The organism is Azospirillum palustre (genome assembly GCF_002573965.1).
GTDB lineage: Bacteria > Pseudomonadota > Alphaproteobacteria > Azospirillales > Azospirillaceae > Azospirillum > Azospirillum palustre.
In genome coordinates this window covers 56,977-169,739 of record NZ_PDKW01000040.1, presented here as the reverse complement: position 1 = coordinate 169,739, position 112,763 = coordinate 56,977, and the positions used below count along the sequence as shown (strand labels likewise).

The following is a 112,763-nucleotide window of genomic DNA, read 5'->3' as shown; positions in this document are numbered from 1 at the left end:
GCAGCGCCCCATGGCCCGACGACAGCACCGCCGGCGTGGCGAGCGCCAGCAGCCCGATGCAGCATCCGCCGACGACAGGCCGGGCCCAGACCGGAACGCGGCTGCGGTTGAAGACCGCCTCCACCAGTGCCACCGTCCGCATCATGGCGATGCCAAGCAGGGCGCACAGCACGCCCATCAGGCAGACCAGCGCGTAATCGGCCGCCCCGAGGCTGCCGGCGAAGCCGACCTGCAACGACGGCTGCGGCAGGATCAGCCGCATGACGCCGACGCCGGTCATGGCGGCGACGCCGACCGGGGCCAGGGTGGAGATCGAGTAGCTGGCGATCACCAGCTCGAAGGCATAGAAGGCGCCGGTCAGCGGCGCGTCGAAGGCCGCCGCGATTGCCGCGGCGGTGCCGCAGCCGACCAGCGTGCGCAGGTCGCCGCGCCGGACATGGAAGATGCGGCCGAGCTTCGATGCCACCATCGCGCCGGCCTGGGCATACCCGGCCTCCATGCCGACCGAGGCGCCGAAGCCGTTGGACAGCATGGTCTGCAGGACCAACAGCAGGCTGCCGTGGATGGGGATGCGCCCGCCGTGCAGCGCATTCGCCTCCACCGGATCGATGATCGACAGGCGGGGAAGCCGGGCGAGCAGCCAGCCGAGCCCCGCCATCAGGCAGCCCCCGGCGGCCGGGACCAGCGCCGCCCGCCAGGGATCGACGGCGGCGGCCCCGCTGACGTCATGGCCCTCCACCGCGAACAGGATGTGATGGAGCGACTGGACCGCGGTGACGATGGCGGCGACCAGGCAGGCGGCGACGATGCCGATGCCGGCCGCCAGCACCGCCAGCCAGATCTCGTCGCCGCGCACGAAGGCACGCAGCCAGGCCGGGGCCCTGATGCCCGGATCCTGCTGTTCCGGACGGGACAGCCTGGCTTTCAGCGATTGGAACATGCGTCGGCGCGCCGCCTCCGGCATTGGGGTGCGTGGACGGCCCAGCCGTCAGCCGAGCATCGCCTGGGCATACAGCTCGGCGATGTGCGCGGTGACCGGCCCCGGCTTGCCGTCGCCGATCTGCCGGCCGTCGATCCGCACCACCGGTGTGATGCCGCCCAGCGTACCGGTGACGAAGGCTTCGTCCGCACCATACACTTCCGCCAGGGTGAAGTCGTGCTCGCGCACCGTACGGCCGTCCTTGCGGTAGAGATCGATGGTCTTGGCGCGGGTGATGCCCTTGAAGTTGAAGCGGCCGGTGGAGGTCCAGAGTTCGCCCTTGCGGACGATGAAGAAGTTGGTCGAGTTGCAGCTCGCCACGAAGCCATGCGGGTCGAGCATCAGCGCCTCGTCGGCGCCGGCATTGATCGCCTGGATCAGCGCCTGGATGAAGTTGAGCCGGCTGTGCGAGTTGAGGCGCAGGTCGAAGACGTCGGGGCCGCTGCACCGGATGGTCGAGGTGAACAGCGTCAGCCCCTTGGCCTTCGATTCCGGCTTCGGCGCCTTGTATTCGGCGATGATGACGATGGTCGCCTGACCAAGGGCGAAGCGCGGATCCTGGTTGGGCGTCTTCTTGCGGCCGCGGGTGACCATCAGGCGGATATGGGCGCCGTCGGTCATGCCGTTGCAATCCAGCGTGGCCTGGATCGCCGCGACCAGCTCCTGGCGCGTCATGCCGATGTCGAGCTGGATGGCGTTGGCGCCCTCATACAGCCGGTCCATATGGTCGTCCAGCGCCAGGATGCGGCCCTTGACCAGCCGCAACCCTTCCCACACCCCGTCGCCCAGCACGAAGCCGGCATCGAAAACCGAGATTTTCGCCTCGTCGCGCCGGAAGAACGCGCCGTTCACATAGATCAGTACCTCGTCGTTGCGGCTGTCGTCGACATAGCCCTGCGAACTCGTCTGGCTGACCGTGCTGTTCGAAACCATCGTATGGACCCTTTCCCGGCGGCCGCCAGCGTTGCGCCGCCCGTTTTTTACGGATGCTCTCAGAAGGAAAATTCGGTGAAGCGCTCCAGGAAGGCGCGCGTGCGCTCCTGTCTGGGATGCTTCAGCACCTCGTCCGGCGTCCCGACCTCGTGGAAGACGCCGTCGGCGAGGAAGATCACCTTGGTGGCGAAATGGTAGGCGAAACCAAGCTCGTGGGTGACCAGCAGCATGGTCCGCCCTTCCTCCGCCAGTTGCCGGATGACGCGCAGGACCTCGCCCACCAGCTCGGGGTCGAGCGAGGAGGTCGGTTCGTCGAACAGCAGGATCTCCGGCTCCATGGCGAGCGCGCGGGCGATGGCCACGCGCTGCTGCTGGCCGCCCGACAGCCGTCCGGGATAAACGTCGGTCTTGCCGCCCAGCCCGACCTTGTCCAGCTCGCGCAGCGCCCGCTCGCGCGCCTCCGCCTTCTTCATCCGCTTGACCGTGACCAGCCCTTCCATGGCGTTCTCCAGCACGGTCATGTGCGGGAACAGATTGAACTGCTGGAACACCATGCCGACGCGCTCGCGGACCCGGCACAGCTCGCTTTCGGGATAGCGCACCTCGTCGGGCTTGCCGGCGGATGCGCGGCCCAGCGGCGTGCCGTCGAGCGCGATCCGGCCAGAGGTCGGCATCTCCATGAAATTGAGGCAGCGCAGGAAGGTGCTCTTCCCCGACCCGCTGCCGCCGATGATGGCGACGCGCTCGCCGGCGGCCACGGAGAAATCGATCCCCTGCAGCACATGCAGCGTACCGAACCATTTGTGGAGGCCGGATACCTGGAGGATCGGCGCCGGCATTATGGGATCTGGCATGGACGGAGTCTCCGCTTGCATGACGGTCAGCCCTTGCCGGCCATGCGGCGTTCGAGGGTCATCGACAGGAAGGTGGCCGGATAGATCAGGACGAAATAGACGACCGCCACGGTCGTGAGGATTTCGAAGGGACGGTAGTAGGTCGAACTCAAGAGCCGGCCCTGATACATCAGCTCATGGACCGACAGCACGGAGGCCAGCGACGACATCTTCGCCACCTCCACCGCGCGGTTGGTGAAGGCCGGCAGCATCAGCTTGAAGACCTGCGGCAGGACGATCCGGCGCAGCACGTCGGCGTGCCGCATGCCCAGCGCCTTCGCCCCCTCCCACTGGCCGCGGGCGATGGACTGGATGCCGCCGCGGAAGATCTCCGCCCCATAGGCCGAGGTGTTCAGCGCCAGCGCGAGCAGCGCTGCCGTGAAGGGCGACAGCTGCACCCCGATCAGGATGGGGAAGGCATAGTAGAACCAGATCAGCTGGATCAGCACCGGCGTGTCGCGGAACAGCTCGATGTAGACGAGGCTGCCGCCGCGCATCAGCCGGCTGCGCGACAGCCGGGCGAGCGCCAGCACGAGCCCGGCGGCCAGCCCGATGGCGAGGCTGGGCAGCCAAAGCTCCAGCGTCACCACGAAGCCGCGCATCAGGATCGGGAAGGTTTCCACCACCAGGGCAAAGTCGAAGGCGTAGTCCATCTGCCGTTCTCCTCAGCGGTAGGCGGTCAGCCGCGCTTCGGCGACCCGGGCCAGCGCGCTGCACGAGACCAGCAGCACGAGATAGAGCAGGGCGACGGCGGTGTAGACCTCCAGCGGCCGGAAGGTTTCGCTGTTCACCATCATCGCCTGATAGAGCAGCTCCCCATAAGCCAGCGTGGAGGCGAGCGCCGTGGTCTTGATCAGTTCGAAGGAGCGTTCGACGAAGGGAGCGACCATGCGCGTCGCCGCCTGCGGCACGACGATGCGCCGCATCAGCTGCGTGTGGGTCATGCCCAGCGCCTTGGCTCCCTCCCACTGGCCGCGCTCGATGGAACGGATGCCGCCGCGGAACACCTCGGCATAGAAAGCGCCGGACTGGGTGGACAGGGCGAGCACGGCGGCGACCAGCGGATCGAGGCTGATGTTCAGCACCACGGGCAGGGCGTAGAAGAACCAGAAGAAATGCACGATGGGCGGCGTGTTCCTATAGAACTCGACGAAGACCGCCGCCGGCAGGCGCAAAGACCGGCGCGGCGACAGCCGCAGCAAAGCCAGGACCAGCCCGACGAGGACGCCGAAGACGATGGCGATTGCGGCGATCTTGACCGTGTTGAGGAGACCGTCGAGCAGCAGCGGCCATCGGGTCAGGACCGGTGAGAAATCCCATTGATAGCTCATGCGGCGTCCTTGTGGATGGCCACTTCCGACAAACGGACCGATGCGGAATGGCGGCGGACCGGCATCGCTCCGCCGCCTCGCGCTGTCAGTGCCAAGCTTCCTTGATCAGGCCCGGAATCTTCGAGGCATCGACGTTCTTCGACTTCAGATAGCCGGCGAACAGCTGGTCGGGGACGCCGTCGGCATAGAGCGTCTTCAGCTGTCCATCCAGCCAGTCGCGGAAGGCCGGGTTCTCCTCCTTGCGCAGGCCGACGCTGGTGGCCACCGGCTCCACCGGTTCGGGCAGGATGACCTTGCCCAGCCGTAGGCGGGTCTGCTGGACGACGAGCGCCGGGTGGAACTGGACGGCGACGTCGATGCGCTTGGCGGCGAAGGCGGCGATGGTCTCGTCGTTGTTGGAGAAGCGGTTGATCGCCGCCTGCTTCACCATCGCGGTCACGTTCTTGTCCAGCGAGGTGCCGAGCGTCACGCCGATGCGCAGGCCCGGCTTGTCGATGTCCGCCCAGCTCTTGATGGTGGAATCGCCGGCGACCAGCGCGCCCATGGCATAGTAGAACAGCGGGGCATCGGGGAAGTCGATGGCCTTGCGCCGCTCGTCGGTCGGGTCGAGGACGAACATCAGGTCGATCTGGTCGGCCTGGAGCGCGCCCACCGCGTTGGCCCAGGTCGTCTCCACCGGAACCAGGGTGGCGCCGAGGCTGGCGGCCAGCCGCTGCCCCATCGCCACGCCGACGCCGGTCCAGGTCTCCGTCATCGGATCCTTGAAGAACCAGGGCTCGGCCGAGGTCACGCCGATGCGCAGGCGCTTGCTCTCCTTGACCCTGTCGAGCGTGGAGGGCGAGGCGGCGAATGCCGGCAGAGCCGACAGTCCGACGGCAGCGCCAGCGGCGGCGCCGGCAGCAAGGCCGAGCAGGGTCCTGCGGCCGATTTTTCCCTGGTCGATGGTCATCTCAAAGCCTCCTCTGTCTGTTCGTCGTCTTTTTGTCGGTTCGGTCGGCGGAGGTCGGTCAGGAGCCCTGGACAGCGCGGGCCTCGCGGCCCCGCAGGAACTCTTCGGTCTGCCGGCCGCCACGGGCCATGTGGTCGGTGATTTCGGACTTCAGCGCGTCGAAATCGTCGGAGAGCGCCATCGCCACATAGCGGTCATGTCCGTCGCGGCGCGGACCGCGGATGCCGTGCGCCCGGTGGTGTGCCGCCCAGTAAAGCTGCAAGCGTCCGCGGATGCTGTCCCAGGTCCGGATCAGCAGCTTGTGCCCGGTTGCCTCATAGACGAAGCCGTGCAGTTGCAATTCGGCGACGATGCTTGCGGCATCGTCCTCGGCGTCGATGCAGGCGGTGAGCGCGTCGAGCCGGGCGACGAGGCCCTGGCGGAAGGATTGGTCGCGCCGCGCCCAGATCTGTTCGAAGGCGAAGATCTCCAGAGTGACGCGCATCGAATAGATCTCGCGCACGTCATCGACCGACAGGCCGACGACATGGGTGCCCGTGTAGGGCACGGCGATCAGCAGCCCCTCGTCGATCAGCTGCCGCATGGCTTCGCGCAAGGGGCCGCGGCTGACCCCGAACTGGTCGGCAAGCACGGTTTCGACAAGCTGCGCCCCGGGCTCGATGTCGCCATTCAGGATCGCGGCCCGCAGCCCGTCCGCGATGTGGGCGCGGAAGGTCGCTTTCGGCACGCGCGCCAGGACCGATCCCGCAGTCTTGCCCTTCGCTCCGTCAGCCATGCGCCCCGCCGTAGACAGTCGATTGTTGACAATGTGAGCCGTGATGATGGACCTGTCAACGGTCATTGCTTCGTAGTCGAAGGACCATGGTGTGGCGATCATGGTGCGGCGGCCATGGTCCTTTGCACGGCATTGCCGCCGGGTGCGCGTCAGTAGCCCAGCGCGCACCCGTCCTTGCGGTGGTCGGAGCCGCCCAACAGGGTTCCGCGCTCCCAGTCGATGGCGATGGCCTGGGCGCCGCCGATGGCCCCGGTGGGCGCCGTCACGGTGAAGCCACGGCGGGCCAGTTCCGCCCCCGCCCTGCTGCGGATAGCCGTCTCCGCCTCCACGGTGAGGGTGCCCTGCAGGGGAAACAGGCGCGGCAGGTCGATGGCGCTCTGGATATCCAACCCATGGTTGAACAGCTTCGACAGGAAATGGGCATGGCCCATCGCCTGGTAATGCCCGCCCATGACGCCGAAGGTCAGGCTGACGCGCCCGTTCTCGCTGACCATGCCGGGAATGATGGTGTGCATCGGCCGCTTGCGCGGCGCCACCATGTTGGGATGCCCGTCGACCAGGGAGAAGCTCTGGCCCCGGTTGTGGAACAGCACGCCGGAGCGTGGCGCCATCAGCCCGCTGCCGTAGGGATGAAAGATCGAACTGATGAAACTGACGGCGGTGCGATCCTTGTCGACCACGGCGATGTAGACGGTGTCCTTGTGCTCGACAGCGTCGAACACCCCGCCGATCTCCAGCGCGCGGGCGGTGTCGATGCGGGCGGCCAGTTCGTCGGCCAGCGCATCGGACAGCAGATGCTCCACCATCGACGGTCCGGTCTGCGCCGTATCGGCCAGGAAGGCGTCGCGCGCGGCATAGGCGAGCCGCGTCGCCTCGATCTCCACATGCAGACTGTCGGGGTCGAGCAGATCGCCGGCGGGGCGGAAGCGCTTGAGAATGTTCAGGATCATCAGGGCGATGATGCCCTGTCCGTTCGGCGGGCATTCATGGATTGTGCGGCCGCGATAGTCGGTCCGGATCGGTGTGACGTACTCGCCCCTGGCCGCGGCGAAATCCTCCAGGCTGTGGAAGCCGCCCGCCGCCCGCAGGCACTCCACCATGTCCTCGGCGACGGCACCGCGGTAGAAGGCGTCCGGCCCGTCGCGCCCGATGGCTTCCAGCGTGTCGGCCAGCAGCGGCTGGGTTTGGACGGTGCCGGCCGCGGGGGCCTGTCCGTCCACCAGGAAGGTGGCGGCGGCGGCCGGGTCCCGGCGGAGCAGATCGGTCTGCTGGGCGAGGTCGTGCGACACCCGCGGCGTGATCGCGTAGCCTTCGCGCGCCATGGCGATGGCCGGGGCGAAGATCTCGCTCAAGGGCAGGCGGCCATGGTCGGCGACCAGCCGCGTCCAGGCATCCACCGCGCCCGGCACCGTGACCGCGTGGGGGGAATGGCGGTCGATGGCGGTGACGCCCGCCGCCCGCAGGCGCTCCAGCGTCATCGCCGCCGGTGTGCGGCCGGAGCCGTTGTAGGCGCGGATGTCGGTCCCGCCCTGCGGAGCGACCATGGCGAAGCAGTCGCCGCCGATCCCGGTCGATCCGGCTTCGACCACGCTCTGGACCGCGCAGGCCGCCACCGCTGCATCGATTGCCGTGCCGCCGGCCTTGAGGATTTCGACCGCCGTCAGGGTTGCCGCCGGGTGCGAGGTGGCGGCCATGCCGTTGCGCCCCATGGCGAGCGAACGGCCCGGTTCTTCGAAGTTGCGCATGGTCTCCGTCGACTCCCCGATGTTGGCCTTTGGTAGCATGGTATACCAAATCCCAGGATCGCGAGCGGATTTGAAGGAGGAGCGGCGTCGGCCAATCAGCGGCCGGCGATCTCCTCCCGCGTCAGGGTCATGAACAGATCGACCACCGGCGTCCTGGCCCGCTCGCTGTGGACGGCGATCTGGAACGGCGAGTGGTAGGACAGCACCCGCGGCAGCAGGGCGCGCAGCCGTCCGGCCTGGACGAAGGGGGCGGCGTAATGGTCGGGCAGATAGCCGAGATAGCGGCCGGACAGGATCAGCCGGGCGGCCCCCTCCATGTCGCCGACGGTCGCATGCGGGGCGCTGATGGCGAAGATCTTGATGTCGCGCGCCCCCCAATAGCTGCGGGCGACCAGCCGGTGCCGGCGCACCTCGTCCAGATCGACCATGCTGTCCGGACGGTCGAACAGCGGATGGCCGGCCCCGCAATAGAACAGGTTGGTTTCCGTGTAGAGGTCGATGTAGGAGAGGCCGGGCACGATCCGTGGAAAGCTGGCGATGGCGAGGTGCAGCTCGCCGCCGACCACGTCGCGCAGCAGCTCGTTGGGCGGCCGGGTCGAGATGGACAGGTTGACCTCGGGCGCGGCATCGGCGAAGCGGGTGATCACGCGCTCCAGCGGGAAATTGGCGTCGGTCAGCGTGTTGTCCACCAGCCCGATGCTGAGGGTTCCGGTCAGACGGTCGCGCAAGCCCCGCACGCGGGCGCCGAACCGGTCCAGCGTGTCGAACACCCGCCGCAGCTCGTCATAGACCGCCTGCCCCTCCTCCGTCAGCTTGAAGCCTGAGCGGCCGCGCCGGCACAGCCGCACCCCAAGCCGCCCTTCCAGTTCGGCGAAATGGGTGGAGATGGTGGAAAGCGACAGGTTCAGTTCGCCTTGCGCCGCAGTAAAGCCGCCGGACTCGACCACCGTCATGAACAGGCGAAAGAGCCGTAGATCGGCGGTCTCGATGGTCATCCGGCTCATGCGATCGGCAACCCTCCGGCCTGGATGGGGTTTGGGCCGGACTTACTTCGGCTCCTGTCGAAGTAAGATACAAAAAATTCCGGATGTGTGGGACCGCAAAGTCGCCGTCTACTTCCGTCATGCATTTCCATCGGGGCTGACCAACGGCGAGAGGGAGACACGCTATGACGATCGGCGCGGGACTGGGCAGGGGATTGGGCAGGCGAGCGGTGCTGGCGGGGGCGGGCGTGGCGGCCGCAGCTGCGGCGGTGGGGGCGGTGGGGTTTCCCTCCATCGTCCGGGCCCAATCGAAGTCGCTGAAGGTCGGGGTCTATGGCGGCTATTTCAAGGACAGCTTCGACAAGCACATCTTCCCGGATTTCACCAAGGCGACCGGCATCGCGGTGGAGGCGGTGGCCGAACCGACGGGCGAGGCGTGGCTGATCCAGCTTGAGCAGGCCGCCCGCGCGAAGCAGGCGCCGGCCGACGTGTCGATGATGTCCCAGGTGGCGATGCTGAAGGGCATGGCCGCAGAGCTGTGGGCGCCGCTCGATCCCGCCAAGCTGCCGAACGCCGCCAAGGTCAAGCCGGCGCTGATCAACAAATACCCCGACGGCCGGCTGTCGGGCGTCGGTGCGGTGTCCTGGTACATCACCCTGGTGACCAACACCAAGAGCTACCCCCAGGCTCCGGAGAGCTGGGCGGCGCTGTGGGACCCGGCCAACAAGGACAAGCTGGGCCTGCTGGCGCTGGTTTCCAACTCCTTCCTGCTGGACGTGACCGCCGCCACCTTCTTCGGCGGCCCCAAGCATCTCGACAGCGAGCAGGGCCAGTTGGAGTGCTTCAAGAAGCTGGCCGAGCTGAAGAACAATGTGAAGCTGTGGTACCGCGACGAGGCGCAGTTCGAGGCGGCGCTGAAGTCCGGCGAAGTGCCGATGGGGCAATATTACCATGACGTCACCGGGCTTGCCGCCGCCGACGGCCATCCGGTGCGCTCCACCTTCCCCAAGGAGGGCGGCATCCTCGATTCCGGCAGCTGGGCGGTGTCCAAGGCCTCCAAGGCCGGCGATCTGGCCCACGTTTTTATTGATTACATGAGCCAGCCGCAAATCCAGGCGCTGCTGTCGCGCAAGGTCGGCACCTCGCCGACCATCGACCGGTCGGCCACCGACCTGACCGACAAGGAGTTCGCCGCGGTCTCCTCCGATCTGGCGCCCATCGTTCCGCGCTATGACCTCTATGTGTCGAAGGCCGACTGGCTGAACCAGAAATGGACGGAAATGATCGTGGGCTGAGCCGCGCGCGCCCTTCTCCCCCGAGTGCGGTCGCTTCAGACGGACTCGTCTGAAGCGTGAATCGCACGGAAATCCAAAAGGAAGGGGAAGGGCTCCGTCCTTTCCGAACGATCCGAAGGCCCGCCCATGTCCGCCCTCGTTCTCGACGGTCTCACCAAGCGTTACGGCAGCTTCACCGCGGTGCATGGGGCGAGCCTGCGCATTCCGCACGGTCAGTTCGTCTGCCTGCTGGGCCCCTCCGGCTGCGGCAAGACCACGCTTCTGCGGATGATCGCCGGGCTGGAGGAACCCTCCGGCGGCCAACTGCTGATCGACGACCGCGACATCACCGCGACCCCCGCCCATAAGCGGGATTTCGGCATGGTGTTCCAGTCGCTGGCCCTGTTTCCCCATCTCAGCGCCGGGGAGAACATCGCCTATCCCCTGCGCATCCGCGGCGTTCCCGCCGATGAGCGCCGCCGCAAGGCGGACAGCCTGCTGGAGCTGGTGCGCCTGCCCGGCATGGCCGACCGGCCGGTGTCGCGGCTGTCGGGCGGCCAGCGCCAGCGCGTCGCCATCGCCCGTGCCCTGGCGCTGGAGCCGAAGCTGTTCCTGCTCGACGAGCCGCTGTCGGCGCTCGACGCCAAGCTGCGCGAGGCGATGCAGATCGAACTGAAGCAGCTTCAACGCCGGCTGGGCATCACCACCATCGTCGTCACCCATGACCAGCGGGAGGCGATGACCATGGCCGATCTGGTGGTGGTGATGTCGGAAGGGCGGATCCGTCAGGCCGCCCCGCCGATGGAGGTCTACCGCCGGCCCGCCGACGCCTTCGTCGCCGACTTCATCGGCATGACCAACCTGCTGGAAGGCGAGGTGACGGCCCCCGGCCGCGCCAGCGTGCCGGGAGGCGAACTGGTCCTGGCCGGACTGCCGCCGCATGGCCGCGCCCTGCTGTCTGTCAGGCCGGAGGAGGTGCTGCTGCATCCGGCGACCGCGCTTGGAGGGGCAAACCGGTTGGCCGGGACCCTGTCCTTCGTCCGCGATCTCGGCGCCAGCGTCGAGTTCCGCATCGACGTTGCCGGGCGGGAGATCGTGGCGCTGACCCGGCCGCAGGACCGCCCGGCGGTCGAACCGGGTGCCGCCGTCATCGTCGAGATTCCGGCCGAGGCCTGCGTCGTCCTGCCGCCGGAGGGGAGGGGGTCATGATCCGCCGCGCCCCCCGCAGCCTGGGCGAGCATGCGCCGATCCTGTTTCCGGCGCTGATGCTGGTCGTCTTCTTCGTCATTCCCTTCGGCCTGATGATCGCGGTCAGCGTCGCCCGCCGGATCCCCGGCGGCTTCTACGAGCCCGATCTGGTGCTCGCCAATTACGAACGGTTCCTCAGCGCCTTCTTCGGCGGGGTGCTGTCCTTCTCGCTGGAGTTGGCGGCCCTGGTGGCGGTGGTCGCTGTCGGCATCGGCTTTCCCTTCACCTACCGGCTGGCGCGGCTGCCGCGGGCGGCACAGGTGCGCTGGCTGGTCTTCCTGCTGTCGATCTTGTCGCTGTCGGAGGTGATCATCGGCTTTGCGTGGTCGACCCTGCTGTCGCGCACCGCCGGCATCACCAACCTGCTGGTTGCGGTCGGGCTGATGGCGGAGCCGCAATCGCTGTCGCCCAGCTTCGGCGCGCTGCTGGCCGGCATGGTATACCAAGCCTTCCCCTATACCGTGCTGGTGCTCTATCCGGCGCTCGCCCGGCTCGACCCGGCGCTGGTGGAGGCGTCGCGGACGCTGGGGGCCTCGCCGCTCAAGGCCTTCTTCACCGTGGTGGTGCCGGCCCAGCGCAACACCATCGTCGCCACCCTGATCATGGCCTTCGTCTTCGCGCTGGGCAGCTATTTGCTGCCGCAGCTTCTGGGCCGGCCGCAGCACTGGACCCTGTCGGTGCTGATCACCGATCAGGCGATCTACCAGTCCAACATGCCGTTCGCGGCGGCGATGGCGGTCTTCCTGGTGCTGGTCAGTCTGGCGCTGGTCGGGCTGTCCCTGCTGTTCGGACGCAAGGAGGAGGCGTGATGCTGCGCTGGCTCAACAGCCTGATGGCCGGCCTGATCGGCCTCGTCCTGGCGGCACCGATCCTGGTGGTGGCGGGGGTATCGCTCAACGCCAAACGCTCGCTCGACTTCCCGCCCAAGGGCCTGTCGCTGTCCTGGTATGCCGAGATCTTCACCGATCCCGGCTGGCGCGGGGCGCTGATCGCCAGCCTCGTGGTGGCGGCGTCCTCGGCGGCGCTGGCGGTGGCCATCGCCTTTCCGCTGGCGTGGTTCATCTGGCGCTGGCGGGCGCCCTGGGCGCGGGCGTTCGAGGTGCTGGGCATGGCGCCCTTCATCCTGCCGCCGGTCATCACCGCGCTGGGGTTCCTCAGCTTCTGGTCCACCTTCGGGCAGTATGGCGAGCCATGGACGGTGGTGGTCAGCCACGCCGTCTTCTTCGTCACCCTGCCGCTGGTCACGCTGTCGCTGGGTTTCGGCGCCGTCGACCGCAGCTTTGTCGAGGCCGCCTCGACCATGGGGGCCGATGACCGCACCGTGCTGCGGACGGTGGTGATGCCCCTGGTACGGCCATACATGATTTCCGGCTTCGCCTTTGCCTTCGTGCTGTCGCTCAACGAATACATCGTCGCCTACATGGTCGCCGGCTTCACGCTGGAAACGCTGCCGATCAAGATCTTCAACGCCCTGCGCTACGGCTACACGCCGACCATGGCCGCCGTCACCGTGCTGTTCGTGCTGCTGACCGCGGCCGTCTTCGGGCTGATCGCCCGCTTCGGCGACCTGCCGCGCCTGCTTGGCGCCTGGATAAGGCAGGACTGAACAGCCCTGACCGACCTTCCGACAGGAGATTTTTCGAAATGATCGATCCGGACAAGCTCAACCGCCTGCGTGAGAAATACAGCGGCAGCGGCGGCGCCGACATCCACTCTCCCGAGTTCCAGCGTGTCGCCGCCCTGCAATTCTCCGCCGGGGGGCGGCGGACCCAACCCTTCGCCGGGGTCTCCACCCTGCTCGACGCGCCATCCCGTCCGGACGCGCCCGAACTGCCCGATTTCGGCGGGCTGGAGGTCGCGCTGATCGGCGTGCCGATGGATCTGGGGGTGACCAACCGCGCCGGCGCCCGCTTCGGTCCGCGGGCGGTGCGGACCATCGAGCGGATCGGTCCTTACGAATATGTGCTGAAAATGGTGCCGTCGGCGGCCTGCCGGATGGCCGATGTCGGCGACGTGCCGCTGTCCAGCCGCTTCAACCTGGAAGCCTGCCATCACGACATCGAGAGCTTCTACAACAGGGTGATGGATGCCGGGGTGATTCCGCTGTCGGTCGGCGGCGACCATTCGATCAGCCAGTCGATCCTCAAGGCGCTGGGGCGGGACCGGCCGGTCGGCATGATCCATTTCGATGCCCATTGCGACACCGGTGGCCCCTACGAAGGGTCCAAGTTCCACCATGGTGGCCCCTTCCGCCAGGCGGTGCTGGACGGCGTGCTCGACCCGGAGCGCACGGTGCAGATCGGCATCCGCGGCAGCACCGAGTTCCTCTGGGAGTTCTCCTACGAATCCGGCATGACGGTGATCCATGCCGAGGAGGTGGCGCAGCGCGGCATTCCCGCCGTGATCGAGCAGGCCCGCCGGGTGGTCGGCGACGGCCCGGTCTATGTCTCCTTCGACGTGGACTGCCTCGACCCGGTGTTCGCGCCGGGCACCGGCACGCCGGAGGTCGGCGGGCTGAGCACGCGGGAGGCCATCGAGCTTCTGCGCGGGCTGGCCGGGCTCGACGTCATCGGCGGCGACGTGGTGGAGGTGGCGCCGCAGTATGACGCCAACACCACCACGGCCCAGGCCGGTGCGCAGATGCTGTTCGAGATCCTGTGCCTTGCCGTCAAGGCACTGGAGCAGCGGCGCGGTTGAGGCCGGCAGCCGAGGATGCGCGTGCAACGGGCCAAGGTGGTTTCCGCCTTGCTCCGCCACCCCCGGAGGTCAGGCCGCGGCGATGTGCCGCCGGCCGAGGGCCTGGACTTCGGCCGCAGGAGGGCGGACCATCGCCCTACCCGGTTGCGAACATTCGGGGATCGGTCGCCGTGGCGCCTTCACCGCGGGCGCCGCCCGACCGGGCATCCTTGCGGACTGTCGCCGCCGGGACGGGCCATGGCCTCCGCCGCCCGCCCGCGGCGCGGAGGAGAGCACATGTCTATGGACAAGGAAGTGGTCATCGCGGCGCTGCGTTACGCGGCGGAACTGCATGACGGCACCTATCGGCCCGACCGGGCGCGCACGCCCTTCGTTTCGCATCTGTCGGAAACGGCGGAACTCGTGGCGCAGGCCGGCGGCACGCCCGCCGAGATCGCCGCGGCCTGGCTGCACGACGCGGTGGAGGATGGGCTGACCAACGTCACCGATCTGGCCCAACGATTCGGGCAGGAGGTCGCCGATCTCGTCGCCGCGGTCAGCGACGCACCGGAGGATGTCGGCAAGGCGATTGCCGAGCGCAAGGCGATCCAGGCCGCGCGCCTCGCCGCTGCGCCCGAAGGAGCCAAGCGCATCAAGCTTGCCGAGCAGATCTCAATCCTGCAGGCGCTGGCGGTCGAACGTCCGCTGTCCTGGAGTGTCGAGCGGGCTGACGCCTATGTCCAGGGCTCCCGCTTGGTGGCGGAGGCCTGCGCCGCCGCCAGCCCGCTGCTGGCCGAACGCTACGCCGCGGCACTGGCCGGGGCGACGCATTGAGCGAGGCGATGTCAGAGGGCTGACGACCGCCAGAGCCAGACCAGACCGGCGACCGCACCCGCCGCCAGAAGCACCAGCACCAGGATGATGGCGAAGGCGGTGCGCCGGTCCTTCGCCTCGCGCTGCTCGGCCTCGCGCCGCTTCTTCAGCAGAAATTGCTGTTCCGGGCTGAGGAAGCGGCCGGCGGCGGCGTCCGGCGTGGGCACGTAGCGCACCCGGCTGCGGCCCTTGGCCGCCATGCCCGCGGTCGCCGCGGTCCCCCTGATGGCCGTCGTCAAGCCACCCTGGGATGGCCGTCCGGTGTTGACCGGCTCCCCTGCCGACCCGCGAACCGCGGTCGCCTGCCGGCCCTTGCGCTTGCGCGGCAGTTTTCGCCGTCTGGTCGTCATGCCCCTCTCCCCGCTCTCAAATCCGTCTCCGCGGCCGGGAGCATAGCTGCCCGCCCCGTCCGGCGCAGCCAATCACAAGATGATCTCCGGAAAGTCACATAGCCCATGCGGATGGGGGCATGCCAACCGGAAATCCATGTGGAGGCCGATCCGGTCCTCTGCGGCGAACCGGCGCACACCCCAACGGTTTGTGGCACTGACGTGGATACTAGTATATTACATTGCATGCCCGCCAGCGTTTCGGGTGGGCGTGACTGCAATCGAATGGGAGGGTCACCATGCTCAAGAAGACTGCGTTCAAATCCGGCCACATCCGCTCGCGCCGCATCCTGCTCGCCGCCGCTGCCGCCGGGCTGGCGATGCCCGCCGCCATCGCACCGCTGCGCGGCGCCCTTGCCGCCGATGACGATCAGCAGGCGGTGGCGAAGGCGGTGAACGGGCTTCGTGACGCCATGTTGGCGGGCGACGGCGCCACGCTGCGGGCGATGACGATGGACCAGCTGACCTACGGTCATTCGAACAGCCGGCTGGAGGACAAGGCCGCCTTCGTCGGCAGCCTCGACGGCAAGAACGCCTTCAAGGCGCTGGACCTCAGCGACCATGCGATCCAGGTGGTCGGCGACATCGCTGTCGCCCGCCACACCTTCGATTCGGTCAACAACCTGCCGGACGGCAAGACCAACACCGCCCACATAAAGGTGCTGCAGGTCTGGAAGAAGGTCGACGGAGCCTGGAAGCTCCTCGCCCGCCAGGCATCGCCGCTTCCGGCCGCCTGACCGCCCGATCGGGGCTTCTGCCGCCTCCTGCCCGCAAAGGTGGGGAGGCGGCAGGGCATCGGTCACCAGGCCGGCAGGATCGCGCCCTTGAACCGGGTCTCCAGGAAGTCGCGGACCTCCTTGGACTGGAAGGAGTCGACCAGCGTCTTCAGGGCGGGACGATCCTTGTCCTTTTCACGCGCGGCGATGAAGTTGCCGTAGGGGTTGCCTTCGCGCGGCTCCTGGATCAGCGCGTCCTTCGACGGGGTCAGGCCGGAATTCACCGCATAGTCGGTGTTGATGATCGCGGCGTCGAAGTCTTCCAAGGCGCGCGGCAGCTGCGCCGCCTCCAGTTCCACCAGCTTGAGCGCCTTCGGATTCTCGGCGATGTCGAGGATGCTCGGCGACAGGCCCTTGCCGGGCGCCAGCTTGATCAGGCCGTTCGATGCCAGCAGGTTCAGCGCGCGGCCGCCGTTGCTGGGGTCGTTCGGAATGCCGATGCTGGAGCCGGGCTTCAGATCGCCGACGGATTTGATCTTGCGGGAATAGAGCCCCATCGGCTCGACGATGGTGAAGCCGATGGGCACGATCTTATAGCCGCGCGCGGCGATCTGGGCCTCCAGATAGGGCTTGTGCTGGAAGGCGTTGGCGTCGAGGTCGCCGGCATCCAGCGCCGCATTGGGGATGTTGTAGTCGGAGAAGGTGATCAGTTCGACGGTCAGACCCTTGCCGGCCGCCACCGTTTTCGCCACCTCGGCGATCTCCTCCTCCGCACCGCCCATGACGCCGAGTTTCACGGTCTCTGCCGCGGCTTCTGCGACCTGGGCGGCGAAGAGGGCCAGCGCGATGCCGCCGGCCAGTCCGGCCCGGCGCAGCCAGGACGTTGTTTTGCCTTGCATGTCGACTCCTTTATCCTTGGCTCGGCGGCCCCCTGTCGTTGACGGGGTGCCGAGAGGCCGCCAGATAGCCCGACCGGCCGGCGCCTAGCGCATGCAATTTCCGACGATCTGGTAACACAGCGTGGGATCGCGCCTGTCGTTGTAGCGCACCGCGGTGACCCGCCCTCCATGCAGCTCGAAGGTCGCTTCGCAACTGTAGGTCCGGGACCAGGTCGTCACGTCGGGCTGCCACAGCAGCGGTCCGCGCGGGCCGAGCCAGGGGCTGGGCTCCCAATCCACGTCGCGGTCGACCAGGGTCTGCCTGCGGGTGTAGACCAGAAACTCGGCATCGCCGTTGACGGCGGAGCGTTCCGGCACGCCGGCGCAGGATAGCAGGCTGCCCTTGCTCATCCCGACCATCGCCTCCGGCGCTCGCAGCGCCAGTTCGGCCTGCGGGTTGGCGCAGGAGGCGGACAGCAGGGTGGCGGCGGCAAGAAGCCCGCCGCGCCAAGCCAATATCATTCGCTGACGGCCGATGGTCATGTCCGATCCTCCGCGGCGATGCGCAACCGTTTGGGACAGTCTTTCACATAACGCGTCCCGCCCGATGCACAACAGCGCTCAGCCCAGAACGGTGTCGTACAGCAGTTTGATGTTCAGCACGACGATCAGGCCGGCAACGACCCAGGACAGCCCGGCGACCCAGCCGGGCACGACGAAGCGGCCCATTTTGCCGCGGTCGGTGACGAAGCGGATCAGCGGGATGACCGCGAAGGGAAGCTGCATCGACAGCACGACCTGGCTGAACACCAGCAGTTGGGCCGTGCCGCTTTCGCCGTAGAGCGCCGTCACCACCACCACCGGGATGATGGCGAGGCCGCGGGTCAGCAGCCGGCGCATCCAGTGCGGCAGCCGCAGCCGCAGGAAGCCTTCCATCACGATCTGCCCGGCCAGCGTCGCCGTGACGGTGGAATTGAGGCCCGATGCCAGCAGCGCCACCGCGAACAGGGTCGAGGCGATGCCAAGGCCGAGCAGCGGCGACAGCAGTTCGAACGCTTCGCCGATCTCCGCCACCTCGGTATGGCCGCTGCCGTGGAAGACGCTGGCCGCCAGGATCAGGATCGCCGCGTTGACGAACAGGGCCAGCATCAGCGCGATGGTGCTGTCGACGGTGGCCCAGGTGATCGCGTCGCGCCGCCCCTCGTCCGTGCGCGGATAGGCCCGCGTCTGCACGATGGAGGAATGGAGGTAGAGATTGTGCGGCATCACCGTCGCCCCCAGGATGCCGATGGCGACATAGAGCATGCCGGGGTTGGTCACCACCTGGGTCGTCGGCACGAAGCCATGCAGCACGGCGGCCACCGGCGGGGCTGCTGCGATGATCTGCACCAGGAAGCAGCCGGCGATGACCATCAGCAGGGCCACCACGAAAGCCTCCAGATAGCGGAAGCCCCGCTGCATCAGCAGAAGCACCAGAAAGGCGTCCAGCGCGGTGATCAGCGCGCCGCCGATCAGCGGGATGCCGAACAGCAGGTTCAGCGCGATGGCGGTCCCGATGACCTCGGCAAGGTCGCAGGCGATGATCGCCGTCTCGCACGCCACCCACAGCATCAAATTGACCGGGCGCGGGTAATGGTCGCGGCAGGCCTGCGCCAGATCGCGCCCGGTGACGATGCCCAGCCGGGCCGACAGCGATTGCAGCAGGATCGCCATCAGGTTCGACAGCATGATGACGGACAGCAGCGTATAGCCGAACTGCGATCCGCCGGCGAGGTCGGTCGCCCAGTTGCCGGGGTCCATGTAGCCGACCGAAACCATGTAGCCCGGCCCGGCGAAGGCCAGCAGCCGGCGCAGCCACAGGCCGCCCTGCGGCACCGCGACGGAGGCATGGACCTCCGGCAGGCTCGGCCGCAGCTCCCCGTCCGGGCTGGCATATCTCCAGGCTCCGTGGGGCGGCACGGCGGCTTCGGCTTCCGACATCGGCGTGACTCCCGGCCAAGATGCGAACTGGTATCAATCAAGTATGTACCGGGACAACGAGTATGCAAGGTGCTATACTTTCAGCATCCGAACATTTTTCCGGGCGGGTGGGGCGTGACTGACAGCGATGCGGACCTTCCCGATGCCGAACTCCATGCCGAGGGCTTCCGCAAGACGCGGGAGGCCCAGCGGACCGCCCTGGCCGAGGATTATGTGGAGCTGATCGCCGACCTGATCGAAAGCGGGCAGGAGGCGCGGCAGGTCGACATCGCCGCAAGGCTGGGGGTGGCGCAGCCCACCGTCGCCCGCATGCTGGACCGGCTTGCGGCCGACGGGCTGGTCTATCGCAAACCCTACCGGGCGGTGTTCCTGACCGATGCCGGCCGGCGGATCGCCGAGGACAGCCGGGAGCGGCACCGGACGGTGGTGGCCTTCCTCCGCTCCCTCGGCGTCAGCGCCGACACGGCGCGCATCGACGCCGAAGGCATCGAACACCATGTCAGCGCCGAGACGCTGGACGCCTTCCGCCGCGCGCTGGCCCAGGGCGGCTGACGCTCTTCAGTCGGCGAGACCGTTGTCGATGGCGATGCGGATCAGGGCGCGGGCGCTGTCGGCGCCCAGCTTGTCCTTGATCTGGGTGCAGCTGTTGGCGACCGTCTTCTGGCTGATCCCCAGCCGCTCCGCGATGGCCGCCGCGGTCATCCCGCGTCCGACCAGGGCCAGGATTTCCCGCTCCCGCTGGGTCAGGACGGCCAGCGGGTCGGACGGCGGCGACAGGCTCATCAGCGCCAGATCGCGGGCGAGCCCGCTATCCAGATGGATGCGGCCGGCCAGCACCGTGCCGATGGCGGAGGCCAGGCTGTCCGGCGCGTCGTTCTTGGTGACATAGCCGCGGGCGCCGGCCTTCAGCGCGCGGGCGGCGATGGCCGGATCCTCGTGCATGCTGAAAATCAGGACGGGCACCGCCGGGTTTTCCTCGCGGATGGTGCGCAGCACGGCCATGCCGCCGCCGTCGCCCGGAATATTGAGGTCGAGGACGACGACGTCCGGACGCTCCGCGCGCCATAGATCGAGCGCACTGCCGACATCCTCCGCCTCCACCACGCGGCCAAGCGCCGCTTCGGCCAGCAGGCGCTGGCAGCCGGCCCGGACGATGGGATGGTCGTCGACCAAAAGAATGGTGTGGGTCACGCCATGCGCTCCAATGCTGCCGGCGAGGATGGCGACAGGGCGGGCGACAGGGCAGTCCGCGGCAGGCGGGCCGACACACGGGTGCCGCCGCCGGCCGCGGTTCCGATCGACAGGCTGCCGCCCAGAGTGTGCACCCGTTCCGCCATGCCGGAAATCCCGAAGCCATTCCTTGCCGGTTCGTCGACGTCCGGCAGGCCGGGTCCGTCATCGGCGACGACGATCTCAACCGCCTCGGGATCGACCCGCAGGCTGACGGCGACCGCCGACGGTTTGGCATGGCGAAAGGCGTTGAGCAACGATTCCTGCACCAGCCGGTAGACGGTCAGCCGCAGCACGTCGTCGCAGCCATCCAACTCCGCCACCGCCGCGGCCGGCTCGATGGCAAGGGTCAGGGCGACGTCGGGCTGGCGCCGCTTCCAGTCGCCGGCCAACTCGGCCAGCGCCTCGCTCAGCAGCAACTGGTCCAGCAGGGCGGGGCGCAGGCGGGCCAGCAGGCGGCGGCTCAGCCGGTGGACCTCCGCCGCGGTGTCCAGGATCTGGCCGGCGCGCTCGGCGGCTTCGTTGGCGGCGTCCCCATCGCTTCCACCCTCCCGCAGGCGCAGGATGCGGCCGGCATCCACCTTGATCGCGAAGAGGGCGGCGCCGAGTTCGTCGTGGATTTCGCGGGCGACCTCCCGCCTTTCGGCATCCTGCGCCGCGACGATGCGCTGGCCGGCCCGCCGGTTCTCCGCCTCCGCCGCTGCCAGCCCATGGGCCAGCGCGGCGATACCGGTCCCCAACCGGTCGAGTTCAGGAACGCCGCCGCCATCGAAGGAAAAGGCGTAATTGCCGGCGCGCAGCCTTTCCACCCCGGTTTCCAGCCGAGCCAGCGGGACCAGGGCGCGTCCGACCGCCAGATAGGCGGCCCCCATCAGCAGCAGCCCGACCGTCAGCGTTGCGGCGGCGAGATCGGTCATGTCCTCCCAGACCTCGGCGATCTCGTCCCAGGGCTCGGCAACGATGCGCAGCTTGCCCGCCGCCAACTGCCGTTCCTGCAAATCCACGCCGATCAGCGCGGCGAACCAGTCCGGTGCACGCCGTTCCGCCGGTTCCGGCTTCGGCAGGCCGTCGGCCCCGATGAAGCGCAGGTGGCGCAGCCCCAGCCCGTTCAGCATGGCGATGCCGCCGGGGATGTCACCGCGCTCCGCCACCGCGAGACTGAGCGCGCCGCCCAGTTCGAGGGCGGAGGCCATTTCCGCGCGGACGGCATCGCGGGCATTGGCGACCATCACCGCCCCACCGGCGGTTGCCATCAGCAGAAGGAAAAGCCCGATCAGGGCCAGGATGCGCATCCTCAGCGACACCGGCGTCCACTCCGAAATACGACCATCGACGGAATGCTAACCCATCCATCGGTTCGGTCACCATCCGCCCTTCGCACAATCGAGCCACAGTGCGGATGCCGATCCTGGCCGTGCACGGCATCGAGCGGGAAAAAATCCCGGCCGATCCGGGATGTCGTCATGGGATCAAGTCAAGAAATTCTTCCCCGGATTGTCGAATGGAACCATGGCTCCGTCCGGGAGACTATTGGAGCTGGCAAGACATGGTGCTGTGCGCCGGGCGGGATGCACAGGCCGGCCTGAAAAGGGTCCTGCCATTCAGAAAGCAACGGCTTTCTGGCGCGACATCGTCACGCTCGGCTCGATCCCGCTACCGGGGTGGCATCGCCTCCCGCCACCCGCAGGAACGGGATCGAGCCGGCGTGACGCCATCGCCGGCACGGCTTCGCAAGGCCGTGTTCGCAACTGCCGCTTCGCGGCCAATCATCGGGGGAAACGCATGACACTTTCGTCCTACAGCACGAGTGCGGCCGTCGCCGGCGGCAAGCCGCGACGCCGCTTCCGCGGGGCCTGTCTGGCCGGGATCGCGGCCGTGGCCGCCGCGCTGTTCCTGGCCGCGGCGCCTGCCGGCCCGGCGCTGGCGTCCGACGTCACCTGGGATGCCATCGCCAACGATGCGAAGAATCCCGGCGACGTGCTGATGTACGGGATGGGGGTGGAAGGCAAGCGTTTCAGCACCCTGAAGCAGATCGACACCGAAAGCGTGTCGCGTCTGGTCCCCGCCTGGTCCTTCTCCTTCGGCGACGAGAAGCAGCGCGGGCAGGAAACCCAGGCGCTGGTCCATGACGGGGTGATCTACGTCACCGGCTCCTACTCGCGGATGTTCGCGCTGGACGCCAAGACCGGCAAGCGGTTGTGGAGCTATTCCCACCGGCTGCCCGACGACATCCGGCCCTGCTGCGACGTGGTCAACCGCGGTGCTGCGATCTATGGCGACAAGGTCTTCTTCGGCACGCTCGACGCGTCCGTCGTCGCGCTGAACAAGGACACCGGCAAGGTCGTCTGGAAGAAGAAGTTCGCCGATCACAAGGTCGGCTACACCATGACCGGCGCGCCGACCATCGTGAAGGACCAGAAGACCGGCAAGGTTCTGCTGATCCACGGGTCTTCGGGCGACGAGTTCGGCGTGGTCGGGCGCCTGTTCGCCCGCGATCCCGACACCGGCGACGAGATCTGGATGCGTCCGCTGGTCGAGGGCCATATGGGCCGGCTGAACGGCAAGGACAGCACGCCGACCGGCAGCGACAGGGCCCCCTCCTGGCCGCGCGACAAGGACGGCAATCTGGTGGAGGCGTGGAACCATGGCGGCGGCGCGCCCTGGCAGAGCGCCACCTTCGACGTGGAGACCAACACCATCGTCATCGGCACCGGCAACCCGGCGCCCTGGAACGGCTGGGCACGCTGGCCGGGAGACAGCCTCTACACCTCCGGGCAGGCCTATGTCGACCCGACCACCGGCGAGCTGAAGGGCTTCTACCAGCACACGCCGAACGACACCTGGGACTTCTCCGGCAACAACGAGCTGGTGCTGTTCGACTACACCGACGCGTCGGGCAAGACGGTGAAGGCGACGGCCCATGCCGACCGCAACGGCTTCTTCTACGTCACCGACCGGACCAAGCTGGCGACGGCCGGCGGCGAGGCGAACAAGCCCAACAGCGTGCTGGCGGCCTATCCCTTCGTCGACGGCATCACCTGGGCCAAGGGCATCGACCTGAAGACCGGCCGTCCGATCGAGAATGAGGGCCAGCGCCCGCCGTTGCCGGCCGAAGGCGAGAAGCGCGGCAAGCCGGTCGAGGTATCGCCGCCGTTCCTGGGCGGCAAGAACTGGAACCCGATGTCCTACAGCGAGGACACCAAGCTGTTCTACATCGCCGCCAACCATTGGAAGGAGGATTACTGGACCGAGCATGTCGGCTACAACCCCGGCTCGGCCTATCTCGGCATGGGGTTCCGCATCCACAAAATGTTCGACGACCATGTCGGCAGCCTGCGGGCGCTGGATCCGAAGACCGGCAAGATCGTCTGGGAGCATAAGGAGGAGCTGCCGCTGTGGGCCGGCACGCTGGCGACCGCCGGCAATCTGGTCTTCACCGGCACCGGCGACGGTTTCGTCAAGGCCTTCGACGCCAAGAGCGGCCAGGAGCTGTGGCACTTCCAGACCGGGTCGGGGATCGTCTCCTCCCCGATCACCTGGGAGCAGGACGGGGTGCAGTATGTCGGCATCACCACCGGCTATGGCGGCGCGGTGCCGTTGTGGGGCGGCGACTTGGCCGACCTGACCACCCGCGTGACCCAGGGCGGTTCCTTCTGGGCGTTCAAGCTGGCCGACGTGAAGGTCTCCAGCAACAAGTGACCGGCTCTGCGAAACCGGAGCATGGAGCGCCGGGGCGGTTGCCGCCCCGGTCCTTTTCATCGGAGGCATCATCATGACGTCGCACAGCAAAACCGTGCTGCCGAGAAAACTCTGCCGGATCCTGGCCCTGAACGCCCTGGCCGTCTGCCTTGCCGCGCCGGTCCCCGCCGTCCTGGCGGCGGAAATGGAGACGGCGGCGATTCCGGCGGCCGTCGAGGAGGCCGGACAGCCGGTCGGCGGCGGCGAGGAGGAGCGGGCGAGCGTCGTCAACGGATGCACGCTCGGCCCCCGCATCGTCTGCCCCAACCTCGATCTGCGGCATCGCAATCTGCGCGGGCTGTCGCTGGCCGGGGCCGATCTGCATGGGGCCAACCTGATGCGGGCCGACCTGCGCAAGGCGGACCTGCGCGGCGCCGACCTGACCGGCGCCATACTGGACGGTGCAGACCTGCGCACCGCCTTTCTCCAGGGCGCGCGCCTGTCCGGTGCGCGGTTGCGGGGCGCCAATCTGGAGTTTGCCCGTGCCACCGGCGCCGACTTCACCAATAGCGACCTGACCGCCGCCAATCTGGAGGCGATCCGCGCCGACAAGATCAATCTTGCCGGCGCCAGCCTGGAAGGGGCCAACCTTCAGGAGGCGAAGATGGCCCTGTCCAACCTGTCCGGCGCGAACATGGACGGGGCCAAGCTGCGCTTCGCCATCTTCCAGGACGCGCTGATGACCGGCTGCCGGTCCTGCCCGACCGGCTGGTGACGCTGCGGCGGGACCGTCAGCAGCGCTTGCCGCGTTTCGGTCCCGCCGCCTCGCAGCCGCAGCAACCGCCGGAGCAACCGCCCGTCTGCGAGGGAACCGGCCGCCCGGCCAGCCGGCGCAGGCGGTTGCGCAAGGGGGCGGGCAGCAGGATGGTCCAGGCCACCCAGGCGAAGGCGGCGGCGACGATCAGGCCGACGAGGATGGTTTCGGGAAGGTTTTCCATCATGGCTCACCCTCCCAGCAGGGCGGTGGACAGGTGGAAGGTGACGAAGGCGGCGCCATAGGCGAGCGCCGTCATATAGACGATCATCACCAGCATCCAGAACCAGCTGTTGGTTTCCCGCTTCACCACCGACAGGGTGGAGACGCATTGCGGGGCGAACACGAACCATGCCAGCAGCGACAGCGCCGTCGGCAGGCTCCAGTCCGCCGCCAGCACGCCGGCCAGCGAGCCGGAGAGTGCGTCGCCTGTCTCGCTCAGCGCATAGACGGTGCCGAGCGCCGCCACCGCCACCTCGCGCGCCGCCATGCCCGGCACCAGGGCGATGGCGATCTGCCAGGTGAAGCCGATGGGGGCGAGAAGCGGGGCCAGCGCATGGCCGAGCATCCCGGCGAAGCTGTAGTCGATGGCCGGTCCGGTCGCTCCGTCGGGCGCCGCCGGGAAGCTGCCGAGGAACCACAGCAGGATCATGATGGAGAAGATCACCGTGCCGGCGCGGGCCAGGAAGATGCGTGCCCGCTCCAGCAGACCCAGCAGGATGTCGCGCGGGCTGGGCAGCCGGTAGGATGGCAGTTCCATCAGCAGCGGTTCGCGGGCACCCTTGAAGATCGTGCGTTTCAGCACGAAGGCGGCCGCCAGCGCCGACAGGATGCCGGCGGCGTAGAGGGTGAACATCACCAGCCCCTGCAAGCCGATCATGCCGCCGGCCACGGTCCGGTCGGGAACGAAGGCGGCGATGATCAGCGTGTAGACCGGCAGCCGGGCCGAGCAGGTCATCAGCGGGGCGATCATGATGGTGGCCAACCGGTCGGCGCGGTTCTCGATGGTGCGCGCCGCCATGATGCCGGGGACGGCGCAGGCGAAGCTGGACAGCAGCGGGATGAAGGCCCGGCCATGCAGCCCGACCCCGCCCATCAGCCGGTCGAGCAGGAAGGCCGCCCGCGCCATGTAGCCGGTGGATTCCAGCATCAGGATGAAGAAGAACAGCACCAGGATCTGCGGCAGGAAGATCATCACGCTGCCCACGCCGGCGATGATGCCGTCGGTCAGCAGGCTTTTCAGCAGGCCGTCGGGCAGGGCCGCTCCGGCGCCGGCCTGAACCCAGCCCAGCCCCTTGTCGATCATGTCCATCGGCACGGCGGCCCAGGCGAACACCGCCTGGAACATCAGGAACAGAACCAGGAACAGGAAGGGCAGGCCGATTGCCGGATGCAGCAGGGCGGCGTCGATGCGGCTGGTCGCGAGCGACGGCTGGCCGGCATCGCGCAATGCGGCGGCCAGGATGGTTTCGACCTCCTGATGATAGGCGCGCAGGTCGAGGGCGGAGGGTTCGCTCCAGCCACAGGAGGAGGTGCCGGAGGAGGGGGGCAGCGCGGCGGTCATTGCGATCATGCTGCGGTCGATCTGGTCGAGCAGACCGGCCACGCCGGTTCGCTTGATCGCCACCGTCGGCACCACCGGCACGCCCAGCGCCGCCGACAGGGCCGCCGCATCGACGCGGCAGCCCCGCGCCTCCGCCACGTCCATCATATTGAGGGCGAGGATGATCGGCCGGCCGAGCTTCTTCAATTCGAGCACCAGCCGCAGATGCAGGCGCAGGTTGGTGGCGTCGGCGACGCAGACCATCACGTCCGGCGGGGCTTCATGTTGGAAGCGGCCCAGCACGACGTCCCGCGTCACCTCCTCGTCGGGGGAGCGGGCGCGCAGGCTGTAGGTTCCGGGCAGGTCGACGAGCTGCACGCGGGTGCCGGCCGGGCTGAGGAACTCGCCGATCTTGCGCTCGACCGTCACGCCGGGATAGTTGGCCACCTTCTGGCGGGCGCCGGTCAGCGCGTTGAACAGGGCGGTCTTGCCGCAATTGGGATTGCCGACCAGGGCGATGCGCGGCGGGACGCCGGTGAAGGCCGGGGTGGATAGAACGGTATCGGACATCGCGGAAACCTTTCCGCAGGAAGAGGAGGTGACGGCTCAGCCGAGCGTCACCAGGACGGCGTGCGCCTCCGCCCGGCGCAGGGCCAGGGTGTGGTCGTTGATGCGCACGGCAAGCGGATCGGCGCCGGGGAATCCCTCATGCAGGATTTCCACGCGGGCGCCTTCGATCAAGCCCATCTCGATCATGCGGCGTTCCAGTTCGCCGGGCGGCAGCGGGGTTGCTACGGCGGAGTCGTCCAGACCGGTCACAACCGCGCGCTGGCCCTTGCGCAACGCACCGAGACGGCAGCGATCGGCACCGGCGGGGGGATCGGAACTGGTGCCGGATGCTGGACCGGGAGCTGGGCCAGGTGCTGGATGGGTGGCGGGAGACGGAGAGGCGGCGTGAGCGGGGCCGGATAGCGGCGGAATCATGGTGTGACACCTGTGGGCGGCACGCCGGAAAGGACGTGCGCATCGGCGGCAAGGGCCGCAGACCCGACAATGATGCGAATCATTTGCATTTGCGATGTGGCGAAGCGCCGCGGAGCGCTCCCATCCTCGCGGCATGGCGTTGGAGGGGGGAAGGCGCGCCTCCCATGGTCAGCAATTTTTTCGATTTTCTCCGAAAAAAATGAAGGAGCGAGGTGCGTTTTCGCAATCTCACTCTCATCATGTGTGAAAATCAAAAAGCGATTCCAATTCGAAATAGCAAAGCTCAACCTTTGCTGCGCTGCAACCAACGTGTGTATTCCGTTCCCCAGCGTCGCGGATTGTTCGACATCGGCTGTCCATGTCGCCAAGAAACATTGAAATTCGCATCAAAACCATATCAGGAATATGTATTAAGAGAAGTGCTGTTGCATTTGTCTGAATATTTTCAGTATCAGTGTTGCCAACAAAAAACATACCCAGGTATGGCGTTCAGAATCCAGAACTTTTATTTCCGAAGCAATTTCGATTTACCAATTCTTTGGAGTTAGGATTTAGCCTCCGAAACACTTCTGCGCAGCGGTTGTGTGTCTGGAGCTAAAAATGCAATCAAAATCAGTCATACGCCCGCACGTGATTCTTCCTGTTCTGGCGATGATTGGGATCGCACTGTTTTCTTGCCTGATTTATGCAAAATTTTATCGAAATGCCTCTGCGGATCCCACCTTTTCTGCTGTGCGGATTTCGCTCGATTCCGCACGCAACCATATGGCGATCCTGGCGGCTGCAATTCCGGCGGTCCTGTGGTCAGCCGGCCTGCTGCTGCCTTCTTTCCCACGCTTGGCCGGCGCCACGCCCCTGCGGGGGCTGATGGTTGTGGCTGCGGCCATGCTTGCCTTCTGTGCCATGACTTTGCCGGGGCTCGCGGGTTTGCTGCCGGCCGAGGCGGTGCGCGGCTTCTTCTATGACGCTGCCGTGCTTCTGGTCGTCTGCCTTCTTCTGGTGTTCGAAGGGTTGCTCCTGCTTGCCGCCCGCCCGGGCCGCGGGGATGCGGAGCCGGCATCGGCGGTGGGCCGCATGCGTGCCGCCCTGTTCCTGTTCATGCTGGCGGAGGAACTGTCGAGATCCTTCCTGCCGCTCTACGCCCGCGAGCTCTACACCCCGGTTTCCGGCCTGTCCGAGACCGTGATGATGGGGCTGCCGATCGGGCTGTTCATGGCTCTGGTCGCCGTCTTCACGCCCTTTGCCGGCCATTGGGCCGACCGGTTCGGCAGCCGCCGCACGCTGCTGCTCGGCACCCTGCCGGCGGTGGCGGGGTTCATCGGGACGGCGACTGCCGGGTCGATGGCGGAACTGCTGCTGTGGCGCGGGGCCTGCGCGCTCGGCTATGCGGTGATGTTCATCGGCGCGCAGGGCTTCGTCGCCCGCCACACCCCGGCGGAGCGGCGCGCGCGCGGCATGGCGCAGTTCGTCGCCGCGGTGATCGTCGCCGGCCTGTGCGGCGCACCGCTGGGCGGCATCCTCGCCGACCAGTTCGGCTACCGCGCCACCTTCGCGGTTTCGGCGCTGCTGGCGCTGGCGGCCGCGGCGGCGGTGACGCTTCTTCCGGCCGACCGGACGGAGCGGGTGCAACGACGCCCCTTCCGCATGGGCGATGCGACCGCACTGCTTGCCAATCCCCGGTTCCTGGCGTTGCTGCTGTTCTCGTCGGTGCCGACGAAGCTGATGCTGACCGGATACCTCTTTTATCTCGTCCCGGTGTCCCTGCATGCGGCCGGTGAGACGCCGGCCGGGATCGGCCGTCTGATGATGACCTATGGGCTGATCATCGTCCTGCTCGGCCCATGGGTGTCGAAGGTCGCCGACCGCACCGGCCGTCATGCCCTGTTCGCCGGGCTGGGCGGGCTGATCGGCGGGGCCGGCACGCTGGCGATCCTGCAGGAACAGGGCGTCGCGGGGATCCTGATCGGCATCGCCGCTCTCGGCGTCGCCCACGCCTTCAACAACGCCACCCAGCTGGCTTTGGTCCCGGAGGTCTGCCGCGCGGACTGTGCCCGCATGGGCGAGTCCAGCGTCTTCGCGGTCTACCGCCTGCTGGAGCGCGGCGGTTCGGTGATCGGTCCGTTGCTGGCTGCGGCGCTTGCCGACCGCTTCGGAATGCAGGCTGCGCTGGTGGCTCTCGGTGCGCTCGGCATGCTGTGCGGCACGGCCTTCTGCATCGTCTTCCTGCTGGTTCCGTCCGCCTCGCCGGCAGCGGGCGAGGCCGTCCGATGAACTCCTTCGCCCGCCAGCCCCGTGCGTCATCCGCCGATGTCGCAAACCCCGACAGCCTTGTGTCCATCGCCCCCACACCCATCGATCACGGAGGCTTCGACGCCCATGCCTGACCAGATGCTCGTGGAGCCTGTTCTGACGATGCCCTGCCCCTCCTTCGCCGGGGAAACCCTTCCTGTCCATGGCCGCCACGACGGCGCGATGGAAACCCTGCGCGTCACCCTGGAGGCGCTGGGGATCGGAACCGTCGAGGAAATGACCTGGAAGAACTATGAAACCATCATGCGGGTGGTCGAGCCGCTGATCGGTGCCGGCCATCGCCTGCGCCATTTCGATTATACCCACAGCGCGGCACTGCAACTCGGCACGGTGGAGCGGCTGCGCACCGACTACACCATCCGCCTCGCCTATACGGAGTGGGGCAGCCCGCAGAATCCGGCGCTGATATGCCTGGGGGGCATCGCGAATTCGGCCCGGCGCTTCGACTATGTCGCCCGTGCCCTGTCGCACCGCTACCATGTGCTGTGCCTCGATTGGGCCGGGCGCGGGCGCAGCGGCTGGCTGGCCGACCAGTCGGACTACAGCTTCGACGGAACCGTCGCCCAGGTGCTGGCCCTGATCCGCCACAAGCAGCTGGGCCCGGTCACCCTGCTGGGCTCCTCGCTCGGCGGCAGCGTGGCGATGCGGGTGGCGGCGGAGGCTCCGGAGCTGGTGGAACGCCTCATCCTGAACGACATCGGCCCCTTCATTCCGACCGAACGGCGTCGCCGCCGCGCCGAGTCCGTCGCCCGCCACTATGTCTTCCGCCATCCGGCCCAGCTGTTCCACCGCACCGGGGCCGCCCAGAAGAACGACGGGCCGGTGGACGACACCGTTCTCCTGCACAACAGTTTCCACCAGACCCGCTGGTCGGAGGAGAATGGCGGCCGGGTCTACCGCCACGACATCCGGGCGCTGCAATGCTACCGCGACGGCGCCATCCAGGACCACGACCAGTGGGACGACTGGCAGCGCATCGACTGCCCGGTGCTGCTGGTGCACGGCATGATGAGCGACGCCCTGCAGGAGGCGACCATCGCCCGGATGATGGGCAAGCCGGGGTTGAGCGTCCTGCATGTGCCGGATGTCGGCCATACCCCGACGCTGAGCGATCCTCTGCACATCGACGCCCTGGCCCGCTGGATGTCGGCCCCCCACGCCCTGCCGGTGGAGAGCACCATCGGCTGGACCGCGGGCGCTGCCCGCATCCTGTTCCGGTGAGGAGGCCGGCGATGACGGACGGTTTCCATTTCGTGCGCCATGGCGAGACGGACGACAACCTTCGGGGCCTGCGCTGCGGCGGCGACCGGGACATTCCCTTGACCGAACGCGGGGTCGAGCAGGCCCGGCAAGCGGCGGAGCGGCTCCGCCGGTCCGGCCGGACCTGCGGTCTGGTGATCGCCGGTCCGCTGGACCGCACTGCCGTGACCGGCGCTGTCTTCGCCGAGACGCTGGGCGTTCCGCTTCTGAGAAGGGACTGGTTGCGCGAGCGCAGCCTGGGGGCGTGGAACGGCCTGCCGATCGAGCTGACCCGCCCCTGGTTCGCCGCCGGAGAAACGCCGCCGGGAGGGGAGAGCGAAGGCGCCTTCGCCGCCCGTGTCCTGGATGGTGTCGACGAACTGGCGAACGGACCCGCCGGACTCCTGGAGCACCGGCCGCTGCTGGTCGGCAGCAAGGGAGTGGCCCGCATTCTGCTGCACCGGCTCGCCGGGCGGCCGGGCGTGGAGCTGGGAAATTGCGAGGTCGTGGACTTCACCCGCCTCTCTGCCCCGCCGGGCGGGCCGGGATGGTGGCGGTGCGACCCGCTGGTGTCTCCGCTGGAGGCGAAAGCCGGGGCCTGCTGCCCGGCCTGACTGGAGAACCGGTCAGAGGACCAATCGAAAATCGATGCGTGGATGCCGCGCGATGCCGCGTGGATCAGGAGTAAGGAGAAGGGCGATGAAGCTCAAGATTGGTACGCGGCTCATGCTGCTGGTGTTCGGCGTGGCGCTGCTCGGCACGCTGGCCGGGGCCACCGTCCACCTGACGGGAACGCGCACGAACCTGATCGAGCAGCGCAAGGCCAAGGTCAAGGAGATGGTCGATGCGGCGGCGTCCGTCATCGCGCTGTATGGCGAACAGGAGAAGTCCGGCAAGCTGCCGCGCGCGGAGGCGCAGGAGCGTGCCCGCGACGCCGTGCGCGCCATGCGCTATGGCAACGGCGAGTATTTCTTCGTCTACGACTATGCCGGAGTCAGCCTGGTCCATGGCCTGCGCCCGCAGGTCGAGGGCAAGAACCTGCTGAATCTGAAGGACCCCGACGGCGTCCCCTTCAACGTGCAGATGACCGAGGCGGCCAAGGCCGGCGGCGGTTTCGTCGCCTTCCGCCACAAGCGCACCGACGACGCCGATCCGACCCCGAAGATCGCCTATGCCGCCGGCTACCAGCCCTGGCAGTGGATGGTCGGCACCGGCGTCTACACCGACGACGTCGATGCGGAATTCCGCGCCCGCATCTGGCGCGAGCTTGGGGTCTCGCTGCTGCTGCTGGCGATCAGCGTCGGCATCGGCATCTGGGTGTCGCGCGGAATGTCGCGTCCGCTGCTGGCGATCCGCGACGTGCTGGGCCGCATCGGCGGCGGCGACCTGACGGCTGCCGTGCCCCATGCCGACCGGCCCGACGAGATCGGCGACATGGCCCGCGCCGTCGCCGGCCTCGCCACCACATTGCAGGGCGCCCGCGACGAGAGCCAGCGCGCCGACCTGGAGCGTGCCGCCCGCGACCTTCAGCGCGAGCGCCTGTCCGTCCGTGCGGCCGAGTTCGCCCGCGCGATGGACGAGGTCGTGGCGACGCTCAGCACCACCACCGTCGCCCTGCACGAGCGCACCGCCGCCCTGACCAACGACGCCGCCAGCACGACCGACGAGGCGCATGCCGCCGCCGGAGCCGCGCAGGGTGCCTCCGACAGCGTCGAATCCGCCGCCCAGGCCAGCGAGGAACTGCGCGGCTCCATCGCCGCCATCAGCCGGCAGGTGGAAAGCGCCGCCCAGACCGCGTCCCGCGCGGTGACGGAGACCTCCAACACCACCGGGATCGTCACCGGCCTCGCGTCGGCCGCCGAGCAGATCGGCGCGGTGGTGGAACTGATCAACTCGATTGCCGGCCAGACCAACCTGCTGGCGCTCAACGCCACCATCGAGGCGGCGCGCGCCGGCGAGGCCGGCAAGGGCTTCGCCGTCGTGGCGAGCGAGGTGAAGAGCCTCGCCACCCAGACGGCGAAAGCCACCGAGGACATCCAGTCGCAGGTCGGCGCGATCCGGGCGGCGACCGCGAACGCCATCGGCGCCATCGAAAGCATCGCCAGCCTGATCACCAACCTCAGCGCGCTGAACGGCGAGGTGGCGTCGGCCGTGCAGCAGCAGGAGGCGGCGACTCACCAGATCTTCGCCAACGCCCGCGCCGCCGCCGACAACTCCCGCCGCGTCACCAGCAGCGTCGGTTCGCTGTCGTCCACCATGACCACCACCAGCGAGCGGATGCGCCTCGTCTCCACCAGCGTCGAGAGCGTCTCGGAACAGTCCGAGCGGCTGAAGGACGAAGTCCGGCGCTTCGTAGCGGAGGTCAACGCCGCCTGACCTGATGGTCTGATCTGCTGAAGCGGGGCGGATTTCCGGCGGTCAAGGCTGCCGGGATCCGCCCCCTTGCTTTTTCGGCCGCAACTTGGCCCTTGCCCCGCCGCGGGGCCGGCAACCAAATAGGGGCCATCGAACGGGAAGGCAGACGATGACGGAAACACACAAGGATCCCTTCGCCGCGGCGGCGTCCTTCACTGCCGGCGTCTATGGCACCGGATTGCGGCCGGTCCGGGCGGAGCGGCTGGCGGAGGCGGCGCGGCGTCTGCTGCAAGCGGCGGGAAGCGAGGCTTCGGAAGCGGCGGTCGTCGCCGACCATCTGGTCGAGGCCAATCTGCGCGGGCACGACAGCCACGGTGTCGGCATGCTGGCGATGTACATGCCGGCGATTGCCGCCGGGCTGCTGCGTCCCAACCGGCATGCCACCGTGATCGGCCGGTCCGGTCCCTTCCTGGCGGTCGGCGGCGACAGCGGCTATGGGCAGGTGATCGCGCGCGAGGCAACGGAGCTTGCCATCGAACAGGCGCGGCAGGACGGGTTGGCCGTGCTGTCTCTGCGCGACAGCCACCACATCGGCCGTGTCGGTTCCTATGGCGAGCAGTGCAGCGGTGCCGGGATGGTCATGCTCGCCTTCGTCAATGTCGTCACCCGCCCGGCGGTGGCGCCGCATGACGGCACCCGGCCGCGGCTGGGCACCAACCCGATCTGCATCGCGGTTCCGGCCACGCAGGCGACGCCGGCCTTGATCCTGGATTTCGCCACCAGCGCCGTCGCCGTCGGCAAATGCCGCGTCGCCATGGGCAAGGGGCAGGAGATGGCGCCGGGCCTGCTGCTCGACCAGCAGGGCGACCCCACGCGCGATCCCGGCGTGATGTTCCAGGACCCGTCGGGCGCCCTGCTGCCGCTGGGCGGGCACAAGGGATTCGGGCTGGCGCTGATGTGCGACGTGCTGGCGGGGGCTTTGGCCTCTGCGATGCCGGGTACGCCGTCCCACCAGGATTCCGGCCGGGTGATGAACAACATGTTCGCCATCGTCTTCGACCCGGCGCGCGGCGGCAACGCGCAATGGGCCGCCGATCTCGACGAGCTGGTGGCCTATGTCCGCGACACGCCCACGGCGCCGGGGGCCGAGGCCATCCAGATGCCGGGCGAACCGGAAACCCGCACCCGCCGGCAGCGTCTGGCCGACGGCATTCCGCTGGACGGCGCCACGCTGGCGATGCTGGACAGTCTGGGGCGGGAGCGCGGGCTGGCCCTTGGCGACTTGCTGGCCTGACGGCCGGCTGTCAGGCCAGCAGCTTCAAGGTCGCATCGTCCGGCCGGCCGTCGCAGAATCGGTCAAGCGCATTGCGGTAGAGGTCTCCCCCCTCTGCCGCCGCCTGGGCGAACAGGGTCATGGAGGAGCGGAACTTCAGGTCGTCGGGTGAGCCGAAGATCTCATGAAGCGTCCGCCCCTGCACGGCCAGCACGGTCTCGATCGCCTGTGCCAGCCGGCTGCCCAGGACGGGGTGCGCCAGATAGGCCCCCGCCTCGTCCAGGCCGGCGATGCCATAGAACCGGGCGGTGGGCGAGCGGCCGAGGTCGCGCAGCTGCGGGAAGATGAACCACATCCAATGGCTGCGCTTGCGGCCTTCGCTCAGCTCCGCCAGCACGGTCGTGTAGACCGGGTCCTGAGCCTTGACGAAGCGCTGGAGGTCGAAAGGATCGCTGTCCGGCATGGCGCCGCTCCTCGTTCCAGGGTCCATGCCGAGACATCGGTCGCAGACCGGCGCTTCGCAACGGTTGTTTGTCAGGTTACAAGGCCCGGCCGCTCAGAGCGCGGCACCCTGACCGCTGGCGGACGGTCAGCCTCCGTCGATTTCCACCCGCATGCGGACGAGGTCGCGGTTCCAGGTGATCCTGCATTTGTCGAGGTTCAGCCGCGTCATGTAGACGTAGGCGGTCTTGCCGACATCCTCGAAATTGTGGCTCTGGCTGGTCGGGTCGAGCAGAGCCGGGTAGTCGAAAGCCGCCGCATCGCCGCAGCCGTAACGGAACAGCAGGGGGGCGGCCCACAGAAGCTCCGGCTTCGACCAACCGACCAGATCGGGGGAGGTGCTGGTCCAGATGCCGGTGCGGCCGTCGCGGGTCATCGCCACCGTGGCGATGAACAGGCCGCTGGCGCGGTGGCGGACGATGCTGCGCACGGTGCCCTGCAACACGCCGGGGGCGACCGGGGCGCAGACATGGTTTTCCGGCGCATCATCGCTCTGGCCGTCGCGGACGAAGCGGACGGAGTAGGAGTGGCCGTCCCACCCGCGCCAGCTTTGCGGATCGGCGAGGTTGTCGGTGCGCATCAGGCAGGCGCCGCGCTGTTGCGCGCCGAACCGCTCGGCCCACAGGAAGGCGTACCAGTGGTCGCCGTTGCGGACGATGTTGCTGGGCGCGAAATAGCCGGTGCGCTGGCCGACATCGCCGCTGTAGGGATAGGGCAGTGTCGCGACGGTGTGGTTGGGCGCCGCGGCGATCAGCCGGAAGCTGGCCCCGCCGTCGCTGGAGACCGCTGCGGTGATGCTGTTGCGCCAGCAGCGCGTGTACTCGCCGGACGGGCAAAGCGCCCGCCGTTTCTGCGCATGGAACTCGTTGCTGACCAGGGCGAAAACCGTGCTGCCGTCCGGCGTGTAGAAGGACGAGATCCAGCTGCGATCGTCATGCAGGCGTGGGTCGTCCTGCCCGTGACCCTGGAAGATCACCGCGCAGTTCGGCCGCACGGCATCCAGCGAAGGGCCGGTCAGCGCCCGTGCGGTGGAATGCGAGGCGATCAGATGCACCGTGCCGCCGGCATCCCGGAAGGCGCGCGCCGGGGTGTCCGGCGCGTCGCTTTCGGCGCAGGCGTCGCGTTGCCAGGAGGTGACCGCTTCCGGTTCCCCCGTCTTCCTGATGGCCAGTGCCTGGGCTTGCGCGGCGGCCATGCCCAGCGTGATCGCCAGTGCCGCGGTCCGGCGGAGCATGGCGGCCTTCACTTGCCGTTCGCGATGGACTTCAGGAACGGTGCCGGCTGAAGCCGGTTGGCAACCAGGAAGTCCAGGTAGCGGGCGGCCGACTCGGCACGGTGGCGGTCGTAGGCGTCGGGGTCGAAATTGATCAGTGATTTCAGACGGCTGCGGGTCAGCGGCATCGTCAGGTCGGCGGCGTCGGCATAGGGCACGCCGGTGTTCTCGCAAAGCTCGCGCGTGCGGGAATCGATGGTGACCGTCAGGCCCATCCGCTCCGCCTGGATCGCCAGGGCGACGCCGTGATAGCGGCAGCCGATGGTCAGATCCTGCTGCCGCAGAGTGTCCATCCAGGCCGGCACGTCATAGTAGGATCGCATGTAGTTCCGGCACCAGGCCTTGAACTCCTCGAAGGAGTAATGCGGCACGGTGTGGCGGTGGATTTCCTTCAGCGCATGCGGGTCGATGCTGTCGAACAGCCCGCGCGAGGCGCGGATCATCTCGCCCATCGACTGGACGATGTACTGGCCGGGCGCGATGGGGTCCATCATCAGGGCGATCAGCTGATGTTCGATTTCCCGCGTCTTCACCCAGGCCTGATGGCCGCCGGCCACGGTGACCGAGCGCGGCAGGTCGAGCACCGACCAGTTCGCATGGATCTTCCGGCCCAGGCCCGGCGCCTGGTTGAGGAAATGCGACGGGCAGCCGCCGGGCAGCGAGCCGGAGATGCCCAGCTTGTCCAGCTGTGCCGTGGTGTAGGCACCGCGGGTGTAGATGTTGGGCGAGGTCGCGGAGGACGGGTTGGAGGCCGCGATCACCTGCGCCCAGCGCAGCGTGCCGGGGCTTAGTTCGATGTCGTGCTCATAGCTGTTCGCCTGGGCACCAAGGCCGATGGCGACGACGGGAAGGCCGGATTCTTCCAGATTCTCCGCCATCTGGCCGTAATCGGTGTGGCGGCCCAGCTGGTTGGCGCAGGGAATGACGATGATGTCGGCGTTGTTCCGCAGCGTCTCCGCCGACGAACCCCAGCTGAAATGCTTCACCGGGTTAGTGATGTGGCTGCAGATCGAATGCACGAAGGCGAGGTTGCCGTTGTTGTGCCCGATCCCGTTGTACAGGTCGTCGAAGGGGGCGTTCGAATAGAGGCCGAGATTCGGCGTCTTCCACAGCACCGCGACGCGCAGAGGCTGGGACGGCGCATGGCCGGAAATCCGTTCAGACGCCTGGCCGGACGTATGCGGCCGGTCGACAGGGGTGTCGATCACGATGTCTTCAAGCATGTCGGCTCTAGCCTCGGGTCGGTGGATGCTGGAAACAGGCCGACGGTAAGCGCAGAAGAGGTAAGACTGCAAGTGATAACATAAAAATAACACGGCATGATCATTGGAAGACAGTATTTAGACTTTCAAATAAAATCTCACATGGGAGTTTGATTTGCATGATTCGACCGAGGATCGGTTGATCCTCTTATGAAGGTCCATCGAAATTCGAAAGATCATCGATCTTGCGGCAGGGGGTTGAAAGCGGCGGTGGCGTGTCCCATTTCCGAAAGCGTCCCGCCAAGACAGGCGCGGGAACCGAGCTTCAGTTGGGGTGCCAGGAAAATTCGCCTGGGCGCCCCTTTTATGCGTTGGGAAAATTCCTATATAGAGTCTGTTGCGCCGCTGATGGCGCCGGCTCCGACAGGATGGCTTTTGCCCCGATGATCCTTAAGTTTTCCCCGGTTCGGTCGCGCTGATCGCGTGGCCCAGCCGCTCCTCTCCGGCCCTCGCGGCGTGCTGGCTGCTGTGACCTCCTTCCCCGGTCGCGGCGCTGCCCGCGGGGCTGGAGAGGACCCCTTCTTTGACCGTTCCTGCACCGAGACCCGGTGCACGCCGTCCGGCAGCGTCGAATGCCGGTAACGCAACGAACCAAAAATCGACCTTTCAACAGGACCGACCCGAACAACGCCGGGGCCTTTGCCCGCGGCGCCGCTCCCGTCGGATGGGAGAAAAAGAGACACCATGCAGCGAAACGCTGAAACCCGCACGACCCAGCCCACCGTACAAACCACCACCCAAGCCCGTCCTGCCGAACCCCGTTCCGCCGAGCCGATGCAGCTCTATCTGCAGGATGCCCGCAAGTATCAGTATCTGACGCCTGAACAGGAACATGATCTGGCGGTCCGCTGGCACGACCGGCAGGATCCGGCGGCGCTCGACATGCTGGTCGGCAGCCATCTGCGGCTTGTCGTCAAGATGGCGCGCGGCTATCTCGGCTATGGCCTGCCGCTGGCCGATCTGGTGGCGGAGGGCAATGTCGGCGTCATGCAGGCGGCGCAGAAGTTCGATCCCGGCAAGGGGTTCCGCTTTGCCACCTATGCCTCGTGGTGGGTGCGTGCCGCTATCCAGGAGTATGTCCTGCACAACTGGTCGCTGGTGAAGATCGGCACCACCGCCGGGCAGAAGAAGCTGTTCTTCAGCCTGCGCCGTCTGAAGGCACGGATGCAGGAACTGGAGAGCGGCGACCTGTCGCCGGAGGCGGTGGAGAGCATCGCCACCGAACTGAACGTGTCGAAGGCCGAGGTGGTGGAGATGAACCGCCGCCTGGGCAACGACCGCTCGCTGAACGTCGGCCTGTCGGAGGATGGCGATGCCGAGTGGCAGGACCTGCTGGCCGACGACCGTCCGGACCAGGAGACGACCCTCGCCGACTCCGAAGAGCGCCGCCGGCGTCAGCAGTTCCTCAAGCTCGGGCTGGGCGTGCTGGACGACCGCGAGCGCAAGATCCTGATCGCCCGCCGCCTGCGCGACGAGCCGCTGACGCTGGAGGAACTGAGCCAGACCTTCCACGTCTCGCGCGAGCGGGTGCGCCAGTTGGAGGTGCGTGCCTTCGAAAAGCTCCAGAAGGCGGTGATCGCCACCGCCAGGACGGAGCAGGTGACGATGGAAAAGAACCGCCTTCTGATCGATGCCTGAGCGGGGTGGGAACTCCCCGCTTTGGCCAGTCGGCGGCTTTCATCGGCGGCTTTACGTGTCCAGGCAACCGCCCTTCGGCGCGACGGTGATGCGGATCAATTCCGACCCGCCGCCGCCGAAGACATTGCCGCCGGTGTAGGTCAGGCAGCCTTCGTTGCGGTAGATCACTTGAAGCCGCTGGGCGTCGTTGCCGAAATAGAACGGGATCCAGCGCTTGCCGGTCTCGTGCCGGATCATGTTGTCGGGCGCGCCGATCAGGGTGGAGACCTCCTCCATCGTCATGCCGATCTGCAATTTGGCGAAACGGCTGCCGGGGGCAGGGGTGCCGATCACTTCGCCCTCATAGCGGCCGTCGCGTGACTTCACCATTCTTCCCCCCGGTGTCGACGGTGCGGCCGAGGCGGTGGCGCCTGTCCCGTCGCCGGTCGCAGCACCCTGTTGTTGCCCGGCGCAGCCGACCAGCAAAGCCGCCACCGACAATGCCGCCCAAGTCGTTCTAGCCAGCATGTCTTTCCTCACCGAATCTGTTCTGGTTGTTGCCCTGTAGGGACAACTATGAGTGCGATAACCCGATGAAGGCATCGGCAAAGGCGGGTGAGGAACCCCTAAGAGGGGTAGTAACAACAGGCGGATCACTGCCCATCGGCCCTTCGCTCAGCCCTTCACACCATGGCTTCGGCTTGGCGCTTGCCGATATAGTTCTTGAACAGGTCGTAATCGGTGTCGCAGCGTACCTGTGCCAGCCCGGCCGCCGCCATCGCGGCGGTGATGACCTCCGGCTCCACGCAACGGTCGATCGTCTCCCAATAATAGCGCATCAGCGTCCGTCCGCTCTCACCGCCACCGCTGAGGCGTGAGATGGCCGGCACCACCATGCCGAGATAGGCGTTCATCAGATGCCGGGTGACCGGGCGGCGCGGCCGGCCGATCTCCATCACCAGCACGGTCCCGCCCGGACGCAGCACCCGGCGGAACTCGCGGAACGTGGCGGTCAGGTCGCCGACATGGCGCAGCGCATAGCCGATGGTGACGAGGTCCACACTGCCATCGGCCAGCGGCAGGGCATCGGCCACGCCCTGGATCAGCGGGATGGGAAGACTGCGCCGTGCCTCCGCCAGCATCGCTTCGCTGAGATCCAGGCCGATGACATCGCCGGGATTGCCGCAGAGCGACACGGCCTCCCGTGCCACGAGCCCGGTGCCGATGGCGACGTCCAGCACCCGCATGCCCGGCTGCAAACCCGCCCGCCGCAGGCATTGCGACCGGTACCAGGAACCGGACCCGAGCGCGAAGATGGCGTTGATGCGGTCGTAATGATGGGCAGTGCGGTTGAACAGCCCACGGACGAAGCGCTGACGCTGCGTCCTGTCGCCATAATAGGCGTCCAGAACGGGATGCGGTTCGACGGCGGTGCCGACGCGGGGCGTGGATTCGGTCGGCACGGCATTGTCTCCTTCGAAAGGGAGCGGGCCAATGGGGGAGGGTGGTCGAGAATGTCGCTCGTCGCGCCGGTTCGGCTGTCCGGCCGGTGGAGCGAGACGGTGAAGCCGTCCCCGACCGACAGGTTGACGGTTCGCTTGTAAAACATCCCCGGTTGAGGTGGTCGTTTTCAGCTCGTCGGCATCTTGTGGGTGCGGAACCCGGCAGGCAAGTGGGTTTCCATGTCACCAAATGGGTAACCAATCAAGACGGTTGCGCAGGCGCAAGTGCATCGGTCGGATAGGACGGCGGCGTGCAGTGGCTTTGAAATCAATTCGAAACATTGCTTGCTGGAATGTTGAGAGCAGAACGCGCCAATATCGAAGGCGGGTGGATATATCCTTTCGGCTAGCCCCCGGATAAAGGGCAGTGTCAGGGTTTTGTCCCTGGATTGCGCGGGATGGGCTGCGGTAAATTTTGACGAGAGTTACCGGTCACCGAGCCAGAAACGGGTATCCACCTCGAACACCCCAATGCGGGACAAGCGGGAGAGCGGCAAAGCCCATGGTGTCGAACGGTTCCGATTACGATTACGATTGCGATGTCCTGGTGGTGGGTGGCGGACCGGCCGGTTCGTCCGCCGCTGCGCTGCTGGCCGGGAAGGGCCATCGGGTGGTTCTGCTGGAAAAGGACCATCACCCGCGGTTCCACATCGGTGAATCCCTGCTTCCCTGCAACCTGCCCCTGCTGGAACGGCTGGGCGTGCTGGAGGAGGTGGAGCGGATCGGCATGCTGAAATATGGGGCGGAGTTCGTTTCGCCCTATCACGGCAAGGCCGTCACCTTCGACTTCGCCAATGCCTGGGACAAGTCCAAGCCCTATGCCTTCCAGGTCCGGCGGTCGGAATTCGACCATATCCTGATCCGCAACGCCGCGGCGAAGGGGGCGACGGTCATCGAAGGCTGCAAGGTGACGGATGTCGACATGCAGGGAACGGACGGCAGCACCGTCACCGCCCGGCAGGAGGACGGCACGACCCGCACCCTGCGCACGCGCTTTCTGGTCGATGCGTCTGGCCGCGACACGCTGCTGGCATCCCGCTTCGGCATCAAGCGGCGCAACGTCAAGCACAACAGTGCGGCGATGTTCGGCCATTTCACCGGCGCCAAGCGGCTGCCGGGCAAGGCCGAAGGCAACATCACCGTCTTCTGGTTCGACCATGGCTGGTTCTGGTTCATCCCGCTTGCGGACGGCACCACAAGCGTCGGGGCGGTCTGCTGGCCCTATTACTTCAAGACGCGCAAGACCGACCAGACCCGCTTCTTCCTCGACACCATCGCCCTGTGCCCGGCGCTGGCGGAGCGGCTGGAAGGGGCGGAACTGACCGGACCGGTGACGGGGACCGGCAATTTCTCATATCAGGCCGACCGCATGTCGGGTCCCGGCTATGTCATGCTGGGCGACGCCTTCGCCTTCATCGATCCGGTCTTCTCCACCGGCGTCTATCTGGCGATGACCAGCGCCTTCGAAGGGGCCGAGGCGGTCGACGCCTGCCTGCGCGATCCGGCCCGCCAGGAACAGGTGCTGAAGCGTTTCGAGCAGACCGTCCGGCAGGGCATCGGCACCTTCTCCTGGTACATCTACCGGGTGACCACGCCGGCCCTGCGCAACCTGTTCATGGGGCCACGCAATGTCTTCCGGGTGGAGGAGGCGTTGCTGTCGCTTCTGGCCGGCGACGTCTTCCGCCCGTCGCCGATCAAGGCGCGGCTGAAGATATTCAAGGCGATCTACTACATGAACGCCCTGCTGGACTTGAAAAGGAACTACATGGCATGGCGGAAACGGCGGCAGAACGTGCGCACCCCCGTGGGCGACGCGGTCTAGGCATTCTCTGCGCGGTCCGGCGGGCCTGGGGCTATCCCCTGTTCTACGGCCTGCTGTTCCTGTTCGGCCTGATGTCGCTGGCCTGGAGCCTGACGGCGGCGCTGATCAACCCGCTTCTGCCGCGTCGGATCGCCGGGCCGCTCGGGCGGCGGGCGATCGGGACGGGCTTCCGCCTTTATCTCGACACGCTGCGGGCCTGCGGGGTGTTGAGGACCGACCTGTCGGCGTTGGATTCGCTGAAGGATGATGGCGGCCTGCTGATCTGCCCGAACCATCCGTCGATCCTGGATGCCGTGCTGCTGATCTCGCGGGTGCCGGACCTCGTCTGCATCGCCAAGGCCCCGGTTTACGACAACCTCCTCTTCGGCGGCGGGGCACGGATGGCAGGCTATATCCGCAACGACGCGCCGAACTCGCTGGTCAAGATGGCGGCGCAGCGGGTGCGGGCGGGCCGCCAGCTGCTGATCTTTCCCGAGGGCACACGGACGGAGCGGGCGCCGGTCAACCCGCTGAAGGGCGGCTTCGCGCTGATCGCCAAGACGGCCGGCGTGCCGGTGCAGACCGTGTTCATCGAGGCCAACACCAACTTCCTCGGCAAGGGCTGGCCGTTGTTCCGCAAGCCGGAGTTCCCGCTGGTCTACACCGTCCGCCTCGGCCGCCGCTTCGATCCGCCGACCGATGTGCGCGAACTGGTTGCGGATGTGGAACGCCATTACAGGGCAGAGCTTTGATCACCGACGCCTCTACCAGCCATCTTGTCCTGATCCCCAGCTACAACACCGGGCCGAAGCTGTTCGAGACGGTGCAAGCGGCCCGCGCGCATTGGGCGCCGGTCTGGGTCGTCGTCGACGGCAGCACCGACGGCACGGGTGAAGAACTGCGGGCGATGGCCGCGGACGATCCGCATCTGCGCGTGCTGGAACTGCCGGTCAACCGCGGCAAGGGGGCCGCCGTGCTGCATGGGCTGGAGGAGGCGGAGCGCTGCGGCTTCACCCATGCGCTGACCATGGATGCCGACGGCCAGCATCCGGCCGACCGCATCCCGCAGTTCCAGGGCGTGTCGCTGGCCAACCCCGATGCGCTGGTGCTGGGCCGGCCGGTGTTCGACGCCGGGGCCCCGCGGCTGCGCGTCGGCGGCCGCAAGATCTCCAACTGGTGGGCCAATCTGGAAACGTTGTGGGGCGGGATCGGCGACTCCCTGTTCGGTTTCCGCGTCTATCCGATCAAGCCGCTGCGCGCGGTGATGCGGCGCAATCCGTGGATGCGGCGCTTCGACTTCGATCCGGAAGCGGCTGTGCGGCTGTGCTGGGCCGGCCTGCCGACCATCAACGTCCCGGCCCCGGTCCGCTATTTCAAGGCGGAGGAGGGCGGCGTTTCCCACTTCAAGTATGTCCGCGACAATGCCCTGCTGACCTGGATGCACACGCGGCTGATGCTGGGATTCATCGGACGGCTGCCGATGCTGGCGGTCCGGCGGGTGCGGTCCCGGCCGATCAGATCATTCCTCCGTTGATCGAAACGATCTGGCCGGAGATGTAGGCGGCGCGGCCGGAGGCCAGGAAGGCGACGAGGTCGGCCACCTCCTCCGGCCGGCCGGCGCGCTTCATCGGCACCATCCGCTTGACCATGTCGGCGTCGAAGGTGGCGTCGGCCATGGGCGAGGCGATGATGCCCGGCGCCACTGCGTTGACGGTGATGCCGCGCGGCGCCAGTTCCAGCGCCAGCGACTTGGTCGCGCCATGCAGACCCGCCTTGGCGGCGGCATAGTTGGTCTGGCCGCGGTTGCCGGCAATGGCCGCCACCGACGACACGGTAACGATCCGGCCCCAGCGCGTGCCGATCATCGGCATCAGCAGCGGTTGCGTCACGTTGAAGAAGCCGTTCAGCGACACGTCGATGACGCGGCCCCACTGTTCCCGCCGCATCGCCGGCATCACCGCGTCGTCGTGAATGCCGGCATTGTTGACGAGGATCTGAACGGGTCCCGAATCCAGAACCCGGTCCAGCGCCTCGGCGGTCGCTTCGGCGTCGGTCACATCGAAAACCACCGCTTCCGCCGATCCGCCGGACGCGGCGATTTCCGCCGCCAGCGCTTCGGCGCGGGCGATGGAGCCGTTGGCATGGATCAGCACATGATTGCCGTCGGCGGCCAGTGCCTTGCAGATCGCGGCGCCCAGCGCCCCGCTGCCGCCCGTGACGAGTGCGCGTTTCATGCCGCCCCCAAATCCGTGACGCCGGCGTCGATCACCACAGCCGCCCGGCCGCTCAGCAGCTCGCGGTCGCCGGCCGCGATGGAGAAGGCGTAGATCACGCGGCTGCCCTCGCCGGTCAGGTTCTCGGCGTCGATGACCAGATCCTCCGCGATGTCGTCGAGCCGCGCGACCTGACAGGACAGGTCGCGCAGGCTGGCGAGATAGCCCGCGGCGGGGCGCCCGCCGTCGGTGGTCAGCCCGCCATGCACCGCCATTGCCTGGGACGCGTATTCCACTCCGCACAGCGCGGCGAGCCGCCCGGTGTGGCGCAGCGGGTTGTCGGCGGCACGGTGGCTGCGGGCGATGCAGCGGATGCGGATGCGGTCCCACGACAGCACGCCGTCGAGCAGGCACATGGTGCCGGCATGCGGGATCAGGGCGGCAAGCTCATCGCGCGTCATCAACATGGCCCGCCCACCCGGATCGCCACCCGTCCGCCCGGCGGCAGGTCGAGCACGATTGCTTCCGGCGCGCCGCCTGCCCCGACCCGCGCAAGGGCGGCCAGCAGCGGCAGGGATCGGGCGGTCGGGTTTCCTGTGCGCAGTGCTTCCAATCCGATATCGACCATGCGGCTGACCGGCTCGTCCCCGCGCGACAGCTCGATGTCCAGGCTGGCGAGGCAGCGTCCGGTCGGTTGCGGCGTCAGGACCAGGGCCGTGCCGAAGGCCCCGGCGATGGGACGGACCTTGCTCAGCGGCTCCGGATAAGGAAGGTCGTAGGCGATCAGCGCCACGGTCCAGCCATCGCTCGAAACTTCCGCCGCGGCTTCCAGCAGGCCGGTCTGGAAGCTCTCGTCATGGGCGGACAGGCTGGTGGAGGGCTCGCGGCAGCGGGTGGCGATGCTCCAGTAGCCGGCCGGTGCATTGTGGACGGAGTTGTGGAAGCGCGTCGGCGAGATGTCGCGCTCCTCCGACGCCAGCGAGTCCAGGATCTGGTGCAGCGTGTCGGGATCGCCGCTGGAGGAGGTGAAAACGGTGGCGACGGTGGCGGCATCGCGTCCGGTCTGCGCCAGCGCCTCGGCCCCCACCGCCATGGCAAGCTTCACCGTCGGCACGCTGCGGCGCCGTTCGGCGGGCGGCAGGAGCGGGCTGGCGGTCAGCACGGCCGGCGCGGCCAGATAGGCAGCCTCGCCGGTCAGGATCGCGCGCGACTGCTCCCAGCCGGGAAGTCCCGGACCGAGCAGGCCGATCCCCTCGACATAGGCGCGCATCAGGCCGCCCACCCGAAGATCAGGCTGCTGTTGCTGCCGCCGAAGCCGAAGGAGTTGGTCATCACGCGGTCCAGCCGGCCCTGTTCATTGGCCTGCAGATAGCGGCTGCGCAGGACAGGGTCGAGGGTCAAAGTTTGCGGGCTGCCGGGGATCAATCCGGTGCGGAGCGCCAGCACGCTGACGATCGCCTCGACGATGCCGGCGGCCCCCAGCGTGTGGCCGGTGTAGCCCTTGGTCGAACTGACCGGGGTGCGGGTGCCGAGCAGACCGGTGATCGCCTGGTCTTCCGCCGCGTCGCCATAGGTGGTGGCGGTGCCGTGCAGGTTGACATAGTCGATGTCGGCCGGGCGCAGGCCGGCGCTGGTCAGCGCCCGTTCCATCGCCAGCCGGGCACCCAGCCCTTCCGGATGGGGGGTCGACATGTGGTGCGCGTCGTTGCTTTCGCCGGCGCCCAGCAGGTGGATGGTGCCGGGGGCGGGTCTGGCAGCGGCTCGCTCCAGCAGGGCGAAGCCGGCGGCCTCGCCCAGCGAGACACCGCCGCGGTCCGCATCGAACGGCCGGCAGGGGGTGGGGGAAACCAGCTCCAGCGAGTGGAAGCCGTAGAGCGTCGTCAGGCACAGGCTGTCGGCACCGCCGACCACCGCCGCATCGCACAGGCCGGCGGCGATCATGCGGGCGGCGTTGGCGAAGACCTTCGACGTTGTGGCGCAGGCGGAGGACACCACGAAGGCCGGCCCCGTCAGCCCCAGGCGCAGGCGGACGAAATCGGCGAGCGAACCGGTGCTGTGGGTGGTGGCAAAGCTGAAGGTGGATGGCAGGGCTCCGGTCTGCGGATCGCGCGCCCGGAAGGCCAGCTCGGCCGACAGGATGCCGGAGGTGCTGGTGCCCAGGAAGACGCCGATCCGGTCGGCGCCATAGCGTTCCCGGGCGCTGGCGACCGCCGCGGCGAAACCGTCCGTATGCAGAGCCATCTCGGCCAGCCGGTTGTTGCGGCAGTCGAAGTTGGCGAGATCGTCCGGAATGCGGGTGTCTTCCACCCCGTCCACCTCGCCGATGTGCGTGTCCAGTGTAGCCGTCTCGAACCTGCAAGGTTTCAGGCCACCCCGGCCGGTGAGTAGAGCATCCAGGGTTGCATCCTGGCCAGCGCCAAGGCTACTGACGATACTCATATGGCTTAGGGAAAGTGGCTGCACGATGGACTTCTTATGAATTTTGGACGGTATCGGTGGTTGGGGGCGGATTCATTGTCGATGGAATGCTAACACCGGCAAAATCATGCAAGGAAGGGCAAATTTGGACTGAGGCTTTGCTTTGCCGGGCTATGAACAAGGTGTTGGCAAAGGGGGTTCCCTGGCTCATCGGCAGAGCCTCGGTTGCGAATCCAAGGCTGCCCAGCAGGTCCGACCATTCCGCCGCCGGGCGGTAGGTCAGCGGCTGGCGCCAGCGGCCCCGTCCGGCGCAGGCGATCTGTTCGGCCCAGCGGGTGATCCGGAACGGCAGTCCGCCGTCGGCGTCGGCCTCCCGCAGGATCAGGAGCCCGTCCGGGTTCAGCGCCTCGGCGCACCGGGCCAGCACTGCCGCCTGTTCGTCGCGGTGGAGATAGAGCAGCACGTCCAGGATGACGATGGCGTCGCAGCGGGGCAGGTCGGTGTCGCGGATGTCGCCCTGGGTGACGGCCTCGCTGCCCAAAGCCGCCCTGGCGATCCGCACCCGCTTGGGCGACAGCTCGACGCCCCTGGTGGCGAGGGCGGATGGTGGAGCGGGCCACTCCGCCGGCCACCCGCCGCCGGCATGCCGGTCGGTGGCGGCGCGCAGCAATGCCGTCAGCACTCCCTGGCCGCAGCCGAGGTCGAGCAGACACCCGCGGGCGGGCAGCAGCGGGTGACTCAACAGGTGACGGAAAACGGGGTCGCCGGCCAGCTTGCCCTTGGCGAAATGCCAGGCATGGCGGCCGCAGGGGCGATAGGGGCGGGCGGCGGCGGCGACCAGTTCGCGGAAGACGGCGTCAGTCATCGGCCACCACCTCCAGCGAAACCGGCGTCAACCCGCGGACGGCCAGAGTGTCGAGCAGGCGCGGTAGCACGCTCAGCACCACGGGCCGTCCATCGTCATCGCTGGCGGCGGAGCCGTCATGGAGCATCAGCAGGTCGCCGGCGGCGAGACCGTGGGTCAAGCGCCGCTCCACCGCCAAAGGATCGCGCTGAACCGCGTCGTAGCCGCGCCGGGTCCAGGTCGCCAGACGCAGGCCAAGATCGGCGAGCACGGGATCGAGCAGCGGATTGCGCAGGCCGGCCGGCGGCTTGAAGAAGCGCGGCGGCCGGCCGGCGAGACCGGTCAGGATGCGCTGCGCTTCCCCCACCTCGCGGCGGATGGCGCCGATGCCCATGGCGGCGAAGCGGTGGGAATGGTGCCAGCTGTGGTTCTCCACCGTATGGCCGCGGCGGACGATGGCCTCGATCAGGCCGGGATGGCGGGCGGCACAGTCGGCGATGCAGAAGAAGCTCGCCTTGGCCTTCGCGCGGTCGAGCTGGTCGAGGACGGCGGGCGTCACCGCCGGATCGGGACCGTCGTCGAAGCAGAGCCCGACCTGCCCGAGCCGGGCATTCTCCGCCGGCAGGCGGCGCAGGTTGGGGCCGAGCAGGCTGCTGCGCGGCCAAAGCCCGATGGCGCCGAGCAGGGTATGGTTTCCGACCAGCGCAGCCAGGGCCCAGGGCCAGGCCGCGGGCACCACTGCAACCCCGGCCGCAGCGGCGACATGCAGGGCGGCCGATGCGCGCAGCAGCGGGGGCGGGGTCCAGCGCCGACGCTCAGCCATGGCCGGTCCCCTCCAGTTCGGCGAGGTGTTGCCGGCCCAGAACCGCGGCGAAGGCAAGGCAGAGGAAGGCGCCGATGGCCACCGTCATGCCGATGCCGTGCAGAACCGGGATGCTGGAAAAGGCCAGCGTGCCGAAACCGATGACGGTGCAGAGATTGGCGATGGCGACGGAGGCGACGGTGCGCTCGCGCAAGGCAGGCGAAGGCTCCGGCCGCTCGAACAGCAGGGAATAGTTGGAGCCGACACCGACCACCAGCAGCAGCCCCACCAGATGGAAGATCGTCAGCGTCTGGCCCAGGGCGGTCACCAGCGCCATGGTGATAACCACCGCAGCCGCCAGCGGCATCACCGCCGCGACCAGCGAGCGGAACGACCGCAGGGCAAGGGCGAGCAGCAGCGTGATGGCGACGGCTCCCAGCAGGGCGAGCGTCAGCGCCTCCTGCCGGTAGGTGCGATAGAGGCTGTCGGACTCCTCCTTCAGGTTCAGCAGGGTGGCGCCTTGTGTCGCCGGGTCGCCGGCTAGTCGGGCGGCAAGCGCCTGCGGGTCGGTGACGCCGCGCAAGGGCAGCATGGCGGTCCAGCCGGTGCCGCTGCGGACCAGCAGCGAATCGAGCTTCAGCTTGAGGCTGGTGCCGTCCAGGCTGGCCGAGGTCAGCAGCGGCATGGTCCGGGCCTTCTCGGCATCGGCCAGGAACGGGGCGAAGGCGTCGGGGCGGAACGGCAGCCCTTGCAGCGCCTCGGCCAGCGACGCGCGCAATTGGTCGGGCGGCGGCAAGGCGGCCTGCCGGGCACGCTGGGCGGCCTGGCTCGGCAGGGTGTGGGCAGGGGACTCGTAGCCGGCGATCAGGCGGTCGCGGGCCAGCGCCTCCAGCGGAACGGCCAGCCGTTCGGCAGCGGTGAGCGCCTCCTCCACCGTTGCGGCGCCGGTCACCAGCAGATGGCCGGCGTCGGGCGCGCCGAGGTCGCGGCGCAGCGCCTCGTCCAGCCGCTGATCGGCCGCCGCCACCGGGCTGAGGCTGGACAGCTCCGCCGACCAGATGGCCGGGCCCTGAAAGGCCAGCCATGCCAGGGACAGCAGCGTCGCCGCGGCCAGCGGCAGGCGCAGGGCGGGAGCGCCGCGGGTCAGGGCGGTCAACACCGGCGCCAGCCGCGCCGGGCGTTCGGTCGCATAGCCGTCCGGCAGCAGGGACGGCAGCACCCAGCGGGTGACGGCCAGCGCCACAACCAGCCCGGTGATGGAAAACAGGCCCAACTGCGCCAAACCGCTGAAGCTGGAGACCAGCATCGTGCCGAACCCGACGACCGAGGTCGCCATGCCCAGCAGCACGGTCGGCCAGATGCGCCGAAGGGTGCGGTGCGCCGGGCTTCCCGGCTGTGTCTGGGTGAACAGGTAGATGGCGTAATCGACGCTCTCGCCCAGCAGGGTGACGCCGAAGCCCAGCGTGATGCCATGCACCGCGCCGAAGCCGAGCCCGACCGCCGCGATGCCGGCCAGCGTTCCGGTCGCCGCCGGCAGCAGCGACAGGGCGAGCACGCGCAAGGAGCGATAGACCAACAGCAGAATGCCGGCCACCAGAGCGGTGGCGACGATGGAGGACCGGGTGGCATCCGCCTCGATGCGGTCGCGGGTCTGGACCGAGAAGACCGCCGGTCCGGTCATCACCAGTTGGGCGGAGCCGTCTGGCCCGCGTGCCTCGCCGAAAGCGCCCCGGATGAAATCCAGCGTCTTCTGCTGGGCATCCATGTCGAACCCCGGGGCGGCGGTCTGGACCAGCAGCAATGCCCGCGCCCCGTCGGCCGAGACCCAAACGCCGTCGCGGCTGGCCGGGCCGCCGGTGTCGCCCAGCATCCGGTCGGTCAGGCGCAGGATCTCGGCGGTGGGATCGGCGGGCAGGGCCTGCTTCAGGGCCATTCCGGCCGGCGACTGGAGAAGGCGCAGGTCGTTCTGCAAGGCTGCGTGCAGCCCGTCGGCCGTGAAGCGGTCGGGAGTGACGCCGGGGCTCAGCAAATAGCGGTTGGTCCAGAGATAAGCGCCGTCGGTGCTGCGCCCTGTCCGCTCGCCATTCTCCACCGCGGCGACCAGCGGATTGCCGCGCAGCCGGGCGGCGAGCGCACGGCTGAGGCCGGTCAGGCGATCCGGCGCGTCACCCTCTACGGCAACGAGGATCAGGCGCGACACGACGCCGTCGCGCAGCTGGTCGACCAGCAGCTGCTGGGTGGCGGAGGGCGAGCGGGGCAGGAAGGCGGAGAGGTCGGCGGTCACAGAGGTGCGCGCCACCAGCAGGCCGCAGACAAGCAGCCCGGCCAGCCACAGCGCGATACTCCACCCGCCCCGTCTCGCCGCAGCGGTCATGCCGGGTCCGGCTGGATGGTCATGATGGAACGGTCGCCGTCGGCCTGGAGAAGCTCGATCCGGCGGATGCTGGCGTCGCGGCCGGCGATGTCGATGCGCTGGACAATTCGGCGCGCCTCCTCCGCCCGCGGCGTCAGCTGCATGCGCCAGTCCTGCAAGGTGCCTTCCAGAACCACCTCGTAGAAGCGCATGACGGTCGGCACGTCGCCGCGCAGGGTGGAGCGGATGCTCTCCACATAGGTCTGGATTTCCGGCATCGATGAGACCGACAGCGTGCGGGAGGCACCGTCGGCCTGGGTCAGCGTCAGCCGGTCGCCGTCCAGCCGCAGGATTTCCGCTTGCGGTCGCAGGGTGCGCTTTTCCAGGAAGTCGGGGCGGCGGTAGGTCAGCGTGCCGCTGCTCTCCAGCGGTGCCGTCAGCAGGCCGACCTCGCGGGTTTCCGTAAAGCGGGCGCTGGAACTGCCGACCTGCTTGAGGCGGGCGAACAGATCCTCCAGGCCCCAGGGCTCGGCGGCCGGCGACGGCGTGGCGGCGCCGGCCAGCAGGAGGGTCGCCAGAGCCGCCAGGATCGGGCGGCGGGCCGGTCTATTTCCAGAAATCATAGAAATTGAACCAGTTGTAGGGGAAGGACAGGGCGTAATGCTCCAGCCGGTCGGCGAAGCGCCCGGCCGCCCAGCGCACGAGGCCCGACCGCTCCTGAACGGGCCAGTCCTGCTTCTTCAGGTCGGAGAAATCGGCGATGCGCTCGAAATGGACGTCGTAGCGCCGCCCGCCCCGATAGATGCCGACCATCAGCACCACCGGCCGCTTCAGCATCGCCGCCAGCTGGAAGGGGCCAAGCGCGAAGCCGGCGGGCTGGCCGAGGAAGGGCAGGCGGACCTCCTCCTCGCCATCCAGGGTGCGGTCGGCGAGCATGCCGACGAAATGGCCCTGGTCCAGCCTCTCGCGCACGCGCAGCATCGAGTCCGGTCGGCCCAGCGCGATCACCTCCATCGACAGCAGCGGGTTGATGGCGTTGAGGACCGAGTTGATCTTGCGGGCGTTCTCCTCATACATCACCAGACTGACCCGCAGGTCGCGCTGGCGGTGGCCCAGCATGCGGATCGCCTCGAAGCTGCCCATATGGGCGCCGATCAGCAGGCAGCCTTCCCCCCGCTGCATCAAGTCGATGACGATGTCCTCGCCATGGACGCGGACGTCGAAATCGTCGGACTGGTCGTTCAGGAAGAAGACGCGGTCGAGCAGGCAGGCGGCGAAGACGTGATAGTGGCGGAACAGGTCGCCGAAGCCGGGCGGGCGGCCCAGCGCCTTTGACAGGAACAGCGCCGATGCCCGGCGCGGCTTGCGCGAGAACAGGACGAAATAGAGACAGATCGGGTAGAGCAGCAGCCGAGCCGCCCGCCGGCCGAGCCGCAGGGCGACCCAGACGATGAATTTGATGGCGGCGGTCGTGCTGCGCTCCGGCCGGTTCATCCACTCCCGGCGACGGCGCCGCGGTGGCGGCGGAGCGATGGGAGAGGCCGTGGCGTCGGCCGTCCGTTTGGCGCGCAGGGGAATCTTCATGGGGTCACGCTGCCGGCCATGAAGGGGCCGGCCATGAGGGTGCCGGTCATCACCCGGCGGCCCGCCACGCTGCCGGTGAAGGCGATGCCGTCGGCCAGGGTGGCCTGCCATTCGACCTGCATGCGGTCGCCGGGGCGGACCGGGTGCAGGAACTTGGCGGAGCGCAACCGGAGGGGACCGGGAGCCGACCCTTCGGCCGCGGCGATGGCGGTGAGGGCCGTGTCGAGCAGGACCGCACCCGGAATGATCGGGTTGCCGGGAAAATGGCCGGCGGCGGTGGGATGGTCGACGGGAAACTGGATGTCGGTCTGGTTCGGCACGGGAGGCGGCACCTAGTCGCGCTGGCTGTTGTCGAGCATCCGCAGCAGAGCCTCGCGCGGCAGCTTGCCGGTCGGGTTGCGCGGCAGCGCTTCGACGAAGCGCAGGGGACGCGGCAGGAAGATCGGGTCGATCCGCTCGCGCAGGCGGGCCAGCAGCGTTTCGGCGGTCAGGCCGGGCGCCACCACCAGGGCGGCGAGGCGGGTGGTTCCGCTCTCCCCCTCCTGCGGCATGAAGAAGACGCCATCCCTCACCCCCTCCACCGAGTTCAGATGGTGGTTCAGGAAGGCGAGCGAGCTGCGCTTGCCGGCGATGTTGACCTGATCGGCGGAGCGTCCGTGCAGGATGAAGCGGGTATCGCTCTTCAGCTCGATCACGTCGGCCAGCAGGGTCTCGCCGTCGAGGAAGTCGCCGGATGCCCAGGTGCCCTGTTCGTCCTGGCGCAGGCGGATGCCGTCGATGCACAGCCACTCCGCCGTGGCGCTGGTGCGGCGGACGGCGAGCTGCCCGGTCTCCGAACAGCCGTAGATCTCGTGCAGCGGGGCGCCCAGCCTCATTTCCGCGTCGATGGCGAGCTGCGGGGCGAGCGGGGCGGTGGCGCAGAGGATGAAGTCCAGCGGCGGCAGGGCGGTGCCGTCGGCCAGCAGGGCCTGGAGATGCACCGGTGTGGTCACCAGCATGCGGCGGCTGGGCAGATCGGCGAGGCAGGCGGCGATGTCGGCGGGGAAGAGCGGACGGCTGCCATGCAGGACCAGACCATGCTGGAGCGCCAGCAGGATGACCGATTCCAGGCCGTACATGTGCTGGTGCGGCACGGTGCCCACTAGACCGGCTGGTTCGAGGCCGGCGATCCCAAGCGCGGTACCGGCGCCGTGGACGCTGCGGACCAGGGTGCCCCAGCTTTTCACCTGCGGCATCGGCCGGCCGGTGGAGCCGGAGGTGAAGGCGATGGCGGCCACCTGATCGGCCGGGAAGGCGAGGTCGGCGTCGAAGCGCGAGCCGGTCAGGCTGTCGAGCCCGTCGGCAGGGAGCGCCGCGACGCAGGTCATGCCGGGATAGTGCGCCCCGGCATCGGTCAGGCAGATCAGGCCGGGATAGCTCTCGTCGAGCTGGCGCAGCGTCGCCGGCGTGTCGTTGGGGGGATGCAAGCTGATCTGCCGGCGCAGCAGCGCGGCACCGAGGGCGACGGCAAAGCCCAGCCGGTCGCCGCACAGGTTCAGCAGATAGGCGCCGTCCGGCAGGCGGCGGGCCAGATCGCGCACGGCGGCGAGGTAGCTGCGCACCGTCACCGGCTTGCCGTCATGCCAGGCGAACAGGTCGTCGGGGCTGCCATGGCGCAGCAGCGGCAGGCGGGTGGTGGACAGCATCGTCATTGCGAAACCATCATGGATTTGGCCGCTCCGAAAAGACGCGGACGACGTCTGCGATGGAGCCGTGGGAGTGGTTCCAGAACTTGCGCAGGCGGTAGGCGTATTCCGTCAGGAACATCGCGGCGACCAGCGGCAGGTCGAGGACATTGATGAAGAAGGACCAGACGGCCGGCGGTGCGACGCAGAACAGCAGGGCCGACATCGCCAGCTGGCCGGCGAAGAACAGGCACCAGGCGATGGTGACGCGGCGGGTGTAGACCAGCATCTCGTCGGTCAGGCTGCCGCGGATGCGCCGCGCGATCCAGGTGATCAGCGGCTCGCGCCCGGCCAGCAAAGTGCGGCCGAACAGGACGAGCAGGCCGACATAGATCGCGGCGTGGCTGATCGCCGAGGCCGCCAGCAGCCCGTCGCGGGCGGAGCGCCAGGACAGGCCGAACAGGGCGATGGCGCCGGCCAGCGCCATCCAGCGGAAGCGCGGCGCCGCCCGGCCGATCGCCAGCCCGGTCACTCCCGCCTGCACCAGCGCCAGGAGCAGTGCCGTATCGGCGTCGAGGTCGGCGACGATGGCGCCATGGACCAGCAGCGGATAGAGCGCGAAGAGCGACAGGCCGGCACCCACCGCGACTCCACCCCTGGTGCAGGCGGCGGACGGCATCAGGCGGCTTTGAGCTGTTGGATGTGGCTGTTCAGTGTGCGCAGAGAGCTGAAGATCTTCGTGTTGTTCTCGTCGTCGGCCCGCAGCTTCACCCCGTAGGCCTTGGAGACGGCGAGCGCCACCTCCAGGATGTCGATGGAATCGAGGCCCAGCCCTTCGCCATAGAGGGGGGCGTCCGGATCGATGTCCTCCGGGTCGGCTTCCAGGGTGAGGGTGTTCACGATCAGCGTCGCCAGATCGAGTTCGGTCGGCGACAGGGCCTTCAAGTCACTCATCATGCCTCACTAAAGCAACGCCTGTCACTCTTGGGATATTCTACCCCTTTGGATATAACCATTAGGTATAGAAAGCCGTATTAGGGCGACAGGATTCGCAATTTCAGACGTCACGATAGCTAGGCACCCGAGGCGACGCCATCATTATTTTGGAGTGATCAATTTGTTTTGTTAAAGATTGAGTTTCTTTGCGTCTGTGTGGGTTAGGGAAGGGTTTTCCCCTGAAATGGAACATTTGGAACGCTATGGAACGGTTTTCGGCATCGTGTTCAGTGTTTCATTCGGCCAAATGGAAACGCCCTCTCCCATTGCGGGAAAGGGCGTTCAATACAGATGCGGATGAGGGAAACGGTGACCGGGAAAGCTTAGCCTCAGGCCGGGGCGCGGACCACCGAAAGCTTCAAAAGCATGCCCGGTTTCAGCGCTCCAGCAGCCGGTTGACCGCGGCGCGGTCGGGCAGGGAGGGGATGGCACCGGGGGCGGTGGTGGTCAGCGCCCCGGCGGCGTTGGCGAACCGGCAGATGTCGCGCAGCCGGTCCGGGGTGAAGGCAATGTCCAGATCTTCGAGGATGCCGGCCAGGAGTGCGGCGACGAAGGCGTCGCCGGCGCCGGTGGTGTCGACGGCGGTGACGGTCATCCCCGGCACATGGCCGGACGCATCGGCGGTCAGGAAGGTGCAGCCGTTGCGGCCATGCGTCACCACCAGCAGGCGCAGGCCCGCATACCACAGGCTGCGGCCGGCGGTGTCCGGATCGGCGCTGCCGGTCAGGAACTCCAGTTCCTCGTCGCTCAGCTTGACGATGGAGGCGGCAGCGATGCCCTGGCGAATCAGGCGTTCCGCCGTGTCGCGGTCGGGCCACAGGGCAAGGCGCAGGTTGGCGTCGAAGGACACCAGCCGGCCGTGGCGGCGCGCGGTTTCAACCGCCAGCAGGCTCGCCTCGCGGGCGGCCGGGTCGATCAGGCCGATGGAGCCGGAATGCAGCAGGCGGGCCGCCGCGACGGCATCGAGATCGAGGTCGGCGGCGGAGAAGCCGGCCATCGGCTCGCCATAGAACAGGAACTCCCGCTCCCCGTCCTCGTCGAGGGAGACGAAGGCAACCGGAGTCTTCGCATCGGGCACCCGGCGCAGATGGGACACATCGACCCCGGCATCGGTCAGCGCCCGCGCCAGGAAGCGGCCGAAGCCGTCCGCCGCGGTCCGGCCCATGAAGGCGCTGCGCACCCCCAGCCGGGCCAGACCGACCGCGACATTGGCCGGCGCCCCGCCCGGCGCCGGATCGAAGGCGCCGATCACCCCCGGCTGCGCCGGGCCGGCGGGCATGAAGTCGATCAGCACCTCTCCCAGGCACAGCACGTCGAGGGGTTGCGATGCGTCGGGCGGCATAGCGGTCATGGCGGGCAAGTCCTTCAGTTGGATCCGCCGGCATAGCGGGTGAGCACGGCGCGGGTGCCGTCCGTCCACAGGGCGCGCAGGGCGGCGGAGAAGGCGTCGCGGAAGATTTGCGACTTGCCGACCTCGCCGTAGATGTCCTCCTGGTCGAGCCAAACGGTCGGTTCGGTGCGGGCCTTGGCGGCGACCTGGGTCAGGCGGTCCCAGTTGGGGTCGTTCGGCTCGATCGGCTGGCCGTCGTCGGTCGTGCCGAAGCAGTAGCGGCACCACAGCGCCGATTCCAGAGCCAGCCCCTCAATGCCGGCGCCGGCCTTCAGCCGGTCGGCGATGGACGGGACGATGAATTTCGGCTGGCGGTTGGAGCCGTCGAGGCAGAGCCGGCGGATGGTGTCCTTGATCTTGGGGTTGGAGAAGCGGCGCTCGATGATGCCGAAATAGGAGTGCAGGTCGGTGCCGGGCACCGGCGGCACGGTCGGGATGATCTCCTCCCGCTCGATCTTTTGCAGGAAGGCGCGGATCAGCGGGGTTTCCATCGCCTCATGGGCGTAGGTGATGCCGAGCAGCCCGGCCGGATAGGCGATCACCGCATGGCCGCCGTTCAGGATGCGGATCTTCATCGCCTCGAAGGGCGTCACGTCGGGGACGAACTGCACGCCCACCGCCTCCAGCGCCGGACGGCCGGCGGAGAAGCGGTCCTCCAGCACCCACTGGGTGAAGTCCTCGCAGAAGACCGGCCAGTTGTCGGCGATGCCGAAATCGCGGTCGAGGGTCTCGCGCTCCTGAACGCCGGTGGCGGGCGTGATGCGGTCGACCATGCCGTTGGGGAAGGCGACCGAGTTTTCGATCCAGGCGGCGAGATCGGCGTCGATCTCCCTGGCGATGCCCAGCACGGCGTTGCGGGTGACGACGCCGTTGTGGGGGATGTTGTCGCAGGACATGACGGTGAAGGGCACCGTGCCGTCGCTGCGACGGCGGGCCAGACCGGCGACGATCAGGCCGAAGACGGTCGTCGGGCGGGAGGGCACGGCGATGTCGGCGCGGACCGCCGGATGGCTGGCGTCGAACTTGCCTGCGGCGTCGATGTAATAGCCGCCCTCCGTCACCGTCAGCGAGACGATGCGGATCGCCGGGTCGGCCAGCTTGGCGATGAGGACGTCGCTGTCGCCGACCGGCAGCATGCCGATCATGGCGCCGGTGACGCGGGCAAGGCTCTGCGCGCCGGACTGCTCGACGACGGTGGTCAGCCAGTCCTGGCCCTCCAGCGCGTCGCGCATGCGCTGGTCCGACGGCATCACACCGGCGCCGAGGATCGCCCAGTCATGGTCGCGGCCCTCTGCGAACAGGCTGTCGAGATAGACCGCCTGATGGGCGCGGTGGAAGTTTCCGACGCCGAAATGCAGGATCCCGGCGGACAGGGCGGAACGGTCGTAGGCCGGCACCGAGGCGCGGGCTGCGATGGCTGGAAGGGTGGCGGCGGAGAGGGCGATGGTCATGGCGGGGGTCCTGCGGGGGATCCTCCCTCTCCCCCCCGGGGAGAGGGTCGGGGTGAGGGGGATGCATGGCGTGGATTTGGTGGGGTGCGCGGGGCATTCGATTCTTGAGAGTCCTCGCGGTGCGTCCCCCTCACCCTAACCCTCTCCCCGGGGGGGAGAGGGGATCCCTCTGGGGAGAGGTGAACCGGGGGCGGGAGAGGGAGGTCTTCTTCAACTCATCCAGTTGCCGCCGTCGACGTTGTAGGTCTGGGCGACGATGTAGTCGGACTCCCGGCTCGCCAGGAAGATCGCCATGCCGGTCAGATCCTCCGCCCGGCCCATGCGGCCGAAGGGAACCGCTTCGCCGACCTGGCGCTTCTTCTCGCCGGGCTGGAGGCCCTCGTGCTTGGCGAACAGGGCATCGACGCCGTCCCAATGCTCGCCGTCGACCACGCCGGGGGCGATGGCGTTCACGTTGATGCCGTGCTTGATGAGATCGAGGCCGGCCGACTGGGTCAGGCTGATCACCGCCGCCTTGGTGGCGCAATAGACGCCGACCAGCGCTTCGCCGCGCCGTCCGGCCTGGGAAGCCATGTTGATGATCTTGCCGCCGCGCCCCTGCGCGATCATCCGCTTCGCCACCGCCTGCATGGTGAACAGCGTGCCGGCGACGTTGATCGAGAACAGGCGGTCGTAGCTGTCGCGGGTGATCTCGACGATGGGGGCGAGGTCGAACAGCGCGGCGTTGTTGATCAGGATGTCGATGCCGCCGGCTCGCTCCGCCACCGCGGCGACGGCGGCGTCGATGGAGGGCTGGCTGGTCACGTCGAGCGCCACGGCATAGGCGCCGGGGCCGATCTCCGCCGCTGCCGTCTCAGCCGCCGCGAGGTTGATGTCGGCGATGGCGACGGTGGCCCCCTCCGCGACATAGGCGGCGGCGAAGGCGCGGCCGATGCCACGGGCGGCGCCGGTGACGATGGCCGATTTGCCGTCGAGACGCTTCATGGGACTGGTCATCGCAATGGACCCTTTCATGCCACTTTCGCACCGGCGGCGACGGACGGCAGCGCATTGCCCTGGGCGTCGAAGCGGTGGAGCTTTTCGGTTTGCGGCGTCAGCCAGACGCGGTCGCCGTGATGGACCGGGAACTCGCCGCCGGCCCGCGCCAGCATCGTGCCGAGCCCGTCCACCTGCACATAGACGAAGGTGTCGGATCCCAGATGTTCGGACACGGTGACGGTGCCGGACCACAGGCCGGAGTCGGTCGACAGCGCCAGATGTTCGGGACGGATGCCGATGCAGTCGGCACCGGCGCCGCGCGCGGTCTCGCCCTCGATGAAGTTCATGCGCGGGGAGCCGATGAAGCCGGCGACGAAGCGGTTGCGCGGGCGGCTGTAGAGGTCGATGGGCGAGCCCACCTGCTCGATCCGCCCGGCGTTCAGCACGACGATCTTGTCGGCCATGGTCATGGCCTCCACCTGATCGTGGGTCACATAGATCATGGTGGTGCCGAGGCTGGCATGCAGCTCGGAGATTTCCAGCCGCATGTTGACGCGCAGTGCTGCGTCGAGGTTCGACAGCGGCTCGTCGAACAGGAAGGCGGTCGGCTCGCGGACGATGGCGCGGCCGATGGCGACGCGCTGGCGCTGGCCGCCGGAGAGCTGCCCGGGGCGGCGGTCGAGATAGTTGGTGAGGTTCAGCACCTTGGCCGCCGCCTCCACCTTGCGGTCGATGGCGGCCTTGTCGAGCCGGGCCATCTTCAGCGGGAAGGCGATGTTGTTGCGCACGGTCATGTGCGGATAGAGCGCGTAGGACTGGAACACCATCGCCAGCCCGCGCTGGGCGGGCGGCAGGGCGGTGGCGTCCTTGCCGTCGATGCGGATGGTGCCGGACGACACATCCTCCAGCCCGGCGATCAGGCGCAGCAGCGTGGACTTGCCGCAGCCGGACGGGCCGACGAACACCACGAACTCGCCGTTGCCGATGGAGAGATCCAGCGGCGGGATGACGTCGATGTCGCCGAAGCTTTTGGTGACTCGGTCGAGCGTGATCTGACCCATAGCGGGTTCCCCCCTACTTCACGGCGCCGAAGGTCAGGCCGCGCACAAGCTGCTTCTGGCTGAACCAGCCGAGAACCAGGATCGGCGCGACCGCCATGGTCGAGGCGGCCGACAGTTTCGCGTAGAACAACCCTTCCGGGCTGGAGTAGCTGGCGATGAAGGCGGTCAGCGGCGCCGACTGCGAGGCGGACAGGTTCAGCGTCCAGAAGGCCTCGTTCCATGCCAGGATGATGTTCAGCAGCAGGGTGGAGGCGATGCCGGGCACCGCCATCGGCAAGAGGACGAACAGGATTTCGTCGCGCAGGCCGGCGCCGTCCATCCGCGACGCTTCCAGGATCTCGCCCGGAATTTCACGGAAGTAGGTGAACAGCATCCAGACGATGATCGGCAGGTTGATCAGCGTCAGCACGATGACCAGACCGATGCGGCTGTCGAGCAGCCCGAAATCGCGGAACAGCAGATAGATCGGGATCAGCACGCCGACCGGCGGCAGCATCTTGGTCGACAGCATCCACATCAGCACGTCGCGGGTGCGCTTACCGGGGACGAAGGCCATCGACCAGGCGGCGGGAACGGCGACCAGCAGGCCGAGCAGCGTCGAGCCGACCGAGATGACGACCGAGTTCCAGAAATGGAGGAAATAGTCGGAACGCTGCTGGACCTCGGCGTAGTTCTCCAGCGTCCAGTGGAAGGCGAGGAAGGAGGGCGGGCTGGCGATGGCCTCGGCTTCGGTCTTGAAGCTGGTCAGGACGGTCCACAGGATGGGGAAGAAGATCACGATCCCGACGGTCCAGGCGATCAGGGTCACGACCAGCTTGCGGCGGTTGGTTGCGGCGCGCGCCATGGTCAGATGTCCAGGTTGCGGCCGATCATCCTCATCAGGAAGACGGCGACGATGTTGGCGAGGACGACGGCGACGATGCCGCCCGCGGAGCCGCCGCCGACATCGAACTGCAGCAGCGACTGGGCATAGACGAGGTAGGTGATGTTGGTGGTGGCGGTGCCGGGACCGCCGTTGGTCGTCACCAGGATCTCGGCGAAGATCGACAGCAGGAAGATGGTCTGGATCAGCGTCACCACCGTCATCGCACGCGCCAGATGGGGCATGATGATGTGGATGAAGCGGTCGACCGCACCGGCGCCGTCCATCTCCGCCGCCTCCAGCCTTTCTCGGTCGAGCGACTGGAGGGCGGTCAGCAGGATCAGCGTGGCGAAGGGCAGCCATTGCCACGTCACGATCAGGATGATCGAGGAGAGCGGCGCCTCGGACAGGAAATCGAAGGGCTGGAGCCCCAGCCCCTTGGCGATGGCGGCGAACAGGCCGTTCACCGGGTTCATCAGCATGTTCTTCCACACCAGCGCCGAGACGGTGGGCATGACGAAGAAGGGCGCGATGACCAGCAGGCGGACGATGCCCCGCCCCCAGAAAGGCTGGTCGAGCAGCAGGGCCAGCCCGATCCCGCCGGATATGGTCAGCACCAGCACCCCGCCGACGAGCGCCAGCGTGTTGCCGAGTGCGGCGAAGAAGGCCGGATCGGTGAGGAAATACTGGTAGTTCAACGTGCCGATGAACTCCTCCGTCCCCGGCATCAGCAGATTGTAGCGCAGGAAGGAGAAATAGAGCGTCATCACGAGCGGGATCAGCATCCAGCCGAGCAGCAGGATGACGGCCGGAGACATCGTCAGGCGCGCGGCGGCACGCGAATGTGCGGTGGCCATGGCTCGACCCTTGGGTAACGGCGTTGTGGAGCGCGGCCTGCTTCCGCCGTCATCCCGGCAAGGGCGGGGATGACAGCGGAAGGAGGTTTTGCCGTGATCTGACAGGACGGAAGGTCAGGCGTGACCGCTCACTTGATGTAGCCGGCCTTGGTCATCTCGCGGGTGGCGAGCGTCTGGGCGGTCTGCAGGGCCTGGTCGGCGGTCGTCTGACCGGCGAGCGCGGCGGAGAAAGCCTGCCCCACAGCCGTGCCGATGCCCTGGAACTCGGGGATGGCGACGAACTGCACGCCGGTGTAGGGGACCGGCTGGACCGTCGGGTGCAGCGGATCGGCGGCCTGGATCGACTTCAGCGTCAGGTCGGCGAAAGGAGCGGCCTTGCGGTACTCGGGATTGGCGTAGAGCGACGTGCGGGTGCCCGGCGGCACGTTGGCCCAGCCCTCTTCCTTGGCGACGAGGTCGAGATAGTCCTTGGAGGTCGCCCAGGAGATGAAGGCCTGTGCGGCGTCGCCCTTCTTGCTGCTGGCGGGGATCGCGAGGTTCCAGGCCCACAGCCAGTTGGACCGCTTGCCGAGACCGGTGTCGGGAGCGAGCGCGTAGCCGACCTTGTCCGCCACCTTGCTCTGCGCCGGGTTGGAGACGAAGGAGGCGGCGACGGTGGCGTCGATCCACATCGCGCATTTGCCGGACTGGAACAGCGCCAGATTCTCGTTGAAGCCGTTGGAGGAGGCGCCCGGCGGGCCGGCGTCCTTCATCAGCCCGAGATAGGTGGTCAGCGTCTGCTTCCACGGGTCGGTGTTGAACTGCGGCTTCCAGTTCATGTCGAACCAACTGGCGCCGAAGGAGTTCGCCATGGCGCTGAGGAAGGCCATGTTCTCGCCCCAGCCGGCCTTGCCGCGCAGGCAGATGCCGTAGACCTCTGCCTTCTTGTCGGTCAGCTTGCGCGCCGCGTCGGAGACGAAGGCCCAGGTCGGCGCCTCCGGCATGGTCAGGCCGGCCTTCTCGAACAGGTCCTTGCGGTACATGACCATCGAGCTTTCGCCGTAGAACGGCGCGGCATAGAGCGTGCCGTCGGTGGTCAGGCCGCTGCGGATGGAGGGCAGCAGATCCTCGACGTCATAGGTGGCGCCGAGCTTGGTCAGCGGCATCAGCCACTTCTGCTTGGTCCAGATCGGAACCTCGTAGGTGCCGATGGTCAGGATGTCGTACTGGCCGCCCTTGGCGGCGATGTCGGTGGTGACGCGCTGGCGCAGCACATTCTCTTCCAGCGTCACCCAGTTCAGCGTGATGTCGGGATGCGCCTTGGTGAAATGCTCCGACAGCTTCTGCATGCGGATCATGTCGCCATTGTTCACCGTGGCGATGGACAGCGTTTCCGCCTGGGCGGAGCTGCCGAGAAACGCGGCGACGGCCGCGCCGATCAAGGAAAGCGCACGCTTCATTCCTGTTTTCCTCCCCAAATTCCTGTCCGGCCGCGCCCTGGCTTTCGTCCCGCCGGCCCTTTGCGACTGGTCGCCCGACACCCGGATGCGATTGCGGCATTCGGTTTGTAGGGCACACCAACACTATGGCGCAGGCGGTCCGGGGCTGCAATAGATAAATCACATTGATTTTGATATTCGGCGGCGTATGGCCTGGGCGTTCTGCGGGGCAGGGCGGGGAGTTGGCTCGGACAGCGGGGCTGATGACGCAGTGGAGTTAAGGATTAAGCCGGATTTGCCGCCGGCCTTGCTCCCTTGGGGGCCCGCTTGCTACGGTGGCGAAGTTTCAAAGTCGATCGACCCAACAGCCATGATCGTGGCCGAGTCGGATTAAATAAATCACTTTGATTTTGTTATGATTGGTTGCTATACGGACTGTTGTCGAGTTCAAGGGCGGGGAGGCGGCGGAAGGATGCGGGGCGGCGATACCACCGGGCTGCGCGCCTACAACGAGCGGCTGGTTATGCATGCGCTGTTGCAGGCCGGCATGCTGTCCAAGGCGGAAATCGCGCGGGAGACCGGTCTCAGCGGTCAGGCGGCGTCGGTGATCGTCAACCGGCTGCTGGAGGACGGGCTGCTGGTCAAGCTGGACAAGGTGCGCGGGCAGGTCGGGCAGCCGTCCACCCCGATCGCGCCGAATCCGGACGGCGCCTATGCGCTGGGGGTCAAGATCGGCCGGCGCAGCGTCGAGGCCATCCTGATCAACCTGCTGGGGGAGGAACTCGGGGCGAGCCGCGTGCGCTATGACGCGCCGCTGCCCGAGCCGACGATCTCCACCGCCATCGCCCAGGCGGCCGGGCTGCTGGCCCATCTGTCGCCGGAGGCGCGGTCGCGGGTGGTCGGGCTGGGGGTCGCCATGCCGGATGAAATCCATGCCTGGTCGGCGGAGTTGGGGCTGGCGCCGGGCGCGCTGGACGGCTGGCGCGATGCCGACATCGCCGGTGCCTTCGCGCGCGCGACCGGGCTGCCGGTGACGCTCTACAACGATGCCGCGGCGGCCTGCGCGGCCGAGATGATCGCCGGCCACGCCATCGTCAGCCGCAGCGCGCTCTACATCTATCTCGGCACCTTCATCGGCGGCGGGGTGGTGATCGACGGCCGGCTCTATCGCGGGGAGCAGGGCAATGCCGGGGCCATCGGCTCGATGCCGACCCGCCCGGCCGGGCCGGGCACGCCGCCGGGGCAACTGATCCACGCCGCCTCGATCTTCCTGCTGGAGCGCGAACTGGAGGCCGCCGGCATCGACCCGACGGCGGCGCTGTCGGCGGCACTGGCCGACGGCAGCGGCGAGCGGGCGGACGCCATCTTCGACAGCTGGGCCGAAGCGGCGTGCGCGGAGCTGTCGCGCGCGGTCGTGTCGGCGCTCAGCGTCATCGACTTCCAGGAGGTGGTGGTCGACGGCTTCCTGCCGCCGTCCTGGCGCGACCGCTTCACCCGGAGGCTGACGGCGGCGGTCGAGCGCTTCAACCGGTCGGGCCTGAAGGCCGCACCGGTGATGGCGGGATCCATCGGTCCGATGGCCCGCGTGCTGGGGGCGGCGATGCTGCCGCTGAAGGCGCGCTTCTCGCCCGACACCGACCTGCTGGTCCGGTCGGGCATGGCGCGGGATCCGGTCTGAAAGCTCGGAGTCAGATCACGATGCCGGCCAGGGCGGGGCTCTGGTCGAGGGCGTCGGCGAGCACCTCCAGCATGCGGCGGCAGTCGGCGCGGGTCACCGGGGCGCCGAGGCAGATGCGCAGGGCCTCCGGCACCTGACCGGCGGTGAGGAAGGTGTCGCTGACCGCGGCGGCGATGCCGTGGCTGCGCAGATGGGTCGCGAATTCCCCACGGGTCCAGGCCGGCGGCAGGGTCAGCCACAGGTGGAACCCCTCGGGGTGGGCGGTCTGCGTGGCGGCGGGAAGCAGGTCGCGGGCGATGCGCTGGCGGGCCGATGCCTCGGCGCGGATGGCGGTCAGCAGCGCGTCGGCGGTGCCGTCGGCGATCCATTGGGTGGCGACCGCGGCCGGGACCGGCGGCGTGCCGAGGATGGTGGCGCGCTGGGCGGCGGCCAGCCGCATGGCCTGGCGGGCGTCGGGGGCGGCGACATAGGTGATGCGCAGGCCGGGCGCCACGCATTTGGCGAGGCCGACGACGTGGAAGGTCACGTCGGGCGCCAATGCCGCGATGGGCGGCGGGGCGTCCAGCGGCAGCACGCCGTAGATGTCGTCCTCGATGATCGGGAAACCGTGTTCGCGGGCGATTGCCGCGATGGCGGCGCGGCGGCCGGCGGGAAGGGTCGCCGTCGTCGGGTTGTGCAGGGTGGGGGTGCAGTAGAGCGCCTTCGGGGAATGGGCCCGCACCGCGGCGCGCAGGGCGTCGGGGTCCAGCCCGTCGCCGTCCATCGCCACCCCGACCACCCGCAGGCCGAGCTGCCGGGCGATGGCCTTGAAGCCGGGATAGGTCAGCTCCTCCGTACAGACGGTATCGCCGGGGCTGGTCAGCATGCACAGCAGGGCCAGGAGGGCGCTCTGCGTACCGGGGCAGACCACGATGCGGCCGTGATCGCCGAGCGGGGACGCGTCCAGATCGGGCAGACGCTTGGCGAGCCAGCGGGCTCCGGCGGCGCAATCCTCCTCCACGGCGCGGAAGCCAGCGCCGGCTTCCGGATAGCGCAGCAGCGTTTGCGGGTCGAGCCGCAGCATCGCCTGCGACAGGCTGCGGCGCACCCGGTCCAGCAGCTCCGGCGCGTCGGGCAGCGGCGGCTGGTTCATCGTCATGTCGATGACCGCGGGCGGGGGGGCGGCCTCGCGGCGGGGCCGGGCGGTCTCGGGATGAGGGCGGTCCGGCGCACCCTCCTGCGCGCTGACGAAGGTGCCCTGGCCGACGCGGGCGTCGAGCAGGCCGCGGCGGCGGGCCTCGCTGTAGGCGCGGCTGACCGTGGTCAGGTCCACGCCCAGCCGGTCGGCGAGCAGGCGCTGCGGCGGCAGCCGCTGGCCGGCCGCCAGCCGGCCGGCGGCGATGTCGTCGGCCAGGGCATCGGCGATGGCGAGATAGACCGGCTTGGCGCGGTTGGTCAGGTCGGGCTGCCAGACGGCGGTGTCCGACGGGTCGGCCGGGCCGGTGTGTTCCGGATTGTCGGATTGCATGGATGTCCTGGCCGTTCCCTTGCCTGATTGCGGCGGCACCGTCGGCATCATATGCGCGCTCCGATCATGGTGCTGCAAGCGTCCAGTGCCCCTCTCCCGACGGGAGAGGGGCGGTCCTCCGGGGGGAGGGTCACGGTGACAGGAAGACGCTGTCGTGCCGGGCCGGCTGGCCGGCGCCGCTGTCGGGCGTCAGGACGACGGTCACCGGGGTGGAGGGGGCCGGCAGGGCGGAATGCGGCACGCGGACCTGGATGCGGTAGGTTTCCACCGCGTTGGCGCGGGCCGACAGCGACAGCTCGCCGGTCTCGGTGCCGTCGCCGGACAGGCTGAGGCTCGCCTGCGGAAGGCCGGACAGGCTGAGGCGGTAATGGCGGTCCGTCAGCGACATGTTGGCGATCTTGATGGTGTAGGCGTTCTGGATGCGGCCGTCGGTGAGCGTGACGAACAGCGGCGCCCGGTCGCGCAGGACGGAGACGTCGTTGCTCGACTTCATCGCCAGCGCGATTGCCATCACCCCGCCGACCACGACCAGCATCAGGCCATAGACGATGGTGCGCGGCCGGATCAGCCGGTAGCGGGCCGGCGGGGTGCCGGACGCCTTCGCCGCCTGTGCCGTCAAGGTGTCGAAGCGGATCAGGTCGCCGGGCCGGCCGATGCGCGCCATCACGTCGTTGCAGGCGTCGACGCACAGGCCGCAGCCGATGCATTCCATCTGGATGCCGTCGCGGATGTCGATGCCGGTCGGGCAGACATGGACGCACTGGCCGCAGTCGATGCAGTCGCCGAACCCCTTGTGGGTGCGGGTGTCCCAGCCCTCGCTCTTGCGCAGGGGCGCGCGCCCTTCGCCGCGCCAGTCCTGATAGGTGACGACCTGGCTTTCCTCGTCCAGCATGGCGGCCTGGATGCGCGGCCAGGGGCAGACGTAGAAGCACATCTGTTCACGCATGAAGCCGGCCATGGCATAGGTGCAGGCGGCGATGAACAGGACGGAGCCGGCAGCGAGCGCCGAGGCGTCGAAGCGCAGCAGATCGGTCGCCAGGGACGGCGCGTCGGTCAGGTAGGCGATGCCGATGAACCCGGTGACCAGGGAGATCGCCAGCCATCCCGCGTGCTTGACCGTCTTCTTCGCCAGCCAGCCGGCGGTCCAGGGATGCTTGTCCAGCCGGATGCGGTCGCCGCGGTCGCCCTCCACCCGCCGTTCGACCCAGACGAACAGGTCGGTCCACACCGTCTGCGGACAGGTGAAGCCGCACCAGACCCGTCCGCCCAGCGCCGTCGCCAGGAACAGGCCGATGGACGCGATGATCATCACGCCGGTGATGTAATAGACATGCTGCGGCCACAGCTGCAGGGCGAAGATGTAGAAGCGCTGGCTGCCCAGATCGAACAGCACCGCCTGATCGGGCAGTCCCGGCCCGCGATCCCAGCGCAGCCAGGGCAGGATGGCGAACAGCGCCAGCAGGACCACGCCCAGCCAGGTCTTCAGCCGCCGGTACCGTCCGCGCACCGCCTTGGGATGGATCTTGCGGTGGGAAGCGTAGGCCGATGGCGGGTCCGGAGTGTCCGCCGCATGGTCGGGGCGGCGGGTGATGATGGGCGCATCGCTGGGCATGGATCACCTGGCACGAAGAAGCCGTCCGGGCGCCCGTCCATGCTCTATGGCGTATGGAGAAGCGGCCATCCGGCGATGGGAGTTGTATGGATCATTTGTACGGATGCAGCAAGGCGATTGTAGGGTAGGTTTGGCGCTTGAAGTCCTTGTGCGGCGGTGTGTCGCATCTTTGTATGGATTTCCTTCCGAGTGATCCATGCATTCGGACGATGTGTGAGGCGCGTCCGGGTTGCAGGCATGCCAGCCTTCCGCCGGCTGCCATTGCCGGACGGAAATGGCGACGCACATTGTCGTCGACCGGAGACGACCATGCGGCAGGCCCCCCTTGAGAGGTAAGCAGAGCGACAGGACAGCGAAAATGGACAGCGGGAACCCGTGCATCGGCCTCTGCCGCTTCGGCGGCGACGGCAACTGCCTGGGCTGCCACCGCACCAAGGCGGAGGTGAAGGGGTGGAAGCGGCTGAGCGATGCTGCCAAGGAGGCGATCAATGCCAGGATCGCGGCCAACCCCCGCCAGGGCAGCGAAGCCGGATCGGCCGAGGGAAAGGCACCGCGCAAGCGGCTGCGCAAGCTCGACAGGAAGATCGGCAAGCTGGAGGCGAAACTCGCCCTGCTGCGGGAGGAGCGCGGCCAGCTGTCGGGCAGCCAAGGTCAGACGCCCGAAAGCTCTAGGTAGAATTCGGCCGTTCCGCCTAGCGGGATGCCACGCTCAAGACTGCTATAAAGCTCGTTCGTGCAGACACTGAACAGAGCAACCAAGCGTCGATGCCATGGGCAGTCCTCCGTCGTGAAAGCCGGTGCAAGAGAACCGGGGGAGCCGTTGGTCCCGCCCGCAGGCTGGGCGCCCTCCTGACGCTGTCTCTGGTCTTAAGTCCCTATGCGGCGCCTGCCCAGACGGTCGAGGATCTGTCGACCCTGTCGCTCGAAGAACTGGGGACGATCAAGGTCACCTCCATTTCCAAGCGTCCGGAGCGGTTGAGCGACGCGGCGGCGGCGGTCTATGTCATCACGGCGGAGGACATCCGGCGGTCCGGCGCCACCAGCCTGCCCGAAGCGCTGCGGCTGGCGCCTAACCTGGAGGTCGCCCGGCTGAACGCCGCCGGCTACACCGTCAGCGCGCGCGGCTTCAACTCGCCGGAGGCCGCCAACAAGCTTCAGGTGATGGTCGACGGCCGCAGCGTCTATTCGCCGGTCGCCTCCACCGTCTTCTGGGAAGCGATCAACGTCCCGCTGCCGGAGATCGAGCGGATCGAGGTGGTCAGCGGCCCCGGCGGCACGCTGTGGGGCGCCAACGCGGTCAACGGCGTCGTCAACGTCATAACCCGGCCGGCCGCGGACAGCCAGGGCGGTTTCGCCGAAATCGGCGCCGGCTCCGGCGAGCGGAACGGCACCCTGCGCTATGGCATCAAGGCCGCGGATGGCGGACTGGCGTTGCGCGGGTACTTGACCGGCTTCGACCGGCGCAGCAGCTTCGCGGCAGTGCCGGGCGACGTGACCACCGACGCCTTCGACGGCTCGCAGGCCGGCTTCCGGCTGGATGGCACCGCGGCGGACGGCGCGGCCTCCTACACCCTGCAAGGCGATCTCTTCCACAATCATACGGAGTGGCTCGACACCTCGCTGCATGGCGGGAATCTGCTCGGGCGGTGGACGCACAGGCTGGGCGACGGGTCGTCGGTGCAGTTGCAGGCCTATTACGACCAGCAGACCCGCGATTATGCGGTCGCCACCGACCGGTTGGAGACCGTCGACGTCCAGGCCCAGCACAATGTGGCGCTGGGCAGCCGGCACCAGCTGGTCTGGGGGGCGCAGTACCGTGTGTGGCAGTCGGCCTTCCGCTCGCGGGTGTCCCTCGGTTTCCCGGAGGATGACGCGACGATCTCGCTGGGAAGCCTGTTCGCCCAGGACGAGGTCACGCTGGCGCCGAAGCTGAAGCTGACGGTCGGGATGAAGGCGGAATACAACAGCTATTCCGGCTTCGACATCCTGCCCAACCTGCGGCTCGCCTGGCGGCTGTCGGACGACCACATGCTGTGGACCGCGGTCAGCCGGTCGGTGCGCACGCCGTCGCGCGTCGACCGCGAACTGTCGGGGGCCGGCGTCCTGGCGCCCTCGCCCGATTTCCAGTCTGAACGGCTGGTGGCCTATGAGGTCGGCTATCGCGGCCGGCCCGTGGCGAACAGCCGGGTGTCGCTGTCGGCCTTCTACAACGTCTATGACGACCTGCGCACCACAAGCCTGACCGACGGAGGCCTGCCGATCATGCTGCGCAACGATATGGAGGGAAACACCTACGGCATCGAAGGCTGGGGCAGCTATGGCTTGACCGGCTGGTGGACCCTGCATGCCGGCGCCAACTGGCTGCACAAGAGCCTGCGGCTGAAGCCGGGGGCGACCGACCTGTCCCACTTCCAGGCCGCCGGCCAGGATCCGGCCTATCAGGTTCAATTGAAGTCGCAGATGAACCTGACGCCGGAGGTGGAGTTCGACGCCACCCTGCGCCGGGTCGGCCGGGTCGCGGTGTCGAACGTCCCGGCCTATACCGAGGCCGACCTGCATCTGGGCTGGCACGTCACCCCGGCGCTGGAGCTGTCGCTGTTCGGCCAGAATCTGCTGCATGCCCGGCATCTGGAGGCCTACGACCCGTCCAGCACCACGCCGCGCGCCATCGGGCGGAGCGTCTATGCGCGCATGCGGGTGGGGTTTTGAGCATGGAGGAACGGACCGTCCGCTGGTGCAGTCCGCTGGCGCTGAGCCTGCTGCTGGTGCTGGCAGGCGCGCCGGTGTCGATTGCATCCGCCGAGCCGCTGGAAGCGGCGGTGAAGGCAACCTTCCTTTACAAATTCATCGCCTTCGTCGCCTGGCCGCCGGGTGCCTTCGCCACCGCGGACAGCCCGTTCCGCCTCTGCGTGGAAGGGCCGGACCCGTTCGGCGACGTGCTGGACCGTGCCGTCGCCGGACAGAGCGCCGGCGGACGGCCCATCGAACTGATGCGCCGGCCGCAGTTCGAAAAAGGGTCGGGCTGCCATCTGCTGTATGGGACGATGCCGATGGACCGGCTGCGCGGCGAGCCTGTTCTGACGGTCAGCGATGCCGATGCGCCGGGCGGATCGGCCGCCGGGGCGGTTATCACCTTCGTGTTGCAGGAGGACCGGGTCCGTTTCGTCATCGATGCGGCGACGGCCCAGGGCAACCGGCTGGCGATCAGTTCCAAGCTGATGAGCCTGTCGGTGCGGCCATGAGGAAGCAGGAGAGCGGAACGTGACCGATCTGGCCGGATTCTGGCGGCACACGCCGCGCCTGACTCTGCTGGCGATGGCTGTGCTGCTGATCGCTGGCGGTCTCATGGCGGTCGCCAGCGAAACCGCCTATCGCGAGGAGAAGGTCGGCGACGTGGAGGTGCAGACCCGCATCCTGGCCACCACCACCACCGCGGCGCTGAGCTTCAACGACAGGCCGACCGCCGGTGAGTATCTGACGGCCTTGTCGGCCAGCCCCGAGTTCGAGGCGGCCGGTGTCTATGACGCCGGGGGCACCCTGTTCGCCGCCTACACCGCGCCTGGAATGACGCCGGTGCCTGCGATGGCCGAACCGCCGGGCCATCATTTCGACGACGACACCCTGACGGTCAGCGTGCCGGTGATGCAGGACGGGCACCGCATCGGCAGCGTGTCCCTGCGCACCGAGCTGGAGCCCTTCGCCCGCCGGGCCGAACGCTATGTCGGTATGGCGCTGCTGCTTGCGATGACTCTGCTGATCGTGCTGGTGCTTGGTGCTGCGCAGGCGGCGCTGGCGCGGGCGAACCACGATCTGGCCGAACGGGCGCGCGACCTGTCCGCCGCCAACAGGGCGCTGAACGCCGAGATCGCCGAGCGCGAGAAGGTCGAGGCCGCCCTGCGCCAGAGCCAGAAGATGGAGGCGATGGGCCAGCTGACCGGCGGCATCGCCCATGATTTCAACAACCTGCTCCAGGCGCTGGCCGGCTGCCTCCAACTGGTCGGGCGGCGGGCGAAGGAGCCGTCGATCCAGCCGCTGCTGGAAACCGGGCAGCAGGCCATCGACCGCGGCGCCAAGCTGGTGCAGCAGCTGATGGCCTTCGCCCGCCGCCAGACCCTGCGGCCGGAGCCGATGGATGTCCGCGACCGGCTGCTGGGCATGGCCGACCTGCTGACCCGCGCCATCCGCGCCGACATCACGCTGGAGACGCAGGTGGAGCCGGGGCTGTGGGCGGTGGAGGTCGATCCGACCCAGTTCGAGCTGGCGATCCTGAACCTCGCCGTCAATGCGCGCGATGCCATGCCCGACGGCGGGCGGCTGCGCGTCACCGCCCGCAACCGGCCGGCGGACGGAGCGAACGGCGATCTGGTGCAGGTGACGGTCAGCGACACCGGCACCGGGATGGAGGCGGAGGTGAAGGCCCGCGTCTTCGAGCCCTTCTTCACCACCAAGGAGGTCGGCAAGGGCTCCGGCCTCGGGCTGGCGCAGGTGTATGGCTTCACCCGCCAGTCGTCGGGCCGGGTGGAGATCGACAGCGCGCCCGGCCAGGGCACCGCCGTCTCGCTGTTCCTGCCGCGGACGGTCAAGACGGTGGCCGCACACGCGAAGGAACGGTCGCTGGACACCGCGCGCGGGGCCGGCCGGCGCCTGTTGCTGGTGGAGGACGACCCCATCGTCGGCAGCATGGTGGCGGCAGCACTCGACGAGATGGGCTATGCCGTTCTGCGCGCCGGCAATGCCGAGGAGGCGCTGGGGCTGCTGAACGACCGGGCCCTGCGGATCGACATCCTGTTCAGCGACGTGGTGATGCCGGGGGCGATGAACGGCATCGATCTGGCCCACACCGCCCGGCGCCTGCGTCCCGGCCTGCCGGTGGTGCTGACCACCGGCTACAGCGAGGACATCGCCCGCATCGACGGGGTGCGGGTGCTGCCGAAGCCCTACCGGGTGGGCGAGCTTGCGGAGCTGCTGGAGGCGGCGCTGACGGCAGACGGGGCGGGCATCAAGGTTCGCTGAGGAAGGACCGGATCGCCTCGACCACCTCCTCCTCGCAGTCGCGGTGGGGGACGTGGCCGGTGTCGGGCAGGAGGCGGACGCTTCCGCGGCCGGCGGCGATGCGGGCCGGGTGCTCGGCCGATCCGTATTCGTCGCGGTCGCCGTGCAGGGCCAGAACCGGGCAGCGGACATCGGCCAGGGCGGCGTCCAGGGTCCAGTCGGCGAAGGCGGGGGACAACCAGCTTTCGGTCCAGGCATCGACCGTCCAGCGCGCCTTGCCGCCCTGGTATCTCGCCAAGCGGGCCAGCTGGGCCGGGTCCTGGAAGCCTTGCTTCGCCTCGCGGATGCCGTCGAGCGTCCGCTCCTCGACGAAGGCCTGCGCGGCGATGGTCACCAGCGCGCGGCAGCGGGAGGGGAAGCGCGCCGCCGTCTCCACCGCCATGCCGCCGCCGACGCTGTGGCCGCAGACGACGAAATCGCCGATGCCGAAACTGTCGAGCAGGAGGGGGACGGTGTCCCGCGCCTCCGCGGCGACGAAATCGCGGGGGAGCGTACCGGGGTGGGGATCGGAGCGGCCGAAGCCCAGCCGGTCATAGGCGATGACCCGCCGCACCGTCGCGGCGGCAAGGCGGGCCGGGAAGCTGCGCCAGAGATCGACGCAGCCGAGCGAATCGTGGAACAGCAGGATCGGCGGCAGCCCGCCGGCCGCAGCGGGCGTCCAGTCCTTCACGTAGAGGCGGCCGAAGCCCGCGACGGTGGTGGGTATCAGGCGGTCCTGGTCGCTGACGGCGCTGGTCATGGTGTCCGGTTGCTGGTGCGGTGGGGGCCGGACGACAGGATAGCATGATTGCCGCGCGTCAGGCCCGCGCCCGCAGATAGGGGGTCATGCGCCATTCCGCGTGCTTGATCAGGCGGGTGGCGACGAAGTTGATCAGCAGGTAGAGGATGCCGGCGACGATGAAGATCTCGAAGACCGCAAAGGTCTGGGCGATCATCCGCCGCGCAACACCGGTGATCTCCATCATCGTGATGGTGCTGGCGAGCGAGCTGGCCTTCACCATCAAAATCACCTCGTTGCCGTAGGCCGGCAGCATCTGGCGAATGGCCACCGGCAGGACGATGCGGCGGAACAGCCGCACCCGCGACATGCCGCAGGCCCGCGCGGCCTCCACCTGACCCTGCGGCACCGTCTCGATGGCGCCGCGCAGGATCTCGGAGGTGTAGGCCCCGGTGTTGAGCGCCAGCGCCAGGATGGCGCACCACATCGGCTGGCTGAGGACCGGCCAGAGGAAACTGTCGCGGATGAGGTCGATCTGGCTGAGGCCATAATAGATCAGGAAGATCTGCACCAGCAGCGGCGTGCCGCGGAAAATGAAGGTGTAGGCCGAGGTCAGCGCCACCGCCACCCGGTTGCCGGACAGGCGCAGGAGCGCGGTGGCGAAGGCCAGAACGGCCCCGAAGGCGAGCGCAAGCGCCACCAGCTGCAAGGTCAGGGGCAGGGCCGCCAGCAGGCGCGGCAGGCTGTCCCACATCAGGGTCCAGTTCATCGTCACGCCCTCCGCACGCCGCGGCTGGCATAACGCTCGGCCTGCTGGAACGCCGTCGTCGAGACGGTGGTCAGCGCGAGGTAGAGCAGTGCGGCGACGCTGTAGAACAGGAAGGATTGCCGGGTGGAGCCGGCGGCGGTGTGGGCGACGCGCATGATCTCGGCCAGGGCGGTGACGGAGATGAGGGCGGTGTCCTTCAAGGTCAGCTGCCAGACATTGCCAAGGCCGGGCAGGGCGAAGCGCAGGGTCTGCGGCACCAGAACCCGGCGCAGGATGCGCCAGCGCCCCATGCCGCAGGCCCGCGCCGCCTCGATCTGGCCGTAGGGCACCGAATTGACGGCGCCGCGGATGACCTCGGTCGAATAGGCGCCGGAGATGAGGCCGACGGCGGCGACGCCGATGGAGAAGGCGTTCAGCTCGATGAGGCCGCCGTAGCCGAAGATCCCGGCCACCGCCATGATCATGCCCGAACCGCCGAAGAACAGCAGGTAGATCACCAGCAGTTCGGGCACGCCGCGCACGGCGGTGGTGTAAAGCTCCGCCAGACCCCTCAACACCAGGCTGTCGCTGAGCTTGGCGGCGGCGCCGGCGGCGCCGAAGGCGAGACCCAGCAGGAAGGACGACAGCGCGACCGCGACGGTCATCGCCGTCCCGGACAGGAGCTGCGGCCCCCAGCCGTGCAGCCCGGAGGTGAGCCCGGAGTCGAGGAAGTCCAGCATCGGGATCACCGCACCGAAACGTCGTAGCCGAAATGCTTCTGGCTCAGAGTCGCGATGGTGCCGTCCTTGTTGGCATCGGCGATGGCCTTGTCGAGACGGCCCTTCAGCTCCGCATCGGCCTTGCGCAGGCCGACACCCATGCCTTCGCCCAGCACGCCGCGCGTCATCGCCGGGCCGAACAGCGTCATCCTGTCGGTGCCCGCGGCGCGCATCAGCGCCTCGACCGGCGAGCGGTCGCCGAAGATGGCATCGACGCGGCCGGCGGCCAGATCGATGGCGGCGTTGTCGATCTTGTCGTAATTGCGCACGGTCACGTCCGGCAGGTACTTTTCCAGGAAATCGACCTGGATGGTCGAGGTCTGGACACCGACCGTTTTGCCCTTCAGCAGCTCCGCCAGCTTGGCGACCGCCGGCTTGGCGGCCGCCTCGTCGGCAAGGTCGACGCGCTCGGCGCCGACGCCGGCACCGGCCAGCTTGGAGGATTTCAGGGTGGCGAAGGTGGATTGCTCGGTGCCGTAGGGGCCGGCGAAGGCGATGACCTTTTTGCGCTCGTCGGTGATGGTCATGCCGGCCATGATGGCGTCGATCTTGCCCTGTTGCAGCGACGGGATCATGCCGTCCCAATCCATGGCGACCAGCTCGCAATCGGCTTCGATGCGCTTGCACAGATCCCAGGCGAGGTCGATCTCGAAGCCGACCAGCTTGCCCGACGAATCCATGCCGTTCCACGGCGCGAAGGCGCCTTCGGACGCGATGCGGATCTTCTTTGCATCCTTCGCCATCGCCGGAACGGCGCTGCCGGCGGCCAGGGCGCCCAGCACCAGGGCCAAAAGGATCTTCTTCATTGGTTGGTATCCTGTGTTCGTTTGTCCGCTCGGGTCCGGTTCTTGCGATCCGTGCCGGCCGCGGAACAGCGGACTTTGGCACAGGCGTCCGTCGGCCGTCATCGTCGCGAAAGCCGGGAAGCCTGCGCTCGTGTGGCGCACCCCCCTCCTTTGTTCAGGCGGCGGAGAGGTGCCGGGAGAGGAACTGGCGCACGCGGTCGGATTCAGGGTTGGTCAGCACCCTGTCGGGCGCCCCTTCCTCCTCGATGCGGCCCTGGTGGAGGAAGACGACCTTGGACGAGACCTCGCGGGCGAAGTCCATCTCGTGCGTCACCAGGATCATGGTGCGGCCCTCGTCGGCCAACTGGCGGATGACTCGCAGCACCTCGCCGACCAGTTCGGGATCGAGCGCCGAGGTCGGCTCGTCGAACAGCATCACCTTGGGCTGCATGGCAAGGGCGCGGGCGATGGCGGCGCGCTGCTGCTGGCCGCCCGACAGCTGGATCGGGTAGCAGTCGGCCTTGCCCAGGATGCCGACCTTGTCCAGCAGGCTGCGCGCCAGGTCGATGGCCTCGCCCTTCGGCACGCCCAGCACATGGACCGGCGCCTCGATCACATTCTCCAGAATGGTCATGTGGCTCCAGAGGTTGAAGTTCTGGAACACCATGCCGAGGCTGGTGCGGATGCGGTCGACCTGACGGGAATTGGCCGGCAGGGTCCGCCCGCGCGCCGTCTTCATGGCGATGGTCTCGCCGCAGATGGTGACGCGCCCTTCGTCTGGGACTTCCAGCATATTGATGCAGCGCAACAACGTGCTTTTGCCGGACCCCGACGAGCCGATCAGCGTAATGACGTCGCCTTCGCGGGCGGTCAGCGACACGCCCTTCAGCACCTCCAGCGATCCGAACCGCTTGTGCAGGCCGTCCGCCTGGACGGCGACCGTGGCAGCCGGGTTGGAGGGAGGGTGGCGGTGGGCCGGGCCGTTCCGGCCGACGCAGGCGATAGGATCGGTGGCGATGCGATGCTGGTCCATGCGGCGTCCCGAATTCGTTGGTGGGGCGGAGCATCAGCGAAGCAGACGGCGGCTGGAAGAGGAAAAAGTGACAGGAGAATCGGTTAAACTTGTCAGAATGGAAGCTTGGACTGCGCGGATTGGCAAGTCATGGGCCGGCTAGAGCCGGGCGCGGGTGCTGCGTGGGGTGTTCAGCAGCAGGTTGGTTTCGCTGGTGGTGATGCCGGGAATGAGCCGGATGCGGCGCAGCACGCCGTCGAATTCCGGCAGGCTGCCGGCCGACAGCTCGACGATCAGGTCCCAGCGTCCGTTGGTGCTGTGGATCTCCATGATCTCCGGGAAGCCACTGAGCGTGCGGACCACCCGGTCGGTGGCCTGCCCCTCGACCTCGATCAGCATGATGCCACGCACCGGCGCCTCCACCGTGTCGGCGCGCAGGATCACGGTGTAGCCGGTGATGATGCCGGAGCTTTCCAGCCGCTCCATCCGCGAGCGCACCGTCGCCCGCGAGACGCCGAGTTCGATGGCGAGGTCGGAGATGCTGCGGCGGCCGTCATGGCGCAGCAGGGTGATGAGCTTCTCGTCGAGCTGGTCGAGCGTCATGGTTGAGGCACTCCGACATTCTGGCAAGCTTGGCTGTTCAGTTTGGTAGGCAGATTAACGACATTTGTCAAATTGCCCTGTCCGTTCCGCCGGAAGCCTGTGGTTTGCTGGTGGGAGGAACAGGCAAGAGACCAAACAATGTCCTACCACAAGACCAAGACGAAGCAGTGCCGGCTGGTCGGCGTGCCGGTGCAGGATGGGGCGGGCCGGCTTGGCTGCGAAATGGGGCCAAGCGCCTACCGCACCGCCGGTATCGCCAAGGCGCTGTCGGACCTGGGCCACAGCGTGACCGACCTGGGCAACGTGGCGCCGCTGCCGCAGCAGCCGCCGGCGCATGGCAACGCCGCGCTGAAATTCCTGCCGGAAGTGGCCGGCTGGACCGCGGCGCTGACCCAGGTGGCCTATGAGGCAAGCGCCGGGCAGGACGCCATGCCGATCTTCCTGGGCGGCGACCACAGCCTCGCCGCCGGCACCCTGACCGGGCTGGCGCAGCGCGCCGCCGGGATGCGGCGCCCGCTGTTCGTGCTGTGGCTGGACGCGCATCCGGATTTCCACACGCTGGAGACGACGGAGAGCGGCAACCTGCATGGCGTACCGATGGCCTACGCCACCGGGCTGGCCGGCTTCGACGGCTATTTCCCGCCGCCGCCGGCACGGCTCGACCCGCACAATGTCTGCATGATGGGCATCCGCAGCGTCGATCCGGCCGAACGGCGGGCGCTGGAGACCTCCGGCATCACCGTCCACGACATGCGCAAGATCGATGAGCACGGCATCGTCGCCCTGCTGCGGCCGTTCCTGGAACGGGTGGTGGAGGCGGACGGGCTGCTGCATGTCAGCCTGGACGTGGATTTCCTCGACCCCGGCATCGCGCCCGGCGTCGGCACCACGGTGCCCGGCGGCGCCACCTTCCGCGAAGCCCATCTGATCATGGAGATGCTGCACGACACCGGTCTGGTCAGCAGCGTCGATCTGGTCGAGCTGAATCCCTTCCTGGACGAGCGCGGTCGCACTGCGACCCTGATGGTGGAGCTGCTGGCGAGCCTGATGGGGCGCCGCGTCCTCGATTACCCCACCCGCAGTTTCTGAACGAACGGAGCGTTTGACCATGATCCCGAACCTGAACCTCGTTCCCTTCGTCAGCGTCGACCACATGATGAAGCTGGTGCTGCACATCGGCGTGGAGCGCTTCCTGACCGAGCTGTCGGCCTATGTGGAGGAGGACTTCCGCCGCTGGGAAAGCTTCGACAAGACGCCGCGGGTCGCCTCGCACAGTGCCGAGGGCGTGATCGAGCTGATGCCGACCAGCGATGGCCGCACGTATGGCTTCAAATACGTCAACGGCCATCCGAAGAACATGCGGGAGGGGCGGCAGACCGTGACCGCCTTCGGCGTGCTGGCCGATGTCGGCAACGGCTATCCGGTGCTGATGACGGAGATGACCATCCTGACGGCGCTGCGCACCGCCGCGACCTCCGCCGTGGCGGCGAAGCATCTGGCGCCGAAGGATGCCAGCTGCATGGCGATCGTCGGCAACGGGGCGCAGGCGGAATTCCAGGCGCTGGCCTTCAAGGCGCTGCTGGGCATCCGCAAGCTGCGGCTCTACGACATCGATCCCGTCGCGACGCAGAAATGCGTGCGCAACTTGCGTGACCAGGGCTTCGAGATCACCGCCTGCACATCGACCGAGGAGGCGGTGGAGGGTGCGCAGATCATCACCACCGTCACCGCCGACAAGCAGTATGCCACCATCCTGACCGACAACATGGTCGGGGCCGGGGTGCACATCAACGCGGTCGGCGGCGACTGCCCCGGCAAGACGGAACTGCACCGCGACATCCTGCTGCGGTCGGACATCTTCGTCGAATATCCGCCGCAGACGCGGATCGAGGGGGAAATCCAGCAACTTGCCCCCGACCATCCGGTGACGGAGCTGTGGACGGTGATGACCGGGCAGGCGGTGGGGCGGCGCGACGCGCGGCAGATCACGCTGTTCGATTCGGTCGGCTTCGCGACGGAGGATTTCTCCGCCCTGCGCTATGTCCGCGACAAGGTGGCGGGGACGGGGCTCTATGAGAATCTCGACATGCTGGCCGACCCGGACGAGCCGCGCGACCTGTTCGGCATGATCCTGCGCGCGGCGAAGCCGGCCCCGGTGGGCGAGGCGGCTTGAATAGGAATCCCGTTACCCGCCAGCAATCCCCCCTCTCCCCCCGGGGAGAGGGTCGGGGTGAGGGGGATGCACAGGGTGGATTTTGTGGGGAGCAGGAGGTGCGCGATGCTTGAAGATCCTCGCCGCGCGCCCCCCTCACCCTAACCCTCTCCCCGGGGGGGAGAGGGGATCTATCCGCGGGAAGGAGACGCTCTCACCCCGCAGCCTCCCCCTCCGCCAGCGCTTGCTCCGCGCTGAGTTCCTCCAGATCCAGTTCCGCCTCCAGACGGTGCAGCACCGTGTCGTGGATGCGGCCACCGCGGTGCAGGCCGAGGATCTCCGTGCGGGCGGCGCGGTTGGCGGCCAGGACGGCGGCGAAATGCTCGCGCCGGTCCTCCGTCAGCATGCCTTCGCTCTCAAAGAAGCGTTCGGCCATCGTCGCCCGGTGGCCGTACTGTTCGAGCAGGCGGGGGTGGCGCTGCCGGCCGTCGGCCATGTCAGACCGCTCGCGCACCGCGTCCAGCGCCGCGCGGGCCATGCGGATGCGGGCTTCGGATTCCGACAGGGTCGGGCGGCGCTCCAGCGTGAAGCCGCCCAGCCGCATCCTGCGGATCAGCGGGGCGAGCGTGGTCGCCTGTCCCAGGATCGACACCAGGATCACCGCCCAGGTGGTCGCCAGGATGATGTCGCGGCCGGGAAACTCCACCGGCACCGACAGGGCGACGGCAAGGCTGACCACGCCGCGGATCGCCGCCCAGCCCATGATCACCGGCACCGCCACCGACGGGTAGGGATCGCGCCGCCGCAGGGCCGGGAACAGGAAGCGGGGCAGGTAAGTCGAGGGGAAGAGCCAGGCGAAGCGCGACAGGATCATCGCCAGGGTGACGGCGACGATCATCGGCAGCAGGTCGGTCAGGCCGGTGCCCGCGGCCTCCAGCCGGCCCAGCACACCGCGCAGCGACAGGCCGATGATGATGAAGACCATCGATTCCATGAGGAACACCGCCACCGCCCACACGGCGTTGGCGTGGGTGCGCAGCTGCGCTGTGAACAGGTCGTGCTGGCGCCGGCCCATCACCAGGCCGCAGCCGACGGTGGCGAGCACGCCCGACACCTCCAGCGCCTCGCCGCCGAGATAGCTGCCCCAGGCCGCGAGGAAGCCGCCGACGATGCTGAGCGGCACGTCGCGCAGACGCCCCAGCAGCAGTGCCGCGATGTGGCCGAAGACCACGCCGGCCGCGACACCGCCGATGGCCAGCCACAGGAACTCAAGCGAGGCGTGGCCGGCCTCGAAGGTGCCGGTCATCCCGGCGGCGATGGCGATGCGGAACAGCACCAGCCCGGTGGCGTCGTTCACCAGGCTTTCGCCCTCCAGCAGGGTGACGATGCGCGGCGGCAGCGGCAGGCCCTTCAGCGCCGCCTTGGCGGCGACCGCGTCGGGCGGCGACAGGATGGCGCCCAGCGTGAAGCAGGCGGCCCAGGGCAGCGACGGCATCACCAGATGAGCAGCCACCCCGACCGCCAGCGTGGTGAAGGCGACCGCCCCGACGGCCAGTTGCAGGATGATGCGCAGGTTGGCGCGGAAGTCGCTCCACACCGTGAAATAGGCGCTGGCGAACAGCAGCGGCGGCAGGAAGAGCAGCAGGGTCAGGTCGGGATCGGGCGTGATCTCCGGCAGGCCAGGGATCAGGGCAAGTGCGATGCCGCCCAGCACCAGCACGGCCGATGGCGGCATGCGCAGCCGCTTGGCCGCAAGTTCCAGCACGATGATCGCCGCCATCAGGCCGAGGACGAGTTCGAACTGACCGGATGGCGACATGCTTGGGTCCGCTGTTCTGTTACCGTGGGGGGGGATGAGGGCGGGGTGCTTTCCTTCGTTTAGCGGTTTAAGCCCAAGCGGCGGCGCATCCGCGAGACGATCGCGGCAAGCGCGAAGCCGCCGACCAGCCCGATATGCTCGAAGAAGGCGTTGGTCGCCATGAAGCGCTCCGGCCCGGCCATCGTCCAGAAATCATTGGCGATCAGGGCGGCGAGAACGGTGAAGACGCCGAGCGCGCCGGTTCCCAGCCACAGCGCACGGTCCAGCAGGATCAGCAGCGGGCCGACCAGTTCCACGAGGATGGTCAGGGCCGCCCACAGGGCGGGCGGGGTCAGGCCGAAATGCGCCTGCTCGGCGACGGCGCCCGGCCAATCGGTGAGCTTGACCAAACCGCCGAGGAGATAGGCGCCGACCAGCGCCAGCCGGGCCAGCAGCCATGTGCCGTCCCAGTCGAGGATGCGGTCGACGATGCGTTCCGCCGGGCGTTCGAAGGAGCGGAGGGTCATGGCGGGGGGCCGTTTCGGTTTTGGGTGAAGAATCGCCCTCTCCCGCCCCGGGAGAGGGAATTGCAACGTGAGGCGCCTTACACCGCCCAGCAGCCGCAGCCGAGCGCACCCCAGAAGGACTGCACGTCGGCAGCCGGCACGTCGGCAGAATAGGCGGCGGCGTGGTCGTGGCCGTGGACGCCGCAGCCGGTGGCGCAGCCGCAGGCCGAGGCAAGCGCTTGGCGCTGGTCACCGGCGTCGGCGGATTTGTAATAGCCGCCGAAGGTGCGCACCGGCGACCAGTCCGGCATCGGCTTGGGCAGTTGCGGCGCCAGCGGGCCGTAATCGCCCTCGCCATGCACCACCGCACCGCCGAGCATGGTCAGCACGGAGGTCAGGTGAACGATGCGGTCCTCCGGCACCGAGAAGAAGTCGTCGGACAGCACGGCGAGGTCGGCGAGCTGGCCGGCCTTGATCTGGCCCTTCTTGCCCTGCTCATTGGAGAACCAGGTGTTGGCCTCCGTCCACAGCCGCAGCGCCGTCTCGCGATCCAGCAAATTGGCGCGCGGATAGAGGCTGAGGCCGCCCACCGTCCGGCCGGTCACCAGCCAGGACAGCGAGACCCACGGGTTGTAGCTGGCGACGCGGGTGGCGTCGGTGCCGCCGCCGACCGGCAGGCCGGCCGCCATCATCTTGGCGATGGGCGGGGTCCGCTCCGCCGCCTTGGCGCCGTAGCGCTCGACGAAATATTCGCCCTGGTAGGCCATGCGGTGCTGGACGGCGATGCCGCCGCCGAGTGCGGCGATGCGGTCGATGTTGCGGTCGCTGATCGTCTCGGCATGGTCGAAGAACCAGTGCAGCCCGTCGAAGGGCACGTCGCGGTTGACCTTCTCGAACACGTCGAGCGCGCGGCTGATCGTCTGGTCGTAGGTGGCGTGCAGGCGCCAGGGCCAGCGGTTCTCGGCCAAGAGGCGGATCACCGGCTCCAGGTCGCCTTCCATGTTCGGCGGCATGTCCGGGCGGGCGACGCGGAAATCCTCGAAGTCGGCGGCGGAATAGACCAGCATCTCGCCGGCGCCGTTGTGGCGGTAGCTGTCGTCGCCGTCGCCGGGCTTCACCTTCGACGCCCAGCCGGCGAAATCGGCCAGTTCCTCCTTCGGCTTCTGGGTGAACAGGTTGTAGCTGATGCGCAGCGTCAGCTCGCCGTCGGCATGCAGCTTTTCGACAATGGCGTAATCGTCGGGATAGTTCTGGAAGCCGCCGCCGGCGTCGATCACCCCGGTCACGCCCAGCCGGTTCATCTCGCGCATGAAATGGCGGGTCGAGTTCAGCTGGTACTCGGGCGGCAGCTTCGGCCCCTTCGCCAGCGTCGAATAGAGGATCGTCGCGTTGGGCTGGGCCAGCAGCAGGCCAGTCGGGTTGCCGGCTGCGTCGTGCACGATCTCGCCGCCGGGCGGGTTCGGCGTGTCCTTGGTGTAGCCGACGGCACGCAAGGCCGCGGCGTTCAGCAGGGCGCGGTCGTAGAGGTGCAGGATGAAGACCGGCGTGTCGGGGGCGGCGGCGTTCAGCTCCTCGATGGTCGGCAGGCGCTTCTCGGCGAACTGGTGCTCGGTGAAGCCGCCGACGACCCGGACCCACTGCGGCGCCGGGGTGATGGCCGCCTGCTGCTTCAGCATCGCCATGGCGTCGGCGAGGCTCGGCACGCCGTCCCAGCGCAGCTCCATGTTGTAGTTCAGGCCGCCGCGGATGATGTGCATGTGGCTGTCGATCAGCCCGGGGATCACCCGCCGGCCCTTGGCGTCGATCACTTTCGCCTGGGGAGCCGCGGCGCGCACCTCCGCCTCGGTGCCGACGGCGAGGAAGCGGCCGTCGCGGATGGCGATGGCGCTGGCCTGCGGGTTGGCGCGGTCGAGCGTGGTGACCTTGGCGTTGACGAGGATCAGATCGCCGGCGGCTTGATCAGGGGCGGCAGAATTCGGCATGGCGGCATTCCCGGGTCTGGACGCGAGGGTGGACAACAGCGGCGATGCTAGCAGGGATGCGGCGGCAGTTCCCGCCATCGCTTTCCGGCGGTCGATGGGGGGACGCGTCATGCCTTCCCACCCTTGTCAGCCGGATCGGACTCCACCTGCGGTGCGGCGACGCCGGCATGCGGACCCAGCACATGGCGCGCGCAGTCGGTCTGGATGAAGGCGACGACCGGCTCGCCGGCGATCAACCGCTTGACGACGGGCACCACCTGTTCGCCGACCAGCATGCCGAGCAGTCCGATCAGTGCGATGGTCGGCGGGGCCGGCGAACGGACGCCGATCAGCGCATAGATGACACCGACCAGGATGCCGGCGCCGGCCGAAAGGAGATAGGGCATCATGGGTCCGGACTCCCGGTCTGAAGCTGTTCCGTCAAATGGGGGCCGGCGCCCGGCCGGAACCGGGCGCCGGACAACCTTGGATCAGGCGTGCTCGTGCTTGAGGCCGCCGACCACCTTGTGCGGGAATTCGCCGCGCTGCGGGGCCTTGTGGACCATGGTGTAGGCGTAATCGACGCCCATGCCGTAGGCGCCGAAATGCTCGCGGACGATGTTCATCACGCCGTCGTAGCTCTCGCGCTTGGCCCAGTCGCGCTGGATTTCCAGCAGGACGTTGATCGCGGTGATGGAATGGGCGCCGGCCTGCTCCATGCGGCGGACCGCGGCGTCATGGGCCTCCTTGGAGGTGCCGCCCGAGCAATCGGTGACGATGTAGACCTCGAAGCCTTCCTCGATGGCGCACAGGGTCGGGTAGAGCAGGCAGGCCTCGGTCCACAGCGCGGCGATGACCAGCTTCTTCTTGCCGGTCGCCTTGACGGCGGCCACCAGCTCTTCGGAGTCCCAGCTGTTCATCGAGGTGCGCTCGATGGGGTCCTGCTTCAGCACGTCCATCAGTTCCGGCCAGATGTAGCCGGAGAAGCTCTCGGTCTCCACGGCGGTCACGATGGTCGAGGCGCCGAACAGCTTGGCGGTCTTGGCGAGCGCGATGGTGTTGTTCTTCAGCTGCTGGCGGTCGATGTTGACCACGCCGAAGGACATCTGCGGCTGGTGATCGACGAAGATGAAGACGGTGTCGTCGGCGTTGATGAGCGACTTGGCATTGAAGGTCATGATCGTTTCCTGTTCCGTATGGATTTTTAAGGGGTTGGCCGCCGTTTTCGTCGGCGCCGCCGTCTGAAGGGACAATGGCACGGGGTAGTTCTGCGGGACAATCCGGTCGGTTGGAATATAATTGTTGCCAACAGAAGGACAGTGTCCCGCAGGCCGGTCAGGCGCGGATGAAGGCCAGCAGTTCCTCGTTCACGATGTCCTTGTGCGTGGTGCAAATGCCGTGCGGCGCACCGGGGACGACCTTGAGCGTGCCCTTCGGCAGGAGGGCGACGGCGGCCTTGGCGGAGGTGGCGATCGGGACGATCTGGTCGTCGTCGCCATGCATGACCAGCGTCGGGACGATCATCTTCTTCAGGTCTTCGCGCTGGTCGGTCTCGGAGAAGGCCTTGACGCACTCATACTCGGCCAGCAGGCCGCCCATCATGCCCTGCATCCAGAAGCTGTCGATGACGCCCTGCGAAACCTTGGCCCCCGGCCGGTTGTAGCCGTAGAAGGGGATGGTCAGATCCTTGAAGAACTGCGAGCGGTCGGCCTTCACGCCGGCGCGGATGCCGTCGAACACCTCCATCGGCACGCCGTCGGGGTTCCAGTCGGTCTTGACCATGATCGGCGGGATGGCGCCGATCAGCACCGCCTTGGCGACGCGCGACACGCCGTGGCGGCCGATGTAGCGGGCGACCTCGCCGCCGCCGGTGGAGTGGCCGACATGGACGGCGTTCTTCAGGTCCAGCGCCTCGGTCACCGCGGCCAGATCGTCGGCGTAATGGTCGAGATCGTTGCCGAAGCCCGGCTGCGACGACCGGCCATGGCCGCGGCGGTCATGGGCGATGGTGCGGTAGCCATGCTGGGCCAGGAACATCATCTGGTCTTCGAAGGCGTCGCCGGTCAGCGGCCAGCCATGGCTGAAGACCACCGGCTGGCCGGTCTGCGGACCCCACTGCTTGACGTAGATCTGGACGCCGTCCTTGGTGGTGACGTGGCTGCCCTGGAGCATGGGTTTCGTTCCTTTGGTCTGGTCTGGGCGGGTGGCCGTCTTTTCGGCGGCGACCGCGGTGCCGGCGACCGCGGTCAGCAGGCCGCTGCCCGCGACGGCAAGGGCGGCGCTGCCGGAAAGGACCGTCCGGCGGGACGGATGGAAATCCTGGGTGGTCATGCGAAGTCCGTTCGGGGCCGGGCCGGCAGGACCGGCGCCGGCTGTCTTGGTGAACGGATGTTAGGGAAATGGCCGGGCGGGGGATTGCCTCTTCGGAACGGCTTTTGCCGGTTCTGCGCATCCCGCACCGTAAACGCGAAAAAGCTTCATGATCCCCTCTCCCCCCGGGGAGAGAGTTAGGGTGAGGGGGTCGCATCAGGAGGATTAGGGTGTGTGCGTGGCTTTACAGTCCTTGCAAAGCCACGCAATGCATCCCCCTCACCCCGACCCTCTCCCCGGGGGGGAGAGGGGGATTTCGGGGGGCACAGGCAACTAACCAGCCAAGGACACCCAGGCGGCGTCGCGGCGGCTGGACTCGACGGCGCCATGGATGAAGCGCACGCCGCGAACCCCGTCCTCCACCGTCGGCAGGGGTACGTCGGCCGGGGCCGGGCGGCCGTCGATGCTGGCGGCGATGCGGTCGGCGGCGTCGCGGTAGATTTGCGCGAAGCCTTCCAGATAGCCTTCCGGATGGCCGGCGGGGGTGCGCGAGATGCCGCTCGCCGCGGGCAGGCTGCCGGCACCGGCGCGCAGCAGGGTGCGGGTCGGCTCGCCCAGCGGGGTGAAGCGCAACTCGTTGGGCTGTTCCTGCTGCCACTCCAGCCCGCCGGCCTCGCCGAAGACGCGCAGGCGCAGGCCGTTGGTGGTGCCGGGGGAGACCTGGCTGGCCCACAGCATGCCGCGGGCGCCGCCGTCGAAGCGCATCATGATGTGGGCATTGTCGTCCAGCCGCCGGCCGGGCACGAAGGCGGTCAAATCGGCGGCGAGATCGGTGCAGCGCAGCCCGGTCACGAACTCGGCCAGATGGAAGGCATGGGTGCCGATGTCGCCGATGCAGCCGGCGATGCCGCTCTGCGCCGGGTCGGTGCGCCAGGAGGCCTGCTTATTGCCGCTGGCCTCGAGGTCGGTCGCCAGCCAGTCCTGGGCATATTCGGCCTGGACCACCCGGATGCGGCCCAGCAGGCCCGCCGCCGCCATGGCGCGCGCCTGCCGGATCATCGGATAGCCGCTGTAATTGTGGGTCAGGACGAAGACGAGGCCGCGGCTGTGCACCAGCGCGGCCAGCTCTTCCGCCTCCGCCACCGTGTGGACCAGCGGCTTGTCGCAGATGACGTGGATGCCGGCTTCGAGGAAGGCCTTGGCTGCCGGGTGATGCAGGTGGTTCGGCGTGACGATGGCGACCGCGTCGATGCCGTCGGGGCGGGCAGCCTCAGCCGCCGCCATCCTGTGGAAGTCGTCGTAGCAGCGGTCGGGCGCCAGGAACAGCTCCGTCCCGCTGGCCCGCGCCCGCTCAGGGTTGGAGGACAGGGCTCCAGCCACCAGCTCGTAGCGGTCGTCGATGCGGGCGGCGATGCGGTGGACGGCGCCGATGAAGGCGCCTTGGCCACCGCCGACCATGCCGAGCTTCAGCCGTCTGGAGGACGCGGGTGTTTGATCCGGGCTCATGATGCCCCTTTCCCCAGACCGAGAATCCGGCGGTTGGCCGCCTCGTCGGTGCCGGCATCGGCGAAATCGTCGAAGGCGCGGTCGGTGACGCGGATGATGTGGTCCTGGATGAAGCGGGCGCCTTCGGCGGCCCCCTGTTCCGGATGCTTGATGCAGCATTCCCATTCCAGCACCGCCCAGCCGTCGAAACCGTACTGGGTCAGCTTGGAGAAGATGCCGCGGAAATCGACCTGCCCATCGCCCAGCGAGCGGAAGCGTCCGGCGCGGTCCTTCCACGGCGCATAGCCGGAATAGACGCCCTGCCAGGGGGTCGGGTTGAACTCCGCATCCTTGACATGGAACATGCGGATGCGGTCGCGGAACACGTCGATGTAGCCGAGATAGTCCAGCTGTTGCAGGACGAAGTGGCTGGGGTCGAACAGGATGTTGCAGCGCTCATGCCCGCCGACCCGGTCGAGGAACATCTGGAAGGTGGTGCCGTCGAACAGGTCCTCGCCGGGGTGGATCTCATAGCAGAGATCGCAGCCGGCCTCGTCGAAGGCGTCGAGAATCGGCCGCCAGCGCTTCGCCAGCTCGTCGAAGGCGGTTTCGATCAGGCCGGGCGGACGCTGCGGCCACGGATAGAGATAGGGCCAGGCCAGCGCACCGGAGAAGGTGGCATGCGCGGTCAGGCCGAGGTTCGCCGATGCCTTGGCGGCGAGGTGCAGCTGTTCCACCGCCCAGGCCTGCCGGGCGTCGGGACGGCCATGGACCTCCGCCGGTGCGAAGCCGTCGTAAAGTGCGTCGTAGGCGGGGTGGACGGCGACGAGCTGGCCTTGCAGGTGGGTCGACAGCTCGGTCAGTTCGACGCCGGCATCGGCCAGCGTGCCCTTGATCTCGTCGCAATAGGTTCTGCTGGTCGCTGCCTTGTGCAGGTCGAACAGGCGGTGGTCCCAACTGGGGATCTGCACCCCCTTGAAGCCGAGGCCGGCGGCCCAGCGGGCGATGCCGTCCAGCGAGTTGAAGGGGGCTGCGTCGCCCGCGAACTGGGCGAGGAAGATCGCCGGGCCTTTGATGGTCTTCATGGGTCTGGCTCCCCGGTTTTCGGGAGGTGTCGGCTGGCGGCTGTCCCCCTTGACCCTCCCCCGCTGGGAGGGGGAGTGTCAGGGGGACTGACGAACCAGGGATCAGTACGGCGAATCCGGGAAGTAGAACTCCTTGGCATTCTCCTTGGTGATCAGCGCCGACGGGATGATGTAGGTCGCCGGCAGCTTGTCGCCCTTCAGACGCGCCTCAGCGGTCATCTTGATGGCGTCGTAGATGAACTTCGGCGAATAGGACACGTCGGCGTGGATCAGCGGGTTGGAGCCGTCGAGGATGGTCTTCACCATCGTCTTGGACCCGGCACCGCCGAACACCTCCTTGATGTCGGTGCGCTTGGCCTGCTCGATGGCCTTCAGCACGCCGAAGGCCATGTCGTCGTCGGCGGCCCAGACGACGTCGATGTCCTTGAAGCGGGTCAGGAAGTCCTGCGTCACCTTGAAGGCGTCGTCACGGTTCCAGTTGGCGTATTTGCCGTCGAGGATCTTGATGTCGGGATACTGCTTCAGCGCGCCGGTGAAAGCCTCCCAGCGCTCGTTGTCGAGCGTGGTCGGGATGCCGCGCAGCGCCACGATGTTGGCCTTGCCGTTGTATTTCTTGGCGATGTATTCCGCCGGGATGCGGCCGAAGGCGGTGTTGTCGCCGGCGATGTAGGCGTCCTGTGCGCTCGGATCCGTCAGGCCGCGGTCGACGACGGTGACATAGACGTTCTTCTTCTTCGCCTGCAGCACCGGCTGGGTCAGGGCGGCGGATTCGAAGGGGAAGATGACCAGCGAGTCGATCTTGGTCACCGTCACCAGATCCTGAAGCTGGTTCGCCTGCTCCGGCGCGCCGCTGGCGGTCTTGACGGTGATCTTCAGGTTGGGATGGGCCTTCTCAAGCTCCGCCTTCGCCTGGTTGGCCCACCAGACGATGCCGCCGGTGAAGCCGTGGGTGGCGGCCGGGATGCTGACGCCCAGCTTCACCGTGTCCGCCGCCAAGGCGAAGCCGCCGAGGGCGATCGTCGCCGTCATCGCAAGGCCGGCGCCCAGGACGAGACGGCGGGTGGAACGCGCAACTTCCGACATGACGTTTCTCCTCCTCTTGATTTTTTAAGGACGCCGGCGCTGCAAAAAGGCGACGGCGATGATGACGCAGCCCTGCACCGCCGCGTTCAGGTAGACGCTGATGATGCTGGTCAGGTTCAGGATGTTGCTGATGACCGACAGCAGAACCGCACCGATCACCGTGCCGGCGATCCGTCCCTCGCCCCCCTTGAAGGAGGTGCCGCCGACGATCACCGCGGCGATGGCCTCCAGCTCCCACAGCAGGCCGGTGGTGGGGGAGGCGGAACCCAGGCGCGGCACATACAGCACCGTGGCGATGCCAACGCAGACGCCGAGCAGCCCATAGGTCAGCAGCTTCACCCGGTCGACATCCACCGCGGCGAAGCGGGCGACCTGCTCGTTGGAGCCGATGGCCTGGACATAGCGGCCGAAGGCGGTGCGGTTCAGCAGGACGGCCCCGGCAATCGACACCACCAGGAAGACCCAGACCGGCACCGGAATGCCCAGCAGGCTGCCGTAATAGACGGGGCCGTAGGCGTCCGACAGGTCGTTGTCCAGCGTGATGGCGCCGCCGTCGGCCAGCCAGGTCAGCACGGCGCGGAAGATGCCGAGCGTGCCCAGCGTGACGATGAAGGGCTCGATCCGCCCGCGTGTGATCAGATAGCCGTGCGCCAGCCCGAAGCCGCCGCCCAGCAGCAGGGCGAACAGCATGCCGAGCGCCACGACGACGACCGGCGAGCCGACCGACCCGGCCAGCGCATTCATCAGCAGGATCATGCCGCCGGCGATCAGCGCCGCCATCGATCCCACCGACAGGTCGATGCCGCCGGAGATGATGACGAAGCACATGCCGATGGAGATGATCCCGATGAAGGCCGTGCGGGTCAGCACGTTCATCATGTTGTCCCAGGTGGCGAAATCCGGGTTCAGCGCCGTGCCGACGATCAGCAGCAGCACCAGCCCGACGACCGGGCCGAAGCGGTGCGGATCGAAACGGCGGGCGGGCTTGCCTGTGGGCACGGTGCCGGCCTCAGTGACGGGTGTGGGTGCCGATGTCTGTCCCGATGGCATGGGCAATCAACTCCTCTTCGCTGAGCCGGTCGGCGGGCACGGTTGCGGCGACCCGGCGTCCGCGCATCACGATCACCCGGTGGCAGAGCCCGATCAGTTCGATCAGTTCCGATGAAATCACGATCACGCCGCGCCCTTCGGCGGCAAGCCGCGCGATCAGGAAATAGATGTCCCGCTTGGCGCCGACATCGACGCCGCGGGTCGGCTCGTCCAGCACGAAGACGCGCGGGTCCGGCTCCAGGAACTTGGCGATGGCCAGCTTCTGCTGGTTGCCGCCGGACAGCGAGGATGCCGTGCCCTGCGGATTGCCGCGGATGCCGAAATTCGCGACGGCATGCTCCAGCGCCCGATCCTCCGAGGCCGGCGACAGCAGCGGCTGGGCATGGTGGCGCAGCGTCATCAGGGTCAGGTTGTCGCGCAGCCCCATGGTGACGTGCAGGCCCTTGCCCTTGCGGTCCTCGCTGAGATAGGTCAGGCCGTTCCGCATCGCCTCGCGCGGGTTGCGCAAGCGAACCGGGCGGCCTTCGATCTCGACCGTGCCGCCGCTGCGCGGGCGAAGGCCCAGGATGCCCTCGAACAGTTCGGTGCGGCCGGCGCCGACCAGACCGGCGAAGCCCAGGATTTCGCCGGGATGGAGGTCGAAGCTCACATCCTCCGCCCAGCCGGGAACGGTCAGGCCGCGCACCGCCATCAGCGGCTTGCCGATGGCGGGACTATGCTTGGCGGGGAACATGTCGGTCAGTTCGCGCCCGACCATCAGCGTCGCCATGCGCTGGCGCGGCGTCTCGGCGGTGGGGGCGCGGGCGACGAAACGGCCGTCGCGCATCACGATCACCTCGTCGGTGATGCGCTCCACCTCGTCCAGCTTGTGGGAGATGTAGACGATGGTGACGCCCGCTTGGCGCAGCCGGTCGATCAGCCCGAACAGCCGGTCGCATTCCGACGGTGTCAGGCTGGCCGTCGGCTCGTCCATGATCAGCAGGCGGGCGTTGCGCAGCTGCGCCTTGGCGATCTCCACCAGCTGCTTCTCGGCGACGATCAGTTCGCGGACCTTGGTGTCGGGATCGCGCTCGAAGCCGACCTGGCGCAGGGCGTTGGCCGCCCGGTCGCGCATCGCGCGGTCGTCAAGCAGCCAGCCGCGTTTGATCTCGTGGCCGAGGAACATGTTCTGGGCGACGGTGAGGTCGTCGGCGAGGCTGAGTTCCTGATGGATCAGCACGATGCCGCGCTGTTCGGCGTCGCGGGAGTTCCGGAACGTCACCGCTTCGCCGTCGATGCGGAGCGTGCCGGAGGTCGGTGCGTGATAGCCGGCGAGGATCTTCATCAGTGTCGATTTGCCGGCGCCATTCTCGCCCAGCAGCCCATGCACCCGGCCCGGATGCAGGTCGAAACTGACGCCGTGCAACACCCGCACGGGTCCGAATTCCTTGGTGATGCCGTCGAAGGCGACATGCAGGCTCATGGCTCCGCACCCCCTGACGGCATTTCCACCAACCGCAAGCCTGCGGCCGGGCGGATACCGTCCATGACGTTTCTCCCACTGCGAGGCGTGTCGTCCCGTAAGACGCCGCTTCGTTCGTTGGGCTGATGGTAAGCCCGCCGCTTTGGACAGACAATGGCCGACTTCGAACATAATTTGGCAAAAGTGGGTAAGCTGTGATAGGGAAGGAGACACGCGTCGTTCGGAAAGGCACTCGTCGATGGTTGACTGGCAACGTCTGTCGGACGGCGAGCGCGCCCTGCTGGAGCGGCTGTTCTGGGCGGGCGGCCTGTCGCGGGGCGAACTGGCGGCGTCGGTCGATTTCTCCAAGAGCAAGGCCAACCTTGCGATCTCCAGCCTGATCGGCCGCGAACTGATCGAGGAAGGCGGGGTGCAGCCATCCTCGGGCGGCCGGCGGCCAGAGGTGCTGCGGCTGAGCCACCGGATGGGGGTGCTGGCGGGAATCGACATCGGCGCCACCAGCATCGACGTGGCGCTGCTCGCCCCCGACATGACGGTACTGGACCATAGGTCGGAAGCGGCGGACGTGCGCGACGGGCCGGCGGTGGTGTTCGGGCGGGTGCGGGATTTGCTGCGCGAGGCGCGGGAGCGGATGGGGATCGGGCCGGGGCGGGTGCTGGGCATCGGCGTCGGCGTGCCGGGTCCGGTCGCCTTCGACAGCGGCATGCTGGTCAACCCGCCGCTGTTGCCGGGGTGGGAGACCTTCTCGATCCGCGAATTCCTGGCGGAGGAGTATGCCGCCCCGGTCTTCGTCGACAACGATGTGAACATCATGGCGCTGGGCACGCACTGGCGCCTGCGCGGCCAGCTTCAGAACTTCCTGGTGATCAAGGTCGGCACCGGCATCGGCTGCGGCATCATCTGCCACGGCCTGGTGTATCGCGGGCGGGACGGGTCGGCGGGCGACGTCGGCCATATCTGCGTCGATCCGCAGGGGCCGGTCTGCCATTGCGGCAATGCCGGCTGCGTCGAGGCGATGGCGGCCGGGCCGGCCATCGCGCGCATGGCGGAGGAGACGGCGCGGGGCGGGGAGAGCCCGCGGCTGATGGAGTTGCTGGAGCGCAACGGTGCGCTGACCACGGTCGACCTCGGCAACGCCAGCCGGGCGGGGGATGCGGCGGCCACCGCCATCGTCCAGCAGGCCGGCGGCGATATCGGGCGGATGCTGGCCGCCGTGGTGAACTTCTTCAACCCGTCGCACATCTTCATCGGCGGCGGTGTCGCGCGGATCGGGCCGCTGTTGCTGGCCTCGATCCGGCAGAGCGTCTATCGGCGCTCGCTCGCCCTCTCCACCCGGCATCTCGACATCCAGTATGTGCCGGAGGTCGAGAGCGCCGGGGTGATCGGCGCCGCGGTGATGGCGGTGCAGGAAACCATGCTGGCCGGACCGGCGACGGGAACCGGCGTCACGCCGCCCGCACGGCGGTGATGAAGGAGGCCACCTCGCCGCGCAGGGTTTCCGCCTCGCGGGCAAGGCTGCTGGCGGCGTCCAGCACCTCGGTGGCGGCGGAGCCGGTCTCCAGCACCGCGTGGTTGACGCCGACGATGGTGGAGGACACCTCCGTGGTGCCGCGCGCGGCCTCCGTCACGTTGCCGGCGATGTCGCGGGTGGCGGCGCCCTGTTCCTCGATGGCGGCGGCGATGGTGGTGGTGATCTCGCTGATGCGGCCGATGGTCTGGCCGATGCCGTGGATGGCGTCCTGGGCGCCGCCGGTGGCCTGCTGAATCTCCTTAACCTTGGCCTGGATCTCGTCGGTAGCGCGGGCGGTCTGGCTGGCCAGCGCCTTCACCTCGCCGGCGACGACGGCGAAGCCCTTGCCGGCCTCCCCGGCGCGGGCCGCCTCGATGGTGGCGTTGAGCGCCAGCAGGTTGGTCTGTGCGGCGATGCTGTTGATCATCTCCACCACATGGCCGATCTGGTCGGCCGCCTCCACCAGCGTACGCATGGTGCTGTTGGTCCGCTCGGCCTGGGTCACCGCCTCGCCCGAGATGCGCGTGGAGGCGGCGATCTGCCGGCCGATCTCCAGGATGGAGGCCGACAGCTCCTCGGTCGCCGACGCCACGGTCTGGACGTTGACGGACGCCTGTTCGGAGGCCGCGGCGACGGCGGTCGCCTGGGCGCTGGCATGGCTGGCGGTGGTCGACATGGCGCCGGCGGTGCCCTGCATCTCGGTCGCGGCCGAGGCCACCGTCTCGACGATGTGCATGGCCTTGGCGTCGAAATCGCGCATCAGCGCTTCCAGCCGGGCGGCCCGCGCCTCCTTGGCGGCCTGTTCGCGGGCCTGCTCCGCCGCCAGACGGTCGGCGGTCAGCATGCTGTCGCGGAAGACGGTGACGGTCGCCGCCATGCCGCCGATCTCGTCGGCGCGGCCAAGGCCGGGGATGGCGACGGCCATGTCGCGGTCGGCCAGACGCCGCATCGCCTCGGTCATTTCGCGGATCGGATCGCTGACCCGGCGCTTGGCGACGATCAGGCCGGCGACGGCCAGCACGATGGCGGCCACCACCAGCAGACCGGCGATGACGGCATCCTGCGCCGCACGCGCGGCCTGGGCATCGGAACGGACGACCATGCGGTCCACCGCCGCCAGGGCGGCATCGACGATGTAGCCTTGGCTGGCGGTGTCCTGCTGGCGCAGAGTGCCGATCTCGACCGGAGACTTGCGGCCTTCGGCCAGGGCGGCGAGCACCGCCTTGCGCTGGTCGACCAGCGGGCCTTCGAAATTCACCTTGGCCTTTTCGACCGCCTCGCGGATCCGGTCGGGCGTGTCGGGGCGGGAGGCCGCTTCCCTGACCAGGGCCCAGGCCTGACCGGTGCGGCCGATGGCCTCCGCCACCGCCTGCGCGTCGGCCGGCGTCCAGGCCTGGCCGGTGGCGACCGCGGTCTGGATGCGCAGCGCCATGCCGCCGGCATTCAGCCGGGTGTTCCAGGCGGCGCGCTTGATGCCGAGCAGATGGTCGATCATCGGATCGGCCAGTTTCAGCGATCCGTCCAGCAGGTCGGTCGCGGCGGTCAGCGCGTCGAGATAGGCGACCGGCGCCGTCGCCCAGGCCTCCGCCACCGCCGGATCGCGGGCGGGTTTGCGCTGGCGCAGCGCGGAGTCCGCCCTCTGGTGCAAGGCCGCCAGCGTGTCGTGGGCGGTGCGCAGCGTCGCGGCCGCAGCCGGCAGGCCGGGCAGTTCGAGCGCGTCCAGCTTGGCGGCGATGGCGGCATAGCCGCTTTCCGCCACCGCACGGTTGGCGGCGATGTCGCGCAGGTCGGCGTCGCCGGCCGGCTCCTCCGCCCCCAGTACCGGAGCGACCAGACCGCGCTCCAACCGGATCGCCAACAGCGTGCGCAGCAGGTCGCGGCTGGTCTCGCTGAGGGTGGCGACACGCTGCGCATTGCGGGTGCGGTCGACGACGTCGATCAGCGTGACACAGCTGGTGGCGATCAGCAGCAGCCCCAGCGCGGCGACGACGAGTCCAAGGGTGGCGCGGATCGACAGCCGCGAAAGGAGCGAGATCATGGTCTGGTCCTGTCTGTGCGAAGAGTTGGAGCCGTTTCGGACGGCACGACACCGTTCCCCCTGCCGGGGCGGGCCGGTCGAGCGGGCGTGTTTTGGAAACCGGTTAGGGCCTAAACCGAAGACAATACTGGAAACCGACTATGCGGTTTCGGTTTAGCCCTGATTGACAGCGGCGCCGGTCTTCCGCGACGGCTTTCCTCCGACGTTGATATATTAATATTCTAATGCGGATAAGTTCGGGAATGCAGGCAGAATCCAAATGTGGATCAAAATGCCGCAGCGCCTTGTGAGCGGGGGTCAAAGGCGTCTTGCAGGCTTTTAAAATAAATACTCAAGTCCAGGGTGTGGCGTTATTTGCACGCATCGGTCGCTGTGCTTGATCAAAAATGCCCGCCGCGACCCCCGTCCGGCCCGCCGCCGAAACCCCCGCCAAATCCTCCGCCGAACCCTCCTTTGGGGCCGCCGTGGGGCGAACCGCCATCCCCCGGCATGGAGCCCCGTCCCCGGCCGGGACCGCCGAACCCTCCCCCGAACCCGCCGCCGGTCGGGGCGGCGGTGGAGTCCGGCGCGGCGCCCGTGGAAGAGGGCGGGCTGGCCGCACGGGCGGCTCCGGAGGCGGAACTGCCGTCCGGGCTGGAGTTGGGGCCGGCAGCGGGCCGCTGGCCGGCGGCCGGGCCGCCATAGGGGCCACCATAGGGGCTGGGTGGCGCCCCCCATCCAGGATGGGTGCGCAGGCCGTCGACCGGTCCTTCCGGCCTCTCCATGCCCGGCCCCTCCATACCCGGTGCATCCTGCCCCTGGGGGCCGTCGGGGCGCATGCCTGCCCGTGCCAGCCCGGCCGCACGGGCGGCGGGATCGGCGCCGTCGAGCGACCGGCCGCCCAGGCGCGCGGCGCCGAAGGACCGGCTGCGGTCGATTCCGCCGCCGGACGTCACCACGCTGTCGATCACCACACGCGCGGGCGCGGCTCCGCCGTCGGGCCGGCCGATGCGCGGGCCGCCCGGACTCGTCGTCTGCCCGGAGGCATCGACATAGGTTTCGATCGACAGGGCGCTGACCGTGCCGCCGAAGGGATTGAAGGGATCGGCGTCCACCGCGAGCGCCGCGGCGGGATCGGGCTTGCCGGCGACGCGCACGATGCTGCCCACCGCCGGGAGGGCGCCGCTCAGGCTCCGGCCGCGGGACAGCGTCAGCCCGGCAACGGTCAGCGTCTTCGGTGTCACGGAGTCCAGCCGTCCGCGCAGGATCCAGCCGCGCGCCGGCTCCCAGGGATCGACGCGGCTGGCGTCGATCACCCCATCCGGCCGGCGCAGGCCCGAGATCGCGACCCAGCGTCCGGGGGTGAGCGCCGTGGTGCCCTCCGCCTCGGCAAGGTCGATGCGCTGTCCCAACACCAGAGCGCCGCCGGCCGTCGTCCGTTCCACCGGACCGGCGACGGCGAAGCGCACCTCCAGCGTCTGCGCCGTCAGGCCGGTCGGCCCGCCCGGGGCGGCGGTCATGGCGACCGTCTGGCCGATCCGCACGTCGCCGGGCTGGGCCGGCCGGCCTTCGATCCGCACCTGGGTCGTCTGCGGCAGATCGACCCGCAGGCCGTTGACCCAGACGCTGCCGAAGGCGGTGACGGTTCCGACGATGCCGGTACTGGTTATGCCGCTACTGGTTATCCCGGTGCCGCCGATGCCGCGGTCGGCGACAGAAACGCCGGTGCCGCCGATGCCCCGGTCTGCTATGCGGCCGTCCACCACTCCGCCGTCCCGGTTCGGGGTGGGACCGCAGCCGGCGGCGGCCAGCATCAGCGTCAGCAACAGCGTGCGGGCGAGGGGGGCGGGCTTGCGGATCACGATGCCGCCGCTCCCTCGCCGGACCCGGCATCGTGCCGCGCAGGGTCTGCCGCCTCTTCCTCGTCATAGAGGTAGAGGCCGGCGGTGAAGCGGTGGCCGGCGTCGTCGCGGCCGGCGTCGCCATCGGCGAGATCGGCCGCCAGGCGGTTCAGTTCGACCAGCATCGCCATGCCCAGCCTGTCGGCCTCCCGCCGCAGGACGGCGACCGAGTCGGGGCTGAGCCGGTCATAGGCGAGCGCCCGCTCCAGGAACGGCGGCGCGCCACCCGCCAGATTGTGGCCGGACGCCGCCAGATGGTCGGCAAGGTTGCGGCCATAGTAATAGGCGAGCTTGTCGAGGTCGCCGCGCGGCACATGCGCCGCCTCGGCAAGGTCGAGCAGCCCGTCCGGCCGTTCCGTCACCAGACCGGCATGCAGAAGCTCGTCCAGCAGGGCGCGCGGGCGGATGTCCTTGCTGATGCCGGTCACCAGCGTTTCGAAGCCGGCTTCGCCGTCGGAAACGCGGGGCAGGGGGCGGGGGCGGCCGTCGGCGTCGAGGAAGGCGGCTTCGGTCAGCCAGCGGCTCAGCACCTGGGCGCCCAGCGACGGGGCGGCCGCTGCGGCGGCCTCCGCGACCGGCGGCGCGCTGCGGATCTGGCTGACGTCCTTGCGGTGGACGCCGGTCAGCAGGGTGATGCGGCTGTCGGTCATCGGTTTTCCGGGCAGCGCGAAGCCGCGCTCCGCAACCTCGACATACACCGACTTCAGAAGGTTCGCCAGCATCGGCCAGGAAATGCCGAAGCCGACCAGCGTCCGCACCAGCGGAACCAGCAGCCGGCGCACCGCCGTCAGCAGCGCCGGCGGCGGTGCCGCCCCGGTGCTGCCGGCCACTGTCGGGCGGTCTGGTTCGGGGCTGCGGATCGGCACGCGCCTGACACTCCGGCGGTTGGGGGCTGGCCCTGGACCGATGTGGGCATCGATCTTAAGGACCGACGTGACAATAGCGCGGCGGAAGGGAAAGGGAATCACCTTTTCGCTTGATGTGGGAAATTTTCCCACGCATCATGCCGGGCATGCGACGGTCGCCGTGGCTGCGCAGTGTCACGAGGACCGCCAAGGTCCGCCAAGGTTTAAGGAGCGGCCGTCCGGCCGTAGCCCGCATGAGCCTGTCATCGTTCGATCATCAGCCAGCCCGCCAGCCCACCCACCAGCACGCCGGCCGGGACTGTCCATCCCCCGCCATGGCGCGCGGGGCGCAGGGCCTGCCGCCGGTCCTTCCCTTCCGAACGCGAGCGTCCGACATGGCGTCGTCCATCGCCCGTCACGCGGTCACCAACCGGTCCGCTTTGATCCGCAGCTGCCTGTTCGGGGTGGCGGCCAACCTGCTGGTGGTCGGCAGCGCGCTGTATGCCCGGCCATTGCAGGATGCCCTGTGGGTGGGAGGCGACGACGGCAGCCTTCTTCTGCTGGTGGCCGTGGCGCTGAGCCTGTTCGCCTTGCATGCGATGCTGGAGTTGGCGCAATCGCGGGAACTGGCGCGGCTGGTGCCGTCGGGTGCCGCCACCGGGTGGTTGCAGCGTCTGTGGGTGCTGGAGGCGGCATGGGCGCCGGTCCATCTGGCGGTGCTGGCGCTGGTGAGCCCGCTGATGGGTACCATGGCGCTGGCCGGAGTCGCGGCGCTGGCGGCGATGATCGCGGTGGGGGCGACCGGGCCGGCGCAAGCCGCGGGCGGGCAGTCGCAGCTCGCCCGGTTGGCCGGCGCCGACAGCTTCGGCTGTACCGACGGCTTCCTCGCCGGGCTGGGCTTCTGCGAAACGGTCTATCGTGTGCTGATCGTCGGGCTGGGTGCGGCGCTGCTGATGCGCGGCGACCTGACGCCGGGGCTGTTCGTCGCCGCATCGCTGATCGGCATCGCCGCGATGCGGGCCGCCGCCCGGAGCGCTGCCCGCTGGCATGGCGGCCGGCAGGCGGCGGCGGTGCTGCTGATGGCCGGGCGGGTGTGACGCAAAAACGCCCTCTCCCGCCCCGGGAGAGGGAGGGGACCCACGGAGTGGGGAGGGTGAGGGGCCGCCCAAGAATCCCGGAGCGCATGAGCGCGAACCGCATGGCTTCGAGCCTAACCCCTCACCCTTCCCATGGCGATGCCATAGGCCCCTTCCCTCTCCCGGGACGGGAGAGGGAGAATTAAGGCACTCAAAGCGCCGGCCAGCTCTCCGCGACCAGCCGGCGGACCTCGTCGGCGCTGTCGGTGCCGAGGGCGGCTTCGGCGACGCGGCGGCAATCCTCCATGCGCAGGGTGCGGATGAACGCCTTCAGGTCGGCGATCACCGCCGGGGTGGCCGACAGTTCGGTGACGCCCAGCCCGATCAGCAGCGGCGCCGCCATCGGGTCGGAGGCGGAGCCGCCGCACACCGCGACCACCCGGTCATGGGTCTTCGCCCCCATCACCGCAAGGCGGATCAGCCGCAGCACGCCCGGATGCAGCGCGTCGAGCTGGGCCGCCACATGCGGGTTGCCGCGGTCCATCGCCAGCACATACTGGGTCAGGTCGTTGGTGCCGATGGACAGGAAATCCGCCACCGCGCCGATGCGGTCGGCGATCAGGGCGGCGGCCGGCACCTCGATCATCGCCCCCAGCTCGATGGGTTCGGCCCGGCCGAGCTTTGCCCGCTCCTCGTCCACCATCGCCCGCACCGCCTGGAGTTCGGACGGCGAGGCGATCATCGGCACCATGATGCGGCAGACGCCGGCCGGCTTCACCCGCAGGATGGCGCGGATCTGCGCCCGCAGAAGCTCCGGTTCGCGCAAGCCGACGCGGACGCCGCGCAGGCCGAGCACCGGGTTCTCCTCCTTCGGCAGGGGCAGGTAGGACAGCGGCTTGTCGCCGCCGACATCCAGCGTGCGGATCACCAGCGGCCGGCCTTCCAGCGCGTCGGCGATCTGCTGGTACTGCTGGTACTGCTCATCCTCGGTCGGGGCGGACTGGCGTTCCAGGAACAGGAACTCGGTGCGCAGCAGGCCGCAGCCCTCGGCACCCTCCACCACCGCGCCGGGGGCGTCGCTGACCCGGCCCAGGTTGGCGAACACCTCGATCCGCGTGCCGTCGGCCATCCGGCAGTCCTCGCGGGAGGTGAGGCGGTTCTCCTCGCGGCGCGCCGTGCGGGCGGCAACGGCGGTCCGGGTCGCCGCCAGCGTGTCCTCCGGCGGGAAGACCAGCAGCTCGCCGCGGTTGCCGTCGATCACCACGGGGGCGCCGTCCGGCACCCGCTCCGCCTGCCGGCCCAGCGCCACCACGGTGGGCACGCCCAGTGCCGCCGCCAGGATGACGGCGTGGGAGGTCGGGCCGCCATGCGCCATGCCGATGCCGGCCAGCCGTCCGTCCGGAACCCCGGCGAGGTCGGAGGGCAGGATCTCGTCGGCCAAAACGATGCTGCCCGCCGGCAGTTCGGCCAGCCCGACGTCGGGTCCCTTGCCGGACAGGGCGGTCAGCACCTGCTGTTCAAGGTCGCGCAGGTCGGCGGCGCGTTCGGCCATGCGGGGATCGGCGAGGGCGGCCAGGGCGTCGGCCTGGAGGCGCGCCGTGCGCTGCCAGGACCATTCGGCGCTCTTGCCGGCCCGGATGTCGGCGAGCGCGCCGTCCAGCAGTTCCGGATCGTCCAGAAGCTCCCGGTGGGCCTGGAAGATGGCGGCATGTTCGGGCATCCGCTGCGCGGATTGCGCCAAGCCGGCGACGACTTGCTCCAGCGCCCGGCGCAGGCGCGGCTCCTCGATATCCGGGCCGGCGCCCTGTTCGACCACGCGCACAATGCTGCGGAACCGGCGGACGACGGCGCCGACCGCCTGTCCCGGCACGGCGATGGTGCCCTTCAGCAGCACCTCCTCGCCGGGGGCGAAGGGCGGGCCGACCTCTTCCTCGGCGGCCGGCTGGGCCGGGGTGGCGGCGGCTGGAGGTGCAGCCGGCGCGGCCTGTGAACCGGCGCCGGCGGCGGCACCGGCAGCGACGGTGGAGACGACCGGATCGCCCAGCCCGCCCTCGATCAGCACGGCGATGCTCTCCGCCATGTCCTGGGCGCCGGGGCCGGCGGCGCGCACCGTCAGCCGGTCGCCGAGCATGGTGCCGAGCCCCATCAGGGCGACCACGCTCTTGGCGTTGGCGCGGCGGTCGCGGCAGTGGATGGTGACGGTGCCGGGATAGGCCTTCGTCGCGGCGACCAGGGCCGCCGCCGGCCGGGCATGCAGCCCGCTGGCGATGGGCAGCACGACGCTCCGCTCGCCGGTTTCTCCGTCGCCGTCTTCTCCCGAGTCGGGAGCGGCGGCGGGAAGTCCGGCATCGGCGCCGCTGCCGCCATGGACGGTCATCGCCGCGTCGCCGGCGGCGATCTCGCGATCCACCGACAGCCCGTCGACGGTGTAGCCGTCATTCACCACCACCATCATGCTGACCAGGCTCTGCGCCCGGCTTCCCACCAGATCCATGTCGAAGCTGATCAGGCGGTCGCCGGTCTTGACCGATTGCCCGTCCTGGACATGGGCGGTGAAGCCCTCTCCGTTCAGGCCGACGGTGTCGACCCCCAGATGCAGCAGAATTTCCGCGCCGCTGGCGGTGCGGACGGTGCAGGCATGGCGCGCCCGGTGGATCGACAGCACGGTGCCGTCGCAGGGGCTGCGCAACTCGCTCACCGTGGGGTCGATGGCCATGCCGGTTCCGACCAGCCCCTGGGCGAAAGCGGGATCGGGCACCTCGGACAGCGGCATGGCCCATCCGGCCAGCGGGGCTGCAAGCGTGATCGCGGTCATGTGGTTCGGTCCTCTTTTCTTATCGCCAGACCGCAGCGGGCATCCCCTGGCGGGCGTCTCCCGTATCGGACGCCGTCTGTGCGCAGACGCCGCATAGCCCAAGCGCAATTCTCGTCATATGTTATCGAAAGATCCCGTCCGGGAAAGGCGAAAGCCTGCGGCCAATCCGCGCCCCGCATGGCGCATCGGGGATAAGCCGCAAGCTTGCCCGGGACGCTATGTCGCCTATGTCGTGAAACCCGGGCATGGGTCAGGTTGTAGTCCCACCCAGGGCCGACCCATCCGGACCCCAGGATGTCGCCGCCGCCGGACAATTTGCGGGAGAGCCGCCATGGCAATGAACCCCTTTGCGTTTCTACAGAAAATCGGCAAGTCGCTGATGTTGCCGGTGGCGGTTCTTCCCGTCGCCGGTTTGCTGCTCGGTATCGGCGCGGCAAACTTCGAATGGATGCCGCCGCTGCTGTCGATGCTGATGAAGAATTCCGGCGACGTGATCTTCGGCAACCTGCCGCTGATCTTCGCCATCGGCGTGGCGCTGGGCTACACCGAGAATGACGGCGTGTCGGCCATCGCCGCCACCATCGGCTATATCGTGATGCTCGCCACGCTGGGCGTGATGACCGGGGTCTGGGGCATGGAGCCCAAGACCATCATGGGCATCAAGTCGATGGAAACCGGCGTGTTCGGCGGCATCCTGGCCGGCGGGCTGGCGGCGGCGATGTTCAACCGCTTCTACAAGATCTCGCTTCCGGCCTATCTGGGATTCTTCGCCGGCAAGCGCTTTGTGCCGATCATCACGGCGCTGGCCGCCATCGTGCTCGGCATCGTGCTGTCGGTGGTCTGGCCGCCGGTGCAGGAGGGCATCAACAGCTTCTCGCGCTGGGCGGCGGTGAACGACCCGCGTCTGGCCGCGACCATCTATGGCTTCGTCGAACGCCTGCTGATTCCCTTCGGCCTGCACCACATCTGGAACGTGCCCTTCTTCTTCGAGATCGGGTCCTTCCAGAATGCCGCCGGGCAGGTGGTCCATGGCGACATCGCCCGCTATTTCGCCGGCGATCCCACAGCCGGCATCCTGTCCGGCGCCTTCCTGTTCAAGATGTTCGGCCTGCCGGCCGCGGCAATCGCCATGTGGCACACCGCCAAGCCGGAGAACCGGGTGCGCGTCGGCGGCATCATGGTGTCCGCCGCACTGACCTCCTTCCTGACCGGCATCACCGAACCCATCGAGTTCAGTTTCCTGTTCCTGGCGCCGGTGCTGTACCTGATCCATGCGATGCTGGCGGCGACCTCGCAGTTCATCATGAACTCGCTGGGCGCCCACATGGGCTTCACCTTCTCGCAGGGCGGCATCGACTTCGTGCTGTTCAACGCGCTGAGCCCGCTGTCGCAGAAATGGTGGCTGGTGCTGATCCTGGGGCCGGTCTATGCGGCGATCTATTATGTCGTGTTCCGCTACACCATCCTGGCGCTGAACCTGAAGACCCCCGGACGCGAGGATGCGACGGAGGAAAGCGTCAGCACGGCCACCGGCAGCGAGCGGGCGCGCGACCTCGTCCTGGCCTTCGGCGGGCGTGGCAACATCAGCAATCTGGACGCCTGCATCACCCGCCTGCGCGTGGTGGTGAAGGACCCGGCCCGCGTCGATGACGGCAAGCTGCGCGGCATGGGCGCGTCCGGCGTCCTGCGGGTGCGCGACAGCGTGCAGGCGGTGTTCGGCACCCTGTCGGAGAACCTGAAGACGGAGATGCAGGAATATCTGCACAGCGCCGGCGCGGAAGCCGACGGTCCCGCCGCCGTGGCGGCACCGGTCGCGGCGAAACCGGTATCCGCTCCGGCCGCGGCGGCGGTCCCGGCCGACCGCGCCGCCCGCATCGCCGAGGCGCTGGGCGGCGCCGGCAACATCAAGGACGTGGCCGGATTCGCCACCACCCGTCTGCGGGTCGAGCTGAGCGATGCCGGCAAGGCGAATGCCGAGGCGCTGAAGCGGGCCGGCGTGCGCGCGGTGATGGGGTTGGGCGCCAACGGCCTGGACCTGATCGTCGGCAACGACGCCGACGCGCTGGCGGGGGCGATGACCGGCATGCTGCCGGGCGGACGGCGCGCCGCCGAATAGCGGGTATCCTGTCTGGTATTTGAGTGGTTTTATCGTGCGGCGCGACCTTTCCTGGGTCGCGCCGCTTTTCTTTTCCGCATTGCGGCAGGAGTTGTGGTGCGATTCCACCAATGGACGCTGGCCTCCGGCACAAGAAGGTCTTACATTGGTATCTATACCAGTCAATCACGAGCGCCGCCATGACCGATCAGGGCAGTCCAGATTTCAAAGCGTCCGGCTCCATCCCGCTGATGGCGGTGGAGGCGGCGGAGGCCCCCGCCGCGGTGGCCCGGCAGATCGAGCGTTGTGGCGCCGGCTTCGCCGAGCTGGGCGAACGGCTGCGGCGTGAGCCGCCGCGTTTCGTCGTCACCTGTGCCCGCGGCAGTTCCGACCATGCCTCGGCCTACGGCAAATATCTGATCGAGACGCGCATCGGGCGGGCGGTGGCCTCCATCGGGCCGTCCATCGCCTCGGTCTATGGCGGGTATCTCAGCCTGGAGGGGGCGCTGTTCATCGCCGTTTCGCAGTCGGGGCGCAGCCCGGACCTGCTGCGGCTGGTGGAGGCGGCGAAGGCCGGCGGTGCGCGGGTGGTCGGCTTCGTCAATGCCGAGGACTCGCCGCTGGCGCAGATGTGCGACCATTTCCTGCCGCTGGCGGCCGGGCCGGAGCGCAGCGTCGCCGCGACGAAATCCTGCATCGCCTCGCTGGCCGCCTATCTGCAGCTGGTGGCGCACTGGCAGGACGATGCGGCCCTGAAGGCAACGCTGGCGGCCCTGCCCGACACGCTGGAGGCGGCGAAGGGGCTGGACTGGAAGCCGGCGCTGATGCCGCTTGCCACCGCGCAGAACCTCTATGTGCTGGGGCGCGGAGTCGGCTTCGGCGCGGCGCTGGAGATGGCGCTGAAATTCAAGGAAACCTGCCGCCTGCATGCCGAGGCCTTCAGCGCGGCGGAGGTGGTCCATGGTCCGCTGGCGCTGGTCGGTCCCGGTTTCCCGGTGCTGGCCCTGACCCAGGCCGATGCGGCGGAGCCTCACACCCGCGCGGTGGTGGAGCGCATCGTCGGGCTCGGGGCCGCTGTCGCCACCACCGAAGCGGGGCTTGCGGGAACCACGCTGCTGCCGAGCCTGCCGGGGATCGCACCGGAGGTGGCGCCGCTGGCGGCATTGCAGAGCTTCTATGGTGCGGTCTATGAACTGGCGCTGGCCCGCGGCATCGACCCCGACAGCCCGCCCAACCTTGCCAAAGTGACGAAGACCGTCTGATGCGACAGCTCCTGACCGGCGCCCGGATTTTCACGGGCGAGACCATTCTCGACGGCCGCAGCCTGCTGGTCGCCGATGGCCGCATCCTCGACATCGTGGCCCCCGGACGCACCCCGCCGGAGGTCGAGCGGACGGTGGCGCTGGAGGCCGGCGACCTGCTGGCGCCCGGCTTCCTCGACATCCAGGTCAATGGCGGCGGCGGCGTGCTGTTCAACGAGCAGCCGACGGTGGAGGCGACGCTGGCCATCGCTGCGGCGCACCGGCGCTTCGGCACCACCGGGCTGCTGCCGACGATCATCACCGACACTCCCGACTGCCACCGTGCCGCCGCCGAGGCCGCGGTGACGGCGGTGGCGCAGCCGGGCAGCGGCGTGCTCGGCATTCATTTCGAGGGCCCGTTCATCAGCCCGCAGCGGGTCGGCGCGCATGACCCGCGCTTCGTCCGCGCGCCGGACGAGGGCGATCTCGACTTCATCGGCGGGCTGCCGGCGCGGATGCCGGGCGGCCGGGTGCTGCTGACCCTGGCGCCGGAATGCGTGGAGGATGCGGCGCTGTCCCGGCTGATGGCGGCGGGGGTGATCCTGTCGGTCGGCCACACGATGGCGAGCGCCGAGCGGGTGGTGGAGGCCTTCGATCTCGGCGTGCGCGGGGTGACGCACCTCTACAACGCCATGCCTGGCATCGCCAACCGCCAGCCCGGCCCGGCCGGGGCGGCGCTGGGCGACGGGCGGCCCTGGTGCGGGCTGATCGCCGATGGGCATCACGTTCATCCGCTGATGATGCGCGCCGCGCTGGCCGCCCGGCCGCGCGGCCGGATGATGCTGGTGACCGATGCGATGCCGCCGACGGGGACCGACGCGGATCGCTTCGAGCTGAACGGCCGGACGATCTATCGGCGCGACGGGCGGCTGGTGCTGGCCGACGGCACTCTGGCGGGGGCCGACCTCGACATGGCGACGGCCGTGCGCAATGCCGGGACGCTGATCGGCCTGCCGCTGGAGGAATCGCTGCGGATGGCCTCGCTCTATCCGGCGGAGTTTTTGGGGCTCGCGGGCGAGCGCGGGCGGATCGTGCCGGGCTGGCGGGCCGATCTGGTGCTGCTGCGGCCGGACCTGACGGTGCGCGGGACTTGGGTCGAGGGGGAGTGGCGGGGGGCTTGATCATCTGAATTGCAATATCCCAACAAGCCTTGCTTATGGCATTTGACGCCATATGCCTTTTGATGCCATGATCTACCATCTCAGTGACGGGGATGCGCTGTTCCGTGCCGAAGGCTGAACTGCTCTTCAAGGAGCGCCGGGAGTTGGCCGGAGGAGCCATCATCGAGGTGAAGATCTGAAGGGTTCCGGCTCCCGTTCCGCCGCCCGAACATCCGCTCAAATATTCACTTGTCTATATTGTGAATGGCGAGCGCGTGGTCGGTTACGACAATGAGCGGGGCAAGGGCGACCATCGGCATTACGGACTGCGCGAGGAGCCCTATCGTTTTACCTCGCCGGAGCAGCTGATTACGGATTTTCTGGCCGATGTCCGGACCGCAGGAGGCGATGTATGAGCGACCTACAGATCCATGTCGGGGACACTGCCGAGGACCTCACCGGCCGTTTCGCGGACGCATGGCGCCGGGCCGAACACGGAGAGCCGGTCAACGAGCGACACCTGTCCTTCGACAGCTTCGAGACGCTGGCGCGCGCGCTGACACCAAAGCGGTTGGAACTGCTCCGGCATCTGCACCGGGCGCCGGCGGCCAGCATCAACGCTCTTGCCAAGGCGGTGGGCCGTGACTATCGCCGCGTGCACGAGGATGTCGAGGCGCTGGTCGCCGCCGGCCTCGTTGATCGCGAGGAAGGCGGCACCGGGTTGACCGCGCCGTACGACGCGATTTCTACCCGGATCGCCTTGTAGAGATTTCCTTGGCGGGCGTCAGCCCACCGCCACGATTTCCAGACCATCCTCGTCCACGCGCACCCGCAGCGCGGTCAGGTCGGGCAGGGACAGGTTGCCGTCCAACTCATGTGCCGGCAGCGTCGTGGTCAATCCGATCACCCAGGCACCTGCCGCGTTGCCGGCCGCCAGTCCCGCCGGGGCATCCTCGAACACCACGGTGTCGCGCGGGTCGAAGCCGAGCTTCTCGGCGGCGGTGCGGTAGCCTTCCGGGTGGGGTTTGCCCTGGCTGACGTTGTCGGCGCCGATCAGCAGGTCGGGCAGCGGCAGGCCGGCCTGGGCGATGCGCTTCCGCGCCATGTCGTGCGGGGCGGAGGTGACCACCGCCCAGCGGTGGCGCGGCAGCGATTGCAGAAGCTCAAGGGCACCGGGAACCGCGCGCACCCCTTCGGTATCGCCGGTGTAGCACTCCTCCACCAGACGCACCTCCTCGTCGATGTCGGCACCGGCGGGGGCGAAGCGGCGGACGGTTTCGATGCTGCGGACGCCATGGCAGACGGCCAGGATCGCCTCGGGATCGAGATCGTGCCGGGCGGCCCAGGCGCGCCAGGAGCGCTCAACCGGACCCTTGGTGTCGATCAGGGTGCCGTCCATGTCGAACAGGATGGCGCGGACGCGGAACGGGGTATCAAGGGCAGGCTTCATCGCTCGCTCTCGTTGGAATCGTCGGTGTGGGACGGAATGGTCCGGGCGGATCAGACCAGAGACAGCTCCACGACGAAGTCATAGGCGTCGCCGCGGTAGTGGGAACGGACGAACTCCAGCGGGGTTCCGTTCTCCAGGAAGGTGCGGCGCTCAATGTAGAGGGCGGGGGCGCCGTCGGGAACCCCCAGAAGCGTCGCCTGATCCGCCGGCAGGCGAATGGCAGACAAGCGTTGCAGCGCGCGGAAGGGCGGATGGCCGCGCCCGCGCAGGGTCTCGTACAGGGAGCCCTGCACCAGATCGGGATCGGGCAGGACGCTGGTCGGCAGGGCGCTGAGTTCGATGGCGAGCGGGGTGCCGTCGGCCAGACGCAGCCGGTGCAGCCGCACCACCTCCGCCCCCGGACGCAGGCCCAGCGCCATCGCCTCTTCCGGCGTCGCGGTGGCGACCGAGCGGCTGAGCCAGCGCGAATCCGGCTTCAGCCCGCGCCCGCCGATGTCCTCGGTGAAGCTGGTCAGGGCGGACAGCCGCTGTTCCACATGGGGGCTGCGGTTGATGAAGGTGCCGGCCCCCTGGCGCTGGTGCAGCAGCCCCTCCGCGATCAGTTCGCGCAGGGCCTTGCGCACGGTGACGCGCGACACACCGAAGGTCTCCGCCAGCTCCCGCTCGCCGGGAAGGGCGTCCTGGTCGGTCAGCCTGCCCTCTACGATCAGCGTCCGCAGATGCCGCGCCAGTTGCAGGTACAGCGGCAGGGGCAGGGCGTCCGACAGGGCGGTCGGGTCGAACGGGGCCGCGGCGGCGGCAGTGGACATCGGCAACCACTCCAGTGCTCCAGGACCGGCATGATACCACTGAAAGGCCTTTGGGCAACAGGCGCCGGACGGGATGCAGAGGGGCAAGCACAATTACAACCAGTTTCAGATTGCGGAATGTCCGGATTTTGGTATTCTGCGCATACAGTCCAATCTAATACCACCAACCAGACAACACCAGCCCCTGACCTGATGCCGGGGCGACAGCGGAGCCGGAACGATGGCGGGCGGCACGGAAGATGCGGCGAACCGGTACAGCCGGCTGGACGTGTGGCCGGCCACCGAACTGATGACGGCCCTGTGGGAGGGGCAGACGCGCGCACTCGCCGCCTGCGCTCCCGCCTTGCCGCTGGTCGCCGCCGCCGTGGAGGCGGCTGCGGATCGTCTCGCTGCGAGAAATGGGCGGCTGGTCTATGCCGGGGCCGGGTCGTCGGCGATGGTTGCGGCCCTCGACGGGCTGGATCTGGGGCCGACCTTCGACTGGCCGGCGGAGCGTCTGGTGCTGCTGATCGCCGGCGGGCTCGATCTGTCGCGCGGACTGGCCGGGGCGGCGGAGGATGACGAGGGGGCGGGACGGGCCGATGCCGGCCGGGCGGGGGTTTGCGCCGACGACGTGGTGGTCGGCCTGTCGGCCAGCGGCGCCAGCGCCTACACCGTCGGCGTCCTGCGCGCAGCAAGGGAGGCGGGGGCCCTGACCATGGGCATCGCCAGCAGCGCGCGCTCCCACCTGCTGGACGCGGTGGAGCATCCGGTGTTGACCGCGACGGGGGCCGAGGTGATCGCCGGATCGACCCGGCTCGGTGCCGGAACCGCGCAGAAGGTGGTGCTGAACCTGTTTTCGACCGGCGTCATGACCGCGCTCGGCAATGTCTACGACAACCTGATGATCAATGTCCGGCCGGAGAATGCCAAGCTCCGCCGCCGCTGCGCCGCCATGGTCGCCCGCATCGCCGGCGTGGACGAGGATGCTGCCGGTGCGGCGCTGGAGCGACACGGCGACGTGCGCCGCGCCGTGCTGGGGCTGGCCGGGCTGGAGGCGCCCGAGATCGACCGGCTGCTGGCCGAAACCGGCGGCAATCTGCGCCGCGCCATGGAACAGGCCCGGTCGGGATCCAACACGCAAGAATGACCAACATGCGAGGCCCGGCCCCCTTGAGGCCGGAGCCCGTTGCACTGGGAGACGTCCGAATGTCTGCTGATCGTTTGTCGGGCGACCGTTTTTCGGGCGTCCAGAGGCTGGGGCGGGCGCTGATGCTGCCGATCGCCGTGCTGCCCATCGCCGGTCTGCTGCTGCGCATCGGCCAGCCCGACCTGCTGAACATCGCCTTCATCGCCGCGGCGGGCGACGCCGTCTTCTCCAACCTGGGCGTCCTGTTCGCCGTCGGCATCGCCATCGGCTTCGCCCGCGAGAACCATGGTGCTGCCGGGCTGGCCGGCGCCGTCGGCTATTTCGTGGCGGTGAAGGGTGCGGTGGTGCTGAGCGGCGTTGCGCCGGAGCTGGTGGCGAAGATGTCCAGCCGCATCAGCATCCCGGTCGGCATCCTGATCGGCATCATCGCCGGTCAGCTCTACAACAAATACAAGGACATCAAGCTGCCGGACTATCTCGCCTTCTTCGGCGGGCGGCGCTTCGTGCCCATCGTCACCGGCCTGGCGGCGCTGGGGATCGCGCTGGTCTTCGGCTATGGCTGGCCCGTCGTCGATTCCGGACTGACCGCGCTGACCACCGGCGTGCTGGGGCTGGGCGAGTTCGGCCTGTTCCTCTACGGAGTGCTCAACCGCATCCTGATCATCACCGGCCTGCACCACATCATCAACAACATCGCCTGGTTCCTGCTGGGCGATTACCAGGGCGTCACCGGCGACCTGAACCGCTTCTTCAAGGGCGACCCGACGGCCGGCGCCTTCATGGCCGGCTTCTTCCCGGTGATGATGTTCGGCCTGCCGGCCGCCTGCCTCGCCATGTATCACACCGCCAAGCCGGAGAACCGGGCGGCGGTCGGCGGCGTGCTGCTGTCGATGGCGCTGACCGCCTTCCTGACCGGCGTGACGGAGCCGGTGGAATTCGCCTTCATCTTCCTGGCGCCGGTGCTGTTCGCCGTTCATGCCGTGCTGACCGGCCTGTCGATGGTGCTGATGGACGTGCTGAACGTGAAGCTGGGCTTCGGCTTCTCGGCGGGCCTGTTCGATTATGTGCTGAACTATGGCAAGGCGACCAACCCGATCCTGCTGCTGCCGGTGGGTGCCGCTTACTTCGCCATCTATTACGGGCTGTTCCGCTTCGTCATCCAGCGCTTCGACCTGAAGACGCTGGGCCGCGACGACATCGCCATTCCCGCCGGTCAGGCACCGGCGGCCGCAGCTATCCGGCCCGCCACTGTATCGGCCGCATCGGCCTCGGCGGTCAGCGACCGGGCCGGCGCCTATGTCGCGGCCCTGGGCGGGGCCGGCAATCTGCGGTCGGTGGAGGCCTGCACCACGCGCCTGCGCCTGAACGTCGCCGATGCCAGCCGGGTGAACGAGGTGGAGTTGAAGCGCATCGGCGCCCGCGGCGTGGTGAAGCCGTCGGCCAATTCGGTCCAGGTGATCGTCGGTCCGATTGCCGACCAGCTGGCGGGCGAGATCCAGGACTCGCTGAATGCATCGGCGGGCTTGCGGGTCTGATCGAAGGCACCCCGGTCGCAACATTGGAAAGCCCCGGCTCCTCGCGGAACCGGGGCTTTCCGTCTTTTGAGGCCTGTGTACCGTCAGGTGGGTTCCGGTTCGTCGGCGAAGATCGCCTTCAGGTCGATGCGGGTGTCGGTCTTCGCCTCAAGATCCAGTTGGCGCTCGACGTCGTCGAGATGCTCGATCATCAGGGCGGTCGCTTCGCCGGGGCGGTTGCCGATCAGGGCGGCGATCAGGCGGCGGTGATCGTCGGCGGAGCAGGTGTGCGACGACCGCCGTTCGAACGCCGCGATGGCAAGGCTGGAGCGGTCGATCAGGTCGGTCAGGATGCCGGCCAGCGTCGCGTTGCCGGCGAACTCGGCCAGCAACAGGTGGAACTGGCCGGACAGGCGGATCATCGCCTTGCGGTCGGCGGCGCGTTCCGCCGCGTCCTCCAGCGCGCCATGGCCGCGCAGCTTCTCCAGCATGTCGTCGGACAGCGGGCGGGGCAGCCGCTCCAGCCGCTCCATGATCGCCCGCTCGATCACCCGGCGCGCCTCGAACACCTCGCGCGCCTCTTTCGGTGACGGCTTGGCGACGAAGGCGCCGCGGTTGGGAATCAGCGTCACCACCCGCCGCTGTGCCAGCAGAAGCAGCACCTTGCGCACCCGCTCGCGGCTGACGCCGAAGGCTTCGGCCAGGCTTTCCTCGGTCAGCTTGGTGCCGGGCGGCAGGCGGCGGTCGGCGATGGCCTCCCCGATGCTGCGGACGATGCGGGATTCCGCGCTGCTGCGCGCCGCGCCGGTGCGGGCGAGGGGAGTGCGGCGGGCTGGCTTGGCAGGGGCGGCGGTGGTCATGGGCGGGGGAGGTGCTTTTACCGGAGTGCGGGAAACGTACCGCAAATTGTGCACAAAGCG

At 68.5% G+C, this 112,763-nt stretch carries 104 protein-coding genes and 1 pseudogene (1 of these 105 running past the window's edge); 35 read left to right on the top strand and 70 right to left on the bottom strand.

Features of this window, described 5'->3' with window-relative positions:
* The 9 genes from CRT60_RS10715 to CRT60_RS10675 all read right to left on the bottom strand — a co-directional run.
* Positions 1–940: the 5' portion of a chloride channel protein gene (locus CRT60_RS10715; protein WP_098736419.1), read on the bottom strand. It extends 839 nt beyond the left edge of the window; the window shows 940 of its 1,779 coding nt (coding positions 1–940); the start codon lies at positions 938–940; its stop codon lies off the left edge, out of view.
* A gap of 48 nt (positions 941–988) precedes the next feature.
* Positions 989–1,912 (bottom strand): aminotransferase class IV, encoded by a 924-nt coding sequence (locus tag CRT60_RS10710; RefSeq protein ID WP_098736418.1) that lies wholly within the window; start codon positions 1,910–1,912, stop codon positions 989–991.
* A gap of 59 nt (positions 1,913–1,971) precedes the next feature.
* Positions 1,972–2,766 carry an amino acid ABC transporter ATP-binding protein gene (locus tag CRT60_RS10705; RefSeq protein WP_244592405.1) on the bottom strand — a complete coding sequence of 265 codons (795 nt, stop codon included), beginning with the start codon at positions 2,764–2,766 and terminating at the stop codon, positions 1,972–1,974.
* A gap of 26 nt (positions 2,767–2,792) precedes the next feature.
* A complete protein-coding gene (locus CRT60_RS10700; RefSeq protein ID WP_098736416.1) occupies positions 2,793–3,458 on the bottom strand; it encodes an amino acid ABC transporter permease in 666 nt (221 codons plus the stop codon).
* A gap of 12 nt (positions 3,459–3,470) precedes the next feature.
* Positions 3,471–4,136, bottom strand: a complete 666-nt coding sequence (locus CRT60_RS10695; RefSeq protein WP_098736415.1) for an amino acid ABC transporter permease — start codon at positions 4,134–4,136, stop codon at positions 3,471–3,473.
* Positions 4,137–4,221: 85 nt separating this feature from the next.
* A complete protein-coding gene (locus CRT60_RS10690; protein WP_098736414.1) occupies positions 4,222–5,085 on the bottom strand; it encodes a transporter substrate-binding domain-containing protein in 864 nt (287 codons plus the stop codon).
* 58 nt (positions 5,086–5,143) lie between these two features.
* Positions 5,144–5,860, bottom strand: coding sequence for a GntR family transcriptional regulator (locus CRT60_RS10685; RefSeq protein WP_098736413.1), 717 nt, complete (start codon positions 5,858–5,860; stop codon positions 5,144–5,146).
* 149 nt (positions 5,861–6,009) lie between these two features.
* Positions 6,010–7,605 (bottom strand): gamma-glutamyltransferase family protein, encoded by a 1,596-nt coding sequence (locus tag CRT60_RS10680; protein ID WP_098736412.1) that lies wholly within the window; start codon positions 7,603–7,605, stop codon positions 6,010–6,012.
* A gap of 95 nt (positions 7,606–7,700) precedes the next feature.
* Complete coding sequence (locus CRT60_RS10675) at positions 7,701–8,609, bottom strand: LysR family transcriptional regulator (protein ID WP_098736411.1); 909 nt, start codon at positions 8,607–8,609, stop codon at positions 7,701–7,703.
* A 164-nt stretch (positions 8,610–8,773) separates the two neighbouring features.
* On the opposite strand from CRT60_RS10675, the gene CRT60_RS10670 reads away from it, so the two are divergent.
* The 6 genes from CRT60_RS10670 to CRT60_RS10645 all read left to right on the top strand — a co-directional run bounded on the left by CRT60_RS10670 (position 8,774) and on the right by CRT60_RS10645 (position 14,620).
* A complete protein-coding gene (locus tag CRT60_RS10670; protein ID WP_098736410.1) occupies positions 8,774–9,883 on the top strand; it encodes an ABC transporter substrate-binding protein in 1,110 nt (369 codons plus the stop codon).
* A 126-nt stretch (positions 9,884–10,009) separates the two neighbouring features.
* The gene (locus CRT60_RS10665; RefSeq protein ID WP_098736409.1) at positions 10,010–11,071 is read left to right on the top strand and encodes an ABC transporter ATP-binding protein; all 1,062 of its coding nucleotides are present in this window, start codon (positions 10,010–10,012) and stop codon (positions 11,069–11,071) included.
* Positions 11,068–11,919: an ABC transporter permease gene (locus CRT60_RS10660; protein WP_098736408.1), complete on the top strand. Its 852-nt coding sequence runs from the start codon at positions 11,068–11,070 to the stop codon at positions 11,917–11,919. The genes CRT60_RS10665 and CRT60_RS10660 overlap by 4 nt, the downstream gene beginning before the upstream one ends.
* A complete protein-coding gene (locus CRT60_RS10655; protein WP_098736407.1) occupies positions 11,919–12,716 on the top strand; it encodes an ABC transporter permease in 798 nt (265 codons plus the stop codon). Before CRT60_RS10660 ends, CRT60_RS10655 begins: the two co-directional genes overlap by 1 nt.
* Positions 12,717–12,754: 38 nt before the next feature.
* The gene (gene speB, locus CRT60_RS10650; RefSeq protein WP_098736406.1) at positions 12,755–13,807 is read left to right on the top strand and encodes an agmatinase; all 1,053 of its coding nucleotides are present in this window, start codon (positions 12,755–12,757) and stop codon (positions 13,805–13,807) included.
* A 276-nt stretch (positions 13,808–14,083) separates the two neighbouring features.
* Positions 14,084–14,620, top strand: a complete 537-nt coding sequence (locus tag CRT60_RS10645) for an HD domain-containing protein (RefSeq protein WP_098736405.1) — start codon at positions 14,084–14,086, stop codon at positions 14,618–14,620.
* A gap of 11 nt (positions 14,621–14,631) precedes the next feature.
* Here the strand turns inward: CRT60_RS10645 and CRT60_RS10640 are convergent, their stop codons facing one another.
* Positions 14,632–15,009 (bottom strand): hypothetical protein, encoded by a 378-nt coding sequence (locus CRT60_RS10640; protein WP_098736404.1) that lies wholly within the window; start codon positions 15,007–15,009, stop codon positions 14,632–14,634.
* Between the two features lie 278 nt (positions 15,010–15,287).
* Here CRT60_RS10640 and CRT60_RS10635 point away from each other — a divergent pair, with 278 nt between their 5' ends.
* Complete coding sequence (locus tag CRT60_RS10635) at positions 15,288–15,785, top strand: nuclear transport factor 2 family protein (protein ID WP_244592404.1); 498 nt, start codon at positions 15,288–15,290, stop codon at positions 15,783–15,785.
* A 62-nt stretch (positions 15,786–15,847) separates the two neighbouring features.
* On the opposite strand, the gene CRT60_RS10630 is transcribed toward CRT60_RS10635, so the two are convergent.
* From CRT60_RS10630 to CRT60_RS10620, 3 genes are all read right to left on the bottom strand, one after another.
* Positions 15,848–16,663 carry a MetQ/NlpA family ABC transporter substrate-binding protein gene (locus CRT60_RS10630; protein WP_098736403.1) on the bottom strand — a complete coding sequence of 272 codons (816 nt, stop codon included), beginning with the start codon at positions 16,661–16,663 and terminating at the stop codon, positions 15,848–15,850.
* Positions 16,664–16,747: 84 nt separating this feature from the next.
* Positions 16,748–17,185, bottom strand: a complete 438-nt coding sequence (locus CRT60_RS10625) for a hypothetical protein (protein ID WP_098736402.1) — start codon at positions 17,183–17,185, stop codon at positions 16,748–16,750.
* Between the two features lie 78 nt (positions 17,186–17,263).
* A complete protein-coding gene (locus tag CRT60_RS10620) occupies positions 17,264–18,622 on the bottom strand; it encodes an Nramp family divalent metal transporter (RefSeq protein ID WP_098736401.1) in 1,359 nt (452 codons plus the stop codon).
* Positions 18,623–18,736: 114 nt separating this feature from the next.
* Between CRT60_RS10620 and mntR the strand changes: the two genes are divergently transcribed.
* Complete coding sequence (gene mntR / locus CRT60_RS10615) at positions 18,737–19,174, top strand: manganese-binding transcriptional regulator MntR (RefSeq protein ID WP_098736400.1); 438 nt, start codon at positions 18,737–18,739, stop codon at positions 19,172–19,174.
* 6 nt (positions 19,175–19,180) lie between these two features.
* Here the strand turns inward: mntR and CRT60_RS10610 are convergent, their stop codons facing one another.
* Complete coding sequence (locus CRT60_RS10610) at positions 19,181–19,813, bottom strand: response regulator (RefSeq protein ID WP_098736399.1); 633 nt, start codon at positions 19,811–19,813, stop codon at positions 19,181–19,183.
* The gene (locus tag CRT60_RS10605; RefSeq protein WP_244592403.1) at positions 19,810–21,156 is read right to left on the bottom strand and encodes an ATP-binding protein; all 1,347 of its coding nucleotides are present in this window, start codon (positions 21,154–21,156) and stop codon (positions 19,810–19,812) included. The genes CRT60_RS10610 and CRT60_RS10605 overlap by 4 nt, the downstream gene beginning before the upstream one ends.
* A 478-nt stretch (positions 21,157–21,634) precedes the next feature.
* On the opposite strand from CRT60_RS10605, the gene CRT60_RS10600 reads away from it, so the two are divergent.
* Both CRT60_RS10600 and CRT60_RS10595 read left to right on the top strand, forming a co-directional pair.
* Complete coding sequence (locus CRT60_RS10600; protein ID WP_098736398.1) at positions 21,635–23,551, top strand: methanol/ethanol family PQQ-dependent dehydrogenase; 1,917 nt, start codon at positions 21,635–21,637, stop codon at positions 23,549–23,551.
* Between the two features lie 73 nt (positions 23,552–23,624).
* On the top strand, positions 23,625–24,305 hold the full coding sequence (locus tag CRT60_RS10595; protein ID WP_098736397.1) for a pentapeptide repeat-containing protein: 681 nt from the start codon (positions 23,625–23,627) through the stop codon (positions 24,303–24,305).
* A 16-nt stretch (positions 24,306–24,321) separates the two neighbouring features.
* On the opposite strand, the gene CRT60_RS10590 is transcribed toward CRT60_RS10595, so the two are convergent.
* Genes CRT60_RS10590 through CRT60_RS36165 form a run of 4 tightly spaced genes read right to left on the bottom strand, consistent with a single transcriptional unit; the run spans position 24,322 to position 27,179 of the window.
* On the bottom strand, positions 24,322–24,531 hold the full coding sequence (locus CRT60_RS10590; protein ID WP_244592402.1) for a hypothetical protein: 210 nt from the start codon (positions 24,529–24,531) through the stop codon (positions 24,322–24,324).
* Positions 24,532–24,534: 3 nt separating this feature from the next.
* Positions 24,535–26,457, bottom strand: coding sequence for a ferrous iron transporter B (feoB, locus tag CRT60_RS10585; RefSeq protein WP_098736396.1), 1,923 nt, complete (start codon positions 26,455–26,457; stop codon positions 24,535–24,537).
* Positions 26,458–26,493: 36 nt separating this feature from the next.
* Positions 26,494–26,871, bottom strand: a complete 378-nt coding sequence (locus CRT60_RS37515) for a FeoA family protein (protein WP_098736395.1) — start codon at positions 26,869–26,871, stop codon at positions 26,494–26,496.
* Positions 26,868–27,179 (bottom strand): hypothetical protein, encoded by a 312-nt coding sequence (locus CRT60_RS36165; RefSeq protein WP_161958021.1) that lies wholly within the window; start codon positions 27,177–27,179, stop codon positions 26,868–26,870. The genes CRT60_RS37515 and CRT60_RS36165 overlap by 4 nt, the downstream gene beginning before the upstream one ends.
* A 577-nt stretch (positions 27,180–27,756) precedes the next feature.
* Here CRT60_RS36165 and CRT60_RS10575 point away from each other — a divergent pair.
* The 5 genes from CRT60_RS10575 to CRT60_RS10555 all read left to right on the top strand — a co-directional run bounded on the left by CRT60_RS10575 (position 27,757) and on the right by CRT60_RS10555 (position 34,069).
* On the top strand, positions 27,757–29,142 hold the full coding sequence (locus CRT60_RS10575; RefSeq protein WP_244592400.1) for an MFS transporter: 1,386 nt from the start codon (positions 27,757–27,759) through the stop codon (positions 29,140–29,142).
* A gap of 105 nt (positions 29,143–29,247) precedes the next feature.
* Positions 29,248–30,402 (top strand): alpha/beta fold hydrolase, encoded by a 1,155-nt coding sequence (locus CRT60_RS10570; protein WP_098736393.1) that lies wholly within the window; start codon positions 29,248–29,250, stop codon positions 30,400–30,402.
* A gap of 11 nt (positions 30,403–30,413) precedes the next feature.
* Positions 30,414–31,034: a histidine phosphatase family protein gene (locus tag CRT60_RS10565; RefSeq protein WP_098736392.1), complete on the top strand. Its 621-nt coding sequence runs from the start codon at positions 30,414–30,416 to the stop codon at positions 31,032–31,034.
* 85 nt (positions 31,035–31,119) lie between these two features.
* Positions 31,120–32,796, top strand: coding sequence for a methyl-accepting chemotaxis protein (locus CRT60_RS10560; protein ID WP_098736391.1), 1,677 nt, complete (start codon positions 31,120–31,122; stop codon positions 32,794–32,796).
* A gap of 148 nt (positions 32,797–32,944) precedes the next feature.
* Positions 32,945–34,069: a malate/lactate/ureidoglycolate dehydrogenase gene (locus CRT60_RS10555; protein WP_098736390.1), complete on the top strand. Its 1,125-nt coding sequence runs from the start codon at positions 32,945–32,947 to the stop codon at positions 34,067–34,069.
* 10 nt (positions 34,070–34,079) lie between these two features.
* On the opposite strand, the gene CRT60_RS10550 is transcribed toward CRT60_RS10555, so the two are convergent.
* The 3 genes from CRT60_RS10550 to CRT60_RS10540 all read right to left on the bottom strand — a co-directional run bounded on the left by CRT60_RS10550 (position 34,080) and on the right by CRT60_RS10540 (position 37,045).
* Positions 34,080–34,511, bottom strand: coding sequence for a DUF1810 domain-containing protein (locus CRT60_RS10550; protein ID WP_098736389.1), 432 nt, complete (start codon positions 34,509–34,511; stop codon positions 34,080–34,082).
* 126 nt (positions 34,512–34,637) lie between these two features.
* Positions 34,638–35,783, bottom strand: a complete 1,146-nt coding sequence (locus CRT60_RS10545) for a hypothetical protein (RefSeq protein ID WP_098736974.1) — start codon at positions 35,781–35,783, stop codon at positions 34,638–34,640.
* Between the two features lie 8 nt (positions 35,784–35,791).
* Complete coding sequence (locus CRT60_RS10540; protein ID WP_098736388.1) at positions 35,792–37,045, bottom strand: polysaccharide pyruvyl transferase family protein; 1,254 nt, start codon at positions 37,043–37,045, stop codon at positions 35,792–35,794.
* 723 nt (positions 37,046–37,768) lie between these two features.
* On the opposite strand from CRT60_RS10540, the gene rpoH reads away from it, so the two are divergent.
* Positions 37,769–38,722 (top strand): RNA polymerase sigma factor RpoH, encoded by a 954-nt coding sequence (rpoH, locus tag CRT60_RS10535; RefSeq protein ID WP_098736387.1) that lies wholly within the window; start codon positions 37,769–37,771, stop codon positions 38,720–38,722.
* A gap of 51 nt (positions 38,723–38,773) precedes the next feature.
* Here the strand turns inward: rpoH and CRT60_RS10530 are convergent, their stop codons facing one another.
* Positions 38,774–39,091, bottom strand: coding sequence for a hypothetical protein (locus CRT60_RS10530; protein WP_204561821.1), 318 nt, complete (start codon positions 39,089–39,091; stop codon positions 38,774–38,776).
* Between the two features lie 293 nt (positions 39,092–39,384).
* Positions 39,385–40,164, bottom strand: a complete 780-nt coding sequence (locus CRT60_RS10525) for a class I SAM-dependent methyltransferase (RefSeq protein WP_244592399.1) — start codon at positions 40,162–40,164, stop codon at positions 39,385–39,387.
* A 541-nt stretch (positions 40,165–40,705) separates the two neighbouring features.
* Between CRT60_RS10525 and CRT60_RS10520 the strand changes: the two genes are divergently transcribed.
* From CRT60_RS10520 to CRT60_RS10510, 3 genes are read left to right on the top strand one after another with little or no spacing between them, the layout of a single operon-like run.
* A complete protein-coding gene (locus CRT60_RS10520; protein ID WP_098736385.1) occupies positions 40,706–42,025 on the top strand; it encodes an NAD(P)/FAD-dependent oxidoreductase in 1,320 nt (439 codons plus the stop codon).
* Complete coding sequence (locus tag CRT60_RS10515) at positions 41,974–42,756, top strand: lysophospholipid acyltransferase family protein (RefSeq protein ID WP_098736384.1); 783 nt, start codon at positions 41,974–41,976, stop codon at positions 42,754–42,756. The genes CRT60_RS10520 and CRT60_RS10515 overlap by 52 nt, the downstream gene beginning before the upstream one ends.
* Positions 42,753–43,538 carry a glycosyltransferase family 2 protein gene (locus CRT60_RS10510; protein WP_244592398.1) on the top strand — a complete coding sequence of 262 codons (786 nt, stop codon included), beginning with the start codon at positions 42,753–42,755 and terminating at the stop codon, positions 43,536–43,538. The genes CRT60_RS10515 and CRT60_RS10510 overlap by 4 nt, the downstream gene beginning before the upstream one ends.
* On the opposite strand, the gene fabG is transcribed toward CRT60_RS10510, so the two are convergent.
* The 20 genes from fabG to CRT60_RS10415 all read right to left on the bottom strand — a co-directional run bounded on the left by fabG (position 43,519) and on the right by CRT60_RS10415 (position 62,916).
* Entirely contained in the window at positions 43,519–44,238 is a 720-nt protein-coding gene (fabG, locus tag CRT60_RS10505) for a 3-oxoacyl-ACP reductase FabG (RefSeq protein ID WP_098736383.1), read from the bottom strand. The genes CRT60_RS10510 and fabG overlap by 20 nt on opposite strands.
* Entirely contained in the window at positions 44,235–44,684 is a 450-nt protein-coding gene (locus CRT60_RS10500) for a hotdog family protein (RefSeq protein WP_098736382.1), read from the bottom strand. Before CRT60_RS10500 ends, fabG begins: the two co-directional genes overlap by 4 nt.
* Positions 44,678–45,487 carry a beta-ketoacyl synthase chain length factor gene (locus tag CRT60_RS10495; protein WP_167421681.1) on the bottom strand — a complete coding sequence of 270 codons (810 nt, stop codon included), beginning with the start codon at positions 45,485–45,487 and terminating at the stop codon, positions 44,678–44,680. The genes CRT60_RS10500 and CRT60_RS10495 overlap by 7 nt, the downstream gene beginning before the upstream one ends.
* Positions 45,487–46,680 (bottom strand): beta-ketoacyl-[acyl-carrier-protein] synthase family protein, encoded by a 1,194-nt coding sequence (locus CRT60_RS10490; RefSeq protein WP_167421679.1) that lies wholly within the window; start codon positions 46,678–46,680, stop codon positions 45,487–45,489. Before CRT60_RS10490 ends, CRT60_RS10495 begins: the two co-directional genes overlap by 1 nt.
* A 10-nt stretch (positions 46,681–46,690) precedes the next feature.
* Complete coding sequence (locus CRT60_RS10485; protein WP_098736380.1) at positions 46,691–47,500, bottom strand: class I SAM-dependent DNA methyltransferase; 810 nt, start codon at positions 47,498–47,500, stop codon at positions 46,691–46,693.
* A complete protein-coding gene (locus CRT60_RS10480) occupies positions 47,493–48,302 on the bottom strand; it encodes a polysaccharide deacetylase family protein (RefSeq protein WP_098736379.1) in 810 nt (269 codons plus the stop codon). The genes CRT60_RS10485 and CRT60_RS10480 overlap by 8 nt, the downstream gene beginning before the upstream one ends.
* The gene (locus tag CRT60_RS10475) at positions 48,295–50,655 is read right to left on the bottom strand and encodes an MMPL family transporter (RefSeq protein WP_098736378.1); all 2,361 of its coding nucleotides are present in this window, start codon (positions 50,653–50,655) and stop codon (positions 48,295–48,297) included. Before CRT60_RS10475 ends, CRT60_RS10480 begins: the two co-directional genes overlap by 8 nt.
* Complete coding sequence (locus CRT60_RS10470; RefSeq protein ID WP_098736377.1) at positions 50,652–51,257, bottom strand: outer membrane lipoprotein carrier protein LolA; 606 nt, start codon at positions 51,255–51,257, stop codon at positions 50,652–50,654. The genes CRT60_RS10475 and CRT60_RS10470 overlap by 4 nt, the downstream gene beginning before the upstream one ends.
* Positions 51,241–52,218, bottom strand: coding sequence for an LpxL/LpxP family acyltransferase (locus tag CRT60_RS10465; RefSeq protein WP_098736376.1), 978 nt, complete (start codon positions 52,216–52,218; stop codon positions 51,241–51,243). The genes CRT60_RS10470 and CRT60_RS10465 overlap by 17 nt, the downstream gene beginning before the upstream one ends.
* Complete coding sequence (locus CRT60_RS36675; protein ID WP_204561818.1) at positions 52,215–52,538, bottom strand: ApeI family dehydratase; 324 nt, start codon at positions 52,536–52,538, stop codon at positions 52,215–52,217. Before CRT60_RS36675 ends, CRT60_RS10465 begins: the two co-directional genes overlap by 4 nt.
* 12 nt (positions 52,539–52,550) lie before the next feature.
* On the bottom strand, positions 52,551–53,909 hold the full coding sequence (locus tag CRT60_RS10460; RefSeq protein WP_204561815.1) for an AMP-binding protein: 1,359 nt from the start codon (positions 53,907–53,909) through the stop codon (positions 52,551–52,553).
* 10 nt (positions 53,910–53,919) lie between these two features.
* Positions 53,920–54,561, bottom strand: a complete 642-nt coding sequence (locus CRT60_RS10455; protein ID WP_098736375.1) for a COG4648 family protein — start codon at positions 54,559–54,561, stop codon at positions 53,920–53,922.
* Positions 54,561–54,836 carry a phosphopantetheine-binding protein gene (locus CRT60_RS10450; RefSeq protein WP_098736970.1) on the bottom strand — a complete coding sequence of 92 codons (276 nt, stop codon included), beginning with the start codon at positions 54,834–54,836 and terminating at the stop codon, positions 54,561–54,563. The genes CRT60_RS10455 and CRT60_RS10450 overlap by 1 nt, the downstream gene beginning before the upstream one ends.
* A gap of 418 nt (positions 54,837–55,254) precedes the next feature.
* On the bottom strand, positions 55,255–56,229 hold the full coding sequence (locus tag CRT60_RS10445; RefSeq protein ID WP_098736374.1) for a carbohydrate kinase family protein: 975 nt from the start codon (positions 56,227–56,229) through the stop codon (positions 55,255–55,257).
* Between the two features lie 14 nt (positions 56,230–56,243).
* Entirely contained in the window at positions 56,244–57,719 is a 1,476-nt protein-coding gene (locus CRT60_RS10440) for a mannitol dehydrogenase family protein (protein WP_098736373.1), read from the bottom strand.
* Positions 57,720–57,929: 210 nt separating this feature from the next.
* The gene (locus tag CRT60_RS10435; protein ID WP_280177209.1) at positions 57,930–58,715 is read right to left on the bottom strand and encodes an L-iditol 2-dehydrogenase; all 786 of its coding nucleotides are present in this window, start codon (positions 58,713–58,715) and stop codon (positions 57,930–57,932) included.
* A gap of 14 nt (positions 58,716–58,729) precedes the next feature.
* Positions 58,730–59,758 carry an ABC transporter ATP-binding protein gene (locus CRT60_RS10430; RefSeq protein ID WP_098736372.1) on the bottom strand — a complete coding sequence of 343 codons (1,029 nt, stop codon included), beginning with the start codon at positions 59,756–59,758 and terminating at the stop codon, positions 58,730–58,732.
* Positions 59,759–59,771: 13 nt separating this feature from the next.
* The gene (locus CRT60_RS10425) at positions 59,772–60,602 is read right to left on the bottom strand and encodes a carbohydrate ABC transporter permease (protein WP_098736371.1); all 831 of its coding nucleotides are present in this window, start codon (positions 60,600–60,602) and stop codon (positions 59,772–59,774) included.
* A 2-nt stretch (positions 60,603–60,604) separates the two neighbouring features.
* Positions 60,605–61,477, bottom strand: coding sequence for a carbohydrate ABC transporter permease (locus CRT60_RS10420; protein ID WP_098736370.1), 873 nt, complete (start codon positions 61,475–61,477; stop codon positions 60,605–60,607).
* A gap of 128 nt (positions 61,478–61,605) precedes the next feature.
* Positions 61,606–62,916, bottom strand: coding sequence for an ABC transporter substrate-binding protein (locus tag CRT60_RS10415; protein ID WP_098736369.1), 1,311 nt, complete (start codon positions 62,914–62,916; stop codon positions 61,606–61,608).
* Between the two features lie 451 nt (positions 62,917–63,367).
* Between CRT60_RS10415 and CRT60_RS10410 the strand changes: the two genes are divergently transcribed.
* Positions 63,368–64,573, top strand: a complete 1,206-nt coding sequence (locus tag CRT60_RS10410; protein ID WP_244592397.1) for an ROK family transcriptional regulator — start codon at positions 63,368–63,370, stop codon at positions 64,571–64,573.
* Positions 64,574–64,583: 10 nt separating this feature from the next.
* Here the strand turns inward: CRT60_RS10410 and CRT60_RS10405 are convergent, their stop codons facing one another.
* Both CRT60_RS10405 and ccoG read right to left on the bottom strand, forming a co-directional pair.
* Complete coding sequence (locus CRT60_RS10405; protein WP_098736367.1) at positions 64,584–66,080, bottom strand: aminotransferase-like domain-containing protein; 1,497 nt, start codon at positions 66,078–66,080, stop codon at positions 64,584–64,586.
* Between the two features lie 130 nt (positions 66,081–66,210).
* Positions 66,211–67,692, bottom strand: a complete 1,482-nt coding sequence (ccoG, locus tag CRT60_RS10400; protein ID WP_098736366.1) for a cytochrome c oxidase accessory protein CcoG — start codon at positions 67,690–67,692, stop codon at positions 66,211–66,213.
* Positions 67,693–68,050: 358 nt separating this feature from the next.
* Between ccoG and CRT60_RS10395 the strand changes: the two genes are divergently transcribed.
* The 4 genes from CRT60_RS10395 to CRT60_RS10380 all read left to right on the top strand — a co-directional run bounded on the left by CRT60_RS10395 (position 68,051) and on the right by CRT60_RS10380 (position 72,705).
* Complete coding sequence (locus CRT60_RS10395; RefSeq protein ID WP_098736365.1) at positions 68,051–68,368, top strand: DUF1289 domain-containing protein; 318 nt, start codon at positions 68,051–68,053, stop codon at positions 68,366–68,368.
* Positions 68,369–68,457: 89 nt separating this feature from the next.
* Positions 68,458–70,401, top strand: a complete 1,944-nt coding sequence (locus CRT60_RS10390) for a TOL_0244 family TonB-dependent receptor (RefSeq protein WP_098736364.1) — start codon at positions 68,458–68,460, stop codon at positions 70,399–70,401.
* 2 nt (positions 70,402–70,403) lie between these two features.
* Entirely contained in the window at positions 70,404–70,934 is a 531-nt protein-coding gene (locus CRT60_RS10385; RefSeq protein ID WP_098736363.1) for a YfiR family protein, read from the top strand.
* Between the two features lie 19 nt (positions 70,935–70,953).
* A complete protein-coding gene (locus CRT60_RS10380) occupies positions 70,954–72,705 on the top strand; it encodes an ATP-binding protein (RefSeq protein WP_244592396.1) in 1,752 nt (583 codons plus the stop codon).
* On the opposite strand, the gene CRT60_RS10375 is transcribed toward CRT60_RS10380, so the two are convergent.
* The 6 genes from CRT60_RS10375 to CRT60_RS10350 form a co-directional block, all read right to left on the bottom strand.
* Entirely contained in the window at positions 72,692–73,483 is a 792-nt protein-coding gene (locus tag CRT60_RS10375; protein ID WP_098736362.1) for an alpha/beta fold hydrolase, read from the bottom strand. The genes CRT60_RS10380 and CRT60_RS10375 overlap by 14 nt on opposite strands.
* A gap of 58 nt (positions 73,484–73,541) precedes the next feature.
* Positions 73,542–74,231, bottom strand: coding sequence for an ABC transporter permease (locus CRT60_RS10370; RefSeq protein WP_098736361.1), 690 nt, complete (start codon positions 74,229–74,231; stop codon positions 73,542–73,544).
* A gap of 2 nt (positions 74,232–74,233) precedes the next feature.
* Entirely contained in the window at positions 74,234–74,950 is a 717-nt protein-coding gene (locus CRT60_RS10365) for an ABC transporter permease (protein ID WP_098736967.1), read from the bottom strand.
* Between the two features lie 5 nt (positions 74,951–74,955).
* The gene (locus CRT60_RS10360; RefSeq protein WP_098736360.1) at positions 74,956–75,795 is read right to left on the bottom strand and encodes a transporter substrate-binding domain-containing protein; all 840 of its coding nucleotides are present in this window, start codon (positions 75,793–75,795) and stop codon (positions 74,956–74,958) included.
* Between the two features lie 154 nt (positions 75,796–75,949).
* Positions 75,950–76,807, bottom strand: coding sequence for an ABC transporter ATP-binding protein (locus tag CRT60_RS10355; RefSeq protein WP_098736359.1), 858 nt, complete (start codon positions 76,805–76,807; stop codon positions 75,950–75,952).
* A gap of 138 nt (positions 76,808–76,945) precedes the next feature.
* Positions 76,946–77,389, bottom strand: coding sequence for an Lrp/AsnC family transcriptional regulator (locus CRT60_RS10350; RefSeq protein ID WP_098736358.1), 444 nt, complete (start codon positions 77,387–77,389; stop codon positions 76,946–76,948).
* A 138-nt stretch (positions 77,390–77,527) separates the two neighbouring features.
* Between CRT60_RS10350 and rocF the strand changes: the two genes are divergently transcribed.
* Together rocF and CRT60_RS10340 are read left to right on the top strand one after the other, a co-directional pair.
* Entirely contained in the window at positions 77,528–78,478 is a 951-nt protein-coding gene (gene rocF, locus CRT60_RS10345; protein ID WP_098736357.1) for an arginase, read from the top strand.
* A 19-nt stretch (positions 78,479–78,497) separates the two neighbouring features.
* Entirely contained in the window at positions 78,498–79,562 is a 1,065-nt protein-coding gene (locus tag CRT60_RS10340) for an ornithine cyclodeaminase (protein WP_098736356.1), read from the top strand.
* Positions 79,563–79,755: 193 nt separating this feature from the next.
* Here the strand turns inward: CRT60_RS10340 and CRT60_RS10335 are convergent, their stop codons facing one another.
* The 11 genes from CRT60_RS10335 to CRT60_RS10285 form a co-directional block, all read right to left on the bottom strand.
* Positions 79,756–81,360: a Na+/H+ antiporter gene (locus CRT60_RS10335; RefSeq protein ID WP_098736355.1), complete on the bottom strand. Its 1,605-nt coding sequence runs from the start codon at positions 81,358–81,360 to the stop codon at positions 79,756–79,758.
* Between the two features lie 59 nt (positions 81,361–81,419).
* Positions 81,420–81,866: a DoxX family protein gene (locus tag CRT60_RS10330; protein ID WP_098736354.1), complete on the bottom strand. Its 447-nt coding sequence runs from the start codon at positions 81,864–81,866 to the stop codon at positions 81,420–81,422.
* A gap of 77 nt (positions 81,867–81,943) precedes the next feature.
* Complete coding sequence (locus CRT60_RS10325) at positions 81,944–83,827, bottom strand: amidohydrolase (RefSeq protein WP_204561812.1); 1,884 nt, start codon at positions 83,825–83,827, stop codon at positions 81,944–81,946.
* A 107-nt stretch (positions 83,828–83,934) separates the two neighbouring features.
* On the bottom strand, positions 83,935–84,216 hold the full coding sequence (locus tag CRT60_RS10320; RefSeq protein WP_098736352.1) for a XapX domain-containing protein: 282 nt from the start codon (positions 84,214–84,216) through the stop codon (positions 83,935–83,937).
* An 81-nt stretch (positions 84,217–84,297) separates the two neighbouring features.
* Complete coding sequence (locus CRT60_RS10315) at positions 84,298–84,984, bottom strand: hydrolase (protein ID WP_098736351.1); 687 nt, start codon at positions 84,982–84,984, stop codon at positions 84,298–84,300.
* A 157-nt stretch (positions 84,985–85,141) separates the two neighbouring features.
* Positions 85,142–86,137, bottom strand: coding sequence for an alpha/beta fold hydrolase (locus tag CRT60_RS10310; RefSeq protein WP_098736350.1), 996 nt, complete (start codon positions 86,135–86,137; stop codon positions 85,142–85,144).
* Positions 86,138–86,449: 312 nt separating this feature from the next.
* Positions 86,450–87,622 (bottom strand): Gfo/Idh/MocA family protein, encoded by a 1,173-nt coding sequence (locus CRT60_RS10305; protein WP_098736349.1) that lies wholly within the window; start codon positions 87,620–87,622, stop codon positions 86,450–86,452.
* Complete coding sequence (locus CRT60_RS10300) at positions 87,619–88,686, bottom strand: sugar phosphate isomerase/epimerase family protein (RefSeq protein WP_098736348.1); 1,068 nt, start codon at positions 88,684–88,686, stop codon at positions 87,619–87,621. Before CRT60_RS10300 ends, CRT60_RS10305 begins: the two co-directional genes overlap by 4 nt.
* Before the next feature lie 102 nt (positions 88,687–88,788).
* On the bottom strand, positions 88,789–89,769 hold the full coding sequence (locus CRT60_RS10295) for a substrate-binding domain-containing protein (protein WP_098736347.1): 981 nt from the start codon (positions 89,767–89,769) through the stop codon (positions 88,789–88,791).
* 24 nt (positions 89,770–89,793) lie between these two features.
* Positions 89,794–90,768 carry an ABC transporter permease gene (locus CRT60_RS10290; RefSeq protein WP_244592395.1) on the bottom strand — a complete coding sequence of 325 codons (975 nt, stop codon included), beginning with the start codon at positions 90,766–90,768 and terminating at the stop codon, positions 89,794–89,796.
* 10 nt (positions 90,769–90,778) lie between these two features.
* Entirely contained in the window at positions 90,779–92,281 is a 1,503-nt protein-coding gene (locus CRT60_RS10285) for a sugar ABC transporter ATP-binding protein (protein ID WP_098736345.1), read from the bottom strand.
* Between the two features lie 238 nt (positions 92,282–92,519).
* On the opposite strand from CRT60_RS10285, the gene CRT60_RS10280 reads away from it, so the two are divergent.
* The gene (locus CRT60_RS10280; RefSeq protein ID WP_098736344.1) at positions 92,520–93,749 is read left to right on the top strand and encodes an ROK family protein; all 1,230 of its coding nucleotides are present in this window, start codon (positions 92,520–92,522) and stop codon (positions 93,747–93,749) included.
* Here the strand turns inward: CRT60_RS10280 and CRT60_RS10275 are convergent.
* The 3 genes from CRT60_RS10275 to CRT60_RS10265 form a co-directional block, all read right to left on the bottom strand.
* On the bottom strand, positions 93,727–95,829 hold the full coding sequence (locus CRT60_RS10275) for a methyl-accepting chemotaxis protein (RefSeq protein ID WP_098736343.1): 2,103 nt from the start codon (positions 95,827–95,829) through the stop codon (positions 93,727–93,729). The two genes, CRT60_RS10280 and CRT60_RS10275, sit on opposite strands and share 23 nt — an antisense overlap.
* Positions 95,830–96,209: 380 nt before the next feature.
* Positions 96,210–97,670: a DUF5666 domain-containing protein gene (locus CRT60_RS10270; RefSeq protein WP_244592394.1), complete on the bottom strand. Its 1,461-nt coding sequence runs from the start codon at positions 97,668–97,670 to the stop codon at positions 96,210–96,212.
* Complete coding sequence (locus CRT60_RS10265) at positions 97,667–98,575, bottom strand: DUF6502 family protein (protein WP_204561809.1); 909 nt, start codon at positions 98,573–98,575, stop codon at positions 97,667–97,669. Before CRT60_RS10265 ends, CRT60_RS10270 begins: the two co-directional genes overlap by 4 nt.
* A gap of 374 nt (positions 98,576–98,949) precedes the next feature.
* Between CRT60_RS10265 and CRT60_RS10260 the strand changes: the two genes are divergently transcribed.
* On the top strand, positions 98,950–99,651 hold the full coding sequence (locus CRT60_RS10260) for a hypothetical protein (RefSeq protein WP_098736340.1): 702 nt from the start codon (positions 98,950–98,952) through the stop codon (positions 99,649–99,651).
* A gap of 190 nt (positions 99,652–99,841) precedes the next feature.
* On the opposite strand, the gene ptsP is transcribed toward CRT60_RS10260, so the two are convergent.
* Positions 99,842–102,445 (bottom strand): phosphoenolpyruvate--protein phosphotransferase, encoded by a 2,604-nt coding sequence (gene ptsP, locus CRT60_RS10255; RefSeq protein WP_098736339.1) that lies wholly within the window; start codon positions 102,443–102,445, stop codon positions 99,842–99,844.
* Between the two features lie 331 nt (positions 102,446–102,776).
* Between ptsP and ptsG the strand changes: the two genes are divergently transcribed.
* The 5 genes and pseudogenes from ptsG (at position 102,777) to CRT60_RS10230 (ending at position 107,707) form a co-directional block, all read left to right on the top strand.
* Positions 102,777–104,561 carry a PTS glucose transporter subunit IIBC gene (gene ptsG, locus CRT60_RS10250; protein WP_098736338.1) on the top strand — a complete coding sequence of 595 codons (1,785 nt, stop codon included), beginning with the start codon at positions 102,777–102,779 and terminating at the stop codon, positions 104,559–104,561.
* A gap of 179 nt (positions 104,562–104,740) precedes the next feature.
* Positions 104,741–105,802: an SIS domain-containing protein gene (locus CRT60_RS10245; RefSeq protein WP_098736337.1), complete on the top strand. Its 1,062-nt coding sequence runs from the start codon at positions 104,741–104,743 to the stop codon at positions 105,800–105,802.
* Positions 105,802–106,962: an N-acetylglucosamine-6-phosphate deacetylase gene (nagA, locus tag CRT60_RS10240; RefSeq protein ID WP_098736336.1), complete on the top strand. Its 1,161-nt coding sequence runs from the start codon at positions 105,802–105,804 to the stop codon at positions 106,960–106,962. The genes CRT60_RS10245 and nagA overlap by 1 nt, the downstream gene beginning before the upstream one ends.
* A gap of 194 nt (positions 106,963–107,156) precedes the next feature.
* Positions 107,157–107,357 (top strand): annotated as a pseudogene (locus tag CRT60_RS36940) (toxin-antitoxin system TumE family protein); the annotation flags it as partial.
* Positions 107,354–107,707 (top strand): HVO_A0114 family putative DNA-binding protein, encoded by a 354-nt coding sequence (locus tag CRT60_RS10230; RefSeq protein ID WP_098736335.1) that lies wholly within the window; start codon positions 107,354–107,356, stop codon positions 107,705–107,707. The pseudogene CRT60_RS36940 and the gene CRT60_RS10230, both read left to right, overlap by 4 nt.
* Before the next feature lie 18 nt (positions 107,708–107,725).
* On the opposite strand, the gene CRT60_RS10225 is transcribed toward CRT60_RS10230, so the two are convergent.
* A complete protein-coding gene (locus tag CRT60_RS10225; RefSeq protein WP_098736334.1) occupies positions 107,726–108,391 on the bottom strand; it encodes an HAD-IA family hydrolase in 666 nt (221 codons plus the stop codon).
* Between the two features lie 50 nt (positions 108,392–108,441).
* Positions 108,442–109,200: a GntR family transcriptional regulator gene (locus tag CRT60_RS10220; protein WP_098736333.1), complete on the bottom strand. Its 759-nt coding sequence runs from the start codon at positions 109,198–109,200 to the stop codon at positions 108,442–108,444.
* A gap of 220 nt (positions 109,201–109,420) precedes the next feature.
* Between CRT60_RS10220 and CRT60_RS10215 the strand changes: the two genes are divergently transcribed.
* Both CRT60_RS10215 and nagE read left to right on the top strand, forming a co-directional pair.
* The gene (locus tag CRT60_RS10215) at positions 109,421–110,329 is read left to right on the top strand and encodes an N-acetylmuramic acid 6-phosphate etherase (RefSeq protein ID WP_098736332.1); all 909 of its coding nucleotides are present in this window, start codon (positions 109,421–109,423) and stop codon (positions 110,327–110,329) included.
* 59 nt (positions 110,330–110,388) lie between these two features.
* A complete protein-coding gene (gene nagE, locus CRT60_RS10210) occupies positions 110,389–111,864 on the top strand; it encodes an N-acetylglucosamine-specific PTS transporter subunit IIBC (protein ID WP_098736331.1) in 1,476 nt (491 codons plus the stop codon).
* 83 nt (positions 111,865–111,947) lie between these two features.
* On the opposite strand, the gene CRT60_RS10205 is transcribed toward nagE, so the two are convergent.
* A complete protein-coding gene (locus tag CRT60_RS10205) occupies positions 111,948–112,703 on the bottom strand; it encodes a GntR family transcriptional regulator (protein WP_098736330.1) in 756 nt (251 codons plus the stop codon).
* Between the last annotated feature and the right edge of the window lie 60 nt (positions 112,704–112,763).

Bases quoted from the DNA above. Each gene is read 5' to 3' on its own strand.
- CRT60_RS10710 (WP_098736418.1), bottom strand. From the start codon at position 1,912: ATGGTTTCGAACAGCACGGTCAGCCAGACGAGTTCGCAGGGCTATGTC.
- CRT60_RS10705 (WP_244592405.1), bottom strand. From the start codon at position 2,766: ATGCCAGATCCCATAATGCCGGCGCCGATCCTCCAGGTATCCGGCCTC.
- CRT60_RS10700 (WP_098736416.1), bottom strand. From the start codon at position 3,458: ATGGACTACGCCTTCGACTTTGCCCTGGTGGTGGAAACCTTCCCGATC.
- CRT60_RS10695 (WP_098736415.1), bottom strand. From the start codon at position 4,136: ATGAGCTATCAATGGGATTTCTCACCGGTCCTGACCCGATGGCCGCTG.
- CRT60_RS10690 (WP_098736414.1), bottom strand. From the start codon at position 5,085: ATGACCATCGACCAGGGAAAAATCGGCCGCAGGACCCTGCTCGGCCTT.
- CRT60_RS10685 (WP_098736413.1), bottom strand. From the start codon at position 5,860: ATGGCTGACGGAGCGAAGGGCAAGACTGCGGGATCGGTCCTGGCGCGC.
- CRT60_RS10680 (WP_098736412.1), bottom strand. From the start codon at position 7,605: ATGCGCAACTTCGAAGAACCGGGCCGTTCGCTCGCCATGGGGCGCAAC.
- CRT60_RS10675 (WP_098736411.1), bottom strand. From the start codon at position 8,609: ATGAGCCGGATGACCATCGAGACCGCCGATCTACGGCTCTTTCGCCTG.
- CRT60_RS10670 (WP_098736410.1), top strand. From the start codon at position 8,774: ATGACGATCGGCGCGGGACTGGGCAGGGGATTGGGCAGGCGAGCGGTG.
- CRT60_RS10665 (WP_098736409.1), top strand. From the start codon at position 10,010: ATGTCCGCCCTCGTTCTCGACGGTCTCACCAAGCGTTACGGCAGCTTC.
- CRT60_RS10660 (WP_098736408.1), top strand. From the start codon at position 11,068: ATGATCCGCCGCGCCCCCCGCAGCCTGGGCGAGCATGCGCCGATCCTG.
- CRT60_RS10655 (WP_098736407.1), top strand. From the start codon at position 11,919: ATGCTGCGCTGGCTCAACAGCCTGATGGCCGGCCTGATCGGCCTCGTC.
- speB (WP_098736406.1), top strand. From the start codon at position 12,755: ATGATCGATCCGGACAAGCTCAACCGCCTGCGTGAGAAATACAGCGGC.
- CRT60_RS10645 (WP_098736405.1), top strand. From the start codon at position 14,084: ATGTCTATGGACAAGGAAGTGGTCATCGCGGCGCTGCGTTACGCGGCG.
- CRT60_RS10640 (WP_098736404.1), bottom strand. From the start codon at position 15,009: ATGACGACCAGACGGCGAAAACTGCCGCGCAAGCGCAAGGGCCGGCAG.
- CRT60_RS10635 (WP_244592404.1), top strand. From the start codon at position 15,288: ATGCTCAAGAAGACTGCGTTCAAATCCGGCCACATCCGCTCGCGCCGC.
- CRT60_RS10630 (WP_098736403.1), bottom strand. From the start codon at position 16,663: ATGCAAGGCAAAACAACGTCCTGGCTGCGCCGGGCCGGACTGGCCGGC.
- CRT60_RS10625 (WP_098736402.1), bottom strand. From the start codon at position 17,185: ATGACCATCGGCCGTCAGCGAATGATATTGGCTTGGCGCGGCGGGCTT.
- CRT60_RS10620 (WP_098736401.1), bottom strand. From the start codon at position 18,622: ATGTCGGAAGCCGAAGCCGCCGTGCCGCCCCACGGAGCCTGGAGATAT.
- CRT60_RS10600 (WP_098736398.1), top strand. From the start codon at position 21,635: ATGACACTTTCGTCCTACAGCACGAGTGCGGCCGTCGCCGGCGGCAAG.
- CRT60_RS10595 (WP_098736397.1), top strand. From the start codon at position 23,625: ATGACGTCGCACAGCAAAACCGTGCTGCCGAGAAAACTCTGCCGGATC.
- CRT60_RS10590 (WP_244592402.1), bottom strand. From the start codon at position 24,531: ATGATGGAAAACCTTCCCGAAACCATCCTCGTCGGCCTGATCGTCGCC.
- feoB (WP_098736396.1), bottom strand. From the start codon at position 26,457: ATGTCCGATACCGTTCTATCCACCCCGGCCTTCACCGGCGTCCCGCCG.
- CRT60_RS37515 (WP_098736395.1), bottom strand. From the start codon at position 26,871: ATGATTCCGCCGCTATCCGGCCCCGCTCACGCCGCCTCTCCGTCTCCC.
- CRT60_RS10575 (WP_244592400.1), top strand. From the start codon at position 27,757: ATGCTTGCCTTCTGTGCCATGACTTTGCCGGGGCTCGCGGGTTTGCTG.
- CRT60_RS10570 (WP_098736393.1), top strand. From the start codon at position 29,248: ATGCCTGACCAGATGCTCGTGGAGCCTGTTCTGACGATGCCCTGCCCC.
- CRT60_RS10565 (WP_098736392.1), top strand. From the start codon at position 30,414: ATGACGGACGGTTTCCATTTCGTGCGCCATGGCGAGACGGACGACAAC.
- CRT60_RS10560 (WP_098736391.1), top strand. From the start codon at position 31,120: ATGAAGCTCAAGATTGGTACGCGGCTCATGCTGCTGGTGTTCGGCGTG.
- CRT60_RS10555 (WP_098736390.1), top strand. From the start codon at position 32,945: ATGACGGAAACACACAAGGATCCCTTCGCCGCGGCGGCGTCCTTCACT.
- CRT60_RS10550 (WP_098736389.1), bottom strand. From the start codon at position 34,511: ATGCCGGACAGCGATCCTTTCGACCTCCAGCGCTTCGTCAAGGCTCAG.
- CRT60_RS10545 (WP_098736974.1), bottom strand. From the start codon at position 35,783: ATGCTCCGCCGGACCGCGGCACTGGCGATCACGCTGGGCATGGCCGCC.
- CRT60_RS10540 (WP_098736388.1), bottom strand. From the start codon at position 37,045: ATGCTTGAAGACATCGTGATCGACACCCCTGTCGACCGGCCGCATACG.
- rpoH (WP_098736387.1), top strand. From the start codon at position 37,769: ATGCAGCGAAACGCTGAAACCCGCACGACCCAGCCCACCGTACAAACC.
- CRT60_RS10530 (WP_204561821.1), bottom strand. From the start codon at position 39,091: ATGGTGAAGTCACGCGACGGCCGCTATGAGGGCGAAGTGATCGGCACC.
- CRT60_RS10520 (WP_098736385.1), top strand. From the start codon at position 40,706: ATGGTGTCGAACGGTTCCGATTACGATTACGATTGCGATGTCCTGGTG.
- CRT60_RS10515 (WP_098736384.1), top strand. From the start codon at position 41,974: ATGGCGGAAACGGCGGCAGAACGTGCGCACCCCCGTGGGCGACGCGGT.
- fabG (WP_098736383.1), bottom strand. From the start codon at position 44,238: ATGAAACGCGCACTCGTCACGGGCGGCAGCGGGGCGCTGGGCGCCGCG.
- CRT60_RS10500 (WP_098736382.1), bottom strand. From the start codon at position 44,684: ATGTTGATGACGCGCGATGAGCTTGCCGCCCTGATCCCGCATGCCGGC.
- CRT60_RS10495 (WP_167421681.1), bottom strand. From the start codon at position 45,487: ATGCGCGCCTATGTCGAGGGGATCGGCCTGCTCGGTCCGGGACTTCCC.
- CRT60_RS10485 (WP_098736380.1), bottom strand. From the start codon at position 47,500: ATGACTGACGCCGTCTTCCGCGAACTGGTCGCCGCCGCCGCCCGCCCC.
- CRT60_RS10480 (WP_098736379.1), bottom strand. From the start codon at position 48,302: ATGGCTGAGCGTCGGCGCTGGACCCCGCCCCCGCTGCTGCGCGCATCG.
- CRT60_RS10475 (WP_098736378.1), bottom strand. From the start codon at position 50,655: ATGACCGCTGCGGCGAGACGGGGCGGGTGGAGTATCGCGCTGTGGCTG.
- CRT60_RS10470 (WP_098736377.1), bottom strand. From the start codon at position 51,257: ATGATTTCTGGAAATAGACCGGCCCGCCGCCCGATCCTGGCGGCTCTG.
- CRT60_RS10465 (WP_098736376.1), bottom strand. From the start codon at position 52,218: ATGAAGATTCCCCTGCGCGCCAAACGGACGGCCGACGCCACGGCCTCT.
- CRT60_RS10460 (WP_204561815.1), bottom strand. From the start codon at position 53,909: ATGACGATGCTGTCCACCACCCGCCTGCCGCTGCTGCGCCATGGCAGC.
- CRT60_RS10455 (WP_098736375.1), bottom strand. From the start codon at position 54,561: ATGCCGTCCGCCGCCTGCACCAGGGGTGGAGTCGCGGTGGGTGCCGGC.
- CRT60_RS10450 (WP_098736970.1), bottom strand. From the start codon at position 54,836: ATGAGTGACTTGAAGGCCCTGTCGCCGACCGAACTCGATCTGGCGACG.
- CRT60_RS10445 (WP_098736374.1), bottom strand. From the start codon at position 56,229: ATGACCGCTATGCCGCCCGACGCATCGCAACCCCTCGACGTGCTGTGC.
- CRT60_RS10440 (WP_098736373.1), bottom strand. From the start codon at position 57,719: ATGACCATCGCCCTCTCCGCCGCCACCCTTCCAGCCATCGCAGCCCGC.
- CRT60_RS10435 (WP_280177209.1), bottom strand. From the start codon at position 58,715: ATGACCAGTCCCATGAAGCGTCTCGACGGCAAATCGGCCATCGTCACC.
- CRT60_RS10430 (WP_098736372.1), bottom strand. From the start codon at position 59,758: ATGGGTCAGATCACGCTCGACCGAGTCACCAAAAGCTTCGGCGACATC.
- CRT60_RS10425 (WP_098736371.1), bottom strand. From the start codon at position 60,602: ATGGCGCGCGCCGCAACCAACCGCCGCAAGCTGGTCGTGACCCTGATC.
- CRT60_RS10420 (WP_098736370.1), bottom strand. From the start codon at position 61,477: ATGGCCACCGCACATTCGCGTGCCGCCGCGCGCCTGACGATGTCTCCG.
- CRT60_RS10415 (WP_098736369.1), bottom strand. From the start codon at position 62,916: ATGAAGCGTGCGCTTTCCTTGATCGGCGCGGCCGTCGCCGCGTTTCTC.
- CRT60_RS10410 (WP_244592397.1), top strand. From the start codon at position 63,368: ATGCGGGGCGGCGATACCACCGGGCTGCGCGCCTACAACGAGCGGCTG.
- CRT60_RS10405 (WP_098736367.1), bottom strand. From the start codon at position 66,080: ATGCAATCCGACAATCCGGAACACACCGGCCCGGCCGACCCGTCGGAC.
- ccoG (WP_098736366.1), bottom strand. From the start codon at position 67,692: ATGCCCAGCGATGCGCCCATCATCACCCGCCGCCCCGACCATGCGGCG.
- CRT60_RS10395 (WP_098736365.1), top strand. From the start codon at position 68,051: ATGGACAGCGGGAACCCGTGCATCGGCCTCTGCCGCTTCGGCGGCGAC.
- CRT60_RS10390 (WP_098736364.1), top strand. From the start codon at position 68,458: ATGCCATGGGCAGTCCTCCGTCGTGAAAGCCGGTGCAAGAGAACCGGG.
- CRT60_RS10385 (WP_098736363.1), top strand. From the start codon at position 70,404: ATGGAGGAACGGACCGTCCGCTGGTGCAGTCCGCTGGCGCTGAGCCTG.
- CRT60_RS10375 (WP_098736362.1), bottom strand. From the start codon at position 73,483: ATGACCAGCGCCGTCAGCGACCAGGACCGCCTGATACCCACCACCGTC.
- CRT60_RS10370 (WP_098736361.1), bottom strand. From the start codon at position 74,231: ATGAACTGGACCCTGATGTGGGACAGCCTGCCGCGCCTGCTGGCGGCC.
- CRT60_RS10365 (WP_098736967.1), bottom strand. From the start codon at position 74,950: ATGCTGGACTTCCTCGACTCCGGGCTCACCTCCGGGCTGCACGGCTGG.
- CRT60_RS10360 (WP_098736360.1), bottom strand. From the start codon at position 75,795: ATGAAGAAGATCCTTTTGGCCCTGGTGCTGGGCGCCCTGGCCGCCGGC.
- CRT60_RS10355 (WP_098736359.1), bottom strand. From the start codon at position 76,807: ATGGACCAGCATCGCATCGCCACCGATCCTATCGCCTGCGTCGGCCGG.
- CRT60_RS10350 (WP_098736358.1), bottom strand. From the start codon at position 77,389: ATGACGCTCGACCAGCTCGACGAGAAGCTCATCACCCTGCTGCGCCAT.
- rocF (WP_098736357.1), top strand. From the start codon at position 77,528: ATGTCCTACCACAAGACCAAGACGAAGCAGTGCCGGCTGGTCGGCGTG.
- CRT60_RS10340 (WP_098736356.1), top strand. From the start codon at position 78,498: ATGATCCCGAACCTGAACCTCGTTCCCTTCGTCAGCGTCGACCACATG.
- CRT60_RS10335 (WP_098736355.1), bottom strand. From the start codon at position 81,360: ATGTCGCCATCCGGTCAGTTCGAACTCGTCCTCGGCCTGATGGCGGCG.
- CRT60_RS10330 (WP_098736354.1), bottom strand. From the start codon at position 81,866: ATGACCCTCCGCTCCTTCGAACGCCCGGCGGAACGCATCGTCGACCGC.
- CRT60_RS10325 (WP_204561812.1), bottom strand. From the start codon at position 83,827: ATGCCGAATTCTGCCGCCCCTGATCAAGCCGCCGGCGATCTGATCCTC.
- CRT60_RS10320 (WP_098736352.1), bottom strand. From the start codon at position 84,216: ATGATGCCCTATCTCCTTTCGGCCGGCGCCGGCATCCTGGTCGGTGTC.
- CRT60_RS10315 (WP_098736351.1), bottom strand. From the start codon at position 84,984: ATGACCTTCAATGCCAAGTCGCTCATCAACGCCGACGACACCGTCTTC.
- CRT60_RS10310 (WP_098736350.1), bottom strand. From the start codon at position 86,137: ATGACCACCCAGGATTTCCATCCGTCCCGCCGGACGGTCCTTTCCGGC.
- CRT60_RS10305 (WP_098736349.1), bottom strand. From the start codon at position 87,622: ATGAGCCCGGATCAAACACCCGCGTCCTCCAGACGGCTGAAGCTCGGC.
- CRT60_RS10300 (WP_098736348.1), bottom strand. From the start codon at position 88,686: ATGAAGACCATCAAAGGCCCGGCGATCTTCCTCGCCCAGTTCGCGGGC.
- CRT60_RS10295 (WP_098736347.1), bottom strand. From the start codon at position 89,769: ATGTCGGAAGTTGCGCGTTCCACCCGCCGTCTCGTCCTGGGCGCCGGC.
- CRT60_RS10285 (WP_098736345.1), bottom strand. From the start codon at position 92,281: ATGAGCCTGCATGTCGCCTTCGACGGCATCACCAAGGAATTCGGACCC.
- CRT60_RS10280 (WP_098736344.1), top strand. From the start codon at position 92,520: ATGGTTGACTGGCAACGTCTGTCGGACGGCGAGCGCGCCCTGCTGGAG.
- CRT60_RS10275 (WP_098736343.1), bottom strand. From the start codon at position 95,829: ATGATCTCGCTCCTTTCGCGGCTGTCGATCCGCGCCACCCTTGGACTC.
- CRT60_RS10260 (WP_098736340.1), top strand. From the start codon at position 98,950: ATGGCGTCGTCCATCGCCCGTCACGCGGTCACCAACCGGTCCGCTTTG.
- ptsP (WP_098736339.1), bottom strand. From the start codon at position 102,445: ATGACCGCGATCACGCTTGCAGCCCCGCTGGCCGGATGGGCCATGCCG.
- ptsG (WP_098736338.1), top strand. From the start codon at position 102,777: ATGGCAATGAACCCCTTTGCGTTTCTACAGAAAATCGGCAAGTCGCTG.
- CRT60_RS10245 (WP_098736337.1), top strand. From the start codon at position 104,741: ATGACCGATCAGGGCAGTCCAGATTTCAAAGCGTCCGGCTCCATCCCG.
- nagA (WP_098736336.1), top strand. From the start codon at position 105,802: ATGCGACAGCTCCTGACCGGCGCCCGGATTTTCACGGGCGAGACCATT.
- CRT60_RS10230 (WP_098736335.1), top strand. From the start codon at position 107,354: ATGAGCGACCTACAGATCCATGTCGGGGACACTGCCGAGGACCTCACC.
- CRT60_RS10225 (WP_098736334.1), bottom strand. From the start codon at position 108,391: ATGAAGCCTGCCCTTGATACCCCGTTCCGCGTCCGCGCCATCCTGTTC.
- CRT60_RS10220 (WP_098736333.1), bottom strand. From the start codon at position 109,200: ATGTCCACTGCCGCCGCCGCGGCCCCGTTCGACCCGACCGCCCTGTCG.
- CRT60_RS10215 (WP_098736332.1), top strand. From the start codon at position 109,421: ATGGCGGGCGGCACGGAAGATGCGGCGAACCGGTACAGCCGGCTGGAC.
- nagE (WP_098736331.1), top strand. From the start codon at position 110,389: ATGTCTGCTGATCGTTTGTCGGGCGACCGTTTTTCGGGCGTCCAGAGG.
- CRT60_RS10205 (WP_098736330.1), bottom strand. From the start codon at position 112,703: ATGACCACCGCCGCCCCTGCCAAGCCAGCCCGCCGCACTCCCCTCGCC.